A 96,385-nucleotide genomic window follows, 5' to 3' on the forward strand; every position below is an offset into this window, starting at 1 on the left:
TACGATGATTGTCAACTGGATTGCCAGAATGTTTATGCCTTCGGAGATGATGCATCCTTATTATGCTATCGGTTACCAGAGAATAGTTTGGGGAATAATGTCTTTTAATCCTTGCGAATTATTCAATCAGGCAACTTCCGTATTGCTGATGCCATCTATCCGGAGTCTTGGACCACTTATGATGGAACAGGTACAGGGAGCGATACCCAGCCCCCTTCCATTGGGACAGAGTTTGCTGGTGATATGGCCACAACTGACAGGGCTGATTGCGGTTACAATTCTCTGTTTTGCGTTTTCGTATGTTATATTTATGCGAAGGGAAATTCGTCCGAGGTAATTATTGTTGGGATGAAATGGAAAATGCCTGGTGATATTTTGGTCACCAGGCATTTTTATGAGTAATCTATATTATTTCTGTCTCACATATTCCAGCGTATAGCCATAATTGGAGCTCAACACCAAAGAGTCTGCCGTAAGTTTATCAATCTTCAATGTATCCACGCCTTCTATTTCAATTCCATTGCCGATACTTTTCACGGTCAGGTACAGGTTGTCACCTTGCTGTTCCCATTCTTTATATACCAATGTATGCATATTGATGGAAGAAGCCTCTCCGTTTTCTTCCAACTTGATACCTTGCATCTCTCCGGGTTGTCCTTCAATGGGCATTACCCAAGAGCCTACCACAGTGACAGGAGCCTTTGTTCCTCCGCCGCAAGCGGCAAATATGACTGCCATGACAGCCATGCTGATAATTTGTTTTTTCATGATGTCTTTTATTTTATAGTGTAACGTTGAGATGTGCTAATTGTTTGCGGGGATAAAGTTAAACGAAATATATTATTTTGCCAGATATTATTTCATCTTTTTATTCATAAGTTGGGGGCATATCAACTACGTACCAGGTCTGTGTCTATATCTCCGTACTCTATAAATATGGATCTAATACGGAGTTGCTACAGGCAGATACGGATTTGGTACAGTACAACCACGAGTAGCATTATTGTTTTACAGGACTTTAGAACTTATGGGAAATATTTTTTCTAAAAAAAACTTCATATATCTTTGTTTATTACAAAATAGTTTCTACCTTTGCACTCGCTTTTAAGAAATAAGGCATTCGGGGTGTAGCGCAGTCCGGTTAGCGCACCTGCTTTGGGAGCAGGGGGTCGTGGGTTCGAATCCCGCTACCCCGACTAAAAAAAGAAAGAGATATCTTAAATAAGATATTTCTTTCTTTTTTTAGCTATATACGTTTTTATTTTTACATTTTCAAATAAAACTCTTTTGTCAATGCAATGTATTCAGGGGTGAATTGATTGTGTTCCACTTCAATGCATAAAGTTTCTTCTATGCACTCTTTTTCTTGAAGACTGAATGAGATAAGCACTCTCCGGCATGGTTTTCCTGGCTTTGTAAAAACACGAAGACGGCGGGAAAGATATAGCTTGTACTTCCAAGCTGTGTCAATCACCAGTTTCTCTACTTCGGCGGGAATAATGATGCACACCCTCCCCTGTTCACAAAGCAGTTGGGCTGAACGCTGAAAAAGCAATTCGTAATTCAGTTCGCAGGTATGTCGTGCCATATTGCGCTGTTTGTCGGGACAATTTAAAGCGTCAACAAAATATGGAGGGTTGGAAACTATCAGGTCATATCTGTTTTCTGTCAGGAATAAACGGAAATTATTACAGATAATGCTGATTCTGTCTGCCCACGGAGAACGTGCAACGTTTATTTCTGCTTGGGCGGCTGCCTTTTCATCTATCTCTACGGCCGTGATTTGCGCCTGTGGATTTCGTTGAGCTAACATTAAAGCTATCAATCCTGTACCAGTCCCTACATCGAGAATTTGAAGAGCATTTTCTGCTGCCGACCAAGCGCCCAGGAGTACTCCGTCCGTACCTACTTTCATGGCGCACTTATCATGCCATATGGTAAATTGTTTAAACTGAAAATAAGGGTTTGACATATTCTATACTCGTTAATTGAGGGCAAAAATAGGCAAAGTCATGAATATTGTGGCAAATTTGGCACTGTTTTTGTCTTTTTATTAAAAAGGTGCTTTATATTAATGAAGAATAGATTAACTTTGCAGGCGCTTTATAAGCCCTGTCAGTATGACATAAACTTAAAAAGAAAGAAATGAAGAAAAGACTTTACCTAGGAGATACGGAAGAGAGAGAAGGAAATGCATTCTCGGTGATTGCTGATTTTGAGGGGAATGAAGAACAATTAATGGATATTGAGGTTGATGAAATCCTTCCGATATTACCTCTGCGAAATATGGTTTTGTTTCCGGGCGTGTTTATGCCGGTATCTGTTGGAAGAAAAACTTCCATGAAATTAGTGCGTGAAGCAGAAAAGAAAAGTGCATATATCGGGGTAGTCTGCCAAAAGCTGGCAGATACGGAAGCTCCTTTAATGGAGGATTTGCATACCATTGGTACGGTAGGCAAGATTATCCGTATTCTGGAAATGCCTGACCAGACAACGACTATCATTCTGCAAGGCGTCAAACGTATGGAACTGAAAGAAATTGTTGATACAGTTCCCTACCTGAAAGGCCGGGTAAAGGCGTTGGAAGAAGATATTCCGGAAAAAGGTGATAAAGAATTCCACGCATTGGTAGAAGCATGTAAGGACTTGACTATCCGCTTTATCAAATCATCTGATATGTTTCCGCAAGATTCTGCATTTGCTATCAAGAACATTACTAATCCGATGTTTTTGGTAGACTTCATCTGCACCAATCTTCCGTTGAAGAAGGATGAAAAGGTTGAATTGTTGCGTATCGACTCCTTGCGGGCCCGTACTTATCGCTTACTGGAGATACTGAATCGGGAAGTGCAACTTGCCGAGATAAAGGAATCCATACAGATGCGTGCACGGGAAGATATTGACCAGCAGCAACGTGAATACTTCTTGCAGCAACAAATTAAAACCATTCAGGATGAACTGGGTGGCGGCGGTCAGGAGCAGGAAATAGAAGAAATGCGCCGTAAGGCTGCTTCCATCAAATGGAGTGCAGAAGTGAGAGAGACTTTCATTAAAGAGTTGGATAAACTGGAACGTACTCATCCGCAATCTCCCGATTACAGCGTGCAACTCAATTATCTGCAAACAATGCTCAGCCTGCCATGGGGGGTATATACTGTCGATAATCTGAATCTGACAAATGCGGAAAAGACCTTAAATAAAGACCATTACGGTTTGGAAAAGGTAAAAGAACGTATTCTGGAGCACTTGGCGGTATTGAAACTGAAAGGTGACATGAAGTCGCCTATCATCTGCTTGTATGGCCCTCCGGGAGTTGGTAAGACATCTTTAGGACGTTCCATTGCTGCTGCATTGAAGCGGAAATATATCCGTATGTCATTGGGTGGTGTGCATGATGAAGCGGAAATCCGCGGACATCGCAAAACGTATATCGGAGCAATGCCGGGACGTATTATCAAGAGTTTGATTAAGGCCGGTTCTTCCAATCCGGTATTTATTCTGGATGAGATAGATAAGGTAAGTTCCGATCGTCAGGGAGACCCTTCTTCCGCTTTACTTGAGGTGCTTGATCCTGAACAGAATACGACATTCCATGATAACTTCCTGGATGTGGACTATGATTTGTCAAAGGTGATGTTTATCGCTACCGCGAATAATCTGAATACCATTCCCGGGCCGTTGCTCGACCGGATGGAACTGATTGAAGTAAGTGGTTATATCACCGAAGAAAAGATAGAGATTGCCCGCCGCCATCTGGTTCCGAAAGAACTGGAAGCTAATGGCATGAAGAAGAATGATATCAAGATACCTAAGAATACACTGGAAGCAATTATCGAGTCGTATACCCGTGAGAGCGGTGTGCGCGAATTGGAAAAGAAAATCGGTAAGATACTTCGTAAGTCAGCCCGTCAGTATGCTACGGATGGGTATTTTGCGAAACAAGAAATCAAACCGGCAGACTTGTACGAGTTTCTCGGTGCACCGGAATATTCCCGTGATAAATATCAAGGTAACGAATACGCAGGTGTGGTTACCGGCTTGGCATGGACTGCCGTAGGTGGAGAAATTCTGTTTGTGGAAACAAGTTTGAGTCGTGGAAAAGGCGGACGCCTGACGCTGACCGGAAATCTGGGTGATGTGATGAAAGAATCTGCCATGTTGGCTTTAGAGTACATCAAGGCGCATGCTTCTTTGCTGAATCTGGATGAAGACATCTTTGATAACTGGAATATCCATGTGCATGTGCCCGAAGGTGCTATTCCTAAGGATGGACCGTCGGCAGGTATCACTATGGCTACTTCCCTTGCTTCTGCCCTTACCCAGCGCAAAGTGAAAGCAAACCTTGCCATGACCGGTGAGATTACACTGCGCGGGAAAGTGCTTCCTGTAGGGGGAATCAAGGAGAAAATTCTGGCGGCTAAACGTGCCGGTATCAAAGACATTATTCTGAGTGAGGAAAACCGTAAGAATATTGATGAGATACAAGAGCTCTACCTCAAAGGGTTGACTTTCCATTATGTGAAGGATGTGAAAGAGGTGTTTGCTATTGCGCTTACCAATGAAAAGGTAGCCGATGCCATCGACTTGTCCGCAAAGAAAGAAAAGACAGAAAAGAAAGCAGAATGACATTCGACTTACAATATACAGACAGTAAAAGTAATGCGCGTGCAGGACTGATTACCACTGACCACGGGCAAATAGAGACACCTATCTTTATGCCGGTAGGTACTGTAGGAACAGTGAAAGGTGTACATGTAACCGAACTGAAAGAAGATATCAAGGCGCAGATTATATTAGGTAATACTTATCATTTATATCTGCGTCCGGGATTGGATGTATTGGAAAAGGCCGGAGGATTACATAAGTTCAATGGCTTCGACCGTCCGATGCTGACGGATAGCGGTGGATTTCAAGTATTTTCACTGTCAGGTATCCGCAAGTTGCGTGAAGAGGGTGCGGAGTTTCGTTCGCACATTGACGGTAGCAAGCATATCTTTACTCCAGAAAAGGTGATGGATATTGAGCGTACGATTGGCGCAGATATCATGATGGCATTCGACGAGTGCCCTCCGGGTGATTCGGACTATGCTTATGCCAAAAAGTCATTGGGACTGACACATCGTTGGCTGGACCGCTGTATTCAGCGTTTCAACGAAACGGAACCTAAATATGGTTACAATCAGTCTCTTTTCCCTATCGTTCAGGGATGCGTATATCCCGACCTTCGTAAGCAGTCGGCGGAGTTTATCGCATCAAAGGGTGCGGACGGCAATGCCATCGGTGGTTTGGCGGTAGGTGAACCGGTAGATAAAATGTATGAGATGATTGAGCTGGTGAACGAAATTCTGCCTAAAGACAAACCACGTTATCTGATGGGCGTAGGTACACCGGTCAATATCCTGGAAGGTATAGAGCGTGGTGTGGATATGTTCGACTGCGTAATGCCGACCCGTAACGGACGTAACGGTATGTTGTTTACCAAAGATGGCATCATCAATATGCGCAATAAGAAATGGGAAACAGACTTCTCTCCTATTGAGGCGGATGGGGCTTCCAGTGTAGATACCTTATACAGTAAAGCATATCTGCGTCATTTGTTCCATGCACAGGAATTGTTGGCTATGCAGATTGCTTCTATTCATAATTTGGCATTTTATCTATGGCTGGTGGGTGAAGCCCGCAAGCATATCATCGCCGGTGACTTCTCTACATGGAAACCGATGATGGTGAAACGTGTATCTACAAGATTATGAAAAAGCTGAACTGGAAAATTAAAGGTGTAAAGTTGCCGGATGACTGGAAGTGGTTGAAGCGGTTGGACTTTTATATTATAAAGAAGTTCCTGGGGACTTATGTGTTTGCCATTGCATTGATTATCTCTATTGCAGTGGTGTTCGACTTCAATGAGAAGATGGACAGATTTATGTCACACGAAGCACCCTGGAATGCTATTATTTTCGACTATTATCTGAACTTCATCCCCTACTTTGCCAATTTGTTCAGTCCGCTGTTCGTATTTATTGCCGTTATCTTCTTTACCTCTAAACTGGCTGAGAACTCTGAAATTATTGCCATGTTCTCTACCGGAATGAGTTTCAAGCGAATGCTTCGCCCTTATATGGTATCGGCAGCGATTATTGCTATAGTCACTTTTTTCCTGGGTTCTTATGTCATACCCCAAGGTAGTGTGACGCGTATTAACTTTGAGGATAAATACTATAAACCGCGTAAAAACAATACAGCCCGGAATATTCAATTGGAAGTGGACTCTGGTGTAATTGCTTATATTGAACGCTTTGAGGACTTCACCAAGACAGGGTACCGTTTCTCGTTGGACAAATTTAAAGATAAACAGTTGGTTTCCCATCTCACTGCTCGCTCTATCACTTATGACACGGCTTCCGTTCATAAATGGATTATCAAAGACTATATGATACGTGAAATGGATGGTATGAAGGAGAGTATCACTAAAGGTGACCGGATTGACAGTACACTCTTCATGGAACCTGCTGACTTTCTGATAACTAAGAACCAGCAGGAAATGATGACTAATCCACAGTTAAGCGAATACATCACTCGACAGAGGCAGCGAGGTTTTGCCAATATTAAGGAGTTTGAGATTGAGTATCACAAACGTATTGCTATGTCGTTTGCATCGTTTATATTAACGTTGATAGGTGTTTCTCTTTCTTCGAAAAAAACAAAGGGTGGAATGGGATTGCATTTAGGTATAGGTTTGGGATTAAGTTTTTCATATATATTATTCCAGACAATTGCTTCCACTTTTGCGGTGAACGGTAATGTGCCTCCGGTGATTGCTGTGTGGATACCTAATATACTTTATGCGTTCATCGCATTCTATCTGTATCAGAAAGCGCCGAAATAAGATAATCTGAAAAGATAATAAAATAAGAAGCCCCTCCCGCTCCTGTGTTACCACAAGTGCGGGAGGGGCTTTTTTGTTGTATTCATTTCCTCTTTTGTTTTTGTTTCCTCTTAACTTTGATGACAATGAGCCACCATTATATTCTTTGGAAACAACCCAACTTTCGTCTTACAGGTTCTTTAAGTTTTCCATAGCATGTGCAGTGAAAAGCTTAATTCAAGTAAGCTGAAAGCTCTGCGGCAGAGATGTTTTTGGCTATAATCACACCATTATCATCCAGTAAATAGTTAGTAAATCCCCGGCCTAAGCGATACTTTTTAAAGATGCCGGACGACTCGCCTTTAGTTTCCACGAAACAAGTGGGCGTAACTATTTGGTCCTTACGAATGGTTTCCTCGAAGATAGACTGATATTCATCGAATGAAACGGAAACCATTTCCACATTATTATTTAGAGAAGTTGAGCGAAGCGCATTGCTTAAACTTGCGTTTTGCATCCGGGACTGCGCGTCGTAACTTGCCCAGAAACTGAGTAGCACATACTTCCCCTTCATTCGGGAAAGATTTTGAGTGGATTGCTCAGTCGACATAGTTTCGATTTTAAAATCAGGGGCTATGTCACCCACATTCAAACCACCGGTTGGTTTGTCTTTTTCTACGAAAGAAGTCAAGGAACTAATTAGTAATACAACAAAAATCCATTTTACATACTTCATGTAACGCGGTTTTGGTTAATACTGGTTGATTTACAGGTGCTTGCTTTGATACTGATTTAGCGTCTTGTAAAACAAATGTAAACTCAACATTTACTAAGATTGTAGAACCACTTGTCCTAAATCGACGTCAAAGGTACAACATTATTATTGATTATCAAGCAAATGGTTAACTTTTTTATGTTATATAACATGTTTTGTGCCTCTGGTTACCTTCTGGGCGCTGTTACTTAAAGAACATTTCATTGCTATTTTCGTTCAATAAATGATGCAGAACATATATTTTCATGCTATTTTAACAAGAGTCGTGGGAATTTTGTCTACTTTTGCAGCTATTATTTTTTTATTTTAAATAAACAATTTATGCAACCATTGAGCACTGAGCTTATTCTTATCCGTGTCACGGGTGAAGATCGCCCGGGATTGACAGCGTCAGTCACGGAAATTTTAGCAAAATACGACGCTACTATTCTTGACATCGGTCAGGCCGATATTCATAATACGTTATCACTGGGTATCTTATGCAAGACGGAGGAACAGCATTCCGGCTTTATCATGAAGGAGTTGCTTTTCAAGGCATCTTCTTTGGGAGTTACCATCCGTTTCTATCCTATTTCGGTGAAAGAGTATGAGGATTGGGTAAACATGCAGGGCAAAAATCGCTATATCCTTACTTTATTGGGACGTAAATTGTCTGCCCGCCAAATATCCGCCGTTACCCGCATCTTGTCTGATCAAGGAATGAATATTGATGCCATTAAGCGTCTGACCGGACGTATTCCGTTGGATGAATGTGATTCGCGTACCCGTGCTTGCATCGAATTTTCGGTCCGGGGTACTCCAAAAGATCGCATTGCCATGCAGGAGCAACTGATGAAACTGGCAAGTGAACTGGAAATGGATTTCTCTTTCCAGCTTGATAATATGTATCGCCGTATGCGTCGCCTGATATGCTTTGATATGGACTCTACGCTGATTGAAACGGAAGTGATTGACGAGTTGGCATTGCGTGCCGGTGTGGGAGACGAGGTGAAAGCTATCACCGAGCGTGCCATGCGCGGTGAAATTGACTTCACGGAAAGTTTTCGCGAACGTGTGGCTTTGCTGAAGGGACTGGATGAATCCGTCATGCAGGAAATTGCTGAAAGTTTGCCAATCACGGAAGGTGTAGATCGATTGATGTATGTATTGAAGAAGTATGGTTATAAGATTGCCATCCTTTCCGGTGGTTTCACTTATTTCGGGCAATACTTACAAAAAAAATATGGCATTGACTATGTATATGCCAATGAACTGGAAATTGTGGATGGTAAACTGACCGGCCGTTATCTGGGTGATGTGGTGGATGGCAAACGGAAAGCCGAATTGTTGCGTCTTATCGCACAAGTGGAAAAAGTGGACATTGCTCAGACTATTGCAGTAGGTGATGGAGCTAATGACCTTCCGATGCTGGGTATTGCCGGATTGGGTATCGCTTTTCATGCTAAACCCAAAGTAGTGGCTAATGCCAAACAATCCATCAATACCATCGGTCTGGATGGTGTACTCTATTTTTTGGGCTTTAAAGATTCCTATATCGATTTGCCGAGATAGCCTGAACTATTCCGCAAATATATTTGTTCATATAATGACATATATATTTGCGGAACCTCTTAAATAATAATACTATGAAGAGAATCAGGAATCTATTCTATCTCTCTTTGTTTTTGATTGTACCCGGTCTTCCGGCCGTTGCACAAAAGAAACTTCATGCTACCCTACCCGACTCCATAACGACTGTTGGATATGCAACAGGTCTTCGTAAGAACCTTTCCGGACTGGTGGAAAGAATTACCGAAAATCAGATGAATAAAGATCAGATTACCAATCCGCTGGATGCTATTCGCGGACGGGTACCGGGATTGACTATTCTGAAAGGCTCAAATGGTCCTGCCGCACTTGACGCTGTCCGCCTGCGCGGCACTACTTCATTGACTACCGGAAACGACCCGCTGATTATTGTGGATGGTGTTTTCGGTGATTTAAGTATGCTCACATCTATTTATCCGGCGGATATTGAAAGTTTTGTGATTCTGAAAGATGCCTCGGAAACGGCGCAATATGGTTCACGAGGAGCATCGGGAGTAATAGAGATCACTACAAAGAAAGGTGTCAGCGGGCGTACAAGCGTCAACTATAATGGCAGTTTCGGTATTGCTTCAAGTTATAAGACCGTGAGGATGCTTAGTGGGGATGAATTCCGCAACGTGGCTCGGGAGCGTGGTATTCCTATTACAGATTTAGGCAACAATACCGATTTTCAGAAAGAGATAGAGCAGACCGGACTGCAACATAATCACCATATCGCTTTTTCCGGTGGTACGAATACCTCCAATTATCGCGTCTCACTTGCCTTGATGAACCGTGAAGGGGTGATCGTTAATGAAAAATTGCAGAACTTTACGTCGAATATGAACATGACCCAGTATGCTTTCGATAATTTTCTGAAATGCGATCTCGGCATGTTTGGCTCCATACAAAAAGAACGTAATCTGGTGAATCTGCACAAGGTGTTCTATTCCGCAGCTTCGTTCAATCCTACTTTTCCCAATCATAAGAATCCGGAAACCGGAAGTTGGGACGGAAGCGCTTTTGCCAGCCAGTTGTCTCACCCACTGGCCTGGATGGATGTGAATGACAAGGATGCCACATCGCATATCAGCACCCATGCCCGGTTGACGTTTAATCTGTCGGAAGCATGGAAACTGACTCTTTTCGGTTCCTATACCTATAATGTGCTGGAAGAGTCACAGTATCTACCCATTGCCGTATGGGCAAACGGGCAGGCATACAGAGGTACTAAAAAAATGGAATCATTGCTTGGCAATATGATGCTATCTTATAAAAAGGAGTGGAAAAAACATTTCTTTGATATTTTAGGATTGGCAGAATTGCAGAAAGATCAATATACGGGTTATCATGTTACTGCTACAAAGTTCAGCAACGATGATACTGGCTACAATAATCTGCAAGGGGGCGCTCTTCGTCCGTGGGAGGGCACCGGTTCTTATTACGAAGATCCGCGTCTTGTCTCTTTTATGGGACGCGTGAATTATACATATAATGACCGTTACATTCTGACAGTGAACGCTCGCGGAGACGCTTCTTCTAAGTTTGGCAGTAATCATAAATGGGGATTTTTTCCGGCGGTGTCAGTTGCATGGGTAGTCAGTAACGAAAAGTTCATGCAGAAACTGCCTTTTATTGATAACTTGAAGATTCGTGCAGGATATGGCTTGGCGGGCAATCAGAATGGTATTGACTCGTACACGACATTAAGTCTGATGTACCCTAATGGTGTAGCTCCGGTCGGTTCTTCGCCTGTGGTTACGATGGATAAACTGCGGAATACTAATCCTGATTTGAAATGGGAGGTGAAACAAACTTTCAATGCCGGTATAGAGCTGGCTTTGCTTGGAAACCGGTTGTTGCTGACTGCAAACTACTATAACTCTAAAACGAAAGACATGCTCTATCTTTACAATGTGAGCGTACCACCTTTCACTTACAACACTTTGCTGGCAAACATCGGCTCTATGCGTAACTACGGAACAGAGTTATCCATTGGTATCACTCCTCTTAAAACACAAGATATGGAGTTGAATATCAATGCCAACCTTACCTTTCAGCAAAATAAACTGCTCTCTCTTAACGGAACCTATCAGGGTGAGCAGATTTCAGCAGCTGAGTATAAAAGCCTTGCCGGATTGGATGGTGCCGGGTTTCATGGCGGATACAACCATATTGTTTATCAGATTGTTGGCCAACCATTAGGAGTGTTCTATTTACCTCATTGCACAGGACTGATTTCTGATGGAAACGGTGGCTATACTTATCAGGTTGCCGACCTCAATGGCGGTGGTGTTAGTCTGGAAGACGGTGAAGACCGCTATGTGGCGGGACAGGCAGTTCCGAAGACGATTCTTGGGTCCAATATAAGTTTCCGTTATAAGGATTTTGATGTGTCGTTGCAGATAAACGGCGCATTCGGACATAAAGTCTACAATGGCACTTCATTGACTTATATGAATATGAATAGTTTCCCCGATTACAATGTTATGAAGAAGGCACCTGCCCGGAACATAAAAGACCAAACCGCTACGGACTATTGGCTGGAAGACGGTGATTATATCAACTTCGATTATGTCACGGTAGGTTGGAATGTTCCGTTAAAAAATCCCCGTTATTTACAGTCGCTCCGCTTATCACTGACAGTCAATAATCTGGCTACCATTTCCGGCTATTCGGGACTGACTCCCATGATAAACAGTTCCTCTGTGGACTCTACTTTAGGCATAGATGACAAACGTACTTATCCTCTATACCGTACATATACTATCGGACTAAGTGTAAACTTCTAAATCCTAAAACTATGAAACGTTATACTCTATTTTATCTGTTCTACATTTTATCCATTCTTTGCTGTCTTGCTACTTCATGCGATGGGTTTCTGAAAGAAAAACCCCGCGATGCACAACCCGAAGAAGAAGGGTATCGCAACATCTCTGAACTTTATCTCAACGCGGTCGCTTCCCTTTACAACTATATCGGTGGAAACTCCGACAGTCAAGGTCTGCAGGGAACAGGCCGTGGGGTATATGACCTGAACACTTTTACCACTGATGAAGCCATAATGCCTACCCGTGGCGGTGACTGGTATGATGGCGGTTTTTGGCAAGGTTTGTTCCTGCATAAATGGGGTGTTAACAATGATGCGATACAAGCCACCTGGGAATACCTCTATAAAGTAATCATGCTTAGCAATAACTCCCTGGAGCATATTGAAACTTACGCTCTTACTCATTCTGATGCGGAACTTCCCGCATATCGTGCCGAGGTGCGTGCTTTCCGTGCGATGTATTATTATTACCTGATGGATTTGTTTGGGCGTGTTCCTATGGTTGTGGCTTCCAAGGTCGCCTCAAAAGATATTGTACTGAGCGAGCGCAAAGAAGTCTTTAATTTTGTATTCAGGGAGTTACAGGAGGCTGCCTCCCTCCTGCCCGCTGAGTTCAGTAACCGCTCGGGTAATTACTACGGACGTCTGACCCGTCCTGTCGCCTACTTCCTGCTTGCAAAACTGGCGTTGAATGTTGAAATTTATACAGATAATGACTGGACAGATGATGTTCGTCCGGATGGCAAAACTATCTTCTTCGAGGTAGACGGCAGCACTCTCAATGCCTGGCAGACGGCGGAAGCCTACTGCGATAAGATTACAGCTTTTGGTTATCGCCTTGAAACCGATTATACGGTAAATTTTGCCGTATACAATGAAAGTTCTGTCGAGAATATTTTCACTATTCCGATGAATAAGACATTATATACCAATCAGATGCAATATCTTTTCCGCTCGCGTCACTATAATCATGCCAAGGCGCTGGGACTATCCGGCGAGAATGGTTCGAGTGCTACTATCGAAGTCTTGCAGACCTTTGGATATGAAACGGATGGACAAGATCCTCGTTTCGATTACTGCTATTATGCCGGCATCGTTTACGATTTGAAAGGTAACGTTGTGAAACTGGATGATGGTACGGTTTTGGTTTACGAACCTTGGGAGGTTAAGTTGGACTTGTCCGATGAACCGTATGAGAAGACTGCCGGTGCCCGTATGAAGAAATATGAGATTGATGATAAGGCAATGAAGGATGGCAAACTGATGGAAAATGATATTGTCCTGTTTCGTTATGCCGATGTTCTGCTGATGAAGAGCGAAGCGAAAGTTCGTGACGGACGCAACGGAGATGAAGAGTTGAACCGGGTGCGTAATCGTGTCGGTGCACCGGAACGTACTGCGACTTTGGAGAGTCTTCTTGCCGAGCGTCAGATGGAATTAGCCTGGGAAGGCTGGCGGCGTCAGGATTTAATCCGTTTCGGGCAATTTACTCGTTCTTACAGTAGCCGTCCGCAACTGCCGGATGAAGAAAACGGATATACTACTGTCTTTCCTATCCCAGAGAAAATCAGGCAAATGAATCCGGGATGGAAACAGCATCCGGGGTATTAAAGGAATGAATTGCAAAGTCGCTTCATTCCTTTGCGATAATCACTTTATTTCCTATCTTTGCGGCTAAATAAAAAAGAAACATGAAGTTTTCCGAACTACCACTGAATGACCAAGTGCTTGATGCGCTGGAAGCCATGCGCTTCGATGAGTGTACACCCATACAAGAGAAATCTATCCCCGTTATACTTGAAGGCAGAGATTTAATAGCCGTAGCACAAACCGGAACCGGTAAGACCGCTGCTTATTTGCTGCCAATACTGAACAAACTTTCTGAAGGCGGACATCCTGAAGATGCTATCAATTGCATTATAATGTCACCCACACGGGAATTGGCACAGCAGATTGACCAGCAGATGGAAGGATTCTCCTATTTTATGCCTGTTAGTAGTGTGGCCGTCTATGGAGGTAATGACGGAATACTTTTCGAGCAACAAAAGAAAGGGTTGATGCTGGGCGCCGATGTAGTGATAGCTACTCCGGGACGTTTGATAGCCCATCTCAGTCTGGGCTATGTGGATCTCTCCCGTGTCTCCTATTTCATCCTCGATGAAGCCGACCGTATGCTCGATATGGGATTTTTCGATGATATCATGCAGATTGTGAAGTACTTGCCCAAAGAACGGCAAACTATCATGTTCTCTGCCACCATGCCTGCCAAGATACAACAACTTGCCAATACCATTCTCAATAATCCTGCTGAAGTAAAACTTGCGGTTTCCCGTCCTGCTGATAAAATAGTACAGGCAGCCTATGTATGCTACGAAAACCAAAAACTGGGCATAATCCGCAGCCTCTTTGCAGAACAAACTCCGGAGCGGGTTATAATCTTTGCATCGTCTAAACTGAAAGTAAAAGAAGTGACGAAGGCTTTGAAAATGATGAAGTTGAATGTAGGAGAAATGCATTCTGACTTGGAACAGGCGCAACGTGAGCAGGTAATGCATGAATTCAAAGCCGGACGGGTAAATATCCTTGTGGCTACCGATATTGTGGCGCGTGGTATTGACATTGACGACATTCGTCTGGTCATTAACTATGACGTGCCACATGATAGCGAAGATTATGTTCATCGCATTGGTCGTACGGCACGTGCCAATAATGATGGTGTTGCTCTGACTTTTGTCAACGAGAAGGAACAAAGTAACTTTAAGCAAATAGAAAACTTCCTGGAAAAGGAAATCTATAAAATACCTGTGCCGGAGGAATTGGGTGAAGCTCCTGAATATAAACCCCGTAGTTATGATAGAGGACGGCGTAACTTCTCCAAAGGAGGTAGGAATACCAATAGAGGTGGTGGAAACGACCAGAAGAAAAGTGCTTCAAAAAGAAGAAATAATGCTCCAAAGAGGAATAGCAATGGTTCAGGGAGCGGTCAGAAATAAAAAATCCCTTATAGGTTTTATTTAATGGTGGAGTTCTACTCCACCATTTTTATATGTAGTTGTTTGTCTGAGTCTATGGTCAGGCTTACGAGATGATAAACCGAACTCTCCGGTATTTGGAGCGTTGCCTCATAATGATAGCCTTTTCCGTCTACTCCCATGAAATTCATGTCAGCAAGGATAGTCTGATTCAACTCTTCTTCCGGAAAGATATTCGCAAACATTTTCTTGGTAATATCTTTTCCATACAGCTGATTTCTTCCTTCATATACACAGATATGTATTACATTGTCGTAATATACATTATCCATGCTGATTCCTTCTTCAGAATAAGCAGTTTTAATGACTTTCATTTGAGAAGGGTTGATATAGACATAGCCTCGATAACGGGTTCCTTTATATACTACCACGCTATCTTTTTTTATTATTTCCTGAATGGAAGGAGTGATTTCTGTTTCCTGACTGGAAAATGCCAGCGTATCTCCCGGATTGTCCGATTTGTGCAGTTTTACAATCTCATCGGAGAGACTATGGAACCAGAAACTATACTCCGTCTGCCGGTCTATCTTATAAGCCGTGGGTGTATTTCCACGTACATATATCGTATCACGTACAACCTTGAAGTAGACAGGCAGATTCTGCGGGTCGATATAATAAATAGTATCACCGTTAATACGCATTAACGGTATATCTGTCTCGTCATCCAGCCAGATACCTTGCAATAGTTTTTTTGCGGTTAAGTCTTCCCTACCGGAAGTCTCTCCGTTTTTAGCACCGTTACAAGAAGCCAGCATCATAACGAGTACCATGGAAATAGCACCCCACTTTATCATAACTCCCTCTGTTTTTGTTTTATTCTCAATGGCCGATGCAATGGTAAGAAAAACCTTGCTCTTCCATATCTTTTTTATCATAGATATTACGTCCGTCCAGCACTACCGGCTGTTCCATCGTTTTCTTGATGACTGCCCATGATGGCAAACGGAATTCTTTCCATTCTGTAACCAGCATCATAGCGTCGGCATCAAGCACAGCATCATACATATCCTTTGCGTAATAAATGCTTTCACCTATTCGGCGGCGGCATTCATCCATCGCGGCAGGATCGTAAGCACGCACTTTACATCCGGCTTTCAACAATTTATCTATCAAAACCAGTGAGGGTGCTTCGCGCATATCATCCGTTTCCGGCTTGAAAGCCAGTCCCCATAAGGCAATGGTTTTTCCTTTCAGGTCGTTATTAAAATGTTTGCAGAGCTTGTTGAAAAGGATGCTCTTTTGCGATTCATTTACTTCTTCCACCGCATGAAGCACGCGCATCTGATAACCATTCAACTCAGCTGTCTTGATGAGTGCCTTCACGTCTTTTGGGAAGCAGGAACCGCCATAGCCAATACCCGGATACAAGAATTTCCGTCCGATGCGGGTATCCGAACCGATACCGCTGCGCACCATATTTACGTCTGCACCTACCAATTCACAAAGGTTTGCAATGTCATTCATAAAACTGATACGGGTGGCAAGCATTGAGTTGGCTGCGTATTTTGTCATCTCGGCAGAAGGAATATCCATGAAGATGACGCGGAAGTTATTCAGTAAAAACGGTTTATAGAGCTTGCTCATTATTTTTTTTGCACGTTCGGACTCTACTCCCACCACTACACGGTCAGGACTCATAAAGTCGTTAATGGCGTTACCCTCTTTCAGGAATTCGGGGTTGGATGCTACATCAAATCCTATGTTGACACCTCTTTTATCCAGTTCCTCCTGAATGGCAGCACGCACTTTCTTTGCTGTACCTACGGGAACGGTACTTTTGGTGACTACCAGCATATACTTCTGCATATTCCGTCCGATGGTACGGGCAACTTCGAGCACGTAGCTAAGATCGGCGCTTCCATCTTCGTCAGGAGGAGTACCAACGGCACTGAAGACGACTTCCACATCGTTCAGACAACTTTCCAGTGAGGTTGTGAAGTGCAGGCGACCGGCTTTTACATTGCGGTTCACCATCTCTTCCAATCCACTCTCATAGATGGGGATGACGCCTTTCTTCAATGCTTCTATTTTTTCACTGTTGGTGTCTACACAAATAACGTTGACGCCAATTTCTGCAAAACAGGTTCCAGTCACCAGACCGACATATCCTGTACCGACGATAGCTGCTTTCATACTCTTTAATTAAAAATATACCGCCTCCCGGAAAAGTGGAGCGACTTTATCTTTGGGGGATAATAGTAATTGTTCTTCGGCAACAGGCCAGTCTATGCCTATCGTTTCGTCATTGAAACGGATAGAAGCTTCTGCCTGCGGAGTATAGGCATTATCGACTTTATAGGTGAAAACAGCTTCATCACTGAGCACCAGAAACCCATGAGCAAATCCACGGGGAATGAAAAGCTGGCGTTGGTTCTCTTCACTCAATTCCGCACTAACGTACTTACCGAATGTCGGAGATGATTGGCGCAGGTCTACCGCTACGTCCAGCACTTTTCCTTTAATGACACGTACCAGCTTGGCCTGGCAATATTCGCCCTTCTGATAGTGCAACCCGCGCAACACGCCGAAAGAGGATTTCGATTCGTTGTCCTGAATGAAATGGACGTTGCCGACGTGCGCTTTGAACTCCTCTTCTTTGAAGGCTTCCATGAAATAACCGCGTTCGTCACGAAATACTTTCGGTTCAATCAGCCATACACCATCAATTTCCGTTTGTATGTAATTCATCTTTTTCAGAATGTTTTATGTACTTTCAACTGGCAACCTAAATTGTCGCCATATATCTCTCCGATGTCGAAAGCGACGGAAGCATTGAAGCGCCATCCCTTCCATTTACGGGGAGCATAGAAAACTGATGCAAAAGTAGAAAAATTTTCTAATATATCGGGTATAGGTTTGAAAGGAGTTCCCCAAGTTTTATTATATGATAGTTTTGCGAAGTAAGTCCACTCTTTGCTGATGTCTCCGCTCCACCCCAAATGCATTGCCCGGATGCGGTTGTATTTGAAGGTCATGTCACCGTCTTTGTTGTAGATGGGGGAAGTAATCAAAGGGTTGGCCATAGTCATTCCCCAGTGTACCCAGCCGGGGTACCAGTCATTATTATAATAATCGTCGGCACCTCCCGTTTTCTCTACTACGGTGAAATCCACTCCATGCATCGGACCGCTCTGGTTAGTAGTCTGATAGTACTCCAGTACGAAACCGTTGATAGCCTGTTTATGATTAGATTTGTATTCGATGCCCCACAGACCGTCAAATCCGTTAAGTTTGCCCATTCCGCTGAAATCATCGTAATAATTTTCCAGATAAGCGCTGATGGAGAAATCCTCATGACGATAAGTCATCCGAATATGTTCGCTACCCATAAAATTGCCTTGATAGGCTATTTGTTCACCCTCCGGACTACTGTCATCTCCACGGCTGGGAATGAATACTTTGAAATAATCTTTCCAGCTATTTCCAAGATCTCCGGCATCCATTCCATCGCTCTTATAACCACCGAACTGTACATCCAGACTCATTCCTAAATCCAGTTGCCATTTACCTTGTGGCACACCAATGCGAAGGAAACCGCTTTTATGGTGATATTTGATACTCTTGGTATACCAATAATCCACTCCTACCTGATTTTTCTGATAATTGTTGTCAGTAAACCATCCGTATGAAATTTCCGCTTTTAAAGCAAGGCGGGGCAAAATCTGTACATACTCCGGCAAACCAATCCAAACCTGTGGAATAGGTCTTGCATTACCTGACCAGGTCAGGCCGCCACTACTTAATTGTTGGTTTAATAATGGAGAGTCAATTTCCTTACTACCAATAGATAATCCTAACCATTTATATCGAATATCAGCATATGCCTGCTGTAATATGAAGGTGGATGTGAAACCGGAAGCCACTGCCATATCCAAGCCACCTTCTAATCTCCAATGACGAATTGTATCTGTATAGAATGCTCCCCCTCTCAGATAAGTATTATTGTCAATTGAGGAAAATCCATGTTGATTACTTACCTGCCACATGGGAGTATTGTCACCAGTATGGACAGATGCACCGTATTCAACGAAAGAAGAGACATTTTGTCGCTTCAGTCCGCCCTGTGCTTTCATTATTGACGAAGCAGGGCAACATAACAGGATGGCAAGAATATACCAGGATGTACGCATAGATTATCGGAATATTATTTTTAATGTCTTGAACATGATTTTCATATCCAATGCCAATGACCAATGTTCTATATACCAGATATCATATTCCACCCTTTTCTTCATTTTATCCGGTTTTTCCGTCTCACCGCGCAAGTTGTGTACTTGTGCCCAACCGGTTATTCCCGGCTTCACCAGAAGCCTTTTGTTGTAGTCGGGAATAATACTGCAATACTGCTCTGTATGAATCAACATGTGTGGGCGTGGACCTACGATAGACATCTCTCCTTTCAGCACGTTCCAGAATTGAGGTAACTCATCAATGCTGGTGATACGTAAGAAGCGTCCAAGCGGAGTGATACGAGGATCGTCATCGTATGCCTGTTGCGTATCAGATTCCCTATTCGGCAACATCGAACGAAATTTATAACAAGTAAACTCCCGTTTATATTGTCCATTCCTTTTTTGTGAGAATATTATTTTACCGGGCATCTTTATCTTGATGCAACATCCTATGATGATATATGCCCATGGATATATCAGAATTAGGATTATTGAGGCAAATACGATATCTAATATTCGTTTAAGAATTCGGTTGCATTTCCGTTGCAGGGGGAAATGATATGCTGGATAATGTATATTCATACTAAAACACTACAATACTCTTGACTTATGAAACGGCAAATCTTTTCCTATATTGTTTTATACTATCAAAGAATCATAAATTTTTTTAGTACGTAGGGCGATATACGGCCAATTGTATGCTGAAAGATTATAAGTAATCCGTTCAGTCTGAATACTTTCTATTCTCTTTTCTAATGTTTGTTGCATATCGGTGAAATCACCGCTTTTAAAGTAACACTCATCCGGTAATCCTATTTCTTTATTTGCCGGTATATCACTTGCAAGTATTGGAGTGCCATAACTCATGGCTTCAAGTAGTGCAATGGGTAAACCTTCATGGGTAGACGGCAATACAAATAATCTCGCATATGCATATAACTCCGCAAGTTTTTCTCCCTTTACAAAGCCTGCCAGACATATATTTTTCTCATCTCTGCATGCTTCTTTCAATTTTTGTACATAGCTATCCTGATGATCGGCACTGCCGACTATGACCAACTTCAAAGATGGTGAAGAAAGCTGTTTGAATACTTCTACCAGCTTGTCGAAGCCTTTTTCTTTCACAAGTCGTCCTACGGCTAAAATGTAATTATATTCCGTCAGCCCTAAGCCTTGAATGAAGTCAGTACCGGGTGTTTGGGAAATGGCTTTAACTCCATTATGTATCAGTGTAATGTTTTTCTTCGAAGGATATTTATGTAAAATCATCTGCCGTATATGTTCTGCAATCACGATTATATGATTTGCATAATGTATCCCTGCTTTTTCTCCTGTACGGAGTATCCATTTGGCAAGATTTCCCCATTTTTCACGGTTGTAGTCCGGGCCATGATGCGTCACTACCACTTTCGTGCCCAGCATACGTGCTATCGGGGTCATCAGAGCCGGACCTACTGCATGAATATGTACAATGTCGGCTCCTATTCTTCGAGCATACAATACAGCCAGAAAAGTGTGCAGAAAGGCCTCCAGATACTTGTTTCGCACCACCTTTATATCCTTTATGGTAACTTGTCTGTACGTTTTTACAGTATGGTCTATTGCATAGTCGGGACGACGAACAACAATAATTTCATGTTGCTTATCTGCAATTAGCGGATAGAGTTCCTCGCAATGCGTTTCTATCCCTCCTTGTATGCCGGGAATGCCTCTGGTACCGGTGACTACTATCTTCATTCCTCTTTATCGTCTAAGGTTATGGAATATCCCAGTAGCGACTGTAGCTTTTGATATAATACCCACCTCATTGGGGTAGCTATATATTTTTTCATGACCGGAGCAGCCGTTCCTACCATCCAGCAATTTTTAGGACACTCGCGTACACGTTTTCTGATACGTTCAGCTTGTTCGCCTCTCCATAATTCCTCGAAAGAAGACATGGTACGGATATTCCCCATACTTTCTTTCCAGTATTTGCTTTCCAGCCCATTGCAGGGATAAATGTCGCCGTAAGGATCTACAAAGAAATTAACCAATCCCGCTTCACAAGGCAGCAAACGAGGTTTTCCTTTGATATAATTAATTAATCCCCAGTTAAAGTAAGCCCGAAACCAGGATTTCGGATGCTTTTCTTTTAATTGCCACTCTATTAATTTACCAAAATTGCTACAAACTTCTGTTTGGTTGGTAATCACATTATCTGTTTTATGAAAGTAATATGAGTTATGCAGAGCCGCAGTTGCAAATTCCATTCCCAGCGAGCGGGACAAACGGTATAGCGAAAGCATATCAGCTGAATTGGAGTTGGAAACTGTAATTCCGAAACCTATATCTTTCACTCCCATCTCCTTTAGTTGCAACAAGGTACGAAGTCCCTTATCAAACCCGCCTTGTCTTCCTCGAAGTTCATCATTCTTCAAGGACAATCCTTCAATACTAATACGTATCCCTATTTTAGGAAACTTTTCGGCTAAACGGATAATACGTTCTTCAAACCATCCTGAAGTTGAGATAACGACGCGAGGAGATTTACGGAATGCTACTTTTACGATTTCCTCCAGATCTTCCCGGATAAAAGGTTCTCCCCCTGTGATATTTATGAATTTTACTTTCGGAAGTTTTTCAATTTCCGCCGGACTGATTTCATTATCTTTATCTGTGGGATTTTGCCATATATTACACATCTGGCACTGCATCGGGCAGCGATATGTAACAATGATACACATATCAGTGGGCGAATTTATAGCGGATTTCATATATATGTAGTTTATTTGTTTGCAAAAATACTATTTTTCACTCCTTTCCTACTATTTCAAGCCACTTTTGATAATAATGCTCACCAGAGTAGCGTTGCAATGCAGCGGTGGATAATTTATTTCGATTGGCAGAAACAACAGTATTGAACATTTTAGTAATGAGTGAAGGCAATTCTTCATCTTGAGTGAAAAGGTGATTAAAGCTGCAGGTTTCTACTAATTCCGGTATGCCCCCCATATTCCGTCCTAACACAGGAGTACCACAACACATGGATTCTATTACGCTCAATGGGTTATTTTCATAACAAATAGAAGGAATGACAGTAAATGATATTTTCTTGAGTAATTCAATAGTATCCTTTGCCCCCAGGTGTCCGAGAAAGATTATGTTATTTGCAGTATATTTCTTCTTCAGGTCAGCATCTAAAGGCCCGCTACCGGCAATATATAATTTATAAGGCAAACGAGAGGCAGCTTTTAAAAGCGACTCAATTCCTTTTTCTTGTGAAAGTCGTCCTATATATGCATATGCTTCTTCCCGTATGGGGTTGGGGGTATTTATTATATACTGCACTTGTTCTTCTCCAATGAAGTTATTAATGACCTGCAGTTTATTGGCCGGATATCCTCCTTGCTGCATTTTTTCCGCCATGAACTGACTGGGACAGATAAAACTATTTGTCCATAATGAGAGCTTGTTCTTATTCCAGTTCATGGCTTCTCCCCAAGCCAATAGGCTTGCCAGAAAACTATTCTTCATGCATTTACGGAGTAGTACTTGCTTTTTATCCGTAAAGCATGCTTCACAGGTATTTCCTTTACAAAGACAGCTATATGAAGGGCAAATCAGTTTATAGTCATGGAGTGTCCAGATTACTTTGATCCCTCTTTGGTATGCCAGTTTCGCAATTATAGGTGAAAGATACGAATGAATATTGTTCAGGTGCACAACATCAGGCCGAAATTCATCTAAAAGTTTTTTGAAGTTTTGCGCTACTCCTGTCCCCCATATAATGCGGTTGGCAGCTTTTATTTTTCCTTGCAGATTCCTCGCCGAGAAGCTTATTTCTTCGGCAAAATATCTATTTTTTTCACATACTATATTTTGTGGATAACTCATTGCATAGAGACACACGTCATGCCCTGCATTACATAATAATTGTTTCAGATTTAGGGAGTGGATGCAGTCACCTCCCCGAAGATATAGGAACTTATTTACAATGAGAATTCTCATAGTTATTTTATATTGAATTGTTTTATGAATTTGTTGGGAAGTTCCGATAATAAGAGTTGGGAAGAATAATGTGAGCAATTATCCACATAATACTGATTGTTCATCACTATTTCATACATATCTTCTTCTGTCCAATTATCTTTGGCTATTCCTAACTTATTCTGTGCTATCCATTCATGGCTATACGGAACCGTATTTGTAAGAACTGGAGTCCCTGCTACTATGGCTTCTCCTATCGACAACATATTTAGTTCTTTCCTGGAATTGCAAAGTAAACAAACAGATTCGCTTAAATATTTACTCAATTCTCTTTGCGGGATTCTTCCCAAAAAGAGAACTTGATTACCCAGTTGGTTACTTTGGACATAGTCTTTCAGATTCTCTGATTCCTCTCCTTCTCCGATTATGTATAATGAATATTGCCTGTCAGGATATCGTTCTATGAATTTTTTATAGGAGATGATAATAGATATTACATCTTTATCTCTATCCAAATGGGCTATAACGATAAATGAAGCTTTCTTTTCCTTTTGGAAATGAAATACTTTTCCATCTACACCGTGGTCTATAAAATTAGAAGAAACATTCAAACCAAACTGTTTAGTGAATTTACCTGCTATAAGGGAGCGGGGTATAACTCTTACCTTGCGCATAAATGCGCGCGCTACAAGATGATACCATATCAAAGATGGCAATCTGAAGAATTTTCTATTATGATCGCCTGATTCTTGCCATATGAGAGTTTTATTTGGTGCTAAGCATGTAGCAAATAGAGAATTAAACGAAAAAATCTCGCTGCTGATAATCATATCAAACTGTTCTTTACGCTTCTTGATGAAGCGAATCAGTTGCGGATGAAAAGGCAACACTGTTGGCAAGAACAGTTTGGGCAGCACAGAACGGAAATAAACTATTTCTATGGGAAAATCCTGCTGATTGGTTGGCTTATATTCTTCCGCAGCTATTAAAGTCACCTCATGTCCCTGATTAACAAATTCTATACCCAGTTTTATAATCATACAATCCTCAATGGAAGTTACTTGAGGGATAAATCTCCCTTTAGGTGTGGTGCGGGGAGTATATAGTATAGAATTCAGTAATAATATACGCATGTTACTTCATTTTAATCTTTATTTTCTGCGTTTTAAAAACGCCACAATACCTGCCATAATTACAAATTCAATGAATAGGTACACAACGGCATATCCATGTTCCTTCCATGTCTCTATGGCAAAGTAGTAACATACACATGAGAATAGGTTACTCAATGCCATAATAATGATATAGATACGTATACGGCCTTCTGTGAAATATATTTTCATGCATGCCAGGCTGACGGCGGTAAAAGGCATCGCAAATGTCATTATACCGATAAGGGATGACAGCTTTTCCATGGCGGCATACGGCATTTTTCCTAATCCGAACAATTCTTCAGCAATAAAAGTGCGTAGCAGGAAGATAGCCAAAGAAGTGCATATCGTGAACAGGAATAAGCGTAGGGTCACCTGGAAAGTAACATGGTACATTTCTTCCTTCTCACCTTGGCTGTATAGATTGTTGAGTTTTATTTGAAGTACAGAAGTTATTTGCTGTATGAGTGCTAACGGAGCTTGGATAAACTTCTGTGCATAATTGATGACAGTTATTATTCCCGGTTGATATTGGGACAACAAATACATAGGAAAAGTAGATGCAAAAATAATAATTCCCTGATTAATGGCCAGCCCGGTTAGTGCTTTGCTTTGTGAACGGACAAGAGCGAATCGTACTAACGAGAATTTCCACCTCAGTTTTTTCTTCATAAACCAAAGCAACAAGATAATATTCAGCAGACATGCACAGCAACTACTATACATCACAATTGAAACATCAGCTTTCTGTCCTAATAAGATTAGTGCAACAATCCCACTAAGGTTTATCATGAAATTACACGAAAGCCCTAACGTAAAATACTTGAATGAAACCAATATTTCACTTATATAGAGATTTACTATGATAAGGAGGGTCAGTGGGAAAAACAAGTAATATACTGAGATGTGACTGCGGATATCTTGGGCGGGGAAATTCATAATCCATTCCGGTGCCTGTCTGCCGCCAACTATACAGAATAGAAGTAATATCCCTGCTGCCAATAATAAGAATGTGTAAAGAAATGAATTATGAAATTGCATTTCGGCCTTTGTCGACTCATTATAGCGCAGGAACATCGCTTTAGGAATTAAAATAGATGTATTAAGTGTTTGCACCAGTCCACCTACTAAAATAGCTATGTTATATAAATAAAAATAAATGTCCGTTCCTGTATTTGCCCCCAGGTAGTAAGCAATCAAGAGTTGCATGACAAAAGCTGTCAGTTTACTTCCGACGCTGAAAGCAGAAGAATACACGGCTCCTTTTTTATATGTCCCAATCTTTAGCTTCATTTATTCGGAGATAATATAAGACCTAATAATATCAATATGAATAATCCCCGGTTTTGCGTAAAAGTAGCATCGGCAATTCCCTCTATCAGAAAGAATATAAATATTAGCAAAACAAACAATTGCATAGTGGGCAATAGTTCTTTCGTTGATTTCCGGAGGATTGAGAACCAAAAAGCAAAATAGAGTATGACACCTGTGACTCCAAATTGGGCTAATTCGGGATAGAATGCATCACATATAAATGCAGGCATATCTTTTGATAATCCCCACAAGTGATTGATTTCGTAAGCGGCGTAGACAGGAGAATAATATTCTGCTGAAGCGAATGTTCCAAAACTTCCCAGTCCACTTCCGAAAGGAAAATAATCATATAAGATTTGTATGGAAGTGAGCATCATGGCAGGACGGCTCCACATTTCCCGGGAGTTCATCATGCCATCCACATAATAGAGTATAATCTTATCTTTTGCCAACCAGATAGTTATTAAAGCAAGACACCCGAACAGGGCTATTGTTTTTATGTTAAAACGTATTTTTCCGCCCACTTTCATATAGATCATCAGAAAAATGGCGATTGCCCAGAAACCATAAAATTTAGAACGGGTGGAAATCAGTCCGATAGTCAATATTAACAATAAGACGGCAATATCGCTCCATGAATTGGTAGAACAATAGCTAAGTAGAAAAAAGGTAGCGACAATAGCTGTCGCATAACGGGATTGATGGCCAAAGAATAAGAAATTAACATCAATGATTCCTAAAATGAGAAGTCCTCCTGCTACTGCTATGCACAAAATGGACAAGAAACGTTTCTGGGATACGGTTAGTGCCGGAGCTATCAATAAAGTACAATAAAATCCCAGAAAAGGCTTTATTTGCGTTAAGAAATCCACACAAATTGCAACGGGAGTATTGGATTTGATAAGAAATGAGTATATCAAGTAGAATATAAAGATTCCGGTAACTATTCCTAAGGGCATCAATTCTTTCCAATTTCTACGTTCCATTACCACCATCCCGGTAAAGGCAACAAGAAAGAGAGCCATTAACTCATCTACATAGTCAAAACCGATGAAATCATAAAAGATAACCCCGAATAAATAGCCAAATATGAGAAAGGCAAAAAATAAGTTGTTTTTAGAGAACACCAACCGGGATAGCATGGCTTATTTTGTTTTAGAAAAAACGAATACCTGAAAACTAATAACGATCAGTGACAGAATGAAAGTTGCAGCAAGTGCTATTACCAGCACAAACACTTTGCGTGGATATACAGGTTTTGCCGAACTATATGCTGCGTCTACCACCCTACCCGCCTGCTCGTCCGGGGAGTTTACCAATTCTTTCTCCTGCAATTTTTGCATGAGGAATAAATAGACAGTTTCTTTAATTCTTTGCTGGCGCTTCATTTCGATGTATTCCCGTTCTTGGGTGGGCAGAGCAGTGAAACGTTCTTCGAATGCCTTTTTTTTCTTATTTATAGACTCCAGATTAATATGCACGCTTTGTCGGATAGCAATTATAGACTCCAACAACATTTCACGTTGCTTGGCCAGTTGCTTATCTAAAACTTCCAGAGCTGGATTTTCTTTTTCAGAAGAAAAAAGCAAACGTTGGCGTTCAAGTATCAATTGATTATAATGTCCTCCTTCAATTCCGCCTACAGTAGGTACTGCGGCATATTTGTTCAAGGGATTTTTGATGTAATCCTCTACATAATCCAATAATTTCAAACGGGCTTCCGTTTCCAAAACAATATTTTCCAGTCCCTGATGCTCGGTAACGGTCATGTGAGCGTGCAAAGATAGTTCTGGCATATCATTTTGTTTCTTGTAAGTTTCTATCCGATGTTCCAGATATGCAAGTTCCGTAGTAACGGTATCCAAGCGTTCCTTTACAAACCTCGCATTGATAGTGGCTTCCTTTACTTTTACATTCCGGCTATATTGGTTATAAGTGGACATGATAGTATTTAAGAAGTCATATCCCCGCTGTTTATTCTCGTTTTTAAACAGGAGGAGGAGTATATCTGAAATGGTTTCCTGTGCACCTGCGTATAAAGCATCATACAATTTCTCATAAGTTTGCTGCAATGGAGCAATCCGGGTAGTCAGTGTTTTTTTTCCGGAAGCAGAAATAGTTGCGTTTGGGGCAATCATAATGGTACCAATGGGCAATTGCAATCGGCAAGGCAGCGGTTGTTCTTTTATTTTCACGGTCTCAAATAAAGTTGATTTTATTTGGGCTGATTTTATGACTCCATCCGACAGTGTCAGTTTTATTTTCACCGATTTACTTAAGGTGTCTAAAAACTGTTCGGGAAAGAGGAATGTTACCGGATTGTCTTTTCCATAGAGCAGTACGTTTTTCAAACCTTGCCGTTCACGCGTTTCCACTTGGTATCCGGTTTCAAGGATTGCTTCAGTCATATTGGTACGCGACATCAGTACTATTACTTCATCTTCCACACTACTTCCTGAACTATTCCCGCCCAACATTGCACCTATACCCGTACTTTTCAGCATTTTCAGTTCAGACATCATTCCTTGATTATCTCTGATAAGCTGCATACGTGCTGTAAACTGATATTCTTGAGGTGTGGCCATCAGAAAACAGATGGCGGCAATTAAGCAGATAATGCCGATAGGTATATATATTTTCCAATAGGCCAGGAATTGTTTCAACAGCGCTCCTATATGTATGTTTTCGTCATTCATAACTAAGTGATTTATTTTACCAATAATGCAATCCCCAGCGATGCCAATACCGACAAAGCACTGATTATAGTTGATGCCAAAGATACATTAAATTGTCCGTTCTGGCTATATCGGGCATTTCCTTTTCTGGCTTTGTTGGGCTCCACATAGAGAACGTCATTCTGTTGTAGATAATAATAGGGTGAAGCCAGAGTCTCTGTGGATGTCAGGTCAAAGCGGTGGTATTCTTTTTTCCCGTTGTTATCACGGATTAGGAGCACATTCGTACGGTTGCCATAGATCGTTAAATCTCCTGCCATACCGAGGGCGTCAAGTACGGACAGGCGCTCATTGGGCACATTTACCGTTCCGGGTTTATTTACTTCACCCAGTACGGAAACTTTGAAATTCCTTATCTGTATCGTAACAATCGGAGATTTGACATAGGCGGAAATCTTTTCAGTCATCAGGTCTGTCAATTCACTACGCGTCATATCGGCAACATGCAGCTTGCCGAGTACCGGGAAATCAATCTCTCCGCGGGAATTAACCAGATAGGTATGCAGTACGGGAGTAGAGGTTACATGGGTTTCTCCTGGTGCCAGATAACTGGAAAGTGGCATGTTGAAGATCGCTACGGCATTAGGATCTGTTCCTGACACAGTGATGGATAGCTGATCGTCGGGAACTATGCGTGGAGTGTAATTGACAGTCTCTTCTGCAAGGACTGCTGCCTGATTATCTAAATCCTGAAAATAAGTAATGGTATTATCCGTGGTTTTACACGACGTCAATAATAAAAATGAGAGGATAGATATAATCGTTTTAATCTTCATTGTATATTTCATAACTTTTATAAGTGATTGGCTACAAAAATAACTCTTCTATGTCAATAAACGTTCGATTTACAGGTTTATTGTTAGATTAACTTATAATTTGTGCCCGATTCTGAAATACCCTTTTGTTATCATTAGGTTGGAAATCCGGTTTCTTTCTTCTTCTGGAATTATAACACCGTTTTTCCGGAAAATACTGCAACCTAATCCTTTCCAGTTGTAATGATTGGCGCCCATCAAATCCAGCAAAGTGGGATAAACGTCTATTTGTTCAATGGGAGCATTATATTGCAACTTCTGAGGAGAATTTAAGATAATCATGGCAATTTCTTTGTCCTCCGGGAGTGTCTCTTTCCTGTTTTCCACCCGGTTTCTATTCATTTCGTTATGATCCGAAACAATAACTATTATAGAATTATCATATATGCCTTTCTGTTTCAGCTCCTGGATAAACTTCCCGATAGCATCATCACAAAAGCGTACCGTTTCCAGATAATTTCTAACCTCTGCAGTATACATTCGTGACCGGGATATTTCTGTAGCCGGAATACGTAGTTTGTCATAAGGATAATGCATACTGATAGTAACCAATTGTGCATAGAACGCAGACTGGATGTTTTCTAACCGGACAGCTGCCTCCGTCAATAAGGTATGGTCGTCTATCTCTTCTGAATCTTTAAAATTGTGTTTGTCATATAACTGCATGAAGCCATAGGAGTTAAAGGCATTCTTTTGATTCCAGAATTTAGCATCATCGCAAACTACAGCCAATGAATGATATCCGCTAAGCGCCTTAGATATAGACGGATATGGAGCTTTACCAAAACGAACTGCCACTGCGCCATTCTGTATGGGCAACAGTCCGGTATTATACATAAAATGAGCATCACTGGAGCGGCCGTTTCTAACCTGTGGTTGCATATGCAAGGCAACTATGGCATTTTCTTCTCTACAAAAGCGATTCAGGTTAGGAGTCACTTCTACACTGTCTATACGGAAGTTGATTGTCCACGAGTTTAAAGATTCCACGACAATCATTATCAGATTGGGACTTCCTTCCGCTGCAAACCGATTATCTGAATATTTCGGACAATATCGGGACAGATAAGTTCCGATTTCCTCCTTTTCTTCCATACTTAATGTTCTGTTCTCTAATAATTCATCTATGAATGAATAAATACAATATGCAACAAAACCATTAAGCTCAAAATAAGATATATTATTATAAGTATTTACATATTTTCCACCAATGTGAATAAATGTACGTACTTTTTCTTTTCTATAATATGAATAAGCGTTTGCTGCATGAATGGAAATCGAGCAAAACAGAATGACTGCTACATAAAAAAATCTTTGGTTTCTTTTGATCTTGACTTTTTGGATTAGCTTTAAAAAGAATAACCGATAAATAAGAAATAAAAGAACTGGTAGCACAACGAAAAAGATATCAGTATATCTCATGGATGCTTTTACGCTACGCATCAGTAATGGAGAAATATTTTCAAAAAGGAGGAAAGAAGAAAAAGGCATAAGATCATCATACGTCCGGTAATACCATAGCTGTGATAGCCCCCAGAAAGTGAATGAAAAAAGAATAATGCTTACATAGAATCCTCGCAGTTTGCGCGGAATTACCCAATATGGCAATAGCAGCAATAATGCGTCAGATATGGAGCGAAGCCCGTAGGTCGTCAGTTGGGAGTCTCTGTCATAATCAAGAATGATAAATTGACGGAGCCATAACAGTTGCAGAATGATGCATAACACTGCAAAAGTATAGAATATTTCAAGCGAGTATTTATTTAAGATTTCAGATAACCTGTTTTTCATGTTTTATTGGTTTTAAAATATGAGATTTTAATGAAAACGATACTTTTTTATGTTTATTGCACTGATTTTGTGTTTAACACTAATGACCGAGCCCCTCTAAGGCTTAGTTGTTTATAATTTGTTGAAAAGAAAAATGCCCTGAAACTGGCTTATATCCGAGATTTCCGTTACTTTTGCACCATGATTGAATTGGCACAACATATAGAAGCTTTATTATTGGAAAATGACTGCGTCATTGTTCCGGGTTTGGGAGGATTTGTAGCTCATTATGCTCCGGCTACGAGAGTGAAAGAAGAGAATATTTTCCTGCCCCCTACCCGCATCATCGGTTTCAATCCGCAACTGAAGATGAATGACGGTTTGCTGGTTCAATCTTATATGTCAGTGTATGGTACCAACTTCTCGGATGCTACTAAGACCGTAGAGCGTAAGGTGGATGAATTGATAGCCGCTCTGCACGAAGAAGGTAAAGTGGATTTGCCGAATGTAGGCGAAGTACGTTATAGCATCCATAACACATTCGACTTCGCACCTTATGACAACAAGATTACAACCCCTTATTTATACGGGCTGGATGCATTTGAGATGAAGGAACTGTCGGCAATAGAAAAGCCGCAGGCTGAAAGGTTTGTTCCTTATTCTGTTCCCGCTGCTATCAAAAAGGAAAAGCGCACGTTTGCTATCAGGTTCAATCGTGCTTATCTGACAAATGCCGCTGCAGTGGTGGCTGCTGTTATTCTTTCTTTCTTCTTTTCCACTCCAATAGAAAACACAGAGGTGATAGAAGAAAACTATGCAAAGTTACTTCCGGACGAGCTGTTTGAAAAGATAGAAAAGCAATCTCTGGCTATTACACCGATTATCGTAAAGCAGAACACCCCTACACGTAAACCCGCTAACAAGCAAGCAGCGGCACAAAAGAAAGTTATAGCTCCCGTTGCTGTGAGAGAGGTTAAAGTAGGCAAGGCACCGGCTGCATCTACTGAAACAAAAACAAAAGAAGAAGTTTCTCATTCAGTTGCTGCTCCTAATACTGCAAAACAGAATATGCAACCTGCCGCAAAGCCGGTCGTTGCTACTCCCAAAAGACCCTACCATATTATTATTGCCAGCGTCGGAACTGAGCAGGATGCAGAAAAGATGGCAGCACAGTTGGTTGCTAAAGGCTTTTCGGGTGCAAAAGCTATTGTCGGGGATGGCAAGATGCGTGTCAGCATTGAGTCTTGCGGTACGGAAGTAGAAGCTTATCAGGCATTGTCAAGAGTCCGTGAAAACGAAGACTATAAGAATGCCTGGGTATTGAAAAAGTAATCGCATAAGTGATAAAGTTATATTTCCTATCTTTTAACTCTTTAATTTTTAATTTCCATGAAGCGTATCCGTTGCCCCAAATGTGAGAATTATCTTCAGTTTGACGAAACAAAATATGGCGAAGGCCAGTCTCTAGTCTTCGTTTGTGAGCATTGTGGAAAACAGTTCAGTATTCGTCTGGGGAAAACAAAGATGCGTGCTCCCCAAAAAGAAGAATGCCCGGATGAAGAGGAATTTAAAGATGCTTTAGGTAGTATCACAGTGATTGAGAATGTTTTCGGTTTTAAGCAAGTGCTTCCCTTGCAGGAGGGAGACAACGTAATCGGCCGCCGTTGCGTCGGAACGAATATCAATACCCCTATCGAGACATCGGATATGAGCATGGATCGCCGCCACTGCATTATTAACGTAAAACGCAATAAACAGGGGGGGCTGGCATATACATTGCGTGATGCTCCCAGCCTGACAGGAACCTTCCTGAACAATGAAATTCTGGGTGATAAAGACCGTATCCGCATTGAGGATGGTGCAATTGTCACTATCGGAGCCACAACGTTTATTTTGCGCAGTGGAGCAAGCGAGGAATCCGGCAAGCAGTAATTCAAATCCCTGAAATGCCACATCTCAGCGTCCGAAATGCCACATTTCGTGGAGGCAAATGCCACACTTGGACGTGTCTAAAGCGTGGCATTTGCTTTACTCAGGTGTGGCATTTGCCCTGTTGAGCTGTGGCTTTCGGGTTGTTCAAGTGTGGCATTGCAGGTATCATCAGCAGTTTCTTTTTCTTTTGTTGATGATGATGTTATTATATCTTTTATATTCTCTTTAAATACTTCACGGCTTATTACTTTATTTGTGCTGGTTTCTAGCGCGTTAGCCTGTTTATTGTCCATGCTTTCCTCTGCTGTTTTTGGCCGATTTTCGTCATTTTTTGCACTAGCAAAGGCATTTGCTCTATCATTTTTTACCGTTTTTTTCTCCTTCTTTTTCACCGGATTCAGTTCTTCGGGACTGAAGAATCCGTCTTCTTCGAGTATGAAAAGTTGGAATCCAAAGATGATTTTCTTCAGGTATGCAAACGGCAGCTTTTTGCCCTTGCAGTAAGGACGCAGATATTCGAGCTTTGCTCGGGAGTCGGGCAACAGGCTCAGTTTTTCGATGATGATCCAGTAGGCTCCGATTCCTTTAGGGCCTTCCTTGTCGAGCAAGGTTTGCATCCGGGGATCATACATGGCCATGAGCGGATGTTGGAGATAAAAATTTCGTTTCATTTTCGTTCTTATTTTATTGGTTTACTCAAATACATACGGGAAAAGTTGCTGGAAACAGGGGCATTTGTTGTACCGACTGTGTCTCTTTCGTAGCGTTTTCTCTTTGCAGGTACAAATATAAGCATAAGCAAAGCCGGGCTAATGTGCGGTCTGTCTGTATTTCCCTCTTGCCAGAGAACCTGTGGCGGTGATTTTATGAAATGAACCGCACATTTCGTAAATATGCTATAAATGTGTTGGCTTAATATTTTTTAACCAATAAGTGGAAAAAGGAAGCTAAATGTAATGAGCCCGGTACAATACCGAGCTCATTATGAAGAGAATTTATAAAGTTATAATTTAACGTCCATTTTTTGGGGAGGGGGCAGTACAAAATAACACACACTCCCTCTCATTCATATCCGTTTGAAATTCGACACAATACACTTTGGGCGTTGGGTGTAACGACTAAAAACATTGTTAGTTATCAACCCGTTTCCACTTGCGTACCTCCTCCACTGTACTGGTTTTGGTAGGACTATCATCTACTTTTTCTGTGTGATCTATTTCATAATGATAATCACAATGCCCGCAATTCACTTCCTGATGATAAGTGATGCTCCCCGTCCAATACTCATGAGTTGACACCTTATCCTTGCTTTCATAGCGCGTTTCCCATTCTACAAAATCAAAACCTTTCTCCTTGATTTTCCCTTTTTTTCGCGTAGTATACTCATGGCGTTTCACATTTGACTCTTTTACCTTTGAAGTAGCCTTTAGGGTATGCTGCCCGCATTGGGGGCATGCAAATTCTTCAATGGATTTCCAGTCTCCCGTTGTATCGGCCTTACGATCCTCGTGTGTATGGTGGTGGCAGACAGCACACTCTGTATCTATTTCCACCAATTGGTGTTCTCGCCTACGCGCTTTCTCTACATCAATAATCGTGTTTTTTATCCAACTTGTTCCCCATATAGGCTCTACATCCACACCTGTCAAATAAGTGATTTCAACTACATTCAATTTATTTAGTACTGCGCATGACGGGCAACGGGCGTCACGGATAGAAAGTTTTTCTACAGCTGCACACATCCATATCAGCAGCAATAGACCTCCCGGTAAAAGGATAATCCAAAGAGAATTGAATAAGTAGAGACAAGAAAGCAACAAGATATACATCCAGGGAATCATGTATACATATTCCAGCTTAGCAATAAACGAGTTTTTCACTCCCGGCATGCGCCCCAGCGCAACAAACAGGAGGCTTGCTGCTCCATATACGATCAGCGTCAGTCCACCCAATATCAATAAGAAGAGTACCATCCTCATGAGAAACCAGAAAATGGAGGAGAAAATCCCCTTGAACCACGAGCCGAATTTACTGCTTAATGATTTGTGATGTAGCGGCTGATTATCAGCATCTACCGTAAAGGGTTGGAAGTTGGTGACAAGATTCCAGCTGATTATGTAATAGAAGAAAGGCGCACTGGTATATAAGTTGTATTTCAATTCCGAAGTACGTTCCGTACGTACCACAAGTCCCTGTTCATCTACCGTGAGCAGCACCCCTTTTGTTCTTCCTTCTCCTTTGGCCAGCACAATTTGTGGAAAATAATAAGAACGTGTTGATACATCGGCCATCAGATAGTCTCCAGCTTCTTTGCGTATGCGTTCTAATGAGAAACCATTCAATGAATCAGCTCGATAGACATAGCGGAAATCAGGATTCATTGCTCGTAGTTCTTCTGTTTCACCTTCAACCGCCAATTGGGGCACACCGAAACGATTGCCGTTTTCATCTTCTACAATCCATGTCCAACGCCCCTCTTTAGCAATGCCTTTCAGGCTTGTACCGGCTTTTAATGTTTCGTTGGTTTCTTCAAGTTTTCCACTCTCACCCGACCACACGTATACCCATTTATTACAGTCTTCCTTCAGCACAATCCTCACATCTTCTTTCGTCAGCTCTCGCGAAGGACTCCAGAAAAGGAAAAAGGCGAAACATACCAGACATACTACAAAAGCTATAAGACTCATCGTTAAAGAAGTCGTCTTACAGTACTCTCTTCTTTTTAATTCTTCTTTCATTTTATCTATTTTATCGTTATAATATCTTGGCAATTATACGCAAATTCAGAAATATTATTTATTACAAAGAAAACCTTTTTTTTACGAAAAGCAAAGATATTATGGAAAAAAATAGGGTGAAGCCACCGCTCCACCCTATTCCCTTTACGATACTTATAGATTAATTAAAGAATTCCCTTCACTGTTTCCAGCATTCCTTTTTCCTGGATAGAATCCAGATTAGCTTTCACAGCAGCGGTAAGTCCCGGGATATTATTCAAGTCTTCGCCCCAGATAGAAGTTGCAGCGAGTACGCCTTCGGCTACCTTCTGAGTATCACCTGTAGCCCACAGGTCTTTCAACAGTTGCATGATTTCAGGAGCATCGTTCGGAACGATTTCAGCACCATCTTCACGGACACCACCTTTATAATAGGTAATGATGGCAGCCAGACCGAGAACCAATCCTTTCGGCAGTTCACCTTTGCGTTGCAAATAAGTCTTCAAACCGGGAAGGTCGCGGGTTTCATATTTCGGGAAAGAGTTCAACATGATGCTGGTTACGGCATGGTCAACAAACGGATTGTTGAAGCGTTCCAATACATCTTCTGCAAACTTCTTCAATTCATCCTTCGGCAAGTTCAGAGTTTCCATCAATTCGTCGAACATTACCTTATGGATATACTGGCCGATAACCGGGTGCTGGCAAGCATCGCGTACGATATTTACGCCAGACAGATAAGCAACCGGAGACAGAACGGTGTGCGGGCCATTCAGCAGAGTCACCTTTCTTTCGTGGTATGGCTCTTCGGAAGGAACGAACAGTACATTCAGGCCTGCCTTGTCTGCGGGGAATTCCTTGGCAACTTCCTGAGGAGCCTCGATAACCCAGAGATGGAAGATTTCAGCCTGTACTACCAGGTTGTCATCATATTGCAATTTCTCCTTGATTGCTGCAATATCCTTGCGGGGGAATCCCGGTACGATGCGGTCAACAAGCGTGGCGTATACACCGCAGGCTTCTTCGAACCAAGTCTTGAATTCATCACCCAGCTGCCACAGTTCGATGTACTGATAGATAGTTTCTTTCAGTTTATGGCCGTTCAGGAAGATAAGTTCGCAGGGGAAGATAATCAGACCTTTGCTCTTGTCACCGTTGAAAGTCTTGAAACGACGGTACAGCAGTTGAGTCAGCTTGCCCGGATATGAAGAAGCCGGAGCGTCAGTCAGTTTGCAGGAAGGATCGAAAGCGATACCGGCTTCCGTTGTGTTGGAGATAACAAAGCGCATTTCCGGTTGGTCGGCCAGTTTCATGAATTCTTCATTCTGAGAGTAAGGATTCAGTGCGCGGCTGATTACGTCAATCATCGTCAGGCTGTTAACGGTTTCCCCTTTGTCCAGACCTTGCAGATTCACATGGTAAAGGTCGTCCTGCGCATTCAGCATGTCCACCATACCTTTTTCAATGGGTTGAACCACTACAACGCTACTGTTGAAATCAGCTTTCTCATTCATGTTGTAGATAATCCAGTCAATAAATGCACGCAAGAAGTTTCCTTCACCGAACTGGATGATACGTTCCGGGCGTTGAGCCTTGGAAGCGGTTTGTTTGTTTAATGCTTTCATCTTAAAAATACGTTTTAAATGATTGATACTATTATGTTTATTCAAATTCAAAATAGAAATTGATGTTTTCTTTCATCAGAATATCGATAGGCATATATTTCACTGCGGTCACCGGGCGCTTGAAGACCATGTGGTCGCACAATGCTTTTATGCCGCAATACCCTTGCAGTCCGGGACGTTGCCCGATAAGGTAGTTCACTTCACCGGATTTAAGATACTCCACATTTTTTTGCAACAGGTCGTAGCCGACCAGGCCGGCCAGATGATGGCCTGTTTCCTGCAAGTAACCCGCCACTTGATATACCCGCGAATTGAAAACGGCGCCCAGCACAGCCTGCGGATGTGCCGCAAAAAAATCTTCCAGTGTCCGACGGTTGGCAACAGCATCTTCCTTGTTCAGCACAACGTCGTGAACCACCAGGTTGCTATGTTCCTGGGCTATAAAACTCATGAAACCGTCCAGACGGCGTTGCATCTGTATTTCCGCCGGATTGTCTTTCTTATTATTAAGGAATAATATCACCTCTTGCCCTTCCTCATACTTACGCATCAGGATTTTGGCAGCAATGTATCCGCTTGCTTGAGAGTCTTGCCCTATATAGCAAAGTGCATGGGTGTCCTCTATGTTAAAATCAATGAATGCATAGGGTATATCTTTGCCTTCCAGATAAGAAGTGAGCGCCATCGTTTCTTCGCGGAAATTGGGAGCTATCAGTACGGCATCCACCGGTTCTCTGCGAATTTTCGCACAAGCCTTTTCGTAAGAAAGCCTGTCGGCATGATGGTAGTACAGGTATTCGACACTGACATTGAACGGGCGCAATTCTTGCGCGGCACGATTGATTCCTGCCGCTACGGAGTGCCAGTAATCGTGCTCTATATAATAAGGTATAATACACAGGACACGATAACGCTTCTTTGCCGCCAGGCCGATGGCGAACATATTAGGGTGATAATCTATTTCATCCAAGACTTTCTGAACCTTTTCACGACTTGCGGCGGAGACATCTCCCCGGTTATGCAACACGCGGTCCACTGTTCCGGCAGAAACACCCGCCATGCGGGCGATATCTTTAATGGTGTAGTTCTTGTTTTCCATACTCTCTCCTCCTTGTTTTAAGGTGATAAAGGTTCAATGTCTAAAACTTAAATATTATAAATATTTGCCGCAAAGATACGAATTATTTTGTTTCTCCAAGTAAATTTTCTACTTTTGTGTTCGATAACGGTTAATAAAAGCAAAAACCAATATCTCACCTATTAGCTTTACAATCAATACTATATAGGTATAATAATTGAGAAGTAATATTTTTATATACTTAAAACACAGTAGAATGAAAAAATTTATGGATGAAAACTTCCTGTTGCAGACAGAAACCGCACAGAAGTTGTATCATGAACATGCGGCTAAAATGCCGATTATCGATTATCACTGTCACTTAATCCCTAAAATGGTAGCAGACGACTATCAGTTCAAGTCACTGACTGAAATCTGGTTGGGCGGCGATCACTACAAATGGCGTGCTATGCGCACCAATGGTGTAGACGAACGTTTCTGCACCGGTACGGACACCACCGATTGGGAAAAGTTTGAAAAGTGGGCGGAAACAGTTCCTTATACTTTCCGTAATCCTTTGTATCACTGGACTCACCTGGAACTGAAAACAGCATTTGGTATCGAAAAGATTCTGAGCCCGAAGACTGCACGTGAAATTTACGATGAGTGTAACGAGAAGTTGGCTAAGCCGGAATACTCAGCCCGTGGCATGATGCGCCGTTATCATGTGGAAGCTGTTTGTACGACAGATGATCCTATCGATTCTCTGGAATACCACATCCAGACCCGTGAAAGTGGTTTTGAAGTTAAGATGTTGCCTACCTGGCGTCCCGACAAGGCAATGGCTGTAGAAGTTCCTGCCGATTTCCGTGCTTATGTTGAGAAACTGTCTGAAGTCAGCGGTGTTGCTATTTCTAATTTCGATGATATGGTGGCTGCCCTGCGTAAGCGTCATGATTTCTTTGCGGAACAAGGTTGTAAACTGTCTGACCACGGTATCGAAGAATTCTATGCAGAAGACTATACGGATGCTGAAATCAAAGCTATATTTAATAAGGTATATGGCGGAACAGAACTGACGAAAGAGGAAATTCTGAAGTTCAAGTCGGCTATGCTGATTGTGTTTGGTGAAATGGATTGGGAAAAGGGCTGGACGCAACAGTTCCACTACGGTGCTATCCGTAACAACAACAGCAAGATGTTTAAATTGCTCGGTCCCGATACCGGCTTCGACTCTATCGGTGAATTTACCACGGCTAAAGCTATGTCTAAATTCCTCGATCGCCTGAACTCTACAGGAAAGCTGACGAAGACAATCCTGTACAACCTCAATCCGTGTGCTAACGAAGTTATCGCTACTATGTTGGGTAACTTCCAGGATGGCACGATTGCTGGTAAGATACAGTTTGGTTCTGGCTGGTGGTTCCTCGATCAGAAAGATGGCATGGAAAAACAAATGAATGCTCTTTCCGTACTTGGTTTGTTGAGCCGGTTCGTAGGTATGTTGACCGATTCACGTTCGTTCCTCTCCTATCCGCGTCATGAATATTTCCGCCGTACATTGTGTAACCTCGTTGGTCGCGACATTGAAAACGGTGAAATTCCAGCTTCGGAAATGGATCGTGTGAACCAGATGATTGAAGATATCAGCTACTATAATGCTAAGAACTTCTTCCAGTTCTAAAAGAAAATAAGAGTTGCTTTTTATTTATAGCGAGGAACGCATCAAAATTATATTGATGCGCTCCTTTTTTAGAGCGTAACCATATAAATAAGAGAGAAATTTCCTCCAAGTTATTGGCTTTTATAAATTATTCATTAACTTTGCAACCTCTTTAGAATTATTCTGATATACTTCTAAGGGATTACATATTAAGTAGTTAGAAGCGTTTACCATATTATTCTTGTCAAAGGAAATCGCCAATTTCAAAAAGATGTAAGAATAATAGGCAACAAAACGCTCATGCTCACTGTATATCTAAATGTATAGCTGGGCGTGGGCTGTTGTCTTTATTATCTACATCTTGGGTGTTTGGCGATACCTCTTTGGCAGATAATGGCAACAGTTCCCACGCTTTCGTTTTATTAATAGGTGTCGTTATGGGAGCTTTCGGCGCCGGATATACAGGATGAGAAAAAAACAATATGCCTTATGGGCAGTTACGATTGTGTGTCTTTCATGTTCTTCTTGTTCATCAAGCAGACAAGTATCTTATCTACAAAAGTTAGGTGAAAGAATCCCTGATACACTCGTGGAATATGATGCCCGTATCATGCCCAAAGACTTGCTAACCATCTCCGTCAGTTGTTCCGAACCGGAAGCGGCACTTCCTTTCAATCTGGTGGTGCCTGTATCGCAAACAGGAATAAATTCCACTAATTTAGTTTCACAACCCACCCTGCAGAATTATCTGGTGAACAATCAGGGCGAGATTGCCTTCCCCGTACTCGGCACTTTGACCGTAGGGGGAATGACCACACAGGAAACTTCGGAACTGATTGTCGGAAGATTGGAACGCTATCTGAAAGAACGCCCTATCGTAACAGTCCGACTGGTGAATTATAAGATTTCTGTGATCGGAGAAGTAAGCCATCCGGGAGTCTATACGGTGAGCAACGAGCAAGTGAATCTTTTTGAAGCCGTAGCAATGGCAGGCGACCTGACCATCTACGGAAAGCGGGACAATGTGCGCATCGTCCGCAAAGAGAACGGACAACAGAAACTCATCACCGTCAACCTGAATGATGAAAACCTCATTTATTCCCCCGATTTCTATTTACGTCAGAACGATATCGTCTATGTGGAACCCAATAAGGCGAAAAAGCAAAGTGCCAATATCGGTTCTTCTACCAATCTGCTGATTTCCGTTACTTCCATTCTTATATCACTGGCCGGATTGATGGTGAATATATTACGATAAATAATACGAATAACCACTAATATAAAATACATTATGGATGCACAGCATACAGACAACAATCAGACTCAGGAACAGGAAATTGACTTGATAGATCTCTTCTACAAGCTATTGGCACATTGGCGGTGGTTTTTGCTTGCCGGTGTAGTCGCGTTTGTGGGGGCATATATTTATGTACATGTCACTACGCCGATCTACCAGGCTTCCGCTTCCGTGGTCATTAAGGACTCGGAAGGAAGCGACAAGGCCGTCGACGAATTGTTTCAGAAAGTGGCTCCCACTTCTCTGGCTTCCTCGAATATGCAGATTGAAGACGAAATGGAGATATTGCGTTCGCGCTCCATTTTGCTGCAAGTGATTAACGAACTGAATCTGTATACGAAGTATAAGATAAAGAATGGTCTGTTCTATTCGGAAACAATGGTACCCCCTATCAGTGCCACGCTGGATAAAGAGTCTATGGACACACTGCGTGGAGCATTGCTGATACAAGTGGAGAAGGCAGGCGAACGTTATGCAGTGAGCAGTGCCATGAATGATGTTTGCGTGACGGAAACTTTCACGGATTTTCCCGCTTTTGTAGAGACTCCTGCGGGACGGTGCACTTTGAGACTGTTGCCCGGACACGCATTTACCGAACCTATGAAGATGAACATCTGCCGCCCCATAGATGCCGTGAACTATTATTCCAGGCAGCTGACAGTCAGCACTACTTCAAAGAAAACGTCCATCATCAGCCTGACATTTAAGGATGAGGACAAGAAGCGGGCAGAAGACTTTCTCGTCAAACTGATTGAGGTATATAACCGGGATGCGATGGATGATAAGAACAAGGTGACAGGAAATACGCTCATCTTCCTTGAAGAACGCCTGGACAGCATCAGCTATGAATTGGGATTTGTGGAAAAGCATCTGGAACAATACAAACAGAAAGAGCGTCTGAGTGACCTTAAGACCAATATGACCTTAGACCTGAATACGAACAATGAGTACGAAAAGAAATTGCTGGATGTGGAGATGCAGCTGAACATGACCACCTATATCTATAATTATTTGATGGATGAGAAACACCGTTTTTCGCTCTTGCCGGTGAATACCGGCATTTCAGATACGGAGCTGATGCGGCTGATTAACGAATACAACAAGGAGCTCCTGGAACGCGAGCGGCTGATGAACACGATGAAAACGGATAATCCGACTCTTGTCAATCAGGATGTCAGGATTGACGCGTTGAGAAGAAATGTGATAAGTTCCATAGCCGGTGTGAAAGACGGACTCAACATCGCGCGCACTGACATCCTGCGCAAAACGAATTATTTCAATTCCCGCATCGGAAACATGCCGAAGCAAGAAAGGGAATTTAATAATATCGACAGGCAGCAACAAATCAAGGCGAACCTGTATTTGATGCTACTCGAGCGGCGCGAACAGGCAACCATATCCCTGGCAGCTACCATGAATAAGGCAAGAGTGATAGACCCTCCTCTGACTGCAGATGCTCCCATCGCTCCGCGCAGCATGATGATTTATGCCGGAAGTTTGTTTCTGTCGTGCATAATGACAGCGGGAATCATCTTGTTCGGTGGCGTTTTCCGCACGAGAATCGTGTCGGTGGCCGAGGTAGAGAATACGCAGCTTCCCGTAATAGGGATTATTCCTTATACCAAAGAAGGCGTGGGGGTGCAAGAAGGGCAGAATGGAATCATGGAAGAGTCCTTTCGCCGCATGAGAAGCAATCTGCGTTTTCTTACCGGAGAGGATGATAAAAAGTGCATTCTGATGACCTCGACTGTCAGTGGCGAAGGGAAAAGTTTCATCAGCATCAATCTGGCTCTGACTTTTGCTTTTCTGGGATGCCGGGTGCTGGTTGTCGGTCTGGATATCCGGCGCCCCAGGCTGGCTGAATATTTCGGGATTAAAAAAGACATAGGAATGACCAATTATCTTTCGGAGGCTGACATTAGACCGGAAGATATTATTTTTCCGTCGGGAATGCATAAACAATTGTTCGTGGCGCCTGCGGGACCTGTTCCGCCCAATCCGTCGGAATTGCTGGAACGGCCTAAGCTGAAAGAAGCCTTCACCTATTTCCGTGAACAGTTTGATTATGTCATTGTTGACTCTGCACCGGTAGGATTAATCAGTGATACGCTGAGTCTGAATAAAGTAACTGACTTTACACTATACGTTTGCCGCATAGATTATACGCACAAAAATGCTTTGCCTGAAATCATGGAACTGCAACGGTCGGGACAACTGAACCAAATATCGTTAGTGGTGAACGGCGGAAATCTTGCAGAGAGAAAGTATGGTTACGGAGGAAGATACGGTTATGGATATGGCTACGGATATGGAGATAACGATAAGAATCGGAAATAATAATTAGTAATTTTCATCTCACTCTTTTTTTCATTCTCAATGACAATACCGTTCCGGACTTTCGTTAGGGTTAAGTCCGGGCGGTATTTTCTTAGAACCATCTTTTCTTCTTTTTACTCTGCCCGGTAACGGGATTGCCTTGCGCATAGATGTCCCGGAATGTTTTATGTTCCTTTATCATCTGATAGATGACGCCCCAATCGGGAAGCCCGCCCAGATTGCGGTCGTCAATGAAAAGATCTACTTTCAGCTTGCGCGAGAAGCCTTTGTCCTGCTGCTTTTCTTCAGGATAATCACGGTTGACGGCATAGAATTCCAGCCCTCTTTCCTTGCACCATGCCACGGCTTCTTCCAGAAGTTCGCCTTCGCGCACACTCCATAAAATAAGCCTGTGTTGCTCTTGCTGCAATAATTTCAGAGTATCTATTGCAAAAGCTATTTCCTTGCCTATATACGGATAGCGGTGTTCTACTATAGTTCCGTCAAAATCAACTGCTATTGTCATAGTTCTATCTATAAAAATGATAGAGCAAAGTTACTACAAAAAAGTGAAATGCGGAAAGATATAGTGATAGAATTGAGTTACAAGGGTTTTGGTTGAAGTGGCGATAATCCGTGAAGCCATTACAATCCCTGCCGAAGCCAAATCCTGACGCCGCTACGTTACTTGTTCGTAACCATGCCCGAAAATGCGACAAACGGGTACGAATAGCGAAACAAGGCTCTAAGGAATAGTGAGTTATCCATAACTCATGCGAAAAATCAGGTTACGGAAAAAGATTGCGCCGTTCCTCCCCGTTTTGCGTACCAACACCGGACTCTTCACCAACTAATTTTGAAACCCAAAAATTAAGGACAATGAAGAGTACATTTTCAGTAATCTACTACCTCAAGCGTCAGGTAGTGAAAAAGGACGGGACAGTTCCCGTCATGGGACGCATCACGGTGGACGGCAGCCAGACACAGTTCAGCTGCAAACTGACTGTCGATCCGAAACTGTGGGACACCAAAGGTGGACGTGTCACGGGCAGAAGCACGGCGGCACTCGAAACGAACCGTATGCTTGACAAGATGCGGGTACGCATCAACAGGCATTATCAGGAAATCATGGAGCGTGACAACTTCGTCACGGCGGAGAAGGTGAAGAACGCCTTTCTCGGACTGGAACACCGCTACCACACGCTGATGCAGGTGTTCCGCCAGCACAACGAGGACTACGAGAAGCAGGTGGAGGCAGGCATGAAAGCCAAAGGCACGCTGCTGAAGTACCGCACCGTTTACAAGCACATGCAAGAGTTCCTCGACATCCGCTACCATGTGAAGGACATCGCCCTAAAAGAGCTTACCCCGGCTTTCATCTCCGACTTCGAGATGTTCCTGCGCACGGACAAGCACTGCTGCACCAATACCGTGTGGCTGTACGTCTGCCCGTTACGGACGATGGTATTCATCGCCATCAACAACGAGTGGCTGACGCGCGACCCGTTCCGCGAGTATGAAATCAAGAAGGAGGAAACAACACGCAGTTTCCTGACCAAAGATGAGATCCGCCTGCTGATGGAGGGGAAACTGAAAAACGCCAAACAGGAATTGTACCGCGACCTCTACCTGTTCTGCGCCTTCACGGGGCTGTCGTTCGCGGATATGCGCAACCTTACGGAAGAGAATATCCGCACCTACTTCGACGAACACGAGTGGATAAACATCAACCGCCAGAAAACGGGCGTGGTGTCCAACATCCGCCTGCTCGACATCGCCAACCGCATAATCGGCAAATACCGGGGACTGTGCGGGGACGGCAGGATATTTCCCGTTCCGCATTATAACACGTGCCTTGCCGGTATCCGTGCCGTCGCCAAGCGTTGCGGCATCACCAAGCATATCACGTGGCATCAGAGCCGCCACACGGCAGCCACGACGATATTCCTCTCCAACGGTGTTCCCATCGAAACGGTCAGCTCCATGCTCGGACACAAGAGCATAAAGACGACGCAGATTTACGCAAAGATAACCAAAGAGAAGCTCAATCAGGACATGGAGAACCTTGCCGCAAGATTGAACGGCGTCGAGGAATTTGCAGGTTGCACCATCTAAAAAGAAAAGCCATGAAACGTGACACAATCATCATCGAGGACAAGGCAGTCAGCGTAACCGGTAACGACGTGTGGATGACCGCCACCGAAATAGCCGGATTGTTCCATACGACCGTCCCGGCAGTGAACGCCGCCATCAGAGCCGTCCGCAAGTCGGACGTGCTGAACGACTACGAGGTGTGCCGCTACATGCAGCTTGAAAACGGGCTGCACGCGGACGTGTACGCCCTTGAAATCATCATCCCGGTCGCTTTCAGGGTGAATACCTACAACACCCACCTGTTCCGCACATGGCTGGTGGGAAAGGCACTCTCACAAGAGAAACGGCAGACATACGTGATGTTCATACAGAACGGAAAAGCCGGGTATTGCTGATTGCACATACCCCATAAGACAAGTAAACGGGTAGCACCACAAAAGGTGTCACCCGTTTACTTTTTCATGAAACCGCCTCACTCCAGCGGCTTGCGGTAGTTCGCTTCCAGTACCCCGCGCAGCCCCGTTTCCGGGTAAAGCACCTTCCCTCCCAAAAGTATGAAGGGCAACACGCGGTTGTTGCGGTATTCCTGCAAGGTGCGCCGGCTCACACGGAGCAGTTCCGACACCTCGCCGTCCGTCAGGTAACGTTCCCCGTCCAGCGGAGGACGGTAGCTTTCCAGAAATGCGGACAGCCATTTCGAGCCTTTGCGCATATCCTGCACCACAGAGGCTATCGGCTCGTCTTCCATCGTAAAAACATCGTTGTTCTCGTTCATCATAACTTCGGATTCAGTGGGTGAATAAATCAAATCATCTGCCGTGCGGATAGAGCGTGCCGACAAGCGGTATCAGCCGCTTCACCTCCTCTGGCTTGTAATAGAACCTGCGGTTTATCTGCGAGTAGCCGATAAGCCGCCTGTCACGCAGCGTCTGCAACGTGCGCGGGCTTATTCTCAACTGCCCGCAGACCTCCTCGCCCGTGAGCCATCTTTCCATGCGCCCCGTGTCGCTTTTGCGCCTCAGGGCGGCGACCTTCTCCGAGAGTGCGCCGAATGCCGCCACCATCATCTCGAAAGTCTTTTTCTCGATAGATACTATTTCCATATTCATGTCATTTAGAGTTTGCCGCAAAGGTAACGAAACGGCATACAAGACGTATCGTTTTCCGCTGAAAGGCTGCCTGTTGCGCCGTTTGACCGGGTTACGGAGCCATCTTCCGCAAAAATCTTACGTGAGTCACGTAGTGAGTTGTTAAAGCCCCTTTTGTTTATTGCCGAATTTTGTCGCAGAAACAAAAAGAAAGGACTGAACATGAAAGTGATAACAATGGAAAGTTCCGCCTACAAGGAGATGATGGCGCAGATTGCGAACATCGCAGGGTACATCCGCGAGGCAAGGGACGAGAAGAAACGGAAGCGGGAAACCGAAGACAAGCTGCTTGACACGGCACAGGCGGCGAAGATGCTCAACGTGAGCAAGCGCACCATGCAGCGTATGCGCACCGACCACCGTATCGAGTATGTGGTGGTACGCGGAAGCTGCCGCTACCGCCTTTCCGAGATACTGCGGCTATTGGAGGACAACACAGTAAGGAACGAGGAAGGGACAATAGACACCCTGTTCCACAACCACACGCTGCGCACGGGCGGCAAACCAAAAGGAAGGAGGACATAGGTCATGGAACTGCTCACACGAAACAACTTCGAGGGCTGGATGCAGAAGCTGATGGAACGGCTCGACCGTCAGGACGAACTGCTGCTGGCGATGAAGGCTGAGGGGAAACAGCCCACTATCACGGAAAGCATCCGCCTTTTCGACAATCAGGATTTGTGCATGTTGCTCCAGATAAGCAAACGCACCCTCCAACGCTACCGCAGCGTAGGCGCATTGCCCTACAAGACGCTGGGCAAGAAGACCTATTACAGCGAGGAGGACGTGCTGACATTCCTTTCCAACCATATCAAGGACTTCAAAAAGGAAGATATAGCCTTCTACAAGGCTCGTATCCATAATTTCTTTCATAAATAACCCATTAAAACATTTTTCAGATGGCAAAGAAAAAAGACGAAAAGGACGTGCTGGTAGTCCGTGACGAGAAGACAGGCGAGATCAGCGTGGTAGCCGGGCTGAACGCGGACGGCACACCCAAGCGCACCCCCGCAAAAGCGGAGAACGCGCAGAGTTTCCTGCAATTCGACCGACATGGCGACGTGCTGGACAACTTCTTCAAGAACTTCTTCCGGCAGTGCAAGGAACCCAGCCGCTTCGGTTTCTACCGCATTGCGGCAGACCAAGCTGAAAATCTCTTAGAGGTGATGAAGCAACTGCTGAAAGACCCCGAAGCGAACAAGGAGCTGCTCGCCCCTCACAAGGTGGACACCTCCGACTATGAGAAGAAGGTGCAGGAAGAGATGGCAGCACAACAGACAGAGAAACAAGAACCTCAAAAACAGGAGAACATGGAACAACGGAAAGAACAGCAACAGGACAAATCCGAACAGATGCAGGGCAAACGTGGCTACCAGCCCATCGACGAGAGTAAAATCAACTGGCAGGAGCTGGAGGACAGATGGGGCGTAAAGCGGGACAACCTTGAAAAGTCCGGCGACCTTACGAAGATGCTCAACTATGGCAAGTCCGACTTGGTAAAGGTCAAACCGACCTTCGGCGGCGAATCATTCGAGCTGGACGCCCGCCTCTCCTTCAAGAAGGACGGTGAGGGAAACATCAGCCTCGTGCCGCACTTCATCCGCAAGGAGCAGAAGCTGGATGAGTACAAGGAACACAAATTCTCCGACAATGACCGGAAGAACCTCCGCGAAACGGGCAATCTCGGTAGGGTCGTGGACATTGTGGACAGGGAAACGGGCGAGATCATCCCCTCCTACATCAGCATCGACCGCAAGACGAATGAAATCACGGACATTCCGGCAAGCAGGGTGCGCATCCCGGAGCGCATCGGCAAGACGGAAATCACCACGCAGGAGCGGGACATGCTCCGCGCCGGACTGCCCGTACGCGACAAGCTCATCGAGCGCAACGACGGCAGAAAGTTCGTCACCACCCTGCAAGTGAACGTGGAGCAGCGCGGCGTGGAGTTCGTGCCGGGAACCGGCAAGTCGCCCCGTACCGCACAGACACAGGAAACCAAAGGCGACACATCGAAAAGTCAGGCGCAGGGCGGGGAAAATGCCGCACAGACCAAGAAGGAGCAACGCCGCAACACGTGGACGAACGAGGACGGCAGCATCCGCCCCATCAGCAAATGGAGCGGCGTGAGCTTCACCGACCAGCAGAAAGCCGACTATGTGGCGGGTAAAGCCGTGAAGCTGGAGAACGTGACCGACAAGCAGGGCTTCCATGCCACGATGTATATCAAGTTCAACCCGGAGAAGGGACGCCCGTACCGCTACGACACGAACCCTGACAATGCACAGCAGGTTGCTCCGTCCAACGAGAGCCGCACGCAGGTGGCGGTGAACAACGATGGCAAGACCAACGAGGCTACAAAGAATCTGAGAGAGCCGTTGCAGAAAGGTCAGACCAACCCGAAGGACGCCCGCCAGCAACAGCAGCAGGAGAAGCCGCAGAAGAAAACGGGCAAGGGCATGAAAATGTAATCCCGTGTCCGCCACTGAATCCAAAATAAAATCCAAAGTATCAACAAAAAAGAAGAAGACATGAAGACAATCATTGCAGAAAAGCCCTCCGTGGCACGTGAAATCGCCCGCATCGTGGGCGCGACAAAGAGAGAGGAAGGATATTTCGAGGGAGGCGGTTATGCCGTGACATGGGCATTCGGACACCTCGTTCAGCTTGCCATGCCCGACGGCTACGGCGTGCGCGGATTTGTCCGTGACAACCTCCCGATTATTCCCGACACATTCACGCTCGTCCCCCGTCAGGTCAGGACGGAGAAAGGTTACAAGCCCGACAGCGGCGTGGTGTCGCAGATAAAAGTCATCAAAAGACTGTTCGACACAAGCGAACATATCATCGTGGCGACCGATGCCGGACGCGAGGGAGAGCTTATCTTCCGCTACCTCTACCACTATACGGGTTGCACCACTCCTTTCGTGCGCCTGTGGATCAGCTCTCTCACCGACAAAGCTATCCGCGAGGGACTGCGGAAACTCGAAGACGGCAGCAAATACGACAACCTCTACCTCGCCGCCAAAGCGCGGAGCGAATCCGACTGGCTCGTGGGCATCAACGGCACACAGGCGTTATCCATCGCCGCCGGACACGGCACGTATTCCGTGGGGCGGGTGCAGACACCAACGTTGGCTATGGTATGTGAACGCTACTGGGAGAACCGCCGCTTTACGTCCGAAGCATTCTGGCAGCTCCATATCGCAACGGACGGTTGCGACGGCGAAGTCGTGAAATTCTCATCCTCCGAGAAATGGAAAGAGAAAGAACCGGCGATGGAACTATATAATAAGGTAAAGGCGGCAGGTTGCGCCACTGTCACGAAAGCCGAGCGCAAGGAGAAGACGGAGGAAACTCCCTTGCTCTACGACCTGACCACGCTCCAGAAAGAAGCCAACGCCAAGCACGGCTTCACGGCGGAACAGACGCTTGAAATCGCGCAGAAACTCTACGAAAAGAAGTTGATAACCTATCCGAGAACGGGAAGCCGCTACATCCCCGAAGACGTGTTTGCCGAAATTCCCAAACTGCTCGCTTTCATCGGCACACAGCCCGAATGGAAAGACAAGGTGCGGGCAAAAGCCGCCCCGACACGCCGCAGCGTGGACGACGGCAAGGTGACAGACCACCATGCCCTGCTCGTCACGGGTGAGAAACCGCTCTTCCTCTCCAAAGAGGACAATACCATCTATCAGATGATTGCCGGGCGCATGGTCGAGGCATTCTCTGAGAAATGCGTCAAGGATGTGACCACTGTCACGGCGGAATGTGCCGGAGTGGAGTTTACCGTAAAAGGCAGCGTCGTGAAGCAAACCGGATGGCGTGCCGTCTATGGCGAGGAAAAAGAGGAAATTACCATCCCCGGCTGGCAGGAAGGCGACACGCTGACACCGAAAGGCTCGTCCATTACCGAAGGAAAGACCAAACCCAAGCCGCTGCATACCGAAGCCACCCTGCTCTCGGCAATGGAAACGGCGGGCAAGGAAATTGAGGACGACGCACTGCGGCAGGCGATGAAGGACTGTGGCATCGGTACTCCCGCCACACGCGCCTCCATCATCGAAACGCTTTTCAAGCGCGGTTACATGGAACGCTGCAAGAAGTCGCTTGTTCCCACCGAAAAAGGACTTGCCCTCAATTCCGTCGTCAAGACGATGCGCATCGCCGATGTTGCCATGACGGGCGAATGGGAAAAGGAGCTGGCGCGTATCGAGCGCGGGGAACTGTCCGACGACACCTTCCGCAAGGAGATAGAGGCGTACACACGTGAGATAACCTCCGAACTGATCTCGTGCGACAAGCTCTTCGGCAGCCGTGACTCCGGCTGCGCGTGTCCCAAGTGTGGCACGGGCAGGATGCGGTTCTACGGCAAGGTGGTACGCTGCGACAACACGGAGTGCGGACTGCCCGTGTTCCGGCTGAAAGCGGGACGCACCCTGTCCGACGATGAAATCAAAGACCTGCTCACCGAAGGGCATACCAAGCTGCTCAAAGGGTTCAAGAGCAAACAGGGCAAGAGTTTCGATGCTGTTGTCGCCTTTGACGGGGAATATAACACGACTTTTGTGTTCCCGGAGGCTAAAAAGGACAAGAAATTTTCAGGACGGAAGAAATAGTATTAACTTTGCCACTTGTTCAGAGTAATGAATTGTTCTTCGATACCGGATTACACTCATACTTTGGATTTAGTGGTGGCACTCGGAGGGATACCGAGTGCCTTTTTCTTCCTTTTTCCAACCGATTATCCCGTTAATTATCAATCCGCTAAATCCAAAGTAATGAACAACAAGAAGAAAAACGAGGGTCAGACCGACTTTTCCTATTACGGTCTGTACCTGCTGGACTATCTCCGCACGAACAAGTTTGAACAGGCTGACGACACCGCTTTCATACGGGAACGGGCCGACCGTGCCGCCGAAACGTATGAGAGGGCACGGCTTGAAGGCTATCCCGCCGATGGTGCGCAGGAACTGGCGATGGACACGCTGCTGCGCGGGCTGCATTATTCCCGTTACGCCATCCTCCGCGAAGTCGTGGAAAACGAGTTTGCCGATGAAGTGCCGGAAGAGAAGCGTGAAGCCTTTGTCCTGAAACTGCTGCCGCTTGTCGGCAACGTGTTCTCCGTCTATGACCTCTCGGATGACAATTTCGCCCTGTCTTCCGATTACGACCTGCTCTACACGGAGCTGACGGGAGCAACCGTCCTTTACTTAGACGAATATGGCGTTTAACCGCAAACAGAAACTGCGGGACAACATCGAGGCGATACGGACGGCATTCATCCTTGACAGGGAAAATAGGACAGCGACAACCGAAGAGCGTGCCATACTTCAAAGGTACTGCGGTTTCGGCGGTCTGAAATGTATCCTCAACCCTGCAAAGGAACTGACGGATGCCGTCCGGTGGGCGAAATCCGACCTCGAACTGTTCGCCCCGACGGTGGAGCTGCACAGGCTTATCCGTGAGAACAGCAAGGACGAAACAGAGTACAAGCGGTTTGTGGATTCGCTGAAAGCGTCCGTGCTGACCGCTTTCTACACCCCCAAAGAGATAACCGACACCATCGCGGACGTGCTGGCAGATTACAGCGTCCGCCCCGCCCGTATGCTCGAACCGTCGGCAGGTGTCGGCGTGTTCGTGGATTCCATGCTGCGGCACAGCCCCAATGCGGATGTGATGGCTTTCGAGAAGGATCTGCTCACGGGTACAATCTTGAGGCATCTCTATCCCGACCAGAAAATGCGCACCTGCGGTTTTGAGAAAATCGAAAGACCGTTCAACAATTATTTCGACTTGGCGGTGTCCAACATTCCGTTCGGTGACATTGCCGTGTTCGACGCGGAGTTTCAGCGGAGCGACTCTTTCGGCAGACGCTCCGCCCAGAAAACCATCCACAACTATTTCTTTCTCAAAGGACTGGATGCCGTGCGTGACGGCGGTATCGTGGCGTTCATCACCTCGCAAGGGGTATTGAATAGCACCAAGACCTCCGTGCGTAACGAGCTGTTCAGTCAGGCCAATCTGGTATCCGCGATACGCCTGCCCAACAACCTGTTCACGGACAACGCGGGCACGGAGGTGGGCAGTGACCTGATTGTCCTGCAAAAGAACCTCAGCAAGAAGGAAATGTCGCAGGACGAGCGGCTGATGACCGTGATACAGACGGACACGAAAACCGCCCTGACCGACAACGCCTATTTCATCCACCACCCGGAACGCATCGTGCATACGATGGCGAAACTTGACACAGACCCCTACGGGAAGCCCGCTATGGTTTATCTGCACGAGGGCAAGGCAGCAGGCATCGCCGGGGATTTGCGCCGTATGCTCGACGAGGATTTCCATTACAGGCTTGCCATGCGCTTGTATTCGGGTTCAATCCGGCAGGCAGGAACGGAAGAAAAAGTTGCCGTTCAAAATAAAGTAGAGCGTCCTGCCATAAAATTGGAAACAGTATCCTCGGCGCAGACGGTGGAAACTCCGACAGAAAAGCCGCAACCCGCAGATGAAAAGCCGGAGATAGAACCGCGCCCGCAATATTCCGCAGGCGTGCAGCTCACCCTGCTTGACCTCTGGGGGATGACGGAAGAGGTCAGCCAACCGAAAACCTCCAAAAAGAAAAAGACGGTGAAAAAGGCAGTTACGGCAAAGTCCACTCCGCCCAAACCGAAAGTCACGGTTACACCGACAGCTCCAACTGCAAAACCCGCAATGGAGAATAAGGAGGTGAAAGCGGAGAACACCGCCAAGCCTGCCGACCCGGACGACATCTATGCCACACTGGACTGGGATACCAATCCTCCCATCAACGGTTTCTATGAAATGATGATGGGTTTGACGCCGGAGCGTAGGAAAGAACTTCGGGAACTGGCAAGGCAGCATAACGAGAAACAAGTGGCGGAAAAGACGGAAGTGAAAGCCGTGCCGGAAACTTCCCGTGAGCAGCCACGACAGGAGGAAACACAGCCGGAGGCAGTCGCCGCACCTGCCGTTACAGATACCCCATCGGAAGCGGTGGGGACTTTCCTTTTCCCCGACATCGAAGCGGAAAAGCCGAAGGAGGAAGTCGTGGACCTTTCTCCGCGTGCCTACCACCGCACGCCGGAGATGCACCTGCGCGAAGGGTCGCTGGTGGCTGACCGGGGGCGTCATAACATCGGCTACCTGAAAGACATCACGCCATACGGGGCGACATTCCAGCCGCTCGACCTGAAAGGATACCAGAAGGAAAAGGCGTTGTTGTATGTGTCGCTGCGTGACGCCTACGAGCGTCTGTACCGTTATGAATCGCTCCGGCGCGAGGCAAATGTTCCGTGGCGAGAGCATCTGAATACCTGTTACGATGAGTTTGTCATGCGCTACGGCAACCTCAACGCCAAGCAGAACGTGAAGTTAGTGATGATGGATGCGGGCGGGCGCGACATCCTTTCGCTGGAACGGATGGAAAACGGAAAGTTCGTCAAGGCGGACATCTTCGAGCATCCTGTTTCCTTCGCGGTGGAGAGCCATGCCAACGTAGGCTCTCCCGAAGAAGCCCTGTCTGCGTCGCTCAACAAATATGGTACGGTCAATCTCGACTATATGCGGGAGATAACCGACAGCACGGCGGAGGATTTGCTCACTGCCCTGCAAGGGCGCATCTACTACAATCCGCTCGTGACCGGTTACGAAATCAAAGACCGTTTCATCGCCGGAAATGTCATAGAGAAAGCGGAACGCATAGAGGCATGGATGGGTGACAATCCCGAAAATGAGCGTATGCCGGAGGTGAAGCAGGCGTTGGAGGCTCTGAAAGATGCCGAGCCGCAGCGCATCGCCTTCGAGGATCTGGACTTCAATTTCGGGGAACGCTGGATTCCGACGGGTGTCTATGCCGCCTACATGAGCCGGCTGTTCGACACGGAGGTGAAAATCGCCTATTCCGCAAGCATGGACGAGTTTTCGGTGGTGTGCGGCTACCGCACCATGAAAATCACGGACGAGTTTCTGGTGAAGGGGTATTACCGGAACTATGACGGTATGCACCTCCTAAAACACGCCCTGCACAACACCTGCCCTGACATGATGAAGTCCATCGGCAAGGACGAGCATGGCAACGACATCAAGATGCGCGACAGCGAGGGAATACAACTCGCCAACGCCAAGATTGACGAGATACGAAACGGCTTCTCCGAATGGCTCGAAGAGCAGTCGCCGCAGTTCAAGGAGCGGCTTGTGACGATGTATAACCGCAAGTTCAACTGTTTCGTGCGCCCGCGCTACGACGGCTCCCATCAGACCTTTCCCGACCTCAACCTGAAAGGGCTGGCAAGCCGGGGTATCAAGAGCGTCTATCCCTCACAGATGGATTGCGTCTGGATGTTGAAACAGAACGGCGGCGGAATTTGCGACCACGAGGTGGGAACCGGTAAGACGCTGATAATGTGCATCGCCGCGCATGAGATGAAGCGTCTGAATTTGGCACACAAGCCGATGATTATCGGGCTGAAAGCCAACGTTGCGGAGATTGCAGCCACCTATCAGGCGGCATATCCCAACGCACGTATTCTGTACGCTTCGGAGAAGGACTTTTCGACCGCCAACCGTGTGCGCTTCTTCAATAATATAAAGAACAACGACTACGATTGCGTCATCATGTCGCACGACCAGTTCGGCAAGATACCGCAGTCGCCGGAATTGCAGCAGCGCATCCTGCAAGCAGAGCTTGACACGGTGGAGGAAAACCTCGAAGTGCTACGGCAGCAGGGAAAGAACGTGTCGCGGGCGATGCTGAAAGGATTGGAGAAGCGCAAGCACAACCTTGAAGCGAAGCTGGAGAAGGTGGAACACGCCATAAAGTCACGCACGGACGACGTGGTGGATTTCAAGCAGATGGGCATCGACCACATCTTCATAGATGAGAGCCACCAGTTCAAGAATCTGACTTTCAACACGCGCCACGACCGTGTGGCGGGATTGGGAAACAGCGAGGGAAGCCAGAAGGCACTTAACATGCTCTTTGCCATACGCACCATACAGGAGCGCACAGGAAAAGACTTGGGTGCGACCTTCCTCTCCGGCACGACTATCAGCAACTCACTGACTGAATTGTACCTGCTGTTCAAGTACCTGCGCCCGAAGGAGCTGGAACGGCAGGACATAAGGTGTTTCGACGCTTGGGCGGCGATATTTGCCAAGAAGACGACGGATTTTGAATTTAACGTGACGAACAATGTGGTCCAGAAGGAGCGTTTCCGCTACTTCATCAAAGTGCCGGAGCTTGCCGCCTTCTATAATGAAATCACGGACTACCGCACGGCGGAGGATGTGGGCGTTGACCGTCCTGCCAAGAACGAGATACTGCACCATATACCGCCCACGCCGGAACAGGAGGACTTCATACAGAAACTGATGCAGTTCGCCAAGACGGGCGATGCCACCTTGTTGGGCAGGCTGCCGCTTTCGGAAACGGAAGAAAAGGCGAAGATGCTCATCGCCACGGACTATGCCCGGAAAATGGCACTCGACATGCGCATGATAGACCCGAATTACGAAGATCATCCCGACAACAAAGCGAGTCACTGTGCCAAGATGATCGCGGAGTATTATCAAAAATACGACGCCCAGAAAGGCACGCAGTTCGTTTTCTCTGATTTGGGGACATACCAGCCGGGCGACGGGTGGAACGTCTATTCGGAAATCAAGCGCAAACTGACGGAGGACTACGGTATACCGCCAAGCGAGGTGCGCTTCATTCAGGAGTGCAAGACCGACAAGGCGCGGAAGGCGGTGATAGACGCCATGAACGCCGGGACGGTGCGTGTGCTGTTCGGCTCTACCTCTATGCTCGGAACGGGTGTGAACGCCCAGAAACGGTGTGTGGCTATCCATCATCTCGATACGCCGTGGCGACCGTCCGACTTGCAACAGCGTGACGGACGCGGAGTTAGGGCAGGTAATGAGATTGCCAAACATTTCGCCGGGAACAACGTGGATGTAATCATCTACGCGGTGGAGAAGTCACTGGACAGCTACAAGTTCAACCTCCTGCACTGCAAGCAGACTTTCATAAGCCAGCTCAAAAGCGGTGCGATGGGTGCGCGTACCATCGACGAGGGGGCAATGGACGAAAAATCGGGCATGAATTTCTCGGAATACATGGCGTTGCTCTCCGGCAATACCGACCTGTTGGACAAGGCGAAACTGGAAAAGCGGATCGCATCGCTCGAAGGGGAACGCAAGTCGTTCAACAAGGGCAAGCGTGATTCGGAGTTCAAGCTGGAGTCAAAGACCGGCGAGTTGCGCAACAACACGGCTTTCATAGATGCCATGACGGAGGACTGGAACCGCTTCCTGTCGGTGGTGCAGACCGACAAGGAGGGCAACCGCCTTAATATAATAAAGGTGGACGGAGTGGATTCCGCCGATGAGAAGGTCATCGGAAAGCGTTTGCAGGAGATAGCCAAGAATGCCACGACCGGAGGGTTGTACACGCAGGTCGGTGAACTTTACGGTTTTCCGATAAAGGTGGTGAGCGAAAGGATACTCAAAGAGGGATTGGAGTTCACCGACAACCGCTTCGTGGTCGAGGGGAACTACAAGTACACCTACAACAACGGGCATCTGGCGATGGCTGACCCGTTGGCCGCCGCCCGCAACTTCCTCAACGCGATGGAGAGGATACCCTCCATCATCGACCAGTACAAGGCGAAGAACGAGGTGCTGGAGATGGAGATACCGCAGTTACAGGAGATAGCGGGTAAGGTGTGGAAGAAGGAGGACGAGCTGAAGCAGTTGAAGTCCGAACTTGCCGCCCTTGACCGAAAAATTCAGCTGGAGCTTGCGCCACCCACGCCCGAAGTCGCAGAAAAGGAGAATGAAGGGCAACAGCTCAAGCCGGAAGCGGAAGATGTGAGGAACAGGCAGGCGCAATATCCCGAAAATGCACCGCCGCAGATACGCAGTCCGGCGGATAGTATCGTTGCCAACCATGTCATAATCGGGCGTCCGGGACTGTATGCCAAGGAGGAAACCCGGTCCAAAGGATTGAAAATATAACCTAAGGAATTTTATCTGAAGTATTAATAAGGGCTATCCCAAAAGGTCTAAAAGTAAATTTTATCCTTTCTGCAAGTATCTATAGGATGGCAACTGCATTTTTTTCTTTTTGGGCAGCCCTTATTAAAATTTATTCTTATTTTAGGTTATATACATTCATGTCCATTTATGTAAAAAATTCCTGCTGACCTTGTTTATGTCTTGTCAGTCACCATTTGCAAAACCATATTTGACCCTCAAAGAGGCTGAATTTGATAAGTAACTTGCTACATACTCATAATAAGGAGCTAAATAGAACACGAATGGGAAATACACAAATGCTAAACTAAAGAAGATATTGGCCAAAATAAACGCTATACCGAGAGAGAAACTTGATTTTTCAACTTCCTAAAACGGTGTTGTTCAAACATTTCTACTTATTTGTACTTGCCAGTTGAACCTACGCTTCCCTAATAAAATGTCTATGGTAAAAAGTTAAAAAATCCTCCCACTTTTGTTAGATATATTTTTTTGTGTAATTTTGTAATCGTTATGCGGCAGTAATAATATACATATTAATACGAGTTAGTAATCCTGTAGTTCTCATATGCTACGAGGAGGTATTAAAAGGTGCGTTTCGACAATGCATCTACTGTAGTATATTATTGCTTAATCCAAATGAATATTATAAATTTAGGAATTCTTGCTCACATTGATGCAGGAAAAACTTCCGTAACCGAGAATCTGCTGTTTGCCAGTGGAGCAACGGAAAAGTGCGGCCGTGTGGATAATGGTGACACCATAACGGACTCTATGGATATAGAGAAACGTAGAGGAATTACTGTCCGGGCTTCTACGACATCTATTATCTGGAATGGAGTGAAATGCAATATCATTGACACTCCGGGACACATGGATTTTATTGCGGAAGTGGAGCGGACATTCAAAATGCTTGATGGAGCAGTCCTCATCTTATCCGCAAAGGAAGGCATACAAGCGCAGACAAAGTTGCTGTTCAGTACTTTACAAAAGCTGCAAATCCCGACAATTATATTTATCAATAAGATTGACCGTGCCGGTGTGAATTTGGAGCGTTTGTATATGGATATAAAAACAAATCTGTCGCAAGATGTCCTGTTTATGCAAACTGTTGTCGATGGATCGGTTTATCCGGTTTGCTCCCAAACATATATAAAGGAAGAATACAAAGAATTTGTATGCAACCATGACGACGATATATTAGAACGATATTTGGCGGATAGCGAAATTTCACCGGCTGATTATTGGAATACGATAATCGCTCTTGTGGCAAAAGCCAAAGTCTATCCGGTGCTACATGGATCAGCAATGTTCAATATCGGTATCAATGAGTTGTTGGACGCCATTTCTTCTTTTATACTTCCTCCGGCATCAGTCTCAAACAGACTTTCAGCTTATCTCTATAAGATAGAGCATGACCCCAAAGGGCATAAAAGAAGTTTTCTTAAAATAATTGACGGAAGTCTGAGACTTCGAGACGTTGTAAGAATCAACGATTCGGAAAAATTCATCAAGATTAAAAATCTAAAGACTATTTATCAGGGCAGAGAGATAAATGTTGATGAAGTGGGTGCCAATGATATCGCGATTGTAGAAGATATAGAAGATTTTCGAATCGGAGATTATTTAGGTGCTAAACCTTGTTTGATTCAAGGATTATCTCATCAGCATCCCGCTCTCAAATCCTCCGTCCGGCCAAATAAGCCCGAAGAGAGAAGCAAGGTGATATCCGCTCTGAATACATTGTGGATTGAAGACCCGTCTTTGTCCTTTTCCATAAACTCATATAGTGATGAATTGGAAATCTCGTTATATGGTTTGACCCAAAAGGAAATCATACAGACATTGCTGGAAGAACGATTTTCCGTAAAGGTCCATTTTGATGAGATCAAGACTATCTACAAAGAACGACCTATAAAAAAGGTCAATAAGATTATTCAGATCGAAGTACCACCCAACCCTTACTGGGCCACAATAGGGCTGACTCTTGAACCCTTACCGTTAGGGGCAGGGTTGCAAATCGAAAGTGACATCTCCTATGGTTATCTGAACCATTCTTTTCAAAATGCCGTTTTTGAAGGGATTCGTATGTCTTGCCAATCTGGTTTACATGGATGGGAAGTGACAGATCTGAAAGTAACTTTTACTCAAGCCGAGTATTATAGCCCGGTAAGTACACCTGCTGATTTCAGACAGCTGACCCCTTATGTCTTCAGGCTGGCTTTGCAACAGTCAGGTGTGGACATTCTCGAACCGATGCTCTGTTTTGAGTTGCAGATACCCCAAGTAGCGAGTTCCAAAGCTATTACAGATTTGCAAAAACTGATGTCTGAGATTGAAGACATCAGTTGTAATAATGAGTGGTGTCATATTAAAGGGAAAGTTCCATTAAATACAAGTAAAGACTATGCCTCAGAAGTAAGTTCGTACACTAAGGGCTTAGGCATTTTTATGGTTAAGCCATGTGGGTATCAAATAACAAAAGACGGTTATTCTGATAATATCCGCATGAACGAAAAAGATAAACTTTTATTCATGTTCCAAAAATCAATGTCATTAAAATAATGGAGCGGTCAGGAAATTTCTATAAGGCAATACGGTTGGGATATATACTTATCTCCATTCTTATCGGATGTATGGCATATAATAGCCTCTATGAATGGCAGGAGATAGAAGCATTAGAACTTGGCAATAAAAAAATAGACGAGCTCCGAAAAGAAATAAACAATATCAATATTCAAATGATAAAATTTTCTCTATTGGGTGAAACAATACTGGAATGGAACGATAAAGATATCGAGCATTACCATGCACGGCGTATGGCAATGGACAGTATGCTCTGCCGTTTCAAGGCCACCTATCCAGCAGAGCGCATCGATAGTGTGCGCAGTCTTTTAGAGGATAAGGAACGACAGATGTTCCAGATAGTCCGGTTAATGGATGAACAACAATCTATTAACAAGAAGATAGCCAATCAAATTCCGGTTATTGTACAGAAAAGTGTGCAGGAACAGTCCAAAAAGCCAAAACGAAAAGGTTTCTTAGGCATATTCGGCAAAAAAAAGGAAGTAACTCCAGCAGTATCAACCACTATCCTTCATTCGGTCAATAGAAACGTAATCAGCGAACAGAAAGTGCAGGATCGCCAATTGTCGGAACAAGCCGACAGCCTTGCAGCTCGTAATGCAGAACTTAACAGACAACTGCAAGAATTGATTTGCCAAATAGAAGAAAAGGTACAAACCGAACTGCAAAGCCGGGAAAACGAAATAGTTGCCATGCGTGAAAAGTCATTTATGCAAGTAGGCGGTTTAATGGGATTCGTTCTTCTATTGTTGTTAATTTCCTACATCATCATACATCGTGATGCAAAAAGCATTAAACAATACAAGCACAAGACAACTGATTTGATAAGGCAACTGGAACAATCCGTACAACGGAACGAGGCACTGATAACGTCAAGGAAGAAGGCGGTACATACTATCACCCATGAACTGCGCACACCGCTGACAGCAATAACAGGCTATGCCGGACTGATACGGAAAGAACAGTGTGAGGATAAGTCCGGGCAGTATATCCAAAACATACTGCAATCCTCCGACCGTATGCGGGATATGCTTAACACTTTGCTTGACTTCTTCCGCCTGGACAACGGCAAGGAACAGCCCCGTCTGTCACCCTGCCGGATTTCAGCAATCACGCACACACTTGAAACGGAGTTCATGCCTGTTGCCGTGAACAAAGGGCTGTCCTTGTCCGTGAAGACTGGACACGATGCCATTGTATTGACCGACAAAGAGCGAATAATACAAATCGGGAATAACCTGCTGTCAAACGCTGTCAAGTTCACAGAAGAAGGCGGTGTTTCTTTGATTACTGAATATGATAATGGAGTTCTGACACTGGTCGTTGAAGATACAGGTACAGGCATGACAGAAGAGGAACAGAAACAAGCGTTCGGTGCGTTTGAACGTCTATCAAATGCCGCCGCAAAGGAGGGTTTCGGGCTTGGGCTTGCCATAATGCGTAATATTGTGTCGATGCTTGGCGGAACAATCCGTTTAGACAGCAAGAAAGGGAAAGGCAGTCGTTTCACAGTTGAAATTTCTATGCAGGAAGCTGAAGAACAGCTTGGATATACAAGCAATACACCTGTTTATCATAACAATAAATTCCATGATGTTGTCGCCATTGACAATGATGAGGTATTACTTCTGATGCTGAAAGAGATGTATTCCCAAGAAGGAATACACTGCGACACTTGCACCGATGCTGCGGCACTGATGGAAATGATACGCCAGAAAGAATACAGCCTGTTGCTGACAGACTTGAATATGCCCGATATAAACGGTTTCGAATTGCTGGAACTGTTGCGTTCGTCCAACGTGGGCAATTCACCAACAATCCCGGTGGTTGTGGCAACCGCTTCGGGCAGTTGTAACAAAGGGGAACTATTGGCAAAAGGCTTTGCCGGATGCCTGTTCAAACCGTTCTCCATATCGGAACTGATGGAGGTTTCCGACAGGTGTGCCATAAAAGCGACACCGGACGGGAAACCGGACTTTTCCGCCTTATTGTCCTATGGCAATGAAGCCGTCATGCTGGAAAAGTTGATAACTGAAACAGAAAAGGAAATGCAGGCGGTACGGGATGCAGCAAAAGAAAAAGACCTGCAAAAGCTGGATTCCCTGATCCACCACCTGCGCAGTTCGTGGGAGGTGCTCCGTGCCGACCAACCGCTGAATGTACTTTACGGATTGCTTCGTGGCGATGCTCTCCCGGATGGTGAAGCGTTAAGCCATGCCGTGACTGCCGTGCTGGATAAGGGAGTGGAAATAATACGGTTGGCAGAAGAGGAAAGGAGAAAATACGAAGATGAATAAGACAAAAATAATTGTGGTGGAAGACAACATCGTGTATTGCGAATATGTCTGCAATATGCTGTCACGGGAGGGCTACCGCAATATGAAGGCTTACCACCTCTCAACCGCGAAGAAACATCTGCAACAGGCAACAGATAATGATATCGTGGTTGCCGACCTGCGTCTGCCTGACGGCAGTGGCATAGACCTTTTGTGCTGGATGCGAAAGGAGGGAAAGATGCAGCCCTTCATCATTATGACCGACTACGCCGAAGTTAATACCGCCGTGGAAAGCATGAAACTCGGCTCGATAGACTATATTCCCAAACAGCTTGTGGAGGATAAACTTGTCCCCCTGATCCGTTCCATACTGAAAGAACGTCAGGCAGGACAACGCCGTATGCCTATATTCGCCCGTGAAGGTTCCGCCTTTCAGAAAATCATGCACCGCATAAGGCTGGTAGCCGCCACCGATATGAGCGTGATGATATTTGGTGAGAACGGCACGGGCAAGGAGCATATTGCCCACCTGTTGCATGACAAGAGCAAACGTGCAGGCAAGCCATTTGTGGCGGTGGACTGCGGTTCACTCTCCAAAGAGCTTGCACCGTCGGCTTTCTTCGGACACGTCAAAGGTGCATTTACAGGTGCGGACAATGCCAAGAAAGGATATTTCCATGAGGCGGAAGGCGGCACGTTGTTTCTGGACGAGGTAGGAAACCTCGCGTTGGAAACCCAACAGATGTTGCTCCGTGCCATACAGGAGAGGCGGTATCGCCCGGTCGGAGACAAGGCAGACCGGAATTTCAATGTCCGCATCATCGCTGCTACCAATGAAGATTTGGAGGTATCGGTGAATGAAAAGCGTTTTCGGCAGGATCTTCTGTACCGCCTGCACGACTTCGGGATAACCGTTCCTCCGTTGCGTGACTGTCAAGAAGACATTATGCCGCTGGCAGAGTTCTTCCGTGATATGGCAAACAGAGAGCTGGAGTGTAGCGTGAGCGGGTTCAGTTCCGAAGCACGTAAAGCGTTGCTGACACACGCATGGCCGGGCAACGTGCGGGAACTTCGGCAGAAAGTTATGGGTGCTGTATTGCAGGCGCAGGAAGGTGTTGTCATGAAAGAGCATCTGGAACTTGCCGTGACGAAACCGACCTCTACTGTCAGCTTCGCCTTGCGCAATGACGCGGAGGATAAGGAGCGGATATTGCGTGCGTTGAAACAGGCAAACGGCAACCGGAGTGTCGCCGCAGAACTGCTCGGCATAGGCAGGACAACACTATACAGCAAACTTGAAGAGTATGGACTTAAATATAAATTCAAGCAATCATAGCCCGTAATTCACTGAATTTGGCTATCTTTGCATAACATTTGAGAAAAACGGCGATTGGCAGGAGCTTTTCGCCGCCAACATATAGGATAAGACCGCAAGGCGTTTCAAGCGAAAATCTGGTAAATTGGAACTACGGAGACGATTGCGTGATGCTTATGCTATGCTTACGCATAGCGTGCATTCACGTACTCTCCGTAAAGGCTTTACCAGAGCCATCGCTTGAAGGTAGTGTGAATTGCACGCTACTTTTTTACCCTTGCCTAACGAAAGGAAACGATTATGGGTAAAGTTCAGATTCTCGCCGTACTGACGATGGACGGATGTCTTTCTTCAGAGTTATATGATAAAGCACATCAGGATTTGTGCCTTGACCGTTGCGGTCTTGATGAAATCAGGAAGAAAGCCTTTTACCGTGTGACACCGGACTATTCCATTTCAATGCTGCACGAATGGAGAAAAGACTGCACAAACATCCGTTACCTCGCGGAAGCCACACCGGACACGGCAGACTATATAAACGGACTGCTGCGGATGCACGCTGTGGATGAAATCATACTATACACCGTTCCTTTCATATCCGGAAGCGGACGACATTTTTTTAAGTCGGCTCTGCCAGAGCAACACTGGACGCTTTCCTCTTTGAAAAGCTATCCCAACGGTGTATGTCGCATTATCTATATCCTTGATAAAAAAGCAAGATAGCCAAAATGTGCGGCAAGCATACATTTCTATTTTCAGGAATAGAATAAATGTTCCGATTACAAACAATTTAAGTCGGAGATAATTTGTCCTTGTGAAAAAATACTGAATTTTATACCTCTGAAATCCAGCACTTTGTAAAATTGAGTGTTGGATTTTTTATTTTCTGCCGCGTTTTTTGCCAATTATATTCATGTGCGCACGCAGAAAACAAAGTGTAATTTTCAAAATTGACAGAACCATGAATTATTTCTTGCTGGCGGAAACCGACTTTTTCCGCCTGATAAACGAAGCCGGCGACTGCAATATGGAAACGGCATACACGGCTTTCGCCACCCAAGTGATCGAACTGTGCAACGGCGGCATGGACATGAACCTTACCGTCATCGCGCTTGCCTACATCGAAATCGAGTTGCAGCACCATCCCGTACGTAATCTGTCAGAAGAAAAAAGAGAGATTGCCGCCTACGTCAGCAAGGCTCTGTCTTTCGTAAGAAAGATGCAGAAATTCCTTGCCACGCCCCAAGTGCCACCACTAATATCCGCCAACAACGCAACAGAAACCACCGCCAGCCTTCTTCAATGGACGGGCAATGCCATCGACCTCGTGGAACTTATCTACGGCATAGACGTGATGGGCTGCATCAACAACGGCAATATGCCGCTCAAACAGCTCGCCCCACTTCTCTATAAGATATTCGGGGTTGATTCTAAAGACTGCTACCGCTTCTACACTGATATCAAACGCCGGAAGAACGAAAGCCGCACCTATTTCATTGACAGGATGCAGGAAAAACTGAACGAGAGAATGTTGCGTGATGAGGAGTTGGAGCGGATGAGAAAATAAAAAAATATCCATTACATATGAGAAGACAGGAATACTCGTATCCTGTCTTTTTATTTTCATTTAATTATATATTAATTAGCACAATATATGTGAGTTTTTCATTCCTATAAGGACAAATTTCAGAAACGTATGTCTGGTAAATTATTGAGTCATCATAGTATGAACATATATCATTACTAAAAACAATGAAACAACTTCCATAAGATTGTGGTTGTAAAAATCGCCATTTAATAGCCCGTTTTTTTTGTAAAATTCGCCAATTAAAAAAATATGATTATCTTTGCATTATATTTTATAAGGTATGGAAACAGTAAATAGAATACTTCAAGAGAAGATTACAGCACGAATCGCGCCCAATAAAGCAGTACTGATTTTTGGTGCTCGCCGTGTTGGTAAAACGGTAATGATGCGTAAAATTGTGGACAACTATTCAGGTAGGACGATGATGCTCAACGGCGAAGACTACGACACATTAGCACTATTGGAGAATCGCTCAATAGCCAATTATCGGCATTTATTGGATGGTATTGATTTGCTGGCTATTGATGAGGCACAGAACATACCACAAATCGGTAGTATTCTGAAGTTGATAGTTGATGAAATACCGGGAATAAGTGTCTTGGCAAGTGGTTCTTCGTCATTCGATTTGCTGAATAAGACTGGTGAACCGTTGGTCGGCCGCAGTACGCAATTTCTCCTTACACCATTCTCGCAACGGGAAATCGCACAGACGGAAACGGCACTTGAAACCCGCCAGAACCTCGAAGCGCGCTTGATTTACGGTTCCTATCCCGAAGTAGTAATGATGGAGAACTATGAACGTAAAACAGACTACCTACGTGATATTGTCGGTGCATACCTGCTTAAAGATATCTTAGCAATTGACGGCTTAAAAAATTCGAGCAAGATGCGCGATCTACTGCGATTGATAGCTTTTCAGTTGGGCAGCGAAGTTTCTTACGAAGAGTTAGGTAAACAACTCGGCATGAGCAAGACGACCGTTGAAAAATACCTCGACCTATTGGAAAAGGTCTTCGTTATCTATCGTCTGGGGGCTTATTCGCGTAACCTACGCAAGGAGGTTACAAAAGCTGGCAAGTGGTACTTCTACGACAACGGCATTCGCAATGCCATTATCGGGGCTTTCTCACCGCTGGCCATTCGGCAGGATGTCGGTGCGCTGTGGGAGAACTACATCATCGGAGAGCGGCGCAAAGCGAACTTCAATGAGGGACTGCACAGGGAGTTCTATTTCTGGCGCACCTACGACAAACAGGAAATCGACCTGATTGAGGAGAGTGCCGACAGTCTTACCGCCTTGGAGTTCAAGTGGGGAAATAAAATGCCGGCCGCACCGAAAGCCTTCCAAGAAGCCTATCCCTATGCCGAGTTTCATGTGGTAAATCGGGAGAATTATTTGGAGTTCGTATAATCAATAAATTACGTATATGGAAACAAAACTACAATCCAAACAGCAATATCCGCGGTTTATCCAAAATAAACCGTGTGGTATTGACAAATTCGATGGAGGTTCGCAAGAAAGGTTGGCAAAAACTATTGCTCGCCATTTTTGTCAGAATGATTCATTGGATGAGGAATGTACTTTACCTCGAATTATCGGCATCGAAGGTATTTGGGGATCTGGAAAATCCAACGTGGTTAAAATGTTGGAACGTGAATTATCAGACGACTATTACTTTTTTGAGTATGACGCATGGGGACATCAAGAGGACTTGCAACGCCGCTCTATATTGGAATTGCTTACAAGCAAACTTATTGATGATGGTATCCTATCTGGAAATGCAACAATAAAAGTCAAAGGTGGAGGTACGAAAACCGTATCATGGTCTGAAAAGCTGAAATATTTATTAGCCCGTAAAACGGAGACCGTAACCGAAAAATATCCCCTTATCAGTAATGGTATGGTTGCGGCATTTTTGGTTGCAGTTTTAACTCCGATATTTACATTTATTGCGTATGCAGTAAAACCTACACCCACAACATGGTGGTTTTCTTTATTGTCTATTATCATAGCTGCACTGCCAGTTCTTATTGCATTGTGCGTTTGGAAATGGGCATATAGCAAAGATCATAAATATGGATGGAGTTATATGTTAGCTATTTATCAAGATAAAGTCGAAAAGGACGTTTGCTATGAGACTTTGAGCGAAGACGAACCAACGGTTTACGAGTTCAAAACATGGATGCAAGACATTTCTGATTTTATCAAGGAAAAAGGACAACGTAAATTAGTCCTTGTTTTTGACAACATGGATCGTCTCCCCGCTGAAAAAGTAAAAGAATTATGGTCTTCTATCCATACGTTCTTCGCCGATAGCGGTTTTGAAAATGTTTGGGCTGTTATTCCTTTCGATGAAACACATTTAGCTTGTGCATTCGGAGATGAGACCGACGAACAAACGAAACAACTGACCAAGTATTTTATCAATAAAACTTTCCCTATTGTTTATCGTGTTGCTCCTCCTGTTATTACCGACTATCGAAGTATATTCAACAAACTGTTTGTTGAAGCATTTGGAGAAACAGAAAATGAAGCGAAAGAAACTATAAATCGGATATTCAGATTGGTAAATCCTAATGCCAATGTTAGGGAAATTATATCATATATCAATGAGATGGTCGCTCTTAAACAAGAGTGGTGTAACGAAATTTTGATGATAAACATAGCATTGTTCTGTTTGAAGAAGACGGATATTCTGGCAAATCCAGTAGAACAAATATTGTCCGGCGACTATCTGAATGGCATTCAAACAATAATTAACAATGATCTGCAAACACAACGCGAAATTGCAGCTTTGGTATATGGTGTCGATGTTGAAGATGCTCGACAAATTCCATTGAAAAAATATATTGAAGGCTGCATCAACGGAGAAGAAGACCACGACATAAATCAATATGCAGAGACTAATAAACAATTTGACACTGTATTAGAAGAAGTTATACAATGTATGGACAATGCGCTTATCGATAAGATTATACATTGTTTGCATAAATTAACTCGAAAGAGCGATGTTATTCTGCGTGTATGGCAAAGAATAGCACAATTGAAATTAAAAGAATCCATAGAGAAGCAGGTGTTCCCTGTCGAATACCAAGAACTGCTGTTGCATTTAGACACGGAAAGCCAAAACCATGTGATTGCTCAATTATATAAGAAGATAGTTCGGTTCAATGACTTCAATGGCGGCGACTATTTCAAAACGTTAGATGCAATAGACAGGTTTATTGCGCAAAATAAGTTGGCGTGCGATTTTACGTCATTGATTGAAGCAAAAACAGTCAAGCCAAATACATTTATCGATTATATTCAAGCTGCAAATGCAACAGATGCTGCCTATCGGGATAACGCGACAACTAAAGCATATAAATATTATCAAGTAGCAACAAATTCGGAGGCGCTCGATAATTATTTGGCAAACTTACTACCCGATAATTTCGACCATGCAGATATTGTAAAAACGTTAAAAGATAATTCTACCTATACGTTTCCAACGCTTTTGCAAGCGATCACGAATTGCATTGATGAACAGAATGTAAATAAAGATAATATAGGGGCTATATTTACAACCTATCGTTTATTGGCATCTGACGAAGAAAGACCTTTACCTGTAACGTTAGATTCAACCTACATAAATCAGTTGCATTCTGAATTAGAAACTGATGGCCGAAACATTAAAGAGTCTGGATATTACGATTTAGTCGCCATGCAATTGGCACATGGTCATTCCGTTTCCTTAATAGAGGGTGGAGATATAAAATATGTTGCAGAACTCATGGACTATTATGTGGATCATGGAGACTTATTAGTAAATAGTGTGGGATGGAATATACCGCTATTAAATGAAACACTACAATACATGGTAAATCATAAACTTGGCTATAAATTATTGCTCTCAGACATATTGCCCCAATTTGAAGATATTAAGAACAGAATAGGTGTAACGGATGAGGTATTTATCGAGCATTTAGCAGAGTGGAATACCGATTTGGATAAGTATATCACTAAGAACAATATTAAAGATGTAATTCCTGACGCATCTTTTTACGATTTGACCACTAAAATAAGCAATGTCCTGACCGATCATATCAATAAAATAGCGTTCGAAGCGTTGTCTGAAATAAGTGTTGATACATTATACGCCCAAAGAACAGCACATACATCATATTATTGGTTTGTCGCAATAAAACATTTACTGGCTAAAATCAAATCCTTGCCAGATAACTTGACTGAATTTGGCAAAAAGATTCTGATGGATATTGCTTCTGGAACTCAAAGTTTGAATCCTTTCCCTAATTGTTTCAAGAATATAGTTGAAAGATTGGATAAACGAAAAATTAAATCGACAGTTACCGATATAAGAAATGATTTCTGCATCGGTAAAAAGACTATCAATGCAATAAAGTTTCAATTTTTCGAAACATGGCTTAGATCGCATGGTAATTTGAAAAGTCAAGCTGGAGACGTTATTGATAAAATAGTGAAACCTGTAATTTCCGATGGGGCATGCCGTTCATTGATTCTGCAAAACAAAGATTTTTATATGGATTTAATAAATACAGCAGGGGATGATGCTTATGAATTGAAAAAGAGTCTCCGAAACCTCATACAAAAAGATTCAGATCCGCAATTGGTTAAATTTGTCAATTCGATAGATTCAGTACCTGAGGTTGAAACCGCGTAAGTATTTGTCTAACAAGTCCGAATTTTACGATTTTACCCGTCAGAACTGAAGTGCCCCCCAAAAAAATTGTATCCAACTTTTGGGGGTCACTTCAAACTTCGATAGGGATAATTTTCAATTTTGGGGACTTGTTAGACAGTCTCATTATCTGGTAGCAGTTTACACAGCACCGGATCGTTTTTGATACGCTCCAGTTCCTCCTGCACAATCTGCTTCACCTCTTCCTTGATGCGCCGGTAGTTCGCCTGCACCGTTTCCTTCATGCGGTCGTTGCCGTCCTCGTCCGTGAAGTTTGTAATGACGGGAATTTTCTTGTAGGCACTTTCTTCCCGTTTCACCTTTTCGGCATCCACCACAATCTCGCAATGAAAAATCTTCTGCTCGATACGCTCGTTGAAGTTGTCGGATACAGAACCGACAAACATTCCCTGCGTAAGCCCGGAAATCTTACTCGGTGGAATGAGCGCGTCCATCTGCGTGTTGATGGAGGTGGAAACATCCTGCCGGTTGATGGAGATGGACTGCCGTTTCTGCAACACCTTACCGAACCGCTCGGAGAGCGTCTTGGCTGTTTCCCCCACCACCTGACCGGAGAAAATATTGCCGACAGTGTTCATCACCACTTTCGCCTCTTTGTCCCCGTAGTCACGCACTAACTGGCTGAAATCCTGAAAGCCCAGACACACGGCAACCTTGTTGCTTCGGGCGGTAGCTATAAGATTGTCCAACCCTTTGAAGTATATTGTGGGCAACTCGTCGATGATGACCGATGACTTCAGCATCCCCTTCTTGTTGATGAGCTTCACGATACGGGAATTATACAGACCGAGTGCCGCACCGTAGATATTCTGACGGTCGGGATTGTTACCCACGCAGAGGATTTTCGGCTCTTCGGGATTGTTGATGTCCAGCGTAAACTCGCTGTCTGACATCACCCAGTAGAGCTGCGGTGAAATCATCCTCGAAAGCGGGATTTTTGCCGACGCTATCTGACCCATGAGCTGCTCCGCAGCCCCTCCAAGCCACGCATCCATGAACGGCGAAAGGTAGTTCTCCAGCTCCGGATAAGAGGTCAGTATCGGAAATATATCCTCGTAACGGCGGTTCAGAAACTCGATAGCATGGGGAAACGTGCAAAACTTCCCGTTCTGATAGATTTTGAGATACCAGATAATACTGGCAAACAGAATGATAGGTGACTCCACGAAGAAGTCGCCCTGCTTTTGCACCCACGTTTTATTGAGGTTGAGCATTATTGTGTAGGCACTCTCATAGGCATCCGTAATATCTTCCATAAAATCCGGGTGAATGGGATTGCACCGATGAGAGCGTCGCGGGTCGTCGAAGTTGATCACATAGAACTTCGGCTTTACCTTGTAGCCGTCCGGGTGGTTCAGCAAATGGTTGTAGGCAATAGTAGATAGGTCGGGATACTTGAAATCGTAGATGTATTGACTAAAGCCCTTTTCAATCTGTTGCTTGATAAAATTGTTTACCACGGCATAGGACTTGCCGCTGCCCGGCGTACCCAACACGATGGACGCACGGAAGGGATTAACTACATTGATCCAACCGTTGTTCCAGCGTTTCCTGTAATAGAAACGTGTCGGCAGATTGACCGAATACTCGCTTTCGATAAGCCTCGTTTCCTGCATGAAACTCTCGTTCTCGTTGTTGAAAACATCCTCCATCAAATTGTGTTTCAACAGGCGGCTCATCCACAGACCACCCATCAACAGGCAGACATAGCCCGTTCCAATGGTAAGGACATACAGTCCCGTCACCGCTTCAAGCGGCAGCGGCAGGGGCAGCAACCACCAGTTCAGGAAAAACAGCACGAACCCGACGGCAAATGCTGTCCAGATTCTCCCCCAAGTGATTTTCTCACCCTTGACACCCTTCGTACCCAGACAGGACAAGGCAAGCAAAAGGACGGAAAACAGCTTCGTGTAGAGAATGGAATGGAACAGCCCCGCCGTGCGGTCGAAGTTCAGAAGGATTTTGTCCACCACGCCGATGTTCACGCCCCACAGCCGGATGGCTTCGTAGCAGAACCAGTACACGTTCATGACCACTAAAATGATACTCACGGCACGCAGAAAATCCATGATTTTCGCCAATGCCCTCAAATCGTCTTCTTGTTGTGACATACATTGATTTTTTAATTGTTGATACTCTGATTACATACCCAAGCCCTTGCGTTTTTTCTTCTTTTTGCGCTTCATCGCCCGGATGAAAGCCTCTTCCTCGGCATCTACCGCCGGACCTTCGGGAGTGAGCAAGCCCATACCGCCCGATATATCTTCACTGTCGTAGGCGGTCTGCCCGTGTGCCTTGTCCGCAGCATCCACAGGGATGGATAGCGGTATCGGCGGTTGTCCGGCGTATGGCAGGGTGAAGTGTTCCTGCAAGGCATTCGCCGAAAGCTCCTTACCCATGCGCGAACCGTTCAGCACGCATCCCGTGCGGTGGTCGATGAAGGTAGCCCCATAGATGCGCCCTTCCTCTGTGTAGCGCAGTACGGTGTCGATGCCCTTCTCTTTGAGTTGGGATACAAATTTGTCCTTGTCATAAGTGCCTTGCAGCACGGAAAGGACGGTGCGTTTCGTCATGTCTGCCAGTTTCCTATCCTTGATTTCCGATTTGGAACGGACAAACTTCTTCTGTACGGCTTCATAGCCTGCGGACTTCCCGAAAAGCGAGGATTTGAACGGGTTGCCCACCTTGTTACCCTTGTCGTCCGTGACGGAATAGACCAGCCCGTGATACTCCCGTCCGCGCACGTTGCCCCTCGCTTCCTCCACCGTCATATTATATAAGGAAAGGAGCGCACGGTATTCGCCCATCGTCTGGAAACGGTACTGCCCATTCAGAGCCTTCACGGTGTTGCCTACCTGCTTCTTCACATCACCTGCCGATGCGGCCACCTTGCGCAACGGATTATCCAATCTCTGATTTTTACGTTCTGCCGGATGCAATCCGTACTTCTGTTCCAGTTCCCTGCGGATACGGTCGCTGCGGCGGTAGAGAAAATCCCGGTTGAGCCTTTTCCCGTTCTCGTCCACGTTGACCGTCACGATGTGCAGGTGGTGGCGGTCGATGTCCTCGTGCTTGAATACAAGATAAGGCTGGTTTCCGAAACCGAGTTTTTCCAGATACTCGCGGGCGATATTCTGCAACTCAATATCGGTCAGCACATCCTCCGGGTGCGGGTTGAGAGAGATATGCACCACCGGCTTCTCGATCTTCATCTGCGGTGGCAGGAAGGTGAGAAAACCCTCCATCGCCTTGCCTATGTCCACCGTTCCCGAACCGTCATTGTAGATGCGGTTGGTGGTGAGAAGCCGCCCCTGCGCCTCGTTAATCTTCTCCCCGTTGTAGGCAATCGCGCCGTACAACGAACTTCCTACACTGATTTTTGCGACCATTTTGCCTCCATTTCCCTTGAAAGTTCCACAATCCGGCGGCTCAGTTTCACGAGTTCGACGGTGTGTTGCTCTAATTTGTAGAGCAACGCCATCGCCTTTTTCTCTGAAAAATGCAGCCTCAGTTCCTTCACGACTTGGTTGTAATTCGTACCCACGGCACGGAATTGTGCATGAAAATCCGACAGTTTGGTGTAATAGTCCACCAACGTCTTGTCCACCTTCAGCACCTTGAACGGTTGCCCGAAGAAGTGCGCTTTGAGGAAAACAGACCGTGCATAGACACCCGATTTTCCGAACATGGCGAGGAAACGGTTGTGTTCCTCCTCGTTGAAACGGACGGTGTACCGGTACACCGCCGGATCAAGTTTGGGATTTCTCCCTGATTTGCTTTTCCTTTTCTCTTTCATATTACTTTGGATTTAGCGGATTGACGGCATAAGCCGCCGCTTCGGATTACAGCACCGCAGTTCTGAAAGGCTTCCCGACTTCGGAGGGAAAGCCCGCCCCCTGCAAGGGCAAGTGCTTTTCGTGGCTGCTCAAAATATTTTGAGCGGCTGAAAAGACATCTTGCTATGTTCAGGTGAACATAAAAATCCGTCAGGGGACGGATTGGGAAAATACCTTTCAGGACTCCGGGCCGCGCGTCATCGGCGAACCCTGCTGTCCGGGTGCAAAGTTACGCCCTTAAAGCGGTATCGGACAGATGCTTGACCCGGTCAATGACTGCCAACCGGCGCAACGTGCCGCCACTTGCCGGAGAAGTGATACAGGTTCCAAAATATACTTGTTTATTTGCAGCATGATTCAAGAAACGAACGATTTGAAGATATGATAAACGGAACATTCAAATACCCGGAAATCCGCTTCTTCGGATACTTGCCGAAACGGATACCCGAACCGTCGGAAACCCGGTTCTCCGACAATTCGGTGACGTATGGATTCAATGACTTCATGACGCAATGTCGTCAATCACCATTTGTCCGACGCACCGCTTCACCACAGAACCGGATACGCGACGACCCGCCTGCGTGTGTAGTCACGGAAGCGGATGGTGCGACAGCCAAATCCGTATGGAAACAGAAAAACAAATCATCAACAATTAAAATAAATGGAACTATGAGTAAGGAAATCTTCGTTGCATTCGCAACACAGAAAGGTGGCATCGGCAAATCCACTGTCACGGCACTTGCCGCCAGCTACCTGCACAACGTGAAAGGCTACAATGTCGCCGTCGTGGACTGCGACGACCCGCAGCACAGCATCCACGGGCTGCGCGAACACGAAATGGGGCTTATCGACAGCAGCACCTACTTCAAGGCTCTCGCTTGCGACCATTTCCGCCGGATCAAAAAGAACGCCTACACCATCGTCAAAAGCAATGCGGTGAACGCCCTCGACGATGCCGAGAGGATGATTGCCACTGAGGACGTGAAACCCGACGTGGTGTTCTTCGACATGCCCGGCACACTCCGAAGCAACGGCGTGATAAAGACGCTCTCGCAGATGGACTACATTTTCACTCCGCTGAGTGCCGACCGCTTTGTCGTGGAGAGTACCCTGAAATTCGTCACGATGTTCCGCGACAGGCTGATGACTACCGGACAGGCGAAAACAAAGGGGCTGCATCTGTTCTGGACGATGGTGGACGGCAGGGAGAGGAACGACTTGTACGGCATCTACGAGGAAGTGATAGCCGAAATGGGCTTTCCGGTACTTTCCACCCGCTTGCCCGACAGCAAGAAGTTCCGCCGTGACCTTTCGGAAGAGCGCAAGAGCGTTTTCCGCTCCACCATCTTCCCGATGGACACGGCACTGCTGAAAGGGAGTGGCATCCGGGAGTTTTCCGAAGAGATAAGCGACATCATCAGACCGCAGTGAGCATGGGCAGCAGGAAAGTGAACACGGAAGGCATCGACGAGGAACTGCTGTTAGCCTCCATCGGGCGGCGCACACAGGACGGGACACTGCGCCCCGCACAGGAAGTACCCGCAGCTGCACCGACCGAAGAGGACACCGCCGCACCGGAACCATCTCCTGTGCAACCCGTAACACGGGAAAAAGCGCAGAGGGAAAGTGGACGCCGGAAAAGGCAGGACGAGGACTACAACGAGCTATTCCTGCGCCGCAACGAGATAAAGACCCGCCAATGTGTCTATATCAGCCGTGACGTCCACGGCAAGATCCTCAGAATCGTGAACGACATCGCCGGAGGGGAAATCTCAGTAGGCGGATATGTGGATACCGTGCTGCGCCAGCATCTGGAACAGCACAAGGAGAGAATCAACGAACTGTACAAGAAACAACGTGAAGATCTGATTTGAAAATGGAAAAAGAAATGACACCGAATGAAAAAAGACCACAGCAAGACTGCGGAGGTATGTTTACCCAAGTGCAGGCGAGTGTGGAAATACTGTCGCCTGTCCCGGTAAGCGGCAAATGCAGTGAGAAGGACTATGAACGCCTGTTCATCCGCGACCCGGAAGTAAAGGCACGTGAGGGGAAGATGGCGTATGTGCGCCCGGAGTACCACGAGCGTATCATGCGTATCACCCGTGTAATCGGGCATGACCGGCTTACGCTGTCCGCTTACATCGACCATGTGCTGACGCACCACTTCAACCAGTGCGAAGATGCGATAAAGAGCCTTTATGCCCGAAATTACAATTCAGTATTCTAACCAAAAACGGAAGGATATGAATTACACAATCAGCATGACAGACATTCTGCTGGCGGTATCGGTCGGCTGCAACCTCTGGTTCCTGTTCCTGCTCCTTTACGAGCGCATCATGGACACGCGGATTGTCCGCTTCTTCAAGGGCATTGTCGGATTATGGCGGTCACTGGACGGGAATGAGGCTAAACGCATAGCGGCACACGAGGAAGTCCCTGCGGAAAAGGCGGACATCATCGGCAAGAGCCGTTTCAGGATGGCATCCACCCGGACAACCGCTGCCATACCGACGCAAGAAGCCGCCACTATTGAAAAAGGCATTGAGCTGTCGGAGGAAGAGGCTACTTTTGACGACGGAAAAACGGGAAACGCATCCCGCCCGGCACAAGTCCCGGAGGAAAAACTCGATGAGACCTTCACGAGCATACCGCCGGAGGAACTGGGATACGGGGACGACGAACCGGAAGAGGACGCCTCGGACACGCCACGGGCTTCGGGCAGCAGCTTTGACGAGATTGACGACGCCTGCAAGACCGCCAAAAACCCGGACGCGACACAGGCGGAACGTGAAAAGGCGGCTAAGGTGTTCACCGACATGGAGGGCACGGAGTTGTACGAGAAAATGATGGAAGGCTCTTCGGAGATAGGCATCCGCATCAAGGGGCTTATCGAGATTCGGCTGAAGAAATCTGAAAAGGAGTTCGTCGTGCCGGACAACATCGAGGAGTTCGACATTCGCAACTATGTATGACAACAATAAAAGAAATGAACATGAAAGAATGACATCAACCCACGCGGCGAGGAAACGCAAGGCGCATCCCCATCCGCAACGGACACGCCCACGTCCGTGGAAACAAACGGGCATCCACTAAAACCAAAGTAAAGAAACAAAGTATCAACCGCCCGACAAAGGACCATCCACCCTTTTGACGGCAAAAAACAAGAACAGTTTATGAACAAGAACATCTTGAAAAACAGAAAAGCAATCCTCTCCGCGGCACTTGTCATCGCCGCAACCGCCTCCGCTTTCGCGCAGGGAAACGGCATCGCGGGCATCAACGAAGCCACCTCTATGGTGAGTTCTTATTTCGACCCCGGAACTAAACTGATATACGCCATCGGTGCAGTCGTCGGGCTTATCGGGGGCGTAAAAGTGTACGGCAAGTTTTCATCGGGCGACCCCGACACCAGCAAGACAGCCGCCTCGTGGTTCGGCGCGTGCATCTTCCTGATTGTTGCCGCCACCATCCTGCGCTCATTCTTCCTTTAATAAATAATGTATGGCTGAATACCCAATCAACAAGGGTATCGGCCGTCCGGTAGAGTTCAAGGGCTTGAAGGCACAGTACCTCTTCATCTTCTGCGGAGGTCTGCTGGCTCTCTTCGTCCTGTTCGTCATCCTCTACATGGTCGGTATCGACCAGTGGATATGTATCGGCTTCGGCGCGGCATCGTCCTCCCTCCTTGTATGGCAGACCTTCGCGCTGAACGCCCGGTACGGTGAACACGGGCTGATGAAATTAGGAGCGGCACGGAGCCATCCCCGATACCTTATCAACCGGCGGCGGATAACCCGTCTGTTCAAACGACAACGAAAGGAAGAAAGACAATGAGGAATACATCGAAAATGACAACACTGGAAAACAGGTTCCCACTTTTAGCGGTGGAGCATGGCTGCATCATCTCAAAGGACGCCGACATCACGGTGGCTTTCGAGGTGGAACTACCGGAACTTTACACCGTGACGGGTGCGGAGTACGAGGCGATACACAGTTGCTGGTGCAAGGCTATCAAGGTGCTGCCGGACTACTCCGTCGTCCACAAACAGGACTGGTTCATCAAGGAACGCTACAAACCGGAGCTTCAGAAGGACGACATGAGCTTTTTAAGCCGCTCTTTCGAGCGTCACTTCAACGAGCGTCCGTACCTGAAACACACCTGCTACCTCTACCTGACCAAGACAACAAAGGAGCGTAACCGGATGCAGAGCAATTTCAGCACGCTGTGCCGGGGACATATCATCCCGAAGGAGCTGGACAGGGAAACCACGACCAAGTTCTTGGAAGCCTGCGAACAGTTCGAGCGCATCATGAACGACAGCGGGCTTGTCAGGCTGCGCCGCCTCTCCACCGATGAGATTGTGGGTACTGAGGGAAAGACGGGACTTATTGAACGCTACTTCTCGCTCATGCCGGAAGGTGACACCACCTTGCAGGACATCGAGCTTTCGGCAAGGGAGATGCGCATCGGCGACAACCGCCTGTGTCTGCACACCCTCTCCGACGCGGAAGACCTGCCGGGCAAGGTGGCTACCGACACCCGTTACGAGAAGCTCTCCACCGACCGGAGTGACTGCCGACTGTCATTCGCCTCCCCGGTGGGGCTTCTGCTCTCCTGCAACCATATCTACAACCAGTATGTGCTGATAGACAACAGTGAGGAAACCTTGCAGAAGTTCGAGAAGTCCGCCCGTAACATGCAGTCGCTATCTCGCTATTCAAGGAGCAACAGCATCAACCGCGAGTGGATAGACCAATACCTGAACGAAGCCCATTCCTACGGACTGACCTCGGTACGGGCACACTTCAACGTCATGGCGTGGAGCGACGATGCGGAGGAACTGAAGCATATCAAGAACGACGTGGGCAGCCAGTTGGCAAGCATGGAATGCGTGCCGCGCCACAACACCATCGACTGCCCGACACTCTACTGGGCGGCGATACCCGGCAATGCGGCGGACTTCCCGGCGGAAGAGAGTTTCCACACCTTCATCGAACAGGCGGTGTGCCTGTTCACAGAGGAAACCAACTACCGCAGCTCGCTCTCGCCCTTCGGCATCAAGATGGTGGACAGGCTCACGGGAAAACCGCTGCACCTTGACATCTCCGACCTGCCCATGAAGCGAGGTATCACGACCAACCGCAACAAGTTCGTGCTGGGTCCTTCGGGCAGCGGCAAGTCTTTCTTCATGAACCACCTCGTGCGCCAATATTATGAGCAAGGCGCACATGTGGTATTGGTGGACACGGGAAACTCCTATCAGGGCTTGTGCGGCATGATCCGACGCAAGACAGGCGGAGCGGACGGTGTGTATTTCACCTACACGGAAGATAAGCCCATCAGCTTCAACCCGTTCTACACCGACGATTACATCTTCGACGTGGAGAAGAAGGACAGCATCAAGACCCTGTTGCTGACGCTCTGGAAGTCGGAGGACGACAAGGTGACAAAGACGGAGAGCGGCGAGCTGGGCAGTGCCGTGAGTGCCTATATTGAGCGCATCCAATCCGACCGTAGCATCGTGCCGTCGTTCAACACCTTCTACGAGTATATGCGTGACGACTACCGCAAGGAACTGGCACAGCGTGACATCAAGGTGGAGAAGTCCGACTTCAACATCGACAACATGCTCACCACCATGCGGCAGTATTACCGGGGCGGGCGTTACGATTTCCTGCTCAACTCCACGGAGAACATCGACCTGCTCGGCAAGCGGTTCATCGTCTTCGAGATAGATTCGATTAAAGAAAACCGCGAACTGTTCCCCGTCGTGACCATCATCATCATGGAAGCCTTCATCAACAAGATGCGGCGGCTGAAAGGCGTGCGGAAACAGCTTATCGTGGAAGAGGCTTGGAAGGCCCTCTCATCGGCGAACATGGCTGAATATCTGCGCTATATGTATAAGACGGTCAGAAAATATTACGGCGAGGCAATCGTGGTGACGCAGGAGGTGGACGACATTATCAGTTCTCCGGTGGTCAAAGAGAGCATTATCAACAACTCGGATTGTAAAATCCTGCTTGACCAAAGGAAATATATGAACAAGTTCGACCAGATACAGGCGTTGCTCGGACTGACGGAAAAGGAGAAGTCGCAGATACTCTCCATCAACATGGCGAACAACCCTTCACGGCTCTACAAGGAGGTGTGGATAGGCTTGGGCGGCACGCAGTCGGCGGTCTATGCCACGGAGGTCAGCGCGGAAGAGTATCTGGCGTACACCACCGAGGAAACGGAAAAAGTGGAGGTTTACCGTCTGGCGGAGAAGCTGGGCGACGACATCGAAGCCGCCATCCGGCAGCTTGCCGAAAGGCGGAGAAACAAGGAATAACTAAAAAACAGAATGTATCAACCAAAAAAGAAAAACGCGTATGAATTTACCAAAAGTGAAAATGCTGCAAGTCAGCAAGTGCCTTATCGGATTGGCGGTCATGATGCTGCAATCCTGCGACGTGGCCGACAACCGCCGCGACATGCTGTGCGGGAACTGGGAGAGCGTGGAGGGAAAACCTGACGTGCTTATCTACAAGGAGGGCGAAGCCTACAAAGTGACGGTGTTCCGTCGTAGCGGTCTGCGCCGCAAGCTCAAGCCGGAAACCTATCTCTTGCAGGAGGAGAACGGCAACCTGTTCATGAACACCGGCTTCCGCATCGACGTGTCCTACAACGAGGCCACGGATGTGCTGACTTTCTCGCCAAACGGGGACTATGTGCGGGTGAAGCCGCAGCCGGGACATCCGACCGAAGAATAACAACCACTAAAATCCAAAGTAACATGAGAACAAGAATAACAATGATTATCTGCCTGTGCCTGCTTTTCGCGGGCAGGGCAAGCGCACAGTGGGTCGTAAGCGATCCGGGCAATCTAGCGCAGGGCATCATCAATGCCTCCAAAAACATCATCCATACCTCCAAGACCGCCACGAACATGGTGAGCAACTTTCAGGAGACGGTGAAAATCTATCAGCAGGGCAAGAAGTATTACGATGCCCTCAAATCGGTGAACAATCTGGTCAAGGACGCCCGCAAGGTGCAGCAGACCATCCTGATGGTGGGCGACATCACAGACATCTATGTGAACAGTTTCCAACGGATGCTCCGTGACGGGAATTTCAGACCCGAAGAGCTTTCCGCAATCGCTTTCGGCTACACGAAACTGCTGGAGGAAAGCAACGAAGTGTTGACGGAACTCAGGAACGTGGTGAACATCACCACGCTCTCCATGACCGACAAGGAGCGCATGGACGTGGTGGAACGCTGCCACTCGAAGATGAAGCGTTACCGCAACCTCGTGAGCTACTACACGAACAAGAACATCTCCGTGAGTTACCTGCGTGCGAAAAAGAAGAACGACCTCGACCGCATCATGGGGCTGTACGGGAACATGAACGAAAGATACTGGTAGCCTATGAAGTTCGACAACCTTCATCAGATTTTACGTTCACTTTATGAGCAGATGATGCCGCTGTGTGGGGACATGGCTGGTGTGGCGAAAGGCATCGCCGGGCTGGGTGCGCTGTTCTACGTCGCCTACCGGGTATGGCAGTCGCTGGCGAGAGCTGAACCGATAGACGTATTCCCGATGCTCCGTCCTTTTGCCATCGGTCTGTGCATCATGTTCTTCCCGACTGTGGTGCTGGGCACGATAAACAGCATCCTCTCACCCGTCGTACAGGGCACGGCAAAGATGCTGGAGGCGGAAACGCTGGACATGAACCGATACCGGGAGCAGAAGGACAAACTGGAATACGAGGCGATGGTACGCAACCCCGAAACCGCCTACCTCGTGTCCAACGAGGAATTTGACAAGCAACTGGAGGAACTCGGCTGGTCGCCCTCCGACATGGTGACGATGGCGGGAATGTATATCGACCGGGGAATGTACAACATGAAGAAGAGCATCCGCGACTTCTTCCGCGAGATACTCGAACTGCTGTTCCAAGCCGCCGCCCTCGTGATAGACACCGTCCGCACCTTCTTTCTCGTGGTGCTGGCGATTCTCGGTCCGATAGCCTTCGCCCTGTCGGTATGGGACGGTTTCCAAAACACGCTCACGCAGTGGATATGCCGCTATATACAGGTCTATCTGTGGCTACCGGTATCGGACATGTTCAGCACCATACTGGCGAAGATACAGGTTCTGATGCTGCAAAACGACATCGAGCGGATGCAGGCAGACCCGAACTTCTCGCTGGATTCGAGCGACGGGGTGTATATCGTATTCCTCTGCATCGGCATCATCGGCTACTTTACCATTCCCACCGTTGCGGGCTGGATTATCCAAGCCGGAGGCATGGGCGGTTACGGTCGCAACGTGAACCAGATGGCGGGACGAGCCGGAAGCATGGCGGGCAGCGTGGCGGGTGCAGCCGCAGGAAACGCAGTCGGACGTGTCGGCAAATTGCTGAAATAATCAATGTGCAATCATAAATTGGAAAATATAAATGGAATTCAAATCACTTAGAAACATCGAATCGTCGTTCAGGCAGATACGCCTGTTCGGTATCGTCTTCCTCTCGCTGTGCGCCGTGGTGACGGTGTGGAGCGTGTGGAACTCCTACCGTTTCGCAGAGAAGCAACGGGAGAAAATCTATGTGCTGGACAACGGCAAGAGCCTGATGCTCGCCTTGTCTCAGGATTTGTCGCAGAACCGCCCGGCGGAGGCACGGGAACATGTGCGCCGTTTCCACGAGATGTTCTTCACGCTATCACCTGAAAAAAGCGCGATTGAACACAACGTGAAACGTGCCTTGCTGCTGGCGGACAAGAGCGTGTACCACTATTATTCGGACTTCGCGGAGAAGGGGTACTACAACCGCATCATCGCCGGGAACATCAACCAAGTGCTGAAGGTGGACAGCGTGGTGTGCGACTTCAACGCCTATCCCTACCGTGCCGTGACCTACGCCACACAGAAAATCATCCGGCAGAGCAACGTCACCGAGCGCAGCCTCGTGACCACCTGCCGCCTGCTGAACGCATCGCGGTCGGATGACAACCCGAACGGTTTTACCATCGAGGGTTTCACCATCATTGAGAACAAGGATTTACAGACTATCAAACGGTAACAGGACATGAAAAGTATCAGAAAATCAATGTGGGGCATGTATTGGAAACTCCACGACAAACGGAAACGCTTGGCGGCAAGTCTCAAAGGGTATCTGGACGGCTTGCCGCCGGAAACACGCCGCCGCATCGTGCTGGGGATGTTCGCCGCCTTCGCGGTGCTTGCCCTTTACACCTTCGGCAGAGCCGTCTATGACATCGGCAGGAACGACGGCTCACATATGGAAACGGGACACGCCGGACGGGTGGAACTGCCGACCCCGGCGGAAACAGGCAATCACTTAACACCTTATTTATATGGAACAGACAAAGAATGAACCGACGAAAGAGAACAAAGCTGCTCCCGAAACGGGGAAACCGAAAAAGGAGCGCGAACCGCTGACAGAGGCGCAACGGCTGAAACGGCAGAAGATGATCGTGCTGCCCGCTATGGTGTTGGTGTTCATCGGGGCGATGTGGCTGATATTCGCCCCGTCCTCCGGCAAGGAGCAACCGCCGGGAACGGACGGATACAACACCGAGATGCCCGACGCTGACAAGGCGAACCGGCAGATTATCGGCGACAAGCTGAAAGCCTACGAGCATGGGGAGATGGAAGAGCGTCAGGAGAGCCGCAACCGTGCCATCGGGCAGCTGGGCGACATGTTCGACCGCGAGATAGCGGGAACGGAGAACGGAGTGGACTTCGACCTCGCCAATCCGGGCGGCAAGGAAGAAAGGGCAAAGCCAGCCACGCCGCAGACCATCCAGTCCTCCGCAGCCGCCTACCGTGACCTGAACGCCACGCTCGGAAACTTCTACGACCAGCCGAAAAACGACAATGCGGAGATGGACGAATTGTTGGAGCGCATCGCATCGCTGGAGTCGGAACTGGAAAGCGAGAGGGGCAAGGCTTCCTCTATGGACGAGCAGGTGGCTCTTATGGAGAAGTCCTACGAGCTGGCGGCAAAGTACATGGGCGGTCAGAACGGAGGACAGCCATCGGCGGAACAGAGGGCAGAGCCAACTACCGTGCAGAAAGGGAAGAAGAACAAGGCAATGCCTATCAGACAGGTGGAGCATCAAGTAGTTTCTTCACTCTCACAGCCTATGAGTAACGCGGAGTTTGTCGCCGCCTTATCGCAGGAACGCAACCGGGGTTTCAACACGGCTGTCGGCACGGCGGAGGTATTGGACAGGAACACCATACCGGCGTGCGTGCATGGGGCGCAGAGCGTGACGGACGGGCAGACGGTAAGGCTGCGCCTGCTGGAGCCTATGGCGGTGGCAGGCAGGACAATACCCCGGGGTGCGGTGGTGGTCGGCACGGGCAAGATACAGGGTGAGCGGCTCGACATCGAGATTACCTCGCTGGAATACGACGGCACGATTATCCCCGTGGAGCTTGCGGTCTATGACACGGACGGACAGCCCGGCATCTTCATCCCGAACTCGATGGAGATGAACGCCGTCCGGGAGGTCGCCGCCAACATGGGCGGCTCGCTGGGAAGCAGCATCAACATCTCCACCAATGCCGGGGCGCAGCTCGCCTCCGACTTGGGCAAGGGGCTGATACAAGGCACGAGCCAGTACATCGCCAAAAAGATGCGAACCGTCAAGGTGCATCTGAAAGCCGGGTACAGGGTCATGCTTTACCAAGAAAAATATTGAAAACAATAAAAATTACCACTAAAATCCAAAAGTAATGAGAAAAGTAATCATCATGTTTGCCCTCGCTATGGGCATCATAACTGCCAACGCGCAGGAGAATGTAACCGTTGAAACGACCAACGGAAGTGAACAACCGACCTTGACGAAGGAGGTCTATCCGCAGAAGGAGGCGGACGGCGACCTATATCACGGGCTGTCACGCAAGCTGACCTTCGACCGCATGATACCGCCGCACGGTCTGGAAGTGACCTACGACAAGACCGTCCACGTCATTTTTCCGGCGGAGGTGCGCTATGTCGATTTAGGCTCGCCCGACCTGATTGCCGGGAAAGCCGACGGAGCGGAGAACATCATCCGTGTGAAGGCTACCGTAAGGAATTTTCCCAACGAAACGAATATGTCCGTCATCACGGAGGACGGCAGTTTCTACACCTTCAACGTGAAGTACGCCGCCGAACCGCTGTTGCTCAACGTGGAGATGTGCGACTTCATCCATGACGGCAGCACGGTGAACCGCCCGAACAACGCGCAGGAAATCTATCTGAAAGAGCTGGGCAGCGAAAGCCCGATGCTGGTGCGCCTTATCATGAAGTCCATCCACAAACAGAACAAGCGCGAGGTGAAGCATATCGGCTGCAAGCGTTTCGGCATCCAATACCTGTTGAAAGGCATCTACACGCACAACGGCTTGCTTTATTTCCACACGGAGATAAAGAACCAGAGCAACGTGCCTTTCGATGTGGACTACATCACTTGGAAAATCGTGGACAAGAAGGTTGCGAAGCGTACTGCCGTGCAGGAGCAGATTATTCTGCCGCTCCGCGCGCAGAACTACGCCACCCTCGTGCCGGGCAAAAAGAGCGAGCGCACGGTCTTCACGATGGCGAAGTTCACCATCCCCGATGACAAGTGCCTCGTGGTGGAATTGAACGAGAAGAACGGCGGCCGTCACCAGTCCTTCGTGATTGAGAACGAGGATTTGGTACGCGCGGGTACCATCAACGAACTTCAAGTACGCTGACCATGAGAAAGTACATCGCAATAATCATCGCGTCGCTTGCCCTTTTTACAGGGCAGGCGCACGCCCAGCGGTGTCTGCCGAAGATGCAGGGCATCGAGGTGAGGGCGGACATGGCGGACGGCTTCAATCTCGGCGGCAAGGACGGCGGGTACAGCTTCGGGGCGGCTCTCTCCACCTACACGAAGAAGGGGAACAAGTGGGTGTTCGGTGGCGAATACCTGTTGAAGAACAATCCCTACAAGGACACCAAGATACCCGTGGCGCAGTTCACGGCGGAGGGCGGCTATTACTTCAAGATACTGTCGGACGCCCGAAAGATTGTTTTCGTCTATGCCGGGGCTTCGGCTCTCGCCGGATATGAGGCGGTAAATTGGGGGAAGAAGGTGCTGCATGACGGCTCCACGCTGCACGACCGGGACGCCTTCATCTACGGCGGTGCGCTGACGCTCGATGTGGAGTGTTACGTGGCAGACCGTATCGCCCTGCTTGCCAACCTGCGGGAGCGTTGCCTTTGGGGTGGCGACACACGGAAGTTCCACACGCAGTTCGGGGTCGGTATCAAGTTCATCATCAACTGACACGGGCATGGAAAGGACGGAAATAGATGCTGTCAGAAGGATGCCGCTTGCGGATTTTCTCGCACGGCTGGGGCATGAGCCTGTCAGAAGGAGCGGTAACGAGCTGTGGTATCTTGCCCCGTACAGGGGCGAGCGCACATCCTCTTTCCGTGTGAACGTGGCGAAACAGCTCTGGTACGACTTCGGTTTGGGCAAGGGCGGCGACATCTTCACGCTTGCCGGGGAGTTTCTGCAAAGCGATGACTTCATGAAGCAAGCGAAGTTCATAGCGGAAGCCGCCAATATGACGGTTGCCGGATGGGAAAAGCCCGTCTATCTCTCGAAGCCGACCGAATCCGTTTTTGAGGATGTGGAGGTCGCTCCGCTGCTCCGCTCACTGCTGACGGAGTATTTAGAGGAACGGGGCATCCCTTACGCCATCGCATCCCGTCACTGCTGCCGCTTGAACTACGGTGTGCGTGGGAAACGGTATTTTGCCGTTGGCTTTCCGAACATGGCAGGTGGCTATGAAGTCAGAAGCCGATATTTCAAGGGTTGCATACCTCCGAAGTCTGTATCACTGGTAAAGGCGAATGACATCCCGGCTGACGAGTGCCTCGTGTTCGAGGGCTTCATGGACTTTCTCTCTGCCGTGACGCTTGGTGTAACCGGTAACGCTGACTGTCTTGTGCTGAACTCAGTCGCCAACGTGGAGAAGGCGGCGGGATTGCTGGACGGATACGGGCGCATCGGCTGCTTCCTCGACCGTGACGAAGCCGGACGGCGGACGCTTGCCGCACTTACCATGCGATACGGGGAACGTGTCACCGACCGTTCCTCCCTCTATGACGGTTGCAAGGACTTGAACGAGTACCTGCAACTGACAACGAAAAAACAGAAAAACAACCATCTAAAAATCGAAGAACAATGAACATACTGAACAACAGAAACAAGAGAACATCAATATTCAAGGCAGTGGCGTTATGCCTGATAGCCGCCATGTCATTCACCCTCGTGTCATGTGACGATGACATGGACATCCAGCAGTCCTATCCCTTCACGGTGGAGGTCATGCCCGTGCCGAACAAGGTAGTAAAGGGGCAGACAGTGGAAATCCGCTGTGAACTGAAAAAGGAGGGCGACTTTTCGGGTACGCTCTATACCATCCGCTATTTCCAGTTCGAGGGGGAAGGCTCGCTCAAAATGGATAACGGCATCACCTTCCTGCCTAACGACCGCTACCTGCTGGAGAACGAAAAATTCCGCCTGTACTACACGGCGGCGGGTGATGAGGCGCATAATTTCATCGTGGTGGTGGAGGATAACTTTAGCAACTCCTACGAACTGGAATTTGACTTCAACAACAGGAATGTAAAGGACGACGATCTTACCATCGTTCCCATCGGCAACTTCAGCCCCTTGTTGAAATGATGCGTGTATTCATGACAATGCTCTGTTCACTTCTGACGGTCTGTTCTGTGTCCGCGCAGATCAGCCGCCAAGAGGGAACGGACGGGCAGGCGGCAATCTACCGACTGCCGCTTATGGAACGTGCTTTTTTATGCTGCCGCTACTTTGAAGGCTGGCACTCAGAAAAACACTACCCATACGTCGGTTGGGGTCACAAACTTTTGCCAAACGAGAAGTATTCGGCACGAACCATGACAAAACGGGATGCGGATGAACTTTTGCGGAAAGACCTGCGCAAATTTGTCGCCATGTTCCGTAAATTCGGGGTTGATTCGATTTTGCTTGGCACGTTAGCTTACAATGTGGGACCGGCGAAGCTGTTAGGCAGCAAAACAATCCCCAAAAGCACCTTAATCAAGAAGCTGGAAGCTGGTGACAGGAACATCTACCGTGAGTATATAGCCTTCTGCAACTACAAAGGAAAACGCCACGCCATGCTGCTCAAACGGAGAAAGGCGGAGTTTGCGCTGTTGTATATCCCATAAAAGGACTGACAAAACTGGCAAAAGACGTGCCATATTTAACTTGGCACGTCTTTTGCTCTATCACTTGATAGATTATCGTAGGATTTTCTCGTTAATTGACATCGTTGAGCCATTTTTGCCTATCGGTTTCCAAATAACACTTCAAGTTGTAAGTGTTGTGAGAGCAATACAAAACATAGTTATTAACCATAAAAAGTATAGCGAAATTATGAAGAAAGTATTTAGGAAAATTCAGAAAGGAACAACAAAAATGATTGAACGTATCAAATCGTTGGGGGAAATGGAGACGAAGCAGAAATGTGTAGTTCAACGGTTCGAGATTATCATTCCCCTCCACCAAAAAATAACGACCCAATATATAGCCTCCGCAAGTTTTACTTGCGGATTTTTTAGTTATCGCAGATTGGACAAAGGTTTCTTTGCTACTTTCTTTGTCCGCCATCATGCTCACTGAAAGAAAGTAGGGCGGCTCTCGCCGCCCCGCCACTCAAAAGCGTGTGTAAAGTCCCGTCACCATCGTGAACATTTCCTCCAGCATATCAAAATAGATACCCTCGTGTACGGCAATGTCCTTTGTCTTGCACTCAAAGGTCTTTTTGCTGAACGTCCTGCGGTAGAAGCGCATATTGTAGAGGTCTGCCCCTTCGTCATAGATGATGTCAAGGCGGTTGGCACTTGTTTTGTTCCTTGCAAGGCTCATCCGTAAGCCGTTGCCCATATCTATGAAATCACGGCTACCTGTCATGGCGGTGAAGCGTTTTCCGCCTATCTGCTGTAATATCGTCTTGGCTATCATATCTTTTGTTTTTAGGGTTTTAAGTATTGGCGGTGCGGACACCGCCATCCCGTTCAAAATTCTCGCATTTCGGAAATGGGGGTCTGCCGTTGTAGCCACTCTTTCACACATTCCATATTGTACTCGCTCGTGATGACTGCCGTATGGCTGTCGGTGGCGGTGAAACGTGTGCTTTCGTAATCATCTATCCACCCCTTGAGGGTGTCCGTTCCCCACGCTCCGGTATCGTCAAAGATACCGTCCAATGCCGTGATAGGTTCGCTGAACTTGACTATCAGCGTTTGATAGGTCGTGTTCATAGTCTGTCCTCCTTTCCCTTCTTTGCGTTCAGCCACTTGTCCCGTGCGGCTCGGCACTCGTCCAACGTGGGTTTGACACAAGAGAACAATTCTCTGTCTATGGGGTGGCGGTAGTCGTACTGCACAAGTGTCCGCCTGCGTCTTCCGATACCCGATTGGAAACGCTCGTATTTCTCCGTACCTGCTTCCGCGCAGGTGCTTACTCCGTTGATGGTCATTCGTGTTGTCATAATGTTGCTTTTTAGATGGTTAAAAATGTACTGACAGAACTCTGTTCTTCATCACCATTTCGGGGTTGCTTGTGTAGCGTTGGTGCAGGTAGAAATGGTGTGAGCCGAAGCCGTAAAGGAAAAACTTGTCAAGTTCGTGCTTCTCGGCAAACTCCTTTACGCTCTTTCTCAATTCCCCCTCACTCGTTGTGAGAGTGAGGAGGTTCACAAATTCAAGGAACATCGTGGGGATTGCATCATCCCACACACAAATCATACTTTCAATTCTTACTTCCATATCAATGTTGTTTTAGGGGTTATGCTATGCCGCTTTCATCCGCTCACGGATAAGGTTGGCGTTCTTGTTCACAAGGTCTATGATGCGCTCGTGATATTCGGTGTCCTGGTTGTGCTTGCCGTGGCACTGCACCACTTCGAGGGTTCGCAAGTCCACCTCTACGGTTTCAATAATCTCATCGCCAATCCTTGCCGATAGTATGAGGGTGTCGGCTTTCTTGTAGTATCCACTGCCAAACACGCAGATGCCCTGCGTCTTGCCCTCGTTGTAATACTCGTCTATGCTTTCAAGCACCTTGACGATTATTTCCTCGTCCGTGATTACCAAGCCGAAGAATTTGGATTTGTTGGCGATGAAATCCTCCGCATCTTTCTTTCGTTGGAGTTGTCGCTGTTGCTCACGCTCACGCCTTTCAATCTCCCAACGGCGTTGCTCTGCGGCTCTTTCCTTCTCGTGTATGGCTTCAATTTTTCGGGTTGCGTTGTCGTGTGCCGCCATGAAATCTTCGGGACAGATGTTCTTCGGGTTACGGAGGTCTTGACCGAGTTTTTTGAGCATACGCAGATAGTCGCACCACATTGAGAGGTTGTCTATCTGATACTTGTGACGCTTGGCAATCAGATATGATGCCCAACATTCATCGGCAGTACGGGTATTGAAAAGAAAGTGTTTCATGACCTCAATCTCACCGCCTTTCATAAGGGTTTCAATTCTTGGGTCTGAAAGCAAGGCTTTGAAAAGACGCACGGGGGAGATGCCGTGGAAATCGCCCTTGAAGCCGTTACGTCTGAGTTGGGGCAATATCCTCATCTTTGGATATGCACAGCTTCTTGCCACCACATCATCGTATAGGCTGTTGTGCGGTCTTACCTCCATATCGCTGCCTAATGCCCACACATCGCAATAGCAGAAAAGGAAGCCACGGAGCAACGCCATGTCCGTAACCTTGCCGTCGGGTGAAATCCAACGCTGCACGACCTCGTGGCAGTAGAAACGCATCGGTTCGCCTTTCCTGCTCTCGCATCTGACCTGCGCCACGCGGATTACCTGATACCCTTTGCAGGTGGTTATCACGCTGAAATTCTGCGTTTCCTTGTAGATGCGTCTGCGTGTGTCCTGCACTTTGAGTTCGGCATGGCATTTGGGGCAGGTGCAGCCTTCAAGGGTGTCGCATAGTCCGCTGTCGCTGTGCCACTCGTGACCGCAGTCGGAACAGGTGATGTTCCCTTTCTTGGTGCGGTAGCCGATATGCTCAACGCAGTGGCGGTATGCCCAATCTATTTGTGTCGCTGATATGGGGCGAAGGTTGGCGGAAAGTCTTGCCACCTCTTTCTGTATCTTGGTCTTCGGTTTCATAAGCCTAAATCAAATAATGAGGGTTGGGGTTGGTTTTCTTTTCTCGCTGACGGTCTGTGGCGGTTCTGCAACTTGCGGAGTTCCTCCTCTTGGTATTTGCGGACAGCGTTCTGACGTGCCTCCGCCTTTTCCTCTGCCGTGAGTTTCACAACGTGGTTCACAACCACTTGGCAGTCCATCGGTTTGCCCACCTCTATCTCGTTTTCCTCATAGTAGTGGATGGCTTGCCCGAATATCTCTCCGTCCGTGAAACCGTTGCAACCGCTTTTCTGCACATAGTTCAGAATGTGGGTCACGCACTCGTCCATGTTCTTGGCAGGGTTGCGGTACTTCTTTGCAAATAGCGCATCTTCCTCCGCACGCTGTTCCAAGTACATATATATCGTTCTCTTGAAATGGTCTGTTCCTTTCATATCGCTGTCATTTTTAGATTATCTGTTTCAGTATCTCTCTCCAATAGGTCGGCTCTACCTCGCTGAGAAGGAAGTCCATGAAATCCCTCCGTGCGTCCTTGTTCAGTTCGTGGTACAATCTTCGGAAAGTTTCAAAATTGCCGTTGATGTACGTTTCCACCATATACACGAAGATGTTGTCCACCTCGTAATATCTGCACTGCTGCGCTGCCGTCTTGCTGTTTCTTTTTGCCATGTCGGTAAGGGTTAAAGGGTGAATAACCAAAGGATGAAGCCAAAGAAGGCAATGGTGGAAAGGATAGCCACGATTACACCTATCGCCACTCGGAACACTCCGTTTACAATCTCTCTGATGATGCCCCAAAGGATGCCGAACACCCCGAAGGCGGTGCGCATCATCAAGCCGCATATCGCCAACCCGATGTGTTGCGCCATTTGTCTGAAATTTGCCGTTGCCGTCATATCTTCGCTGTTTTTGATTTTTTTGTTTTTAATGCGGATTCAAGAGCTGAGGGAGTTGAGTTTCAAACTATCTTATCTGCCTCTCGTTTATCCGACATTTTTTTTATGCGTCTTTCTGTCGCATCGGTCGTTTTCGTTTCGGGTGCTTGAAAAGGTAGGGATTAGGGAATGCAAGGTTTTTCGGTCAAAATACTACCCGCAGGGCTGGAGATTTTTACCGAAAACAGGAGGCTTGACCTTGCTTTCCCGTCCAATCCCGGAATTACCTTTGCGCCCAGAACGAAAATGACTGACTGATGCGGCTTACTGAAAGGCGCAAAATGGAGGTAAACGAAAACAGAGGCAGATTGTGTAGAAAAAAACTTCAGGGGAAAATCCGTAAAAAAAAGAATCACCAAAAGGAAAAAGACATCACCGGAAGCGTGAAAAGGGCAAACCACAACAAAGGAAGTATGATTGTTTCCGATCCGACGGAACTTGTTCAGCCGGGTGGCAACAATCATTCTTCCCGGTTTGTCCGGCTGTGTGTGGGCGCCTGTTTCATTCATGGGGCAGGCTGACACACTCTGCATTCACTTTCCGCTTCCGGCAAAAGAGACAGCGAAAAAAGAAAAATCATTTGAAAACCCGTAAAAGCACCTCTTGGCATAGGCGCAAAAGAAAGGGGCATTGCTTCATCTGTCTAAACATCGTTTAGGCGTGAGGCAATGCCCTTTTCTCCAGCTATGCGGTAGTCGGCACACGTTTGTTCCAAACTCGTTTTGGGCAATGGTGTGCCGACGGACAATACCGCTTTTACGGAAAATTCTTATGAATGAGGGGATAAAAAACGGGAGTTTATATCAAAATCTCGAATTAAATAGCTACTTTTGCATACGAAGAGTTCTTTGAAGGTTACGCAACGCGCAGAAGGATAATGCAGTAGATAACTAACTAAATCGTAACCTATTACTATCAAGAGCAATTAACCTACGCTCATTTCCAATAAATTACACTCTTTTCGTAACTTCTCGTCGCAAAGATACAAATCTTCTTGAAATAACAAAGCGTTACCTTTCACTGTATGGGGCAAATCTGAAACAAATTTGCATATAATTTCATAATAATGTATTTTTGCGCTTAATTTTCACTAACAAACATAATATTAGGATGACTCAATCACCCCAAAAAGTATCTAAAGGGTTCACTAAAGCCTTTTGGGTAAGCAATACGGTCGAACTCTTCGAGCGTATGGCATATTATGCCGTTTTCATTGTTCTTACCATCTATCTTTCTACAATTTTAGGCTTCAATGACTTTGAAGCGAGTATGATTTCCGGCTTATTTTCCGGAGGTCTTTATCTTTTGCCTATCTTTACGGGAGCTTATGCCGATAAGATAGGTTTCCGGAAATCGATGATTGTTGCTTTCTCACTTTTATCTGTCGGATATTTGGGATTGGGAATTCTCCCTACCCTGCTCGAAGCTGCCGGTTTGGTGGAATATGGTAAAGTGACCCGTTTCACCGGACTGCCGGATAGCGACAGCCGCTGGATGATTGTCCCCGTACTCTTTGTCATTATGGTGGGTGGCTCGTTCATCAAGTCCATCATTTCAGCTTCGGTGGCAAAGGAAACGACGGAGGCAACCCGTGCACGTGGTTATTCCATCTTTTATATGATGGTGAATATCGGTGCTTTCACCGGAAAAACCGTAATAGATCCGTTGCGTAACGTTATTGGCGACCAGGCTTATATTTATATTAATTATTTCTCGGCTGCGATGACGATAATGGCGTTGCTTTCCGTCATCCTGCTTTATAAATCCACCCACACAGCGGGTGAAGGAAAAAGTATGCGTGAAATCGGGCAAGGCTTCCTGCGCATTGTCACCAACTGGCGCCTGCTGATTCTTATCCTGATTGTAACGGGTTTCTGGATGGTACAGCAGCAGCTGTATGCCACGATGCCTAAGTACGTAATCCGTATGGCGGGCGAAACGGCCAAACCTGGTTGGATAGCCAATGTGAACCCGTTTGTGGTAGTTTGCTGTGTTAGTTTCGTAACACGCTTGATGGCGAAACGTTCGGCCATTACTTCCATGAATATCGGCATGTTCCTCATTCCGTTTTCGGCTCTGCTGATGGCATGCGGCAACTTACTCGGCAATGATGTGATAAGCGGAATGAGTAACATTACACTGATGATGATAGCGGGTATCGTGATACAGGCCTTGGCAGAATGCTTCATTTCACCACGTTATCTGGAATACTTCTCCCTGCAAGCTCCTAAGGGTGAAGAAGGTATGTATCTTGGGTTCAGCCATCTCCATTCTTTCCTCTCTTCTATTTTCGGTTTTGGTATTGCCGGAGTATTGTTGACAAAATACTGTCCCGATCCCGTGCTTTTTGAGACCCGTGAGGCTTGGGAAGCTGCCAGTGCAAATGCGCATTATATCTGGTATTACTTTGCCGCTATCGGTCTGATATCCGCTCTGGCTTTGTTAGTATTTGCCAAAATCACCGCATCCATCGACAAAAAGAAGAAAGGCACAGTCTGATTATCTCATTTTTTATGTATATTTGCCGTCACTTTGCCATAAAAGTGGCGGCTTTTTCTAATAAAGGAGAACGGAATGAAAGTAAAATTTATAAGCCTTGCGAGCGGTAGTAGTGGCAACTGCTATTATATAGGCACTGAAAAATACGGAATACTTATCGACGCTGGTATTGCAGCGCGTACTATTAAGAAATCACTAAAAGAAGCGGGTATCAACATGGAGACGATTCGCGCGGTTTTTGTTACGCATGATCATGCGGATCATATCAAGGCTGTGGGCGGACTGGGAGAAAAGTTGCATATTCCTATTTATACCACTGCACGCATCCATGAAGGCATCAACAAGAGTTATTGCATGACGGAAAAACTTCACTCTTCCGTCCGCTATCTGGAGAAAGAAGAACCGATGCAGCTGGAAGATTTCCGCATCGAGTCTTTTGAAGTTCCGCATGATGGTACGGATAACGTGGGGTACTGCATTGAAATCGATGGTAAGGTGTTCTCGTTCCTTACTGACCTTGGTGAAATCACACCTACTGCCGCTCGGTTCATCCGTAAGGCCAATTACTTGATATTGGAGGCTAACTATGACGATGAAATGCTGCGGATGGGTACATATCCGCAATATCTGAAAGATCGTATCACGAGCCGTACAGGGCATATGAGCAATATTGCGACTGCTGAATTCCTGGCAGAGAATATCACGGAAAACCTGAAATATATATGGCTTTGCCATTTGAGCAAAGATAATAATCATCCGGAACTTGCATATAAGACAGTGGAATGGCAGTTGAAGAGCAAAGGTATATTGGTAGGTAAAGATGTGCAACTCTGCGCTTTAAAACGTAGTACTCCTTCGGACTTATATGAGTTTGAATAAAAAAAGCCGCTTTCATCGGGAAAAAAGAATTGATTTTGTTTGGATGAATAAAATAAAACAACTACTTTTGCACCCGCAAATAAGAAAAACGATGCACTCTTAGCTCAGTTGGTAGAGCAACTGACTCTTAATCAGTGGGTCCAGGGTTCGAATCCCTGAGGGTGTACGAAAGTAAGGTTCTGAAAACAATTGATTTTCAGAACCTTTTTTTATTCCATATGCTATCACTAAACTAAAGAATACTGAAATCTTCGGGTCAGTCCGAAAACCCTGTGGTTATGTTAAATCTACACTGTTAGTTTGCATAATCTAAAAATAAAGAATGGTATATCTCCGACTCCCCTAAACTGTGCTCTGAACGCTTTAATTTTTGCATTGAATGATTCAGCAAATGCATTTGTTTCCCTGTTAACGAAATAGTTTAGTATTGTTTCATAATAGTTCTGCATGGTATTTGTTACGGTTCTGAAACATCCGTATCCAAGTTTTTCTATTTTATTGTACCACAAGGCAAGCTTTCCACGTGCCACATCCTTGTCATAGTGCTTATTATACACATTGGTCAACTCTATGGCTAAGTCGTAAACTGATTTCAATTCCGGATAATGTTCGAATATGATTTCCGCACGTATTCTTTGGGATTCAGTCCATTTACT

86 protein-coding genes and 2 tRNA genes (1 of these 88 running past the window's edge) are annotated in these 96,385 nt (G+C 46.3%); 52 read left to right on the forward strand and 36 right to left on the reverse strand.

The genetic code is table 11. From position 1 onward, the window contains the following. Positions 1-337 carry the end of an ABC transporter permease gene (locus BUC01_RS11235; protein ID WP_025831069.1) on the forward strand. It extends 620 nt beyond the left edge of the window, so only the last 337 of its 957 coding nucleotides appear in the window; its start codon lies off the left edge, out of view; the stop codon is at positions 335-337. A gap of 71 nt (positions 338-408) precedes the next feature. On the opposite strand, the gene BUC01_RS11240 is transcribed toward BUC01_RS11235, so the two are convergent. After that, the gene (locus BUC01_RS11240) at positions 409-768 is read right to left on the reverse strand and encodes a lipocalin-like domain-containing protein (RefSeq protein WP_025831070.1); all 360 of its coding nucleotides are present in this window, start codon (positions 766-768) and stop codon (positions 409-411) included. 353 nt (positions 769-1,121) lie between these two features. On the opposite strand from BUC01_RS11240, the gene BUC01_RS11245 reads away from it, so the two are divergent. Beyond that, a tRNA-Pro gene (locus BUC01_RS11245) sits at positions 1,122-1,196 on the forward strand. Positions 1,197-1,264: 68 nt separating this feature from the next. Here BUC01_RS11245 and BUC01_RS11250 read toward each other — a convergent pair. Next, the gene (locus BUC01_RS11250; protein WP_073313759.1) at positions 1,265-1,972 is read right to left on the reverse strand and encodes a tRNA1(Val) (adenine(37)-N6)-methyltransferase; all 708 of its coding nucleotides are present in this window, start codon (positions 1,970-1,972) and stop codon (positions 1,265-1,267) included. 173 nt (positions 1,973-2,145) lie between these two features. Between BUC01_RS11250 and lon the strand changes: the two genes are divergently transcribed. The 3 genes from lon to BUC01_RS11265 are packed head-to-tail and all read left to right on the forward strand — an operon-like array spanning position 2,146 to position 6,886. Next, on the forward strand, positions 2,146-4,626 hold the full coding sequence (lon, locus tag BUC01_RS11255) for an endopeptidase La (protein WP_073313761.1): 2,481 nt from the start codon (positions 2,146-2,148) through the stop codon (positions 4,624-4,626). Then, positions 4,623-5,753, forward strand: coding sequence for a tRNA guanosine(34) transglycosylase Tgt (gene tgt, locus BUC01_RS11260; RefSeq protein WP_073313763.1), 1,131 nt, complete (start codon positions 4,623-4,625; stop codon positions 5,751-5,753). Before lon ends, tgt begins: the two co-directional genes overlap by 4 nt. After that, entirely contained in the window at positions 5,750-6,886 is a 1,137-nt protein-coding gene (locus BUC01_RS11265; RefSeq protein WP_025831071.1) for an LptF/LptG family permease, read from the forward strand. Before tgt ends, BUC01_RS11265 begins: the two co-directional genes overlap by 4 nt. Positions 6,887-7,097: 211 nt before the next feature. Here the strand turns inward: BUC01_RS11265 and BUC01_RS11270 are convergent, their stop codons facing one another. Next, the gene (locus tag BUC01_RS11270; RefSeq protein ID WP_025831072.1) at positions 7,098-7,601 is read right to left on the reverse strand and encodes a redoxin domain-containing protein; all 504 of its coding nucleotides are present in this window, start codon (positions 7,599-7,601) and stop codon (positions 7,098-7,100) included. Between the two features lie 360 nt (positions 7,602-7,961). Here BUC01_RS11270 and serB point away from each other — a divergent pair, with 360 nt between their 5' ends. The 4 genes from serB (at position 7,962) to BUC01_RS11290 (ending at position 15,029) form a co-directional block, all read left to right on the forward strand. Continuing rightward, positions 7,962-9,191 (forward strand): phosphoserine phosphatase SerB, encoded by a 1,230-nt coding sequence (gene serB, locus BUC01_RS11275; protein ID WP_025831073.1) that lies wholly within the window; start codon positions 7,962-7,964, stop codon positions 9,189-9,191. A 74-nt stretch (positions 9,192-9,265) separates the two neighbouring features. Beyond that, entirely contained in the window at positions 9,266-11,998 is a 2,733-nt protein-coding gene (locus BUC01_RS11280) for a SusC/RagA family TonB-linked outer membrane protein (protein ID WP_073313765.1), read from the forward strand. An 11-nt stretch (positions 11,999-12,009) separates the two neighbouring features. Continuing rightward, positions 12,010-13,647 carry a RagB/SusD family nutrient uptake outer membrane protein gene (locus BUC01_RS11285; protein WP_025831074.1) on the forward strand — a complete coding sequence of 546 codons (1,638 nt, stop codon included), beginning with the start codon at positions 12,010-12,012 and terminating at the stop codon, positions 13,645-13,647. Positions 13,648-13,727: 80 nt separating this feature from the next. Further along, the gene (locus BUC01_RS11290; RefSeq protein ID WP_025831075.1) at positions 13,728-15,029 is read left to right on the forward strand and encodes a DEAD/DEAH box helicase; all 1,302 of its coding nucleotides are present in this window, start codon (positions 13,728-13,730) and stop codon (positions 15,027-15,029) included. A gap of 35 nt (positions 15,030-15,064) precedes the next feature. On the opposite strand, the gene BUC01_RS11295 is transcribed toward BUC01_RS11290, so the two are convergent. From BUC01_RS11295 to BUC01_RS25475, 14 genes are all read right to left on the reverse strand, one after another. Beyond that, positions 15,065-15,862: a DUF4738 domain-containing protein gene (locus BUC01_RS11295; RefSeq protein WP_025831076.1), complete on the reverse strand. Its 798-nt coding sequence runs from the start codon at positions 15,860-15,862 to the stop codon at positions 15,065-15,067. A 25-nt stretch (positions 15,863-15,887) separates the two neighbouring features. Next, positions 15,888-17,201: a UDP-glucose dehydrogenase family protein gene (locus BUC01_RS11300; RefSeq protein ID WP_025831077.1), complete on the reverse strand. Its 1,314-nt coding sequence runs from the start codon at positions 17,199-17,201 to the stop codon at positions 15,888-15,890. 9 nt (positions 17,202-17,210) lie between these two features. Beyond that, the gene (gene rfbC / locus BUC01_RS11305; RefSeq protein ID WP_025831078.1) at positions 17,211-17,756 is read right to left on the reverse strand and encodes a dTDP-4-dehydrorhamnose 3,5-epimerase; all 546 of its coding nucleotides are present in this window, start codon (positions 17,754-17,756) and stop codon (positions 17,211-17,213) included. A 5-nt stretch (positions 17,757-17,761) separates the two neighbouring features. Beyond that, positions 17,762-19,141, reverse strand: a complete 1,380-nt coding sequence (locus BUC01_RS11310; protein WP_034524121.1) for a capsule assembly Wzi family protein — start codon at positions 19,139-19,141, stop codon at positions 17,762-17,764. A 60-nt stretch (positions 19,142-19,201) separates the two neighbouring features. Continuing rightward, a complete protein-coding gene (locus tag BUC01_RS11315) occupies positions 19,202-19,822 on the reverse strand; it encodes an exopolysaccharide biosynthesis polyprenyl glycosylphosphotransferase (RefSeq protein WP_025831080.1) in 621 nt (206 codons plus the stop codon). 57 nt (positions 19,823-19,879) lie between these two features. Beyond that, positions 19,880-20,977 carry a glycosyltransferase family 4 protein gene (locus BUC01_RS11320; protein WP_025831081.1) on the reverse strand — a complete coding sequence of 366 codons (1,098 nt, stop codon included), beginning with the start codon at positions 20,975-20,977 and terminating at the stop codon, positions 19,880-19,882. After that, positions 20,974-21,996: a radical SAM protein gene (locus BUC01_RS11325; protein WP_025831082.1), complete on the reverse strand. Its 1,023-nt coding sequence runs from the start codon at positions 21,994-21,996 to the stop codon at positions 20,974-20,976. The genes BUC01_RS11320 and BUC01_RS11325 overlap by 4 nt, the downstream gene beginning before the upstream one ends. A 37-nt stretch (positions 21,997-22,033) precedes the next feature. Beyond that, complete coding sequence (locus tag BUC01_RS11330) at positions 22,034-23,230, reverse strand: glycosyltransferase (RefSeq protein WP_073313766.1); 1,197 nt, start codon at positions 23,228-23,230, stop codon at positions 22,034-22,036. 2 nt (positions 23,231-23,232) lie between these two features. Next, a complete protein-coding gene (locus BUC01_RS11335) occupies positions 23,233-24,342 on the reverse strand; it encodes a glycosyltransferase (RefSeq protein WP_025831083.1) in 1,110 nt (369 codons plus the stop codon). Between the two features lie 18 nt (positions 24,343-24,360). Beyond that, positions 24,361-25,653 (reverse strand): lipid II flippase MurJ, encoded by a 1,293-nt coding sequence (locus BUC01_RS11340; RefSeq protein WP_025831084.1) that lies wholly within the window; start codon positions 25,651-25,653, stop codon positions 24,361-24,363. Beyond that, the gene (locus tag BUC01_RS11345) at positions 25,650-26,816 is read right to left on the reverse strand and encodes a hypothetical protein (protein ID WP_025831085.1); all 1,167 of its coding nucleotides are present in this window, start codon (positions 26,814-26,816) and stop codon (positions 25,650-25,652) included. The genes BUC01_RS11340 and BUC01_RS11345 overlap by 4 nt, the downstream gene beginning before the upstream one ends. 3 nt (positions 26,817-26,819) lie before the next feature. Further along, positions 26,820-28,370 (reverse strand): GumC family protein, encoded by a 1,551-nt coding sequence (locus BUC01_RS11350; protein ID WP_025831086.1) that lies wholly within the window; start codon positions 28,368-28,370, stop codon positions 26,820-26,822. Between the two features lie 11 nt (positions 28,371-28,381). After that, a complete protein-coding gene (locus tag BUC01_RS11355) occupies positions 28,382-29,185 on the reverse strand; it encodes a polysaccharide biosynthesis/export family protein (protein WP_025831087.1) in 804 nt (267 codons plus the stop codon). A gap of 93 nt (positions 29,186-29,278) precedes the next feature. After that, complete coding sequence (locus BUC01_RS25475; protein WP_159106493.1) at positions 29,279-30,319, reverse strand: LTA synthase family protein; 1,041 nt, start codon at positions 30,317-30,319, stop codon at positions 29,279-29,281. Positions 30,320-31,195: 876 nt separating this feature from the next. On the opposite strand from BUC01_RS25475, the gene BUC01_RS11365 reads away from it, so the two are divergent. Both BUC01_RS11365 and BUC01_RS11370 read left to right on the forward strand, forming a co-directional pair. Continuing rightward, positions 31,196-32,326, forward strand: coding sequence for an HU domain-containing protein (locus BUC01_RS11365; protein WP_025831089.1), 1,131 nt, complete (start codon positions 31,196-31,198; stop codon positions 32,324-32,326). Between the two features lie 57 nt (positions 32,327-32,383). Further along, complete coding sequence (locus tag BUC01_RS11370) at positions 32,384-32,926, forward strand: FHA domain-containing protein (protein ID WP_025831090.1); 543 nt, start codon at positions 32,384-32,386, stop codon at positions 32,924-32,926. A 77-nt stretch (positions 32,927-33,003) separates the two neighbouring features. Here the strand turns inward: BUC01_RS11370 and BUC01_RS11375 are convergent, their stop codons facing one another. From BUC01_RS11375 to BUC01_RS11390, 4 genes are all read right to left on the reverse strand, one after another. Then, positions 33,004-33,597, reverse strand: a complete 594-nt coding sequence (locus BUC01_RS11375) for a DUF4373 domain-containing protein (protein ID WP_025831091.1) — start codon at positions 33,595-33,597, stop codon at positions 33,004-33,006. 459 nt (positions 33,598-34,056) lie between these two features. Next, positions 34,057-35,664 (reverse strand): hypothetical protein, encoded by a 1,608-nt coding sequence (locus BUC01_RS11380; protein WP_139261860.1) that lies wholly within the window; start codon positions 35,662-35,664, stop codon positions 34,057-34,059. Between the two features lie 164 nt (positions 35,665-35,828). Continuing rightward, positions 35,829-37,268 (reverse strand): tagaturonate reductase, encoded by a 1,440-nt coding sequence (locus BUC01_RS11385; RefSeq protein WP_025831094.1) that lies wholly within the window; start codon positions 37,266-37,268, stop codon positions 35,829-35,831. 37 nt (positions 37,269-37,305) lie between these two features. Beyond that, positions 37,306-38,367: a LacI family DNA-binding transcriptional regulator gene (locus tag BUC01_RS11390; protein ID WP_025831095.1), complete on the reverse strand. Its 1,062-nt coding sequence runs from the start codon at positions 38,365-38,367 to the stop codon at positions 37,306-37,308. Between the two features lie 235 nt (positions 38,368-38,602). Between BUC01_RS11390 and uxaC the strand changes: the two genes are divergently transcribed. The 3 genes from uxaC to BUC01_RS11405 all read left to right on the forward strand — a co-directional run bounded on the left by uxaC (position 38,603) and on the right by BUC01_RS11405 (position 43,622). Further along, a complete protein-coding gene (gene uxaC, locus BUC01_RS11395; protein WP_025831096.1) occupies positions 38,603-40,009 on the forward strand; it encodes a glucuronate isomerase in 1,407 nt (468 codons plus the stop codon). A 445-nt stretch (positions 40,010-40,454) separates the two neighbouring features. Next, a complete protein-coding gene (locus BUC01_RS11400; RefSeq protein ID WP_025831097.1) occupies positions 40,455-41,246 on the forward strand; it encodes a polysaccharide biosynthesis/export family protein in 792 nt (263 codons plus the stop codon). Positions 41,247-41,279: 33 nt separating this feature from the next. Then, positions 41,280-43,622, forward strand: a complete 2,343-nt coding sequence (locus BUC01_RS11405; protein ID WP_025831098.1) for a GumC family protein — start codon at positions 41,280-41,282, stop codon at positions 43,620-43,622. Between the two features lie 91 nt (positions 43,623-43,713). Here BUC01_RS11405 and BUC01_RS11410 read toward each other — a convergent pair whose 3' ends face one another. After that, a complete protein-coding gene (locus BUC01_RS11410) occupies positions 43,714-44,127 on the reverse strand; it encodes a BT0820 family HAD-type phosphatase (RefSeq protein ID WP_025831099.1) in 414 nt (137 codons plus the stop codon). A gap of 353 nt (positions 44,128-44,480) precedes the next feature. Here BUC01_RS11410 and BUC01_RS11415 point away from each other — a divergent pair, with 353 nt between their 5' ends. Both BUC01_RS11415 and BUC01_RS11420 read left to right on the forward strand, forming a co-directional pair. Beyond that, complete coding sequence (locus tag BUC01_RS11415) at positions 44,481-45,716, forward strand: site-specific integrase (protein ID WP_004291422.1); 1,236 nt, start codon at positions 44,481-44,483, stop codon at positions 45,714-45,716. Between the two features lie 11 nt (positions 45,717-45,727). Then, on the forward strand, positions 45,728-46,090 hold the full coding sequence (locus BUC01_RS11420) for a hypothetical protein (protein ID WP_004291423.1): 363 nt from the start codon (positions 45,728-45,730) through the stop codon (positions 46,088-46,090). Positions 46,091-46,167: 77 nt separating this feature from the next. Here the strand turns inward: BUC01_RS11420 and BUC01_RS11425 are convergent, their stop codons facing one another. Together BUC01_RS11425 and BUC01_RS11430 are read right to left on the reverse strand one after the other, a co-directional pair. After that, complete coding sequence (locus BUC01_RS11425) at positions 46,168-46,473, reverse strand: helix-turn-helix domain-containing protein (protein WP_004291424.1); 306 nt, start codon at positions 46,471-46,473, stop codon at positions 46,168-46,170. Between the two features lie 31 nt (positions 46,474-46,504). Next, positions 46,505-46,804 carry a helix-turn-helix domain-containing protein gene (locus tag BUC01_RS11430; RefSeq protein WP_004291426.1) on the reverse strand — a complete coding sequence of 100 codons (300 nt, stop codon included), beginning with the start codon at positions 46,802-46,804 and terminating at the stop codon, positions 46,505-46,507. Between the two features lie 138 nt (positions 46,805-46,942). Here BUC01_RS11430 and BUC01_RS11440 point away from each other — a divergent pair, with 138 nt between their 5' ends. From BUC01_RS11440 to BUC01_RS11500, 13 genes are all read left to right on the forward strand, one after another. Then, complete coding sequence (locus BUC01_RS11440; protein WP_004291432.1) at positions 46,943-47,368, forward strand: helix-turn-helix domain-containing protein; 426 nt, start codon at positions 46,943-46,945, stop codon at positions 47,366-47,368. 3 nt (positions 47,369-47,371) lie between these two features. Beyond that, positions 47,372-47,722, forward strand: coding sequence for a helix-turn-helix domain-containing protein (locus BUC01_RS11445; RefSeq protein WP_004291454.1), 351 nt, complete (start codon positions 47,372-47,374; stop codon positions 47,720-47,722). Positions 47,723-47,742: 20 nt separating this feature from the next. Next, complete coding sequence (locus BUC01_RS11450) at positions 47,743-49,314, forward strand: DUF3945 domain-containing protein (RefSeq protein ID WP_004291455.1); 1,572 nt, start codon at positions 47,743-47,745, stop codon at positions 49,312-49,314. A 60-nt stretch (positions 49,315-49,374) separates the two neighbouring features. Further along, positions 49,375-51,462, forward strand: a complete 2,088-nt coding sequence (locus BUC01_RS11455) for a type IA DNA topoisomerase (RefSeq protein WP_004291456.1) — start codon at positions 49,375-49,377, stop codon at positions 51,460-51,462. 27 nt (positions 51,463-51,489) lie between these two features. Then, positions 51,490-52,077: a DUF1896 domain-containing protein gene (locus BUC01_RS11460; protein WP_004291461.1), complete on the forward strand. Its 588-nt coding sequence runs from the start codon at positions 51,490-51,492 to the stop codon at positions 52,075-52,077. Further along, on the forward strand, positions 52,067-57,883 hold the full coding sequence (locus tag BUC01_RS11465; RefSeq protein WP_004291462.1) for an N-6 DNA methylase: 5,817 nt from the start codon (positions 52,067-52,069) through the stop codon (positions 57,881-57,883). Before BUC01_RS11460 ends, BUC01_RS11465 begins: the two co-directional genes overlap by 11 nt. Positions 57,884-58,540: 657 nt before the next feature. After that, positions 58,541-60,466, forward strand: a complete 1,926-nt coding sequence (gene tet(Q) / locus BUC01_RS11470; protein ID WP_004291466.1) for a tetracycline resistance ribosomal protection protein Tet(Q) — start codon at positions 58,541-58,543, stop codon at positions 60,464-60,466. Further along, entirely contained in the window at positions 60,466-62,784 is a 2,319-nt protein-coding gene (locus BUC01_RS11475) for a hybrid sensor histidine kinase/response regulator (RefSeq protein WP_004291467.1), read from the forward strand. Before tet(Q) ends, BUC01_RS11475 begins: the two co-directional genes overlap by 1 nt. Continuing rightward, a complete protein-coding gene (locus BUC01_RS11480; RefSeq protein WP_004291471.1) occupies positions 62,777-64,099 on the forward strand; it encodes a sigma-54-dependent transcriptional regulator in 1,323 nt (440 codons plus the stop codon). The genes BUC01_RS11475 and BUC01_RS11480 overlap by 8 nt, the downstream gene beginning before the upstream one ends. Positions 64,100-64,378: 279 nt before the next feature. Then, positions 64,379-64,801, forward strand: coding sequence for a dihydrofolate reductase family protein (locus BUC01_RS11485; RefSeq protein ID WP_004291474.1), 423 nt, complete (start codon positions 64,379-64,381; stop codon positions 64,799-64,801). 238 nt (positions 64,802-65,039) lie between these two features. Continuing rightward, positions 65,040-65,645, forward strand: a complete 606-nt coding sequence (locus BUC01_RS11490; protein ID WP_004304269.1) for an RteC domain-containing protein — start codon at positions 65,040-65,042, stop codon at positions 65,643-65,645. Positions 65,646-65,946: 301 nt separating this feature from the next. After that, on the forward strand, positions 65,947-67,077 hold the full coding sequence (locus BUC01_RS11495) for an ATP-binding protein (RefSeq protein ID WP_004291480.1): 1,131 nt from the start codon (positions 65,947-65,949) through the stop codon (positions 67,075-67,077). Between the two features lie 16 nt (positions 67,078-67,093). After that, complete coding sequence (locus tag BUC01_RS11500) at positions 67,094-70,348, forward strand: P-loop NTPase fold protein (RefSeq protein ID WP_004291481.1); 3,255 nt, start codon at positions 67,094-67,096, stop codon at positions 70,346-70,348. Positions 70,349-70,479: 131 nt separating this feature from the next. Here BUC01_RS11500 and mobC read toward each other — a convergent pair whose 3' ends face one another. Genes mobC through mobA form a run of 3 tightly spaced genes read right to left on the reverse strand, consistent with a single transcriptional unit; the run spans position 70,480 to position 74,183 of the window. Next, positions 70,480-72,498 (reverse strand): conjugal transfer protein MobC, encoded by a 2,019-nt coding sequence (mobC, locus tag BUC01_RS11505; protein ID WP_004291482.1) that lies wholly within the window; start codon positions 72,496-72,498, stop codon positions 70,480-70,482. Positions 72,499-72,528: 30 nt separating this feature from the next. After that, positions 72,529-73,776, reverse strand: a complete 1,248-nt coding sequence (gene mobB / locus BUC01_RS11510; protein ID WP_004291483.1) for a conjugal transfer protein MobB — start codon at positions 73,774-73,776, stop codon at positions 72,529-72,531. Continuing rightward, on the reverse strand, positions 73,755-74,183 hold the full coding sequence (gene mobA / locus BUC01_RS11515; protein WP_004291488.1) for a conjugal transfer protein MobA: 429 nt from the start codon (positions 74,181-74,183) through the stop codon (positions 73,755-73,757). The genes mobB and mobA overlap by 22 nt, the downstream gene beginning before the upstream one ends. 421 nt (positions 74,184-74,604) lie before the next feature. Between mobA and BUC01_RS11520 the strand changes: the two genes are divergently transcribed. The 19 genes from BUC01_RS11520 to BUC01_RS26170 all read left to right on the forward strand — a co-directional run bounded on the left by BUC01_RS11520 (position 74,605) and on the right by BUC01_RS26170 (position 88,933). Next, positions 74,605-75,654 (forward strand): ParA family protein, encoded by a 1,050-nt coding sequence (locus BUC01_RS11520; RefSeq protein ID WP_004291492.1) that lies wholly within the window; start codon positions 74,605-74,607, stop codon positions 75,652-75,654. Between the two features lie 2 nt (positions 75,655-75,656). After that, positions 75,657-76,097, forward strand: a complete 441-nt coding sequence (locus BUC01_RS11525) for a DUF3408 domain-containing protein (RefSeq protein WP_004291503.1) — start codon at positions 75,657-75,659, stop codon at positions 76,095-76,097. A gap of 2 nt (positions 76,098-76,099) precedes the next feature. Next, positions 76,100-76,453, forward strand: coding sequence for a DUF3408 domain-containing protein (locus BUC01_RS11530; RefSeq protein ID WP_004291505.1), 354 nt, complete (start codon positions 76,100-76,102; stop codon positions 76,451-76,453). A gap of 16 nt (positions 76,454-76,469) precedes the next feature. Next, positions 76,470-77,198 carry a hypothetical protein gene (locus tag BUC01_RS11535; protein WP_004304280.1) on the forward strand — a complete coding sequence of 243 codons (729 nt, stop codon included), beginning with the start codon at positions 76,470-76,472 and terminating at the stop codon, positions 77,196-77,198. 201 nt (positions 77,199-77,399) lie between these two features. After that, on the forward strand, positions 77,400-77,717 hold the full coding sequence (locus tag BUC01_RS11540; protein WP_002560983.1) for a DUF4134 domain-containing protein: 318 nt from the start codon (positions 77,400-77,402) through the stop codon (positions 77,715-77,717). Between the two features lie 10 nt (positions 77,718-77,727). Then, a complete protein-coding gene (locus BUC01_RS11545) occupies positions 77,728-78,060 on the forward strand; it encodes a DUF4133 domain-containing protein (RefSeq protein WP_004291514.1) in 333 nt (110 codons plus the stop codon). Then, entirely contained in the window at positions 78,057-80,561 is a 2,505-nt protein-coding gene (locus tag BUC01_RS11550) for a TraG family conjugative transposon ATPase (protein ID WP_004291515.1), read from the forward strand. The genes BUC01_RS11545 and BUC01_RS11550 overlap by 4 nt, the downstream gene beginning before the upstream one ends. 40 nt (positions 80,562-80,601) lie before the next feature. Next, the gene (locus tag BUC01_RS11555; protein ID WP_004291516.1) at positions 80,602-80,982 is read left to right on the forward strand and encodes a DUF3876 domain-containing protein; all 381 of its coding nucleotides are present in this window, start codon (positions 80,602-80,604) and stop codon (positions 80,980-80,982) included. Positions 80,983-81,005: 23 nt separating this feature from the next. Next, the gene (locus BUC01_RS11560; RefSeq protein WP_004304283.1) at positions 81,006-81,635 is read left to right on the forward strand and encodes a DUF4141 domain-containing protein; all 630 of its coding nucleotides are present in this window, start codon (positions 81,006-81,008) and stop codon (positions 81,633-81,635) included. A 3-nt stretch (positions 81,636-81,638) separates the two neighbouring features. Beyond that, positions 81,639-82,643, forward strand: a complete 1,005-nt coding sequence (gene traJ / locus BUC01_RS11565) for a conjugative transposon protein TraJ (protein ID WP_004291518.1) — start codon at positions 81,639-81,641, stop codon at positions 82,641-82,643. A gap of 31 nt (positions 82,644-82,674) precedes the next feature. Then, positions 82,675-83,298: a conjugative transposon protein TraK gene (gene traK / locus BUC01_RS11570; protein ID WP_004291519.1), complete on the forward strand. Its 624-nt coding sequence runs from the start codon at positions 82,675-82,677 to the stop codon at positions 83,296-83,298. A gap of 27 nt (positions 83,299-83,325) precedes the next feature. Next, complete coding sequence (locus BUC01_RS11575) at positions 83,326-83,613, forward strand: TraL conjugative transposon family protein (RefSeq protein WP_018697145.1); 288 nt, start codon at positions 83,326-83,328, stop codon at positions 83,611-83,613. After that, complete coding sequence (traM, locus tag BUC01_RS11580; protein WP_004291521.1) at positions 83,594-84,946, forward strand: conjugative transposon protein TraM; 1,353 nt, start codon at positions 83,594-83,596, stop codon at positions 84,944-84,946. Before BUC01_RS11575 ends, traM begins: the two co-directional genes overlap by 20 nt. A gap of 34 nt (positions 84,947-84,980) precedes the next feature. Continuing rightward, positions 84,981-85,967: a conjugative transposon protein TraN gene (traN, locus tag BUC01_RS11585; RefSeq protein ID WP_004291522.1), complete on the forward strand. Its 987-nt coding sequence runs from the start codon at positions 84,981-84,983 to the stop codon at positions 85,965-85,967. 2 nt (positions 85,968-85,969) lie between these two features. Then, entirely contained in the window at positions 85,970-86,545 is a 576-nt protein-coding gene (locus BUC01_RS11590) for a conjugal transfer protein TraO (protein ID WP_004291523.1), read from the forward strand. 7 nt (positions 86,546-86,552) lie between these two features. Continuing rightward, positions 86,553-87,455 (forward strand): toprim domain-containing protein, encoded by a 903-nt coding sequence (locus BUC01_RS11595; RefSeq protein ID WP_004291524.1) that lies wholly within the window; start codon positions 86,553-86,555, stop codon positions 87,453-87,455. Continuing rightward, positions 87,452-87,955 (forward strand): DUF3872 domain-containing protein, encoded by a 504-nt coding sequence (locus BUC01_RS11600; protein WP_004291525.1) that lies wholly within the window; start codon positions 87,452-87,454, stop codon positions 87,953-87,955. Before BUC01_RS11595 ends, BUC01_RS11600 begins: the two co-directional genes overlap by 4 nt. Next, entirely contained in the window at positions 87,952-88,479 is a 528-nt protein-coding gene (locus BUC01_RS11605; protein ID WP_004291526.1) for a glycoside hydrolase family protein, read from the forward strand. The genes BUC01_RS11600 and BUC01_RS11605 overlap by 4 nt, the downstream gene beginning before the upstream one ends. Positions 88,480-88,543: 64 nt before the next feature. Further along, complete coding sequence (locus BUC01_RS26170; RefSeq protein WP_004291527.1) at positions 88,544-88,933, forward strand: hypothetical protein; 390 nt, start codon at positions 88,544-88,546, stop codon at positions 88,931-88,933. 33 nt (positions 88,934-88,966) lie between these two features. Here the strand turns inward: BUC01_RS26170 and BUC01_RS11615 are convergent, their stop codons facing one another. The 8 genes from BUC01_RS11615 to BUC01_RS11650 are packed head-to-tail and all read right to left on the reverse strand — an operon-like array spanning position 88,967 to position 92,312. Continuing rightward, positions 88,967-89,275 (reverse strand): hypothetical protein, encoded by a 309-nt coding sequence (locus BUC01_RS11615; RefSeq protein ID WP_004304290.1) that lies wholly within the window; start codon positions 89,273-89,275, stop codon positions 88,967-88,969. A 53-nt stretch (positions 89,276-89,328) separates the two neighbouring features. Further along, positions 89,329-89,574, reverse strand: coding sequence for a DUF6956 domain-containing protein (locus BUC01_RS11620; protein ID WP_004291529.1), 246 nt, complete (start codon positions 89,572-89,574; stop codon positions 89,329-89,331). Beyond that, positions 89,571-89,804, reverse strand: a complete 234-nt coding sequence (locus BUC01_RS11625) for a DUF3873 domain-containing protein (protein WP_004304291.1) — start codon at positions 89,802-89,804, stop codon at positions 89,571-89,573. Before BUC01_RS11625 ends, BUC01_RS11620 begins: the two co-directional genes overlap by 4 nt. A 19-nt stretch (positions 89,805-89,823) precedes the next feature. After that, a complete protein-coding gene (locus BUC01_RS11630; RefSeq protein ID WP_004291531.1) occupies positions 89,824-90,081 on the reverse strand; it encodes a hypothetical protein in 258 nt (85 codons plus the stop codon). A 24-nt stretch (positions 90,082-90,105) separates the two neighbouring features. Continuing rightward, positions 90,106-91,437, reverse strand: coding sequence for a PcfJ domain-containing protein (locus tag BUC01_RS11635; RefSeq protein WP_004291532.1), 1,332 nt, complete (start codon positions 91,435-91,437; stop codon positions 90,106-90,108). Continuing rightward, complete coding sequence (locus BUC01_RS11640; protein ID WP_004291533.1) at positions 91,434-91,850, reverse strand: PcfK-like family protein; 417 nt, start codon at positions 91,848-91,850, stop codon at positions 91,434-91,436. The genes BUC01_RS11635 and BUC01_RS11640 overlap by 4 nt, the downstream gene beginning before the upstream one ends. Before the next feature lie 13 nt (positions 91,851-91,863). Continuing rightward, complete coding sequence (locus BUC01_RS11645) at positions 91,864-92,085, reverse strand: hypothetical protein (protein WP_004291534.1); 222 nt, start codon at positions 92,083-92,085, stop codon at positions 91,864-91,866. 11 nt (positions 92,086-92,096) lie between these two features. Continuing rightward, positions 92,097-92,312 carry a hypothetical protein gene (locus tag BUC01_RS11650; RefSeq protein ID WP_004291535.1) on the reverse strand — a complete coding sequence of 72 codons (216 nt, stop codon included), beginning with the start codon at positions 92,310-92,312 and terminating at the stop codon, positions 92,097-92,099. Positions 92,313-92,659: 347 nt separating this feature from the next. Between BUC01_RS11650 and BUC01_RS26270 the strand changes: the two genes are divergently transcribed. From BUC01_RS26270 to BUC01_RS11680, 4 genes are all read left to right on the forward strand, one after another. Continuing rightward, a complete protein-coding gene (locus BUC01_RS26270) occupies positions 92,660-92,872 on the forward strand; it encodes a hypothetical protein (RefSeq protein ID WP_171031146.1) in 213 nt (70 codons plus the stop codon). 589 nt (positions 92,873-93,461) lie between these two features. After that, a complete protein-coding gene (locus tag BUC01_RS11670; protein ID WP_025831100.1) occupies positions 93,462-94,850 on the forward strand; it encodes a peptide MFS transporter in 1,389 nt (462 codons plus the stop codon). A 75-nt stretch (positions 94,851-94,925) separates the two neighbouring features. After that, complete coding sequence (locus BUC01_RS11675; RefSeq protein ID WP_025831101.1) at positions 94,926-95,729, forward strand: MBL fold metallo-hydrolase; 804 nt, start codon at positions 94,926-94,928, stop codon at positions 95,727-95,729. 93 nt (positions 95,730-95,822) lie between these two features. Beyond that, a tRNA-Lys gene (locus tag BUC01_RS11680) sits at positions 95,823-95,895 on the forward strand. Positions 95,896-96,016: 121 nt separating this feature from the next. Here BUC01_RS11680 and BUC01_RS11685 read toward each other — a convergent pair. After that, the coding region (locus BUC01_RS11685; protein WP_139261861.1) for a transposase at positions 96,017-96,385 on the reverse strand (369 nt) is incomplete at its 5' end.

It is taken from the genome of Bacteroides stercorirosoris, from assembly GCF_900142015.1.
GTDB lineage: Bacteria > Bacteroidota > Bacteroidia > Bacteroidales > Bacteroidaceae > Bacteroides > Bacteroides stercorirosoris.

Excerpts from the sequence above, each read along its gene's own strand:
- BUC01_RS11285 (WP_025831074.1), top strand. The coding sequence starts at position 12,010 with ATGAAACGTTATACTCTATTTTATCTGTTCTACATTTTATCCATTCTT.
- mobA (WP_004291488.1), bottom strand. The coding sequence starts at position 74,183 with ATGAAAGAGAAAAGGAAAAGCAAATCAGGGAGAAATCCCAAACTTGAT.
- BUC01_RS11465 (WP_004291462.1), top strand. The coding sequence starts at position 52,067 with ATGGCGTTTAACCGCAAACAGAAACTGCGGGACAACATCGAGGCGATA.
- BUC01_RS11605 (WP_004291526.1), top strand. The coding sequence starts at position 87,952 with ATGATGCGTGTATTCATGACAATGCTCTGTTCACTTCTGACGGTCTGT.
- BUC01_RS11575 (WP_018697145.1), top strand. The coding sequence starts at position 83,326 with ATGTGGGGCATGTATTGGAAACTCCACGACAAACGGAAACGCTTGGCG.
- BUC01_RS11490 (WP_004304269.1), top strand. The coding sequence starts at position 65,040 with ATGAATTATTTCTTGCTGGCGGAAACCGACTTTTTCCGCCTGATAAAC.
- BUC01_RS11460 (WP_004291461.1), top strand. The coding sequence starts at position 51,490 with ATGAATTGTTCTTCGATACCGGATTACACTCATACTTTGGATTTAGTG.
- BUC01_RS11250 (WP_073313759.1), bottom strand. The coding sequence starts at position 1,972 with ATGTCAAACCCTTATTTTCAGTTTAAACAATTTACCATATGGCATGAT.
- BUC01_RS11555 (WP_004291516.1), top strand. The coding sequence starts at position 80,602 with ATGAATTTACCAAAAGTGAAAATGCTGCAAGTCAGCAAGTGCCTTATC.
- BUC01_RS11550 (WP_004291515.1), top strand. The coding sequence starts at position 78,057 with ATGAGGAATACATCGAAAATGACAACACTGGAAAACAGGTTCCCACTT.
- BUC01_RS11430 (WP_004291426.1), bottom strand. The coding sequence starts at position 46,804 with ATGAATATGGAAATAGTATCTATCGAGAAAAAGACTTTCGAGATGATG.
- BUC01_RS11635 (WP_004291532.1), bottom strand. The coding sequence starts at position 91,437 with ATGAAACCGAAGACCAAGATACAGAAAGAGGTGGCAAGACTTTCCGCC.
- uxaC (WP_025831096.1), top strand. The coding sequence starts at position 38,603 with ATGAAAAAATTTATGGATGAAAACTTCCTGTTGCAGACAGAAACCGCA.
- BUC01_RS11315 (WP_025831080.1), bottom strand. The coding sequence starts at position 19,822 with ATGAATATACATTATCCAGCATATCATTTCCCCCTGCAACGGAAATGC.
- BUC01_RS11540 (WP_002560983.1), top strand. The coding sequence starts at position 77,400 with ATGAACAAGAACATCTTGAAAAACAGAAAAGCAATCCTCTCCGCGGCA.
- BUC01_RS11365 (WP_025831089.1), top strand. The coding sequence starts at position 31,196 with ATGATTGAATTGGCACAACATATAGAAGCTTTATTATTGGAAAATGAC.
- BUC01_RS11355 (WP_025831087.1), bottom strand. The coding sequence starts at position 29,185 with ATGAAGATTAAAACGATTATATCTATCCTCTCATTTTTATTATTGACG.
- BUC01_RS11475 (WP_004291467.1), top strand. The coding sequence starts at position 60,466 with ATGGAGCGGTCAGGAAATTTCTATAAGGCAATACGGTTGGGATATATA.
- BUC01_RS11340 (WP_025831084.1), bottom strand. The coding sequence starts at position 25,653 with ATGAAGCTAAAGATTGGGACATATAAAAAAGGAGCCGTGTATTCTTCT.
- BUC01_RS11645 (WP_004291534.1), bottom strand. The coding sequence starts at position 92,085 with ATGGCAAAAAGAAACAGCAAGACGGCAGCGCAGCAGTGCAGATATTAC.
- BUC01_RS11455 (WP_004291456.1), top strand. The coding sequence starts at position 49,375 with ATGAAGACAATCATTGCAGAAAAGCCCTCCGTGGCACGTGAAATCGCC.
- mobB (WP_004291483.1), bottom strand. The coding sequence starts at position 73,776 with ATGGTCGCAAAAATCAGTGTAGGAAGTTCGTTGTACGGCGCGATTGCC.
- BUC01_RS11330 (WP_073313766.1), bottom strand. The coding sequence starts at position 23,230 with ATGAGAATTCTCATTGTAAATAAGTTCCTATATCTTCGGGGAGGTGAC.
- traM (WP_004291521.1), top strand. The coding sequence starts at position 83,594 with ATGGAACAGACAAAGAATGAACCGACGAAAGAGAACAAAGCTGCTCCC.
- BUC01_RS11375 (WP_025831091.1), bottom strand. The coding sequence starts at position 33,597 with ATGAAACGAAATTTTTATCTCCAACATCCGCTCATGGCCATGTATGAT.
- BUC01_RS11445 (WP_004291454.1), top strand. The coding sequence starts at position 47,372 with ATGGAACTGCTCACACGAAACAACTTCGAGGGCTGGATGCAGAAGCTG.
- BUC01_RS11480 (WP_004291471.1), top strand. The coding sequence starts at position 62,777 with ATGAATAAGACAAAAATAATTGTGGTGGAAGACAACATCGTGTATTGC.
- BUC01_RS11675 (WP_025831101.1), top strand. The coding sequence starts at position 94,926 with ATGAAAGTAAAATTTATAAGCCTTGCGAGCGGTAGTAGTGGCAACTGC.
- BUC01_RS11590 (WP_004291523.1), top strand. The coding sequence starts at position 85,970 with ATGAGAAAGTACATCGCAATAATCATCGCGTCGCTTGCCCTTTTTACA.
- BUC01_RS11485 (WP_004291474.1), top strand. The coding sequence starts at position 64,379 with ATGGGTAAAGTTCAGATTCTCGCCGTACTGACGATGGACGGATGTCTT.
- BUC01_RS11385 (WP_025831094.1), bottom strand. The coding sequence starts at position 37,268 with ATGAAAGCATTAAACAAACAAACCGCTTCCAAGGCTCAACGCCCGGAA.
- BUC01_RS11545 (WP_004291514.1), top strand. The coding sequence starts at position 77,728 with ATGGCTGAATACCCAATCAACAAGGGTATCGGCCGTCCGGTAGAGTTC.
- BUC01_RS11295 (WP_025831076.1), bottom strand. The coding sequence starts at position 15,862 with ATGATAAAGTGGGGTGCTATTTCCATGGTACTCGTTATGATGCTGGCT.
- BUC01_RS11310 (WP_034524121.1), bottom strand. The coding sequence starts at position 19,141 with ATGAAAGCACAGGGCGGACTGAAGCGACAAAATGTCTCTTCTTTCGTT.
- BUC01_RS11650 (WP_004291535.1), bottom strand. The coding sequence starts at position 92,312 with ATGACGGCAACGGCAAATTTCAGACAAATGGCGCAACACATCGGGTTG.
- BUC01_RS11265 (WP_025831071.1), top strand. The coding sequence starts at position 5,750 with ATGAAAAAGCTGAACTGGAAAATTAAAGGTGTAAAGTTGCCGGATGAC.
- BUC01_RS11630 (WP_004291531.1), bottom strand. The coding sequence starts at position 90,081 with ATGGAAGTAAGAATTGAAAGTATGATTTGTGTGTGGGATGATGCAATC.
- BUC01_RS11600 (WP_004291525.1), top strand. The coding sequence starts at position 87,452 with ATGAACATACTGAACAACAGAAACAAGAGAACATCAATATTCAAGGCA.
- BUC01_RS11405 (WP_025831098.1), top strand. The coding sequence starts at position 41,280 with ATGGATGCACAGCATACAGACAACAATCAGACTCAGGAACAGGAAATT.
- BUC01_RS25475 (WP_159106493.1), bottom strand. The coding sequence starts at position 30,319 with ATGGAAGAAAAGGAGGAAATCGGAACTTATCTGTCCCGATATTGTCCG.
- serB (WP_025831073.1), top strand. The coding sequence starts at position 7,962 with ATGCAACCATTGAGCACTGAGCTTATTCTTATCCGTGTCACGGGTGAA.
- BUC01_RS11345 (WP_025831085.1), bottom strand. The coding sequence starts at position 26,816 with ATGCTATCCCGGTTGGTGTTCTCTAAAAACAACTTATTTTTTGCCTTT.
- BUC01_RS11240 (WP_025831070.1), bottom strand. The coding sequence starts at position 768 with ATGAAAAAACAAATTATCAGCATGGCTGTCATGGCAGTCATATTTGCC.
- BUC01_RS11425 (WP_004291424.1), bottom strand. The coding sequence starts at position 46,473 with ATGATGAACGAGAACAACGATGTTTTTACGATGGAAGACGAGCCGATA.
- BUC01_RS11525 (WP_004291503.1), top strand. The coding sequence starts at position 75,657 with ATGGGCAGCAGGAAAGTGAACACGGAAGGCATCGACGAGGAACTGCTG.
- BUC01_RS11670 (WP_025831100.1), top strand. The coding sequence starts at position 93,462 with ATGACTCAATCACCCCAAAAAGTATCTAAAGGGTTCACTAAAGCCTTT.
- BUC01_RS11325 (WP_025831082.1), bottom strand. The coding sequence starts at position 21,996 with ATGAAATCCGCTATAAATTCGCCCACTGATATGTGTATCATTGTTACA.
- BUC01_RS11415 (WP_004291422.1), top strand. The coding sequence starts at position 44,481 with ATGAAGAGTACATTTTCAGTAATCTACTACCTCAAGCGTCAGGTAGTG.
- BUC01_RS11560 (WP_004304283.1), top strand. The coding sequence starts at position 81,006 with ATGAGAACAAGAATAACAATGATTATCTGCCTGTGCCTGCTTTTCGCG.
- lon (WP_073313761.1), top strand. The coding sequence starts at position 2,146 with ATGAAGAAAAGACTTTACCTAGGAGATACGGAAGAGAGAGAAGGAAAT.
- BUC01_RS11410 (WP_025831099.1), bottom strand. The coding sequence starts at position 44,127 with ATGACAATAGCAGTTGATTTTGACGGAACTATAGTAGAACACCGCTAT.
- mobC (WP_004291482.1), bottom strand. The coding sequence starts at position 72,498 with ATGTCACAACAAGAAGACGATTTGAGGGCATTGGCGAAAATCATGGAT.
- BUC01_RS11495 (WP_004291480.1), top strand. The coding sequence starts at position 65,947 with ATGGAAACAGTAAATAGAATACTTCAAGAGAAGATTACAGCACGAATC.
- BUC01_RS11390 (WP_025831095.1), bottom strand. The coding sequence starts at position 38,367 with ATGGAAAACAAGAACTACACCATTAAAGATATCGCCCGCATGGCGGGT.
- BUC01_RS11450 (WP_004291455.1), top strand. The coding sequence starts at position 47,743 with ATGGCAAAGAAAAAAGACGAAAAGGACGTGCTGGTAGTCCGTGACGAG.
- BUC01_RS11300 (WP_025831077.1), bottom strand. The coding sequence starts at position 17,201 with ATGAAAGCAGCTATCGTCGGTACAGGATATGTCGGTCTGGTGACTGGA.
- BUC01_RS11595 (WP_004291524.1), top strand. The coding sequence starts at position 86,553 with ATGGAAAGGACGGAAATAGATGCTGTCAGAAGGATGCCGCTTGCGGAT.
- BUC01_RS11400 (WP_025831097.1), top strand. The coding sequence starts at position 40,455 with ATGAGAAAAAAACAATATGCCTTATGGGCAGTTACGATTGTGTGTCTT.
- BUC01_RS11520 (WP_004291492.1), top strand. The coding sequence starts at position 74,605 with ATGATAAACGGAACATTCAAATACCCGGAAATCCGCTTCTTCGGATAC.
- BUC01_RS11380 (WP_139261860.1), bottom strand. The coding sequence starts at position 35,664 with ATGAAAGAAGAATTAAAAAGAAGAGAGTACTGTAAGACGACTTCTTTA.
- traN (WP_004291522.1), top strand. The coding sequence starts at position 84,981 with ATGAGAAAAGTAATCATCATGTTTGCCCTCGCTATGGGCATCATAACT.
- BUC01_RS11290 (WP_025831075.1), top strand. The coding sequence starts at position 13,728 with ATGAAGTTTTCCGAACTACCACTGAATGACCAAGTGCTTGATGCGCTG.
- BUC01_RS11420 (WP_004291423.1), top strand. The coding sequence starts at position 45,728 with ATGAAACGTGACACAATCATCATCGAGGACAAGGCAGTCAGCGTAACC.
- BUC01_RS11530 (WP_004291505.1), top strand. The coding sequence starts at position 76,100 with ATGGAAAAAGAAATGACACCGAATGAAAAAAGACCACAGCAAGACTGC.
- BUC01_RS11320 (WP_025831081.1), bottom strand. The coding sequence starts at position 20,977 with ATGAAGATAGTAGTCACCGGTACCAGAGGCATTCCCGGCATACAAGGA.
- BUC01_RS11335 (WP_025831083.1), bottom strand. The coding sequence starts at position 24,342 with ATGCGTATATTATTACTGAATTCTATACTATATACTCCCCGCACCACA.
- BUC01_RS11640 (WP_004291533.1), bottom strand. The coding sequence starts at position 91,850 with ATGAAAGGAACAGACCATTTCAAGAGAACGATATATATGTACTTGGAA.
- BUC01_RS11615 (WP_004304290.1), bottom strand. The coding sequence starts at position 89,275 with ATGATAGCCAAGACGATATTACAGCAGATAGGCGGAAAACGCTTCACC.
- traK (WP_004291519.1), top strand. The coding sequence starts at position 82,675 with ATGGAATTCAAATCACTTAGAAACATCGAATCGTCGTTCAGGCAGATA.
- BUC01_RS11280 (WP_073313765.1), top strand. The coding sequence starts at position 9,266 with ATGAAGAGAATCAGGAATCTATTCTATCTCTCTTTGTTTTTGATTGTA.
- BUC01_RS11370 (WP_025831090.1), top strand. The coding sequence starts at position 32,384 with ATGAAGCGTATCCGTTGCCCCAAATGTGAGAATTATCTTCAGTTTGAC.
- BUC01_RS11620 (WP_004291529.1), bottom strand. The coding sequence starts at position 89,574 with ATGAACACGACCTATCAAACGCTGATAGTCAAGTTCAGCGAACCTATC.
- BUC01_RS11350 (WP_025831086.1), bottom strand. The coding sequence starts at position 28,370 with ATGAATGACGAAAACATACATATAGGAGCGCTGTTGAAACAATTCCTG.
- BUC01_RS11535 (WP_004304280.1), top strand. The coding sequence starts at position 76,470 with ATGAATTACACAATCAGCATGACAGACATTCTGCTGGCGGTATCGGTC.
- BUC01_RS11500 (WP_004291481.1), top strand. The coding sequence starts at position 67,094 with ATGGAAACAAAACTACAATCCAAACAGCAATATCCGCGGTTTATCCAA.
- BUC01_RS11625 (WP_004304291.1), bottom strand. The coding sequence starts at position 89,804 with ATGACAACACGAATGACCATCAACGGAGTAAGCACCTGCGCGGAAGCA.
- traJ (WP_004291518.1), top strand. The coding sequence starts at position 81,639 with ATGAAGTTCGACAACCTTCATCAGATTTTACGTTCACTTTATGAGCAG.
- BUC01_RS11270 (WP_025831072.1), bottom strand. The coding sequence starts at position 7,601 with ATGAAGTATGTAAAATGGATTTTTGTTGTATTACTAATTAGTTCCTTG.
- rfbC (WP_025831078.1), bottom strand. The coding sequence starts at position 17,756 with ATGAATTACATACAAACGGAAATTGATGGTGTATGGCTGATTGAACCG.
- tgt (WP_073313763.1), top strand. The coding sequence starts at position 4,623 with ATGACATTCGACTTACAATATACAGACAGTAAAAGTAATGCGCGTGCA.